The sequence below is a fragment of the Paraburkholderia sp. 22099 genome (assembly GCF_052045835.1).
Taxonomy (GTDB): domain Bacteria; phylum Pseudomonadota; class Gammaproteobacteria; order Burkholderiales; family Burkholderiaceae; genus Paraburkholderia; species Paraburkholderia terricola.
Genome location: NZ_JBQEPU010000027.1, coordinates 1 through 99,063, shown reverse-complemented (window position 1 = coordinate 99,063; position 99,063 = coordinate 1). Strand labels below are relative to the sequence as shown.

General features: G+C 63.8%; 91 protein-coding genes and 1 riboswitch. Of the genes, 44 read left to right on the top strand and 47 right to left on the bottom strand.

The window, feature by feature from the left end; genetic code table 11:
- The coding region (locus tag ACTJLC_RS23665) for a hypothetical protein (protein WP_440845329.1) at nt 1-239 on the top strand (239 nt) is incomplete at its 5' end.
- A gap of 51 nt (nt 240-290) precedes the next feature.
- Here the strand turns inward: ACTJLC_RS23665 and ACTJLC_RS23660 are convergent.
- Nucleotides 291-1,559, bottom strand: coding sequence for an SGNH/GDSL hydrolase family protein (locus tag ACTJLC_RS23660; protein WP_310131449.1), 1,269 nt, complete (start codon nt 1,557-1,559; stop codon nt 291-293).
- Between the two features lie 83 nt (nt 1,560-1,642).
- The gene (locus tag ACTJLC_RS23655; RefSeq protein ID WP_440845326.1) at nt 1,643-3,268 is read right to left on the bottom strand and encodes an NAD(P)/FAD-dependent oxidoreductase; all 1,626 of its coding nucleotides are present in this window, start codon (nt 3,266-3,268) and stop codon (nt 1,643-1,645) included.
- A 212-nt stretch (nt 3,269-3,480) separates the two neighbouring features.
- Between ACTJLC_RS23655 and paaA the strand changes: the two genes are divergently transcribed.
- From paaA to ACTJLC_RS23615, 8 genes are all read left to right on the top strand, one after another.
- A complete protein-coding gene (gene paaA / locus ACTJLC_RS23650) occupies nt 3,481-4,479 on the top strand; it encodes a 1,2-phenylacetyl-CoA epoxidase subunit PaaA (protein WP_073432201.1) in 999 nt (332 codons plus the stop codon).
- 40 nt (nt 4,480-4,519) lie between these two features.
- Nucleotides 4,520-4,804 (top strand): 1,2-phenylacetyl-CoA epoxidase subunit PaaB, encoded by a 285-nt coding sequence (gene paaB / locus ACTJLC_RS23645; protein ID WP_073432200.1) that lies wholly within the window; start codon nt 4,520-4,522, stop codon nt 4,802-4,804.
- Between the two features lie 8 nt (nt 4,805-4,812).
- The gene (gene paaC / locus ACTJLC_RS23640; protein WP_310126802.1) at nt 4,813-5,616 is read left to right on the top strand and encodes a 1,2-phenylacetyl-CoA epoxidase subunit PaaC; all 804 of its coding nucleotides are present in this window, start codon (nt 4,813-4,815) and stop codon (nt 5,614-5,616) included.
- A 7-nt stretch (nt 5,617-5,623) separates the two neighbouring features.
- Complete coding sequence (paaD, locus tag ACTJLC_RS23635; protein ID WP_440845323.1) at nt 5,624-6,166, top strand: 1,2-phenylacetyl-CoA epoxidase subunit PaaD; 543 nt, start codon at nt 5,624-5,626, stop codon at nt 6,164-6,166.
- 1 nt (nt 6,167) lies between these two features.
- A complete protein-coding gene (gene paaE, locus ACTJLC_RS23630) occupies nt 6,168-7,256 on the top strand; it encodes a 1,2-phenylacetyl-CoA epoxidase subunit PaaE (protein ID WP_073432197.1) in 1,089 nt (362 codons plus the stop codon).
- A 146-nt stretch (nt 7,257-7,402) separates the two neighbouring features.
- Nucleotides 7,403-8,215 carry a DUF1835 domain-containing protein gene (locus ACTJLC_RS23625; RefSeq protein ID WP_440845321.1) on the top strand — a complete coding sequence of 271 codons (813 nt, stop codon included), beginning with the start codon at nt 7,403-7,405 and terminating at the stop codon, nt 8,213-8,215.
- 17 nt (nt 8,216-8,232) lie between these two features.
- Nucleotides 8,233-8,841, top strand: a complete 609-nt coding sequence (locus tag ACTJLC_RS23620) for a TetR/AcrR family transcriptional regulator (protein WP_114163238.1) — start codon at nt 8,233-8,235, stop codon at nt 8,839-8,841.
- Between the two features lie 244 nt (nt 8,842-9,085).
- Entirely contained in the window at nt 9,086-9,754 is a 669-nt protein-coding gene (locus tag ACTJLC_RS23615; protein WP_073432194.1) for a GNAT family N-acetyltransferase, read from the top strand.
- Nucleotides 9,755-9,844: 90 nt separating this feature from the next.
- Here the strand turns inward: ACTJLC_RS23615 and ACTJLC_RS23610 are convergent, their stop codons facing one another.
- The gene (locus tag ACTJLC_RS23610; RefSeq protein ID WP_310131434.1) at nt 9,845-10,345 is read right to left on the bottom strand and encodes an Lrp/AsnC family transcriptional regulator; all 501 of its coding nucleotides are present in this window, start codon (nt 10,343-10,345) and stop codon (nt 9,845-9,847) included.
- Nucleotides 10,346-10,504: 159 nt separating this feature from the next.
- Here ACTJLC_RS23610 and hppD point away from each other — a divergent pair, with 159 nt between their 5' ends.
- Entirely contained in the window at nt 10,505-11,602 is a 1,098-nt protein-coding gene (gene hppD / locus ACTJLC_RS23605) for a 4-hydroxyphenylpyruvate dioxygenase (protein ID WP_440845318.1), read from the top strand.
- A gap of 166 nt (nt 11,603-11,768) precedes the next feature.
- On the opposite strand, the gene ACTJLC_RS23600 is transcribed toward hppD, so the two are convergent.
- Nucleotides 11,769-11,945, bottom strand: coding sequence for a hypothetical protein (locus ACTJLC_RS23600; protein ID WP_440845316.1), 177 nt, complete (start codon nt 11,943-11,945; stop codon nt 11,769-11,771).
- Between the two features lie 357 nt (nt 11,946-12,302).
- Between ACTJLC_RS23600 and ACTJLC_RS23595 the strand changes: the two genes are divergently transcribed.
- Nucleotides 12,303-15,902, top strand: a complete 3,600-nt coding sequence (locus ACTJLC_RS23595; protein ID WP_440845314.1) for an indolepyruvate ferredoxin oxidoreductase family protein — start codon at nt 12,303-12,305, stop codon at nt 15,900-15,902.
- 592 nt (nt 15,903-16,494) lie between these two features.
- Here ACTJLC_RS23595 and ACTJLC_RS23590 read toward each other — a convergent pair.
- Together ACTJLC_RS23590 and ACTJLC_RS23585 are read right to left on the bottom strand one after the other, a co-directional pair.
- Nucleotides 16,495-18,777, bottom strand: a complete 2,283-nt coding sequence (locus ACTJLC_RS23590; RefSeq protein ID WP_310131423.1) for an NADP-dependent malic enzyme — start codon at nt 18,775-18,777, stop codon at nt 16,495-16,497.
- 322 nt (nt 18,778-19,099) lie between these two features.
- Nucleotides 19,100-20,332 (bottom strand): MFS transporter, encoded by a 1,233-nt coding sequence (locus ACTJLC_RS23585; protein ID WP_310131421.1) that lies wholly within the window; start codon nt 20,330-20,332, stop codon nt 19,100-19,102.
- A 403-nt stretch (nt 20,333-20,735) separates the two neighbouring features.
- Between ACTJLC_RS23585 and ACTJLC_RS23580 the strand changes: the two genes are divergently transcribed.
- Nucleotides 20,736-21,422, top strand: coding sequence for an orotate phosphoribosyltransferase (locus ACTJLC_RS23580; protein ID WP_073432187.1), 687 nt, complete (start codon nt 20,736-20,738; stop codon nt 21,420-21,422).
- Between the two features lie 103 nt (nt 21,423-21,525).
- Here ACTJLC_RS23580 and ACTJLC_RS23575 read toward each other — a convergent pair whose 3' ends face one another.
- Nucleotides 21,526-22,215: a response regulator gene (locus tag ACTJLC_RS23575; RefSeq protein WP_073432186.1), complete on the bottom strand. Its 690-nt coding sequence runs from the start codon at nt 22,213-22,215 to the stop codon at nt 21,526-21,528.
- Between the two features lie 258 nt (nt 22,216-22,473).
- Here ACTJLC_RS23575 and ACTJLC_RS23570 point away from each other — a divergent pair, with 258 nt between their 5' ends.
- From ACTJLC_RS23570 to ACTJLC_RS23540, 7 genes are all read left to right on the top strand, one after another.
- Nucleotides 22,474-23,076: a YbhB/YbcL family Raf kinase inhibitor-like protein gene (locus ACTJLC_RS23570; RefSeq protein ID WP_440845310.1), complete on the top strand. Its 603-nt coding sequence runs from the start codon at nt 22,474-22,476 to the stop codon at nt 23,074-23,076.
- A gap of 255 nt (nt 23,077-23,331) precedes the next feature.
- Nucleotides 23,332-23,904 (top strand): flavodoxin family protein, encoded by a 573-nt coding sequence (locus tag ACTJLC_RS23565; protein ID WP_310131414.1) that lies wholly within the window; start codon nt 23,332-23,334, stop codon nt 23,902-23,904.
- Between the two features lie 189 nt (nt 23,905-24,093).
- Nucleotides 24,094-25,041 carry an N-acetyl-gamma-glutamyl-phosphate reductase gene (gene argC / locus ACTJLC_RS23560; protein WP_073432183.1) on the top strand — a complete coding sequence of 316 codons (948 nt, stop codon included), beginning with the start codon at nt 24,094-24,096 and terminating at the stop codon, nt 25,039-25,041.
- Between the two features lie 274 nt (nt 25,042-25,315).
- Complete coding sequence (locus ACTJLC_RS23555) at nt 25,316-25,480, top strand: hypothetical protein (protein WP_440845308.1); 165 nt, start codon at nt 25,316-25,318, stop codon at nt 25,478-25,480.
- A 58-nt stretch (nt 25,481-25,538) separates the two neighbouring features.
- Nucleotides 25,539-26,960, top strand: a complete 1,422-nt coding sequence (locus tag ACTJLC_RS23550) for a DUF2957 domain-containing protein (RefSeq protein ID WP_440845306.1) — start codon at nt 25,539-25,541, stop codon at nt 26,958-26,960.
- 98 nt (nt 26,961-27,058) lie between these two features.
- Nucleotides 27,059-28,303 carry a DUF2957 domain-containing protein gene (locus ACTJLC_RS23545; RefSeq protein ID WP_440845304.1) on the top strand — a complete coding sequence of 415 codons (1,245 nt, stop codon included), beginning with the start codon at nt 27,059-27,061 and terminating at the stop codon, nt 28,301-28,303.
- A 168-nt stretch (nt 28,304-28,471) separates the two neighbouring features.
- The gene (locus tag ACTJLC_RS23540; RefSeq protein WP_440845302.1) at nt 28,472-29,296 is read left to right on the top strand and encodes an OmpW/AlkL family protein; all 825 of its coding nucleotides are present in this window, start codon (nt 28,472-28,474) and stop codon (nt 29,294-29,296) included.
- Nucleotides 29,297-29,567: 271 nt separating this feature from the next.
- Here ACTJLC_RS23540 and ACTJLC_RS23535 read toward each other — a convergent pair whose 3' ends face one another.
- A complete protein-coding gene (locus tag ACTJLC_RS23535; protein ID WP_440845300.1) occupies nt 29,568-30,437 on the bottom strand; it encodes an NAD(P)-dependent oxidoreductase in 870 nt (289 codons plus the stop codon).
- A gap of 94 nt (nt 30,438-30,531) precedes the next feature.
- Between ACTJLC_RS23535 and ACTJLC_RS23530 the strand changes: the two genes are divergently transcribed.
- Entirely contained in the window at nt 30,532-31,287 is a 756-nt protein-coding gene (locus ACTJLC_RS23530; RefSeq protein WP_073432178.1) for a Mut7-C RNAse domain-containing protein, read from the top strand.
- Nucleotides 31,288-31,398: 111 nt separating this feature from the next.
- On the top strand, nt 31,399-31,677 hold the full coding sequence (locus ACTJLC_RS23525) for a hypothetical protein (protein WP_073432177.1): 279 nt from the start codon (nt 31,399-31,401) through the stop codon (nt 31,675-31,677).
- A gap of 225 nt (nt 31,678-31,902) precedes the next feature.
- Here the strand turns inward: ACTJLC_RS23525 and ACTJLC_RS23520 are convergent, their stop codons facing one another.
- Both ACTJLC_RS23520 and ACTJLC_RS23515 read right to left on the bottom strand, forming a co-directional pair.
- Nucleotides 31,903-32,115: a hypothetical protein gene (locus tag ACTJLC_RS23520; RefSeq protein ID WP_006052583.1), complete on the bottom strand. Its 213-nt coding sequence runs from the start codon at nt 32,113-32,115 to the stop codon at nt 31,903-31,905.
- A gap of 222 nt (nt 32,116-32,337) precedes the next feature.
- Nucleotides 32,338-33,090, bottom strand: a complete 753-nt coding sequence (locus tag ACTJLC_RS23515; protein ID WP_073432176.1) for an IclR family transcriptional regulator domain-containing protein — start codon at nt 33,088-33,090, stop codon at nt 32,338-32,340.
- A 291-nt stretch (nt 33,091-33,381) separates the two neighbouring features.
- Here ACTJLC_RS23515 and ACTJLC_RS23510 point away from each other — a divergent pair, with 291 nt between their 5' ends.
- Entirely contained in the window at nt 33,382-34,593 is a 1,212-nt protein-coding gene (locus tag ACTJLC_RS23510; protein WP_310131402.1) for an RtcB family protein, read from the top strand.
- 45 nt (nt 34,594-34,638) lie between these two features.
- Here ACTJLC_RS23510 and ACTJLC_RS23505 read toward each other — a convergent pair whose 3' ends face one another.
- The 5 genes from ACTJLC_RS23505 to ACTJLC_RS23485 all read right to left on the bottom strand — a co-directional run bounded on the left by ACTJLC_RS23505 (nt 34,639) and on the right by ACTJLC_RS23485 (nt 38,279).
- Nucleotides 34,639-34,890, bottom strand: a complete 252-nt coding sequence (locus ACTJLC_RS23505) for a hypothetical protein (RefSeq protein ID WP_073432174.1) — start codon at nt 34,888-34,890, stop codon at nt 34,639-34,641.
- A complete protein-coding gene (locus tag ACTJLC_RS23500) occupies nt 34,887-35,345 on the bottom strand; it encodes a hypothetical protein (RefSeq protein WP_440845296.1) in 459 nt (152 codons plus the stop codon). The genes ACTJLC_RS23505 and ACTJLC_RS23500 overlap by 4 nt, the downstream gene beginning before the upstream one ends.
- Nucleotides 35,346-35,666: 321 nt before the next feature.
- Entirely contained in the window at nt 35,667-36,353 is a 687-nt protein-coding gene (locus ACTJLC_RS23495) for a DUF2242 domain-containing protein (protein WP_310131399.1), read from the bottom strand.
- Nucleotides 36,354-36,517: 164 nt separating this feature from the next.
- Entirely contained in the window at nt 36,518-37,168 is a 651-nt protein-coding gene (locus ACTJLC_RS23490; RefSeq protein ID WP_440845294.1) for a lytic transglycosylase domain-containing protein, read from the bottom strand.
- Nucleotides 37,169-37,295: 127 nt separating this feature from the next.
- The gene (locus ACTJLC_RS23485) at nt 37,296-38,279 is read right to left on the bottom strand and encodes a helix-turn-helix transcriptional regulator (RefSeq protein WP_440845292.1); all 984 of its coding nucleotides are present in this window, start codon (nt 38,277-38,279) and stop codon (nt 37,296-37,298) included.
- 100 nt (nt 38,280-38,379) lie between these two features.
- Here ACTJLC_RS23485 and ACTJLC_RS23480 point away from each other — a divergent pair, with 100 nt between their 5' ends.
- Together ACTJLC_RS23480 and ACTJLC_RS23475 are read left to right on the top strand one after the other, a co-directional pair.
- Nucleotides 38,380-39,027, top strand: a complete 648-nt coding sequence (locus ACTJLC_RS23480) for a glutathione S-transferase family protein (protein WP_440845290.1) — start codon at nt 38,380-38,382, stop codon at nt 39,025-39,027.
- 168 nt (nt 39,028-39,195) lie between these two features.
- Nucleotides 39,196-39,456, top strand: a complete 261-nt coding sequence (locus ACTJLC_RS23475; protein ID WP_154875216.1) for a DUF6723 family protein — start codon at nt 39,196-39,198, stop codon at nt 39,454-39,456.
- Nucleotides 39,457-39,586: 130 nt separating this feature from the next.
- Here ACTJLC_RS23475 and ACTJLC_RS23470 read toward each other — a convergent pair whose 3' ends face one another.
- Both ACTJLC_RS23470 and ACTJLC_RS23465 read right to left on the bottom strand, forming a co-directional pair.
- Entirely contained in the window at nt 39,587-40,060 is a 474-nt protein-coding gene (locus ACTJLC_RS23470) for a PRC-barrel domain-containing protein (protein WP_073432204.1), read from the bottom strand.
- A 473-nt stretch (nt 40,061-40,533) separates the two neighbouring features.
- Nucleotides 40,534-40,983, bottom strand: coding sequence for a hypothetical protein (locus ACTJLC_RS23465; protein ID WP_440845287.1), 450 nt, complete (start codon nt 40,981-40,983; stop codon nt 40,534-40,536).
- Nucleotides 40,984-41,934: 951 nt separating this feature from the next.
- Between ACTJLC_RS23465 and ACTJLC_RS23460 the strand changes: the two genes are divergently transcribed.
- Nucleotides 41,935-42,879 (top strand): hypothetical protein, encoded by a 945-nt coding sequence (locus ACTJLC_RS23460; protein ID WP_440845285.1) that lies wholly within the window; start codon nt 41,935-41,937, stop codon nt 42,877-42,879.
- A gap of 20 nt (nt 42,880-42,899) precedes the next feature.
- Nucleotides 42,900-43,616 (top strand): hypothetical protein, encoded by a 717-nt coding sequence (locus tag ACTJLC_RS23455; RefSeq protein ID WP_440845283.1) that lies wholly within the window; start codon nt 42,900-42,902, stop codon nt 43,614-43,616.
- 765 nt (nt 43,617-44,381) lie between these two features.
- Here ACTJLC_RS23455 and glmS read toward each other — a convergent pair.
- From glmS to ACTJLC_RS23430, 5 genes are all read right to left on the bottom strand, one after another.
- The gene (gene glmS, locus ACTJLC_RS23450) at nt 44,382-46,199 is read right to left on the bottom strand and encodes a glutamine--fructose-6-phosphate transaminase (isomerizing) (RefSeq protein WP_440845281.1); all 1,818 of its coding nucleotides are present in this window, start codon (nt 46,197-46,199) and stop codon (nt 44,382-44,384) included.
- Nucleotides 46,200-46,259: 60 nt separating this feature from the next.
- Complete coding sequence (gene glmU, locus ACTJLC_RS23445; protein ID WP_440845279.1) at nt 46,260-47,621, bottom strand: bifunctional UDP-N-acetylglucosamine diphosphorylase/glucosamine-1-phosphate N-acetyltransferase GlmU; 1,362 nt, start codon at nt 47,619-47,621, stop codon at nt 46,260-46,262.
- Between the two features lie 126 nt (nt 47,622-47,747).
- Nucleotides 47,748-48,776 (bottom strand): tRNA 2-thiocytidine(32) synthetase TtcA, encoded by a 1,029-nt coding sequence (gene ttcA / locus ACTJLC_RS23440; protein WP_310131385.1) that lies wholly within the window; start codon nt 48,774-48,776, stop codon nt 47,748-47,750.
- A 3-nt stretch (nt 48,777-48,779) separates the two neighbouring features.
- Nucleotides 48,780-49,175, bottom strand: a complete 396-nt coding sequence (locus ACTJLC_RS23435) for a dihydroneopterin aldolase (RefSeq protein ID WP_073432945.1) — start codon at nt 49,173-49,175, stop codon at nt 48,780-48,782.
- 88 nt (nt 49,176-49,263) lie between these two features.
- Complete coding sequence (locus ACTJLC_RS23430) at nt 49,264-50,082, bottom strand: SDR family oxidoreductase (protein WP_440845276.1); 819 nt, start codon at nt 50,080-50,082, stop codon at nt 49,264-49,266.
- Nucleotides 50,083-50,095: 13 nt separating this feature from the next.
- Between ACTJLC_RS23430 and ACTJLC_RS23425 the strand changes: the two genes are divergently transcribed.
- Complete coding sequence (locus ACTJLC_RS23425) at nt 50,096-51,286, top strand: class I SAM-dependent methyltransferase (RefSeq protein ID WP_440845274.1); 1,191 nt, start codon at nt 50,096-50,098, stop codon at nt 51,284-51,286.
- Between the two features lie 75 nt (nt 51,287-51,361).
- Nucleotides 51,362-51,517 carry a DUF2905 domain-containing protein gene (locus tag ACTJLC_RS23420; protein ID WP_227470913.1) on the top strand — a complete coding sequence of 52 codons (156 nt, stop codon included), beginning with the start codon at nt 51,362-51,364 and terminating at the stop codon, nt 51,515-51,517.
- An 830-nt stretch (nt 51,518-52,347) separates the two neighbouring features.
- Here the strand turns inward: ACTJLC_RS23420 and ACTJLC_RS23415 are convergent.
- The 4 genes from ACTJLC_RS23415 to ACTJLC_RS23400 form a co-directional block, all read right to left on the bottom strand.
- Nucleotides 52,348-53,583, bottom strand: coding sequence for a multifunctional CCA addition/repair protein (locus ACTJLC_RS23415; protein WP_440845272.1), 1,236 nt, complete (start codon nt 53,581-53,583; stop codon nt 52,348-52,350).
- Nucleotides 53,580-54,233, bottom strand: a complete 654-nt coding sequence (locus tag ACTJLC_RS23410; RefSeq protein ID WP_440845270.1) for a glutathione S-transferase family protein — start codon at nt 54,231-54,233, stop codon at nt 53,580-53,582. Before ACTJLC_RS23410 ends, ACTJLC_RS23415 begins: the two co-directional genes overlap by 4 nt.
- A 37-nt stretch (nt 54,234-54,270) precedes the next feature.
- A complete protein-coding gene (locus ACTJLC_RS23405; RefSeq protein ID WP_073427719.1) occupies nt 54,271-55,224 on the bottom strand; it encodes a complex I NDUFA9 subunit family protein in 954 nt (317 codons plus the stop codon).
- Nucleotides 55,225-55,306: 82 nt separating this feature from the next.
- Nucleotides 55,307-57,274 (bottom strand): lytic transglycosylase domain-containing protein, encoded by a 1,968-nt coding sequence (locus ACTJLC_RS23400; RefSeq protein WP_154873717.1) that lies wholly within the window; start codon nt 57,272-57,274, stop codon nt 55,307-55,309.
- Nucleotides 57,275-57,351: 77 nt separating this feature from the next.
- Between ACTJLC_RS23400 and ACTJLC_RS23395 the strand changes: the two genes are divergently transcribed.
- Nucleotides 57,352-57,894, top strand: a complete 543-nt coding sequence (locus tag ACTJLC_RS23395) for a 5-formyltetrahydrofolate cyclo-ligase (protein ID WP_440845267.1) — start codon at nt 57,352-57,354, stop codon at nt 57,892-57,894.
- 90 nt (nt 57,895-57,984) lie between these two features.
- Here ACTJLC_RS23395 and ACTJLC_RS23390 read toward each other — a convergent pair whose 3' ends face one another.
- The gene (locus tag ACTJLC_RS23390; RefSeq protein WP_073427721.1) at nt 57,985-58,497 is read right to left on the bottom strand and encodes a winged helix DNA-binding protein; all 513 of its coding nucleotides are present in this window, start codon (nt 58,495-58,497) and stop codon (nt 57,985-57,987) included.
- A gap of 203 nt (nt 58,498-58,700) precedes the next feature.
- Here ACTJLC_RS23390 and pxpB point away from each other — a divergent pair, with 203 nt between their 5' ends.
- The 6 genes from pxpB to ACTJLC_RS23360 all read left to right on the top strand — a co-directional run bounded on the left by pxpB (nt 58,701) and on the right by ACTJLC_RS23360 (nt 65,197).
- Nucleotides 58,701-59,354 carry a 5-oxoprolinase subunit PxpB gene (pxpB, locus tag ACTJLC_RS23385; RefSeq protein ID WP_114163267.1) on the top strand — a complete coding sequence of 218 codons (654 nt, stop codon included), beginning with the start codon at nt 58,701-58,703 and terminating at the stop codon, nt 59,352-59,354.
- Nucleotides 59,351-60,403, top strand: a complete 1,053-nt coding sequence (locus ACTJLC_RS23380; RefSeq protein WP_114163268.1) for a biotin-dependent carboxyltransferase family protein — start codon at nt 59,351-59,353, stop codon at nt 60,401-60,403. Before pxpB ends, ACTJLC_RS23380 begins: the two co-directional genes overlap by 4 nt.
- 19 nt (nt 60,404-60,422) lie before the next feature.
- On the top strand, nt 60,423-61,175 hold the full coding sequence (gene pxpA, locus ACTJLC_RS23375) for a 5-oxoprolinase subunit PxpA (protein WP_073427724.1): 753 nt from the start codon (nt 60,423-60,425) through the stop codon (nt 61,173-61,175).
- Nucleotides 61,176-61,469: 294 nt separating this feature from the next.
- Nucleotides 61,470-62,216 carry a DUF969 domain-containing protein gene (locus ACTJLC_RS23370; protein WP_310126893.1) on the top strand — a complete coding sequence of 249 codons (747 nt, stop codon included), beginning with the start codon at nt 61,470-61,472 and terminating at the stop codon, nt 62,214-62,216.
- Nucleotides 62,213-63,169, top strand: a complete 957-nt coding sequence (locus ACTJLC_RS23365; protein ID WP_073427726.1) for a DUF979 domain-containing protein — start codon at nt 62,213-62,215, stop codon at nt 63,167-63,169. Before ACTJLC_RS23370 ends, ACTJLC_RS23365 begins: the two co-directional genes overlap by 4 nt.
- 225 nt (nt 63,170-63,394) lie before the next feature.
- A complete protein-coding gene (locus tag ACTJLC_RS23360; RefSeq protein WP_440845263.1) occupies nt 63,395-65,197 on the top strand; it encodes a tetratricopeptide repeat protein in 1,803 nt (600 codons plus the stop codon).
- Nucleotides 65,198-65,293: 96 nt separating this feature from the next.
- Here the strand turns inward: ACTJLC_RS23360 and ACTJLC_RS23355 are convergent, their stop codons facing one another.
- The 13 genes from ACTJLC_RS23355 to ACTJLC_RS23295 form a co-directional block, all read right to left on the bottom strand.
- Nucleotides 65,294-65,554, bottom strand: coding sequence for a BrnA antitoxin family protein (locus ACTJLC_RS23355; protein WP_073427915.1), 261 nt, complete (start codon nt 65,552-65,554; stop codon nt 65,294-65,296).
- A gap of 46 nt (nt 65,555-65,600) precedes the next feature.
- Entirely contained in the window at nt 65,601-65,906 is a 306-nt protein-coding gene (locus ACTJLC_RS23350; protein ID WP_440845260.1) for a BrnT family toxin, read from the bottom strand.
- A 186-nt stretch (nt 65,907-66,092) separates the two neighbouring features.
- Nucleotides 66,093-67,244, bottom strand: a complete 1,152-nt coding sequence (locus tag ACTJLC_RS23345) for a TraB/GumN family protein (RefSeq protein WP_073427728.1) — start codon at nt 67,242-67,244, stop codon at nt 66,093-66,095.
- Nucleotides 67,237-68,256 carry a peptide ABC transporter ATP-binding protein gene (locus ACTJLC_RS23340; RefSeq protein ID WP_073427729.1) on the bottom strand — a complete coding sequence of 340 codons (1,020 nt, stop codon included), beginning with the start codon at nt 68,254-68,256 and terminating at the stop codon, nt 67,237-67,239. Before ACTJLC_RS23340 ends, ACTJLC_RS23345 begins: the two co-directional genes overlap by 8 nt.
- Nucleotides 68,253-69,257, bottom strand: coding sequence for an ABC transporter ATP-binding protein (locus ACTJLC_RS23335; RefSeq protein WP_440845258.1), 1,005 nt, complete (start codon nt 69,255-69,257; stop codon nt 68,253-68,255). Before ACTJLC_RS23335 ends, ACTJLC_RS23340 begins: the two co-directional genes overlap by 4 nt.
- Nucleotide 69,258: 1 nt before the next feature.
- Nucleotides 69,259-70,176 carry an ABC transporter permease subunit gene (locus tag ACTJLC_RS23330; protein WP_073427917.1) on the bottom strand — a complete coding sequence of 306 codons (918 nt, stop codon included), beginning with the start codon at nt 70,174-70,176 and terminating at the stop codon, nt 69,259-69,261.
- An 88-nt stretch (nt 70,177-70,264) separates the two neighbouring features.
- Entirely contained in the window at nt 70,265-71,275 is a 1,011-nt protein-coding gene (locus ACTJLC_RS23325; RefSeq protein ID WP_073427731.1) for an ABC transporter permease subunit, read from the bottom strand.
- Nucleotides 71,276-71,401: 126 nt separating this feature from the next.
- Nucleotides 71,402-73,030: an ABC transporter substrate-binding protein gene (locus ACTJLC_RS23320; protein ID WP_073427732.1), complete on the bottom strand. Its 1,629-nt coding sequence runs from the start codon at nt 73,028-73,030 to the stop codon at nt 71,402-71,404.
- 196 nt (nt 73,031-73,226) lie between these two features.
- A complete protein-coding gene (locus tag ACTJLC_RS23315; RefSeq protein ID WP_440845257.1) occupies nt 73,227-74,864 on the bottom strand; it encodes an ABC transporter substrate-binding protein in 1,638 nt (545 codons plus the stop codon).
- Between the two features lie 287 nt (nt 74,865-75,151).
- A complete protein-coding gene (metF, locus tag ACTJLC_RS23310) occupies nt 75,152-75,982 on the bottom strand; it encodes a methylenetetrahydrofolate reductase [NAD(P)H] (protein WP_073427734.1) in 831 nt (276 codons plus the stop codon).
- A gap of 11 nt (nt 75,983-75,993) precedes the next feature.
- Nucleotides 75,994-76,347 (bottom strand): phage holin family protein, encoded by a 354-nt coding sequence (locus ACTJLC_RS23305; RefSeq protein ID WP_073427735.1) that lies wholly within the window; start codon nt 76,345-76,347, stop codon nt 75,994-75,996.
- A gap of 117 nt (nt 76,348-76,464) precedes the next feature.
- Entirely contained in the window at nt 76,465-77,886 is a 1,422-nt protein-coding gene (gene ahcY, locus ACTJLC_RS23300) for an adenosylhomocysteinase (protein WP_073427736.1), read from the bottom strand.
- 33 nt (nt 77,887-77,919) lie between these two features.
- Nucleotides 77,920-78,054, bottom strand: a riboswitch (S-adenosyl-L-homocysteine riboswitch).
- A gap of 150 nt (nt 78,055-78,204) precedes the next feature.
- Entirely contained in the window at nt 78,205-78,987 is a 783-nt protein-coding gene (locus ACTJLC_RS23295) for a glycosyltransferase family 2 protein (protein WP_073427737.1), read from the bottom strand.
- A 168-nt stretch (nt 78,988-79,155) separates the two neighbouring features.
- On the opposite strand from ACTJLC_RS23295, the gene ACTJLC_RS23290 reads away from it, so the two are divergent.
- Nucleotides 79,156-80,145: a LysR substrate-binding domain-containing protein gene (locus ACTJLC_RS23290; RefSeq protein WP_440845256.1), complete on the top strand. Its 990-nt coding sequence runs from the start codon at nt 79,156-79,158 to the stop codon at nt 80,143-80,145.
- Nucleotides 80,146-80,202: 57 nt separating this feature from the next.
- Here the strand turns inward: ACTJLC_RS23290 and ACTJLC_RS23285 are convergent, their stop codons facing one another.
- Nucleotides 80,203-81,906 carry an OmpA family protein gene (locus ACTJLC_RS23285; RefSeq protein WP_440845254.1) on the bottom strand — a complete coding sequence of 568 codons (1,704 nt, stop codon included), beginning with the start codon at nt 81,904-81,906 and terminating at the stop codon, nt 80,203-80,205.
- A gap of 173 nt (nt 81,907-82,079) precedes the next feature.
- Complete coding sequence (locus tag ACTJLC_RS23280) at nt 82,080-83,717, bottom strand: GMC family oxidoreductase (protein ID WP_440845252.1); 1,638 nt, start codon at nt 83,715-83,717, stop codon at nt 82,080-82,082.
- A 371-nt stretch (nt 83,718-84,088) separates the two neighbouring features.
- Here ACTJLC_RS23280 and ACTJLC_RS23275 point away from each other — a divergent pair, with 371 nt between their 5' ends.
- Entirely contained in the window at nt 84,089-85,774 is a 1,686-nt protein-coding gene (locus ACTJLC_RS23275) for an isovaleryl-CoA dehydrogenase (RefSeq protein ID WP_440845250.1), read from the top strand.
- Between the two features lie 41 nt (nt 85,775-85,815).
- Complete coding sequence (locus tag ACTJLC_RS23270; RefSeq protein WP_440845245.1) at nt 85,816-87,234, top strand: coniferyl aldehyde dehydrogenase; 1,419 nt, start codon at nt 85,816-85,818, stop codon at nt 87,232-87,234.
- Between the two features lie 96 nt (nt 87,235-87,330).
- On the opposite strand, the gene ACTJLC_RS23265 is transcribed toward ACTJLC_RS23270, so the two are convergent.
- The 5 genes from ACTJLC_RS23265 to fliE all read right to left on the bottom strand — a co-directional run bounded on the left by ACTJLC_RS23265 (nt 87,331) and on the right by fliE (nt 90,572).
- Nucleotides 87,331-87,684: an EscU/YscU/HrcU family type III secretion system export apparatus switch protein gene (locus ACTJLC_RS23265; RefSeq protein WP_083085861.1), complete on the bottom strand. Its 354-nt coding sequence runs from the start codon at nt 87,682-87,684 to the stop codon at nt 87,331-87,333.
- A complete protein-coding gene (gene fliK / locus ACTJLC_RS23260) occupies nt 87,684-89,156 on the bottom strand; it encodes a flagellar hook-length control protein FliK (protein WP_440845243.1) in 1,473 nt (490 codons plus the stop codon). The genes ACTJLC_RS23265 and fliK overlap by 1 nt, the downstream gene beginning before the upstream one ends.
- A 93-nt stretch (nt 89,157-89,249) precedes the next feature.
- On the bottom strand, nt 89,250-89,576 hold the full coding sequence (locus ACTJLC_RS23255) for a flagellar protein FliT (protein WP_073427745.1): 327 nt from the start codon (nt 89,574-89,576) through the stop codon (nt 89,250-89,252).
- The gene (gene fliS / locus ACTJLC_RS23250; RefSeq protein WP_073427746.1) at nt 89,573-90,007 is read right to left on the bottom strand and encodes a flagellar export chaperone FliS; all 435 of its coding nucleotides are present in this window, start codon (nt 90,005-90,007) and stop codon (nt 89,573-89,575) included. Before fliS ends, ACTJLC_RS23255 begins: the two co-directional genes overlap by 4 nt.
- A 229-nt stretch (nt 90,008-90,236) precedes the next feature.
- Complete coding sequence (fliE, locus tag ACTJLC_RS23245) at nt 90,237-90,572, bottom strand: flagellar hook-basal body complex protein FliE (RefSeq protein ID WP_073427747.1); 336 nt, start codon at nt 90,570-90,572, stop codon at nt 90,237-90,239.
- A gap of 237 nt (nt 90,573-90,809) precedes the next feature.
- Here fliE and fliF point away from each other — a divergent pair, with 237 nt between their 5' ends.
- From fliF to ACTJLC_RS23215, 6 genes are read left to right on the top strand one after another with little or no spacing between them, the layout of a single operon-like run.
- Entirely contained in the window at nt 90,810-92,603 is a 1,794-nt protein-coding gene (gene fliF, locus ACTJLC_RS23240; protein ID WP_083085866.1) for a flagellar basal-body MS-ring/collar protein FliF, read from the top strand.
- Nucleotides 92,593-93,588 (top strand): flagellar motor switch protein FliG, encoded by a 996-nt coding sequence (gene fliG / locus ACTJLC_RS23235; protein WP_073427749.1) that lies wholly within the window; start codon nt 92,593-92,595, stop codon nt 93,586-93,588. Before fliF ends, fliG begins: the two co-directional genes overlap by 11 nt.
- The gene (gene fliH / locus ACTJLC_RS23230; protein ID WP_208645227.1) at nt 93,575-94,258 is read left to right on the top strand and encodes a flagellar assembly protein FliH; all 684 of its coding nucleotides are present in this window, start codon (nt 93,575-93,577) and stop codon (nt 94,256-94,258) included. The genes fliG and fliH overlap by 14 nt, the downstream gene beginning before the upstream one ends.
- Nucleotides 94,252-95,934, top strand: coding sequence for a flagellar protein export ATPase FliI (gene fliI / locus ACTJLC_RS23225; protein ID WP_440845240.1), 1,683 nt, complete (start codon nt 94,252-94,254; stop codon nt 95,932-95,934). Before fliH ends, fliI begins: the two co-directional genes overlap by 7 nt.
- 2 nt (nt 95,935-95,936) lie before the next feature.
- Entirely contained in the window at nt 95,937-96,386 is a 450-nt protein-coding gene (gene fliJ, locus ACTJLC_RS23220; RefSeq protein ID WP_073427752.1) for a flagellar export protein FliJ, read from the top strand.
- 58 nt (nt 96,387-96,444) lie between these two features.
- On the top strand, nt 96,445-97,947 hold the full coding sequence (locus ACTJLC_RS23215) for a flagellar hook-length control protein FliK (protein ID WP_440845237.1): 1,503 nt from the start codon (nt 96,445-96,447) through the stop codon (nt 97,945-97,947).
- The last annotated feature ends 1,116 nt before the right edge of the window (nt 97,948-99,063 follow it).

Sequence of the window (99,063 nt, the reverse complement as noted above, 5' to 3'; positions counted from 1 at the left end):
ATCGGCTGTTAGTTTTTAAAGATCACTTACGCATTCACCACCGTCACGACGCCCACTTCAACCACCCGGCACCGCTTCGTTCTGCGTCGCTGCATCTGCAGCAGAGAAACGAGATTATGAGACATCTCTTTCGTTTCGTCAAGAACATTTTTTCGCTTTCGCTTAAAACTTCTTTCTTGGCGCTACGCGCCGCTGGTTTCTACCGCGGCCCTCGTTTGCAACGAGGAGGCGAATCATAGGCCAACCTCAGCCATGTGACAAGGGTTTGACCAAATTCTTTTTTTGGCGGCTCACTTTAGGGACGAATTCACTACTGCAACGATAGGAACCGCATCCGCCATTGCGGCATAACCCGCATCGCTAGGATGAATATGATCGCCGCTGTCAAAAGCGCGCTGCAAGCGCTCCGGCTGCGCCGGATCGCGTAGCGCCGCGTCGAAATCCACCACCCCGTCGAAACCGCGGCTGCTCCGAATCCATTGATTGACCGCAAGCCTGATGCTCTCTCGCTGCGCCGGCAACGACGCAGGCGTCAGCGTCGAGCCGAACACCTTTACGCCACGCTGCCGCGCGGCGGCTACCACTCGTTGATATCCGGCGATCAGACCCGCAGCCGTGACCGGCGTATGCGGGAAATCGCAGTCGAGACCATTGCGGGCCGGCATCGCCGCGAAATTGATGTCGTTGATGCCAATCAGCAGAATCGCCGCCTTGACGCCAGGACGCTCGAGCACGTCGCGATCAAAACGCCGGACAAGCGCCTCGCCATAGCACGGCGAATCGCTTAGCAAGCGATTGCCGCTGATGCCGAGATTGACAACCGCAATCGAGCGCTCGCCGCTGCCGGCGAACCGGCGCGCTAGCGCGTCCGGCCAACGCTTGTTCTGATTGAGACTGGAGCGCATGCCGTCGGTGATGGAGTCGCCGATCGCGGCCACGGCCATCGACGCAGGGGCGTCCACGGACAAGCCGGTCACCCACACATATTGCGTAAACCGGCTGCGAAACGAATCGGCCGAAGTATCGGCCGTGTGATTGCCCGGTGCCGAAACATAGTTCACCTGGCTCGATACACGGTGCCACGCCACGATTCGTTGCTCCGCCCCCACGAACGCGCTGATCGCATAAGGCGCACCTTTGGCGACTTCGATTGCGACGGGATCGCTATCCAGCTCCGCGCCGGGCGGAATACTCACCGCTGTCTTCCCGCCGAACGTGACGCGCGTTTCGCTGCCGCCCAGAGCCGCGGCACCGCCGGCCGAGCGCGCGATGCGCAGTTCGTCGATGACCAACGCCGTCTTGCCGTACTCATTACTCAGATGGATCCGCGCCGATTTGCCGGACAGCGTCGGATAGACGATCTGGCGCACCGTGCGCCCCGCCACTTCTGGCGCGCGGTACAGCGAAGGCAAATCCGCACGTTGAGGAATCGGCTGCAGCGCCGTCGCCCACGCGGCCACCCAATGCGCGGAGGCGTCGGCGGCAAAACCGCTCGGGGAAACGGCAAATTGTGTCAGCAACGCCGCAGCGCATGCGGCAGCCAGAGTGCGAATGGTCATTCGGTGGTCGGTTCGAGGCGAAAACGTGCATTGTGCCCGATCGCAATGGCGGTCACGGGCGGCTGCGTACGCCCGTCGCCGACTCAGGCGGCCGCCCGCGCTCCGGTCATCTTCAATGCCAGCGCTTCCGCCACTTCGATTCCGTCGATCGCCGCCGAATAGATTCCGCCTGCATACCCGGCGCCCTCGCCAGCCGGATACAGACCGTCCACATTCATGCTCTGATAATCGTCCCGGCGACGCACGCGAATCGGTGACGACGTTCTCGTCTCAACGCCCGTCAGCACCGCGTCATGCATGGCAAAGCCGGCTATCTTCTTGTCCATCTGCGGCAAGGCTTCGCGAATCGCCTCGATCACGTAATCAGGCAGCGCGGTGCTGAGATCGGTCGGATGCACGCCGGGTTTGTACGACGGCACCACCGAGCCGAGCGAGGTGGACGGCCGTCCGGCGATAAAATCGCCGACGAGTTGGCCCGGCGCCATATAGTTGCCGCCGCCCAGCTCGAACGCCCGCTCCTCCCACTTGCGCTGGAACGCGATGCCGGCGAGCGGGCCGCCCGGATAATCGTCCGGCGTGATGCCGACGACAATCCCCGCATTGGCATTGCGCTCGGCCCGCGAATACTGGCTCATGCCGTTCGTCACGACGCGCCCAGGCTCCGAGGTCGCCGCCACCACGGTGCCGCCGGGGCACATGCAGAAGCTATACACCGCGCGCCCGTTGCTGCAGTGATGCACCACCTTATAGTCGGCGGCGCCCAATTGCTTGTGCCCGGCGAACTTGCCGAACCGGCTGCGATCGATCAAACCCTGAGGGTGCTCGATCCGGAAACCGAGCGAAAAGGGCTTCGCTTCCATATAGACGCCGCGCTCATGCAGCATCTCGAACGTATCGCGCGCACTATGACCGACCGCCAGCACGACATGATCGCAACGCAGCGTTTCACCGGTCGAAAGCTTCAGGCCGCGAACTTTGCCGTGGTCGATTTCGATGTCGTCGACGCGCGTTTCAAAGCGCACTTCACCACCCAACTCGTGGATGGTCGCGCGCATCTTTTCGACCATGCTGACGAGACGGAAGGTGCCGATATGGGGCCGGCTCAGATACAGGATGTCTTCCGGAGCCCCCGCGCGGACGAATTCGTCGAGCACCTTGCGACCGTAGTGCTTCGGATCCTTGATCTGGCTGTATAGCTTGCCGTCCGAGAACGTACCCGCGCCGCCTTCGCCGAACTGCACGTTCGATTCGGGATTCAGCACCGACTTGCGCCACAGGCCGAATGTGTCCTTGGTGCGCTCGCGCACGGCCTTGCCGCGCTCGAGGATGATCGGACGGAAGCCCATCTGCGCGAGGATCAGTCCGGCGAACAGGCCGCACGGCCCCATGCCGATCACAACCGGGCGCAATGTGGTGAATTGCGCCGGGGCCTTGGCGACGAACCGGTAAGTCATGTCAGGCGTCACGCCGCAATGCGGCACTGCGCCGAGCCGCCTGAGCGCGGCAGCCTCATCCGTTACCTCGACATCGATGATGTACGTGAGTTTGATGTCGGCGCGCTTGCGGGCATCGTGAGCGCGGCGAAAAACGGTGTATCGGATGAGCCCGTTCGCCGCCACGCCGAGTTCCGCGAGGCGCGCGCGGACCGCGGCTTCGAGGGCACTGTCGGGATGATCGAGCGGGAGTTTGATTTCGCTAAGACGTAACATGAGTACCGGGGATGCAGGAAGGCCGCAAATCGCGGCCAATTCGCAATTTTATAGGTTAAGCGTCGACGCGGGGCGTCAGCGAGCGTGACTGCGGCCACCAAGGGCCCGCCAGCACCTATCGACGGCAAGGATCCGTCGCAAAAAAGTTATTAACCGACCGGTCGGTTGTCTTATACTGTGCAAACACAGAAACTTCCGCAGAGAGCGTCCCCATGTACACGCAATCCCTGGATATTCCCGGCAACGTCGCTCCGCTCGACTCGGGCGCGAATTCGCCTGAACAGGCGCGATTCGACGCAGTCATGACCGACGACGGCAAAATTGAGCCGCAGGACTGGATGCCGGACGCTTACCGCAAAACGCTGGTCCGGCAAATCTCGCAGCACGCGCATTCGGAGGTCGTCGGCATGCTGCCGGAGGGCAACTGGATCACGCGCGCGCCCAGCCTCAAGCGCAAGGCGATCCTGCTCGCCAAGGTGCAGGACGAAGCCGGCCACGGCCTCTATCTATATAGCGCGGCCGAAACGCTCGGCGTGTCGCGCGATGAGCTGATCGCGGCGCTGCATTCCGGCAAAGCCAAATATTCCAGCATCTTCAATTACCCGACGCCCACATGGGCCGACGTCGGCGTGATCGGCTGGCTGGTCGATGGCGCGGCGATCATGAACCAGATTCCACTGTGCCGCTGCACGTACGGCCCGTATGCGCGGGCGATGATCCGCATCTGCAAGGAAGAGTCGTTCCACCAGCGCCAGGGTTTCGACGCGCTGATGTCGATGATGTCCGGCACCGAAGCGCAACGCGAACTGGTCCAGCAGGCCGTGAACCGCTGGTGGTGGCCGGTGCTGATGATGTTCGGCCCGAGCGACAAGGATTCGATCCACAGCAATCAGTCGTCGAAATGGGGCATCAAGCGCATCTCGAACGACGATCTGCGCCAGAAATTCGTCGACGCCACCGTCGACCAGGCCAAGGTGCTCGGCGTCACGCTGCCGGACCCGGACCTGAAATGGAACGAGGCGCGCGGCCACTACGACTACGGCGACATCGACTGGGAAGAGTTCTGGCGGGTCGTAAACGGTGACGGCCCGTGCAACCGCGAGCGTCTCGCCACCCGCGTCAAAGCCCACGACGACGGCGCCTGGGTGCGTGAAGCCGCCCTCGCCCACGCGGAAAAGCAGCGCCAGCGCGCGCAACAGCACGCCGCCTGACAAACGCGGCAAGAGCCAGGCAAGGAATCAGGAGATCAGCATGAACAAGGAATGGCCGATTTGGGAAGTCTTCGTGCGCAGCAAGCAGGGACTCGACCATAAACACTGCGGCAGTCTGCACGCCGCCGACGCCCCAATGGCGCTGCGCATGGCGCGCGACGTCTACACGCGCCGCCAGGAAGGCGTGAGCATCTGGGTGGTGCCGTCATCGGCGATCACGGCCTCCGCGCCGCAAGACAAGGCGGAACTGTTCGAACCGGCTGGCGACAAGATTTACCGCCATCCGACGTTCTACACGCTCCCCGACGAAGTCAATCACATGTAAGCGCGGCCATGCACACTACGCCTGAACATCTGCAATACGTGCTGCGCCTCGCGGATACCGCGCTGATCCTCGGTCAGCGCAATACCGAATGGTGCGGCCACGGCCCGGTCCTCGAAGAGGACATCGCGCTCTCGAACATGAGCCTCGATCTAATCGGCCAGGCGCGGCTGCTGTATACGCATGCCGCCTCGCTCGAACAGCAGCTCACCGGCAAAACCCGCACCGAAGACGACTACGCCTACTTCCGCGCCGAACGCGAGTTCGCCAATTACACGCTGGCCGAGTTGCCGCACTACGGCCCGCTGACCGGCACCGCGCAAACCGACAAGGACTACGCGGTCACGATCGTGCGCAATTTCCTCTACTCCGCGCTAATGGCGCACTTGTGGACGGCGCTCACCTGCTCCGCCGACGCGCAACTGGCTGCGATCGCGTCGAAGTCGATCAAGGAAACCAGCTATCACCTGCACCATGCAAGCGAATGGCTGATCCGTTTCGGCGACGGCACCGACGAATCGCACCGCCGCGCGCAAGCGGCGCTCGACTACCTGCTGCCGTACACGCGCGAGTTTTTCAGCACGGACGCCGTGGAAGAGACGATCGCCGCCGCCGGCATCGGGCCGCTGACTTCGGACCTCGAACCTGCGTGGCTCGAGGACGTCCGCGCCACGCTCGACGAAGCCACGCTGAAACTGCCCGAAGCGGTCAAGCACATTACGACCGGCAAGCACGGCGAGCATTCGGAGCACATGGGTTTCGTGCTGGCCGAAATGCAGAGCCTCGCACGCCAGCACCCCGGCGCCACCTGGTAATCCGACGATGACGACCTCGACTGCCACACACGCGCCCGATGCCGCGCTCGCACGCGCGTGGGACGTGCTCGAAACGGTGCCCGATCCGGAGATTCCGGTCGTGTCGATCCGCGAACTCGGCATTCTGCGCGATGTGCGCCGCGCCGCCGACGGCGCGCTCGAAGTCGTGATCACGCCAACCTATTCCGGCTGCCCGGCCATGTCGCAGATCGCGGAGGACGTCGCCCATGCGCTTGACGTGGCGAACCTCAAGCCGTACCGGATCGCCACCGTGCTCGCGCCCGCCTGGACCACCGACTGGATGACCGCCGAGGCGCGCGAAAAGCTCCGCGCCTACGGCATCGCGCCGCCCACGGGCAATTGCGGTTCGGCCGCGCCGCCGCGGGAAAACGTGCTGCGCTTCGTGCCGCGAGCGCTGCCCGCGCCGCCGTGCCCACGTTGCGGCTCCGCGCACACCGAGCGTCTCGCGCAATTCGGCTCGACGGCCTGCAAGGCCTTGTATCGCTGCCTCGACTGCCGCGAACCCTTCGACTACTTCAAACCGTACTGATATGGCCACCCCGCAATTTCATCCGCTGCGTATCCGCGAAGTGCGGCCCGAAACCGCCGACGCGGTCTCCGTCGCCTTCGAAGTCCCCGCCGAACTGCGCGATCAGTACCGCTTCACGCAAGGCCAGTTCGTCACGTTGAAGACGCACATCGACGGTGAGGAAACGCGCCGCTCGTATTCGATCTGCGTCGGCGTGACGGACTACGATCGCGACGGCGAACTGCGCATCGGCATCAAGCGCGTGCGCGGCGGGCGCTTCTCGAACTTCGCCTTCGATACGCTGCAGCCCGGTCACACGATCGACGTGATGACGCCCGACGGCCGCTTCTTCACTCATCTGAACGCCGACCAGGGTCAGCAGTACATCGCCTTCTCAGGCGGCTCGGGCATCACACCCGTGCTCGCGATCATCAAGACCACGCTCGAAGTGGAACCGCGCAGCACCTTCACGCTGGTGTACGGCAACCGCAGCGTCGACCAGATCATGTTCGCGGAAGAACTCGAGGATCTGAAGAACCGCTTCATGAACCGCTTCGTGCTCTACCACGTGCTGTCCGACGACTTGCAGGACGTCGAACTCTTCAACGGCGTGCTCGATCAACAAAAGTGCGCGGCCTTCATCGAGAACCTGCTACCCGCCGATGCCATCGACGAAGCGTTCATTTGCGGCCCCGCCCCGATGATGGATGCCGCCGAGGCCGCCTTGAAAGCCGCGGGCGTGCCGCCGGAAAAGGTGCATGTGGAGCGCTTCGGTTCGCCGCTGCCGCAAGCGGGCGTGCCGCCGGTCGACATCACCGAGGACATGCCGGCCGCCGACCTCGAAATCGTCCTCGACGGAAAAAGGCGCAAGCTGCGCCTGCCGTACGAAGGCGTGAGCGTGCTCGACGTCGGCCTGCGAGCCGGCCTCGCGCTGCCATATGCGTGCAAAGGCGGCGTCTGCTGCACCTGTCGCGCGAAGGTGCTGGAAGGCGAAGTGAAGATGGAAAAGAACTACACGCTGGAGGAGCATGAAATCCGCGACGGTTTCGTGCTGACGTGCCAATGCCATCCGGTCAGCGATCGGGTCGTGGTGAGCTACGACGAACGTTGAACCGCGCGCCGCGGCCGGTCCGTGCGACGCCCGCCGCGCTTTCAGCAGGTCCGCGATCCGCTTACACTAGGGGCCGCTCGCGATCGGACGTCCGTTCCGTTCGGCGAGCGGCCCCTTTTTGTTATCCCCGAGCGAAGCCACTGCCGATGAGCACGATCCATCTCACCAACGGCGATGTTGCCGCGGAATCACTACGCGCCGCGCTTAAGGAGTCGGGCCGCGACGATCGCGTGCAAGCGCTGCGCGATGACCTGGCGGTCGGCCCCTTGCGCGGCATCGACGAGGCGCCCGAGGTGCGAGCCAACTTCTGGGATCGGGTCAGCGCCGACACGAAGCGGGATTTCCTGCGCGACTTCCGCGAGCAGGCGGCGACACTGGAAAAGATCGCTAGCGGCGATACAAATCTGGTGGCCTGGCATGGTGAAAGCGCATCGGATCAGTTAATGCTCCGCCGGGTCTGCTATCACCTGCGCAACAGCCCGCAGCGCCTGAACGAAGTACGTCTGTCGATTCGCGACCTTACCGACCCCAGCGCCTGGGCGCACAGTCGCAAGGACCGCGCGACCTCCGTCGGCATGTTCGCGCCGACCGTGCTGCAAGCGCGCCTGTCCGACGCCGCGCCGATTTCGGTGCTGCGTATCAGCCGGCTCGCGCTCGAATGGCAGGAAGTCAAACACGCGAACGGCGAGACGCGGCGCTGGCGCGACAACTCATTTACAAGCGGCAACTTCGCCGACCTGGACGCGCAAATCCTCGACCACGTCACCGAGGACTGGCAACCCGCCGCGCGCGTTGCCGCTGAGTTGATGACCGCCGACCTCGGCTTGCTGGTCAGCGACAGCATCGCGCTATGGCGCTTGCACGAACTGGCCGCGACCCGGCGCATCAAGCTGCGCGGCGACGCGCGCGCGTGGCGCACGCTGGAGTTGTGCGCAGCGCTCTCCCACTGTCCACACTAATAGAAGAACAGACGACCATGGCCCGCACCCGAGCCCCCGACCACGAAACCCAGCGCGAGCAAATTCTCGAGTTAGCTGCGGCGAAATTCGCCCAGACCAGCTATCCGAGCACCTCGATGGCCGATCTCGCCGCCGCCAGCGGCACCTCGAAAGCGCGCCTGTACCACTACTACGCGAGCAAGGAAGCCATCCTGTTCGATCTGCTGGACCGTTACACCAAGCGGCTGATGCTGATCATCGCCGAGGTGGAGGGCGCAAGCCAACGCCGCGGACTCACGGAGCGGGAAACCTTCGCCGAGCTGATTCGCGCATTTCTATCCGAGTACGAGACGTCGCACAGTCGGCACGTCGCATTGCTGAACGACGTGAAGTATCTGGAGGATACGCAGCGCGAGATCATCCTGAACCGCCAGCGCGACGTGGTCGCGGCCTTTTCGCGGCAACTGGCGCGCGCTTATCCAGAACGCGCCAGGCGCGAAAATCAAACCGCCCTCACGATGATGGTGTTCGGCATGATCAACTGGACGTTCACCTGGCTGAAGCCGGATGGCCGCATGGGCTATCGGGAGTTCGCCGAGCAGGTGGTCGGCATGGTCGATCATGGGCTGGGCTCAGCGCCGGATTGATTGCGCAGAGCAACAATAGTCAGGAGATACACGCCGACCTTCAGTTGCCTTGCCGCGACACCGAGGCGCGAACGCCCGTTCATTTTATTTATTGTTTAAAATCAATTGTTTGCGAGGACAATGCGGTCTTTTTAGGTATCTTACTCGGAATTGGATACGGGTTTTCCCTAGTATGCGGTTAGCATTTCCGCTAAAATCGTTTTTGCGGTGCACCACGCCGCTCGATTAAAAGGAGAACCCGACCATGAATCCGATTACACCCCGCGCAGCCGAGCCGATCATCGCGCACGATCGGCTGTCGCAGCCAGCCGGTCGTGCACCCGCTCTGGTCCGTGAACTCACCGCTGCCGACCGCGAACGGCTGCTTACCCACTTCCTCGCGCTCGACGAAGATGATCGCCTGCTGCGCTTCGGCCAGATCGTGCCGGACCATGTCATCGAAAATTACGTTCGCGCCATCGATTTCAAGCGCGACACGGTTTTCGGCGTATTCAACAGTCAGTTGCAACTGACCGGCGTCGGTCACCTGGCTTATCTGCCGGTGGAAGGCGACAAACGCACCGCCGAATTCGGCGTATCAGTGCTGGAAAGCGCTCGCGGGCAGGGCATCGGCTCCAAGCTTTTCGAGCGCGCCGCCATTCGCAGCCGCAATACGCACGTCAGCATGCTCTACATGCATTGCCTGTCGCGCAACTCGACCATGATGCACATCGCGAAGAAAGCCGGCATGAAGATCGAGTACGCATACGGCGAAGCCGACGCCTATCTCACGCTGCCGCCGGCCGACCAATCCAGCATCATCGCCGAGATGTTGCAGGAGCAAGCTGCGGTGTTCGACTACGCGCTCAAACGCCAGGCACGTCGCACGACGCAGTTGTTCGAATCGTTTTTGCCGACGGCAGAGGCGGCCTGACAGCCACGCGCTTCGGTGACGCAAGAAAAGGGCGGCCTCAAAGCTGCCCTTTTTTGTTTCACCGCTGACAGTCGCCTCGCGCGGCACGGCTTACACAATCGGCAACGCCGTCGTTTCCTTGAACGTTTCGAGCGAGAAACTCGTCTTGACGTCGATCACCGACGGATGGTGCAGGAGCTGCTCCTGCACGAAACGCGAAAAGTGCGCCATATCCGCTACCTGGACGCGAAGCAGATAGTCCATATCGCCGGTCATCGCGTAACACGCGACCACCTCCGGCCAGGTCTGAACCGCCGCGCGAAACAAATCCGCGTGCGTTACGTCGCCGCCTCGGGGACTGAGCGCCGGCCCACTGCGCTTTTCCAGCCGCACGTTCACGTAAGCGAGCAAGTCGAGACCTAATAGCCGAGGGTCGAGCAGCGCCACGTAGCCGCGAATCACGCCGCTCTCTTCCAGTCGACGGATACGCCGCAGGCACGGGCTGGGCGAAAGATTGACGCGCTCCGCGATCTCCTGATTCGACAGCCGGCCATTCTCCTGAAGGACGGCGAGAATGCGCCGGTCGATCGCGTCCATCTCTATTTTGGTCATTCTCTGCCCTCAAAAAGCGAAGCTGCGCAAGAAGATAGCGCAAGCGTATTCACGCGCGATTAAGTTCGCAAGTTTTCGTTGCGACCGGACCTTTACACTTGGCTCACTCGGTCGCGCTCAATCGCACACCCTGCACCGGCGCAAATCAGGAGACAGACAATGCAAGTTTCAACTTGGGACAACCCGCTCGGCACCGACGGTTTCGAATTCATCGAATACACCGCGCCGGATCCGAAAGCGCTCGGCAAGCTGTTCGAACAAATGGGCTTCACCGCGGTAGCGCGACATCGTCATAAAGACGTCACCCTGTACCGTCAGGGCGGAATCAACTTCATCGTCAACGGCGAGCCGGATTCGTTCGCGCAGCGGTTCGCACGCCTGCATGGCCCGTCGATCTGCGCGATCGCCTTCCGCGTGCAAGATGCGGCGAAGGCCTACAAACAGGCGCTGGATAAAGGCGCCTGGGGCTTCGACAACAAGACCGGCCCGATGGAACTGAACATCCCGGCGATCAAGGGCATCGGCGACTCGCTGATCTATTTCGTCGACCGTTGGCGCAGCAAGAACGGCGCCGAGCCGAACAGCATCGGCAACATCGATATTTACGACGTCGACTTCGAGCCGATTCCCGGTGCGAATCCCAATCCCGCCGGGCACGGCCTGACCTATATCGACCACCTGACGCACAACGTGCATCGCGGCCGCATGCAGGAGTGGGCGGAGTTCTACGAGCGTCTGTTCAACTTCCGCGAAGTGCGTTACTTCGACATCGAAGGCAAGGTGACGGGCGTGAAATCGAAAGCGATGACTTCGCCCTGCGGCAAGATCCGGATTCCGATCAATGAAGAAGGTTCGGAGACGGCCGGCCAGATTCAGGAATATCTCGACGCCTATCACGGCGAAGGCATCCAGCATATCGCGCTCGGCAGCAACGACATCTACCGCACGGTGGACGGTTTGCGCGCGGCGAACATCTCGCTGCTCGATACCATCGACACCTACTACGAACTGGTCGATCGGCGGGTGCCGAATCATGGCGAGCCGCTCGACGAACTGCGCAAGCGCAAGATTCTGATCGACGGCGCGCCGGACGATCTGCTGCTGCAGATCTTCACCGAAAACCAGATCGGGCCGATCTTCTTCGAGATCATTCAACGCAAGGGCAATCAGGGCTTCGGCGAGGGCAATTTCAAGGCGTTGTTCGAATCGATCGAACTCGACCAGATCCGTCGTGGGGTGGTGCAGGACAAAGCATGACCGCAAACGTCCCGCGCGGAATTTGAGGTTCGCGAGTCAATAAGAAAGGGCGAGGATCTTGCGATCCCCGCCCTTTGTCATGTGTCATTTGCGCCGTTGCCCGCACGGGTGCAGCGGCCGGTTTTCAATCGACACGCCGCATCGGCGGCGCATCACGAATTCTGTCCTACTCGCCGGCTTTGGCGACGCGGTCTACCGCAATGCGCGCGGGCGCGACTTGCGCTACACGAGCCACCGCGGCTGATAGCGTCCCTGCGCTGCCGGTATTCGAGCGCATCGGGGCGCTCATGGCGAAGAATGCGGCCGAAACCATCAGGAATGTCTGGATGTTTCTAGTGTTCATGCGTACTCCTTGTCTGACTGCCCTGTTGTCGTGAACCTCCACCGAATGCGGAGCGTTTCGCCGACATTGCTCACAGGTGCGGGATTAGACAGGGATTTCATCGTCGGTTCCGAGAATTTGTCGCATTTACAGCTTGTTACAGCACCGGCGCCGAGGCTCCGCAACAGCTCAGCCAGGCTGCCATCGATCGTTATCGACCCCACTGCATTCGCGATTGCCGACATGCTGCGGCGGGTTTTCACCAGTGCTACCATCACTTAAAACACGTCAATATGGCGACCCCGGCCCCAAGCATTCACAAGATGCCGCGGCCCAAAAAGTTTTGGCGATCCCAAACTGGGTGGAGGAGTACACATAATGAATGCCCCGCTAGACGCAGGTCAGCGAGCCTCGCTAGAAGCTGCGCTCTCGTCCGTCACGCTCGACGACAAATACACCCTCGAACGCGGCCGCGCGTACATGAGCGGCATCCAGGCGTTGGTGCGTCTGCCCATGCTGCAACAGGAACGCGACCGGACCGCCGGACTCAATACCGCCGGCTTCATTTCCGGTTACCGTGGATCGCCGCTCGGCGCCCTCGACCTGTCTCTGTGGAAGGCGAAACAGCATCTCGCCGCGCATCAGGTCGTGTTCCAGCCCGGCGTCAACGAAGACCTCGCGGCGACCGCCGTGTGGGGTTCGCAACAGGTCAATCTGTACCCGAGCGCCAAATACGATGGCGTGTTCTCGATGTGGTACGGCAAGGGTCCGGGCGTCGACCGTTCCGGCGACGTCTTCAAGCACGGCAATTCGGCGGGCTCATCGCGGCATGGCGGCGTTCTGGTACTCGCCGGCGACGATCACGCGGCCAAATCCTCCACGCTCGCGCACCAGTCCGAACATATCTTCAAGGCGTGCGGCCTGCCCGTGCTGTTCCCCTCGAACGTGCAGGAATATCTCGACTTCGGTCTGCACGGCTGGGCGATGAGCCGCTATTCCGGCCTGTGGGTCGCGATGAAGTGCGTGACCGACGTCGTGGAATCGTCGGCTTCGGTCGATATCGATCCGCACCGCACGAAGATCATCCTTCCGGACGACTTCGCGATGCCTGAAGGCGGCTTGAACATCCGTTGGCCGGATCCGCCGCTCGTGCAGGAAGCGCGTCTGCTCGACTACAAGTGGTACGCGGCGCTCGCCTACGTGCGCGCGAACAAACTGGATCGCGTGGAAATCGATTCGCCCGATGCGCGCTTCGGCATCATGACCGGCGGCAAGGCTTATCTCGATGTGCGTCAGGCGCTGACCGACCTCGGTCTCGACGACGATACCTGTTCGCGCATCGGCATTCGCTTGTACAAGGTGGGTTGCGTCTGGCCGCTCGAGGCACAAGGCGCGCAGGCCTTCGCACGCGGCCTCCATGAAATCCTGGTGGTCGAGGAAAAGCGCCAGATTCTCGAATACGCGATCAAGGAAGAACTGTACAACTGGCCGGACGCGCAGCGTCCGCGCGTGTTCGGCAAGTTCGATGAGAAAGACGGCGCGGGCGGCGAATGGTCGGTGCCGATGGGCAACTGGCTGCTGCCGGCGCATTACGAGCTCTCGCCGGCGATCATCGCCAAGGCGATCGCCACGCGGCTCGACAAATTCGATCTGCCGTCCGACGTACGCGCTCGCATCGCCGCGCGCATCGCGGTCATCGAGGCGAAGGAAAAGGCGCTCGCGCGGCCGCGCGTGGAAGCCGAACGCAAGCCGTGGTTCTGCTCCGGCTGCCCGCACAACACGTCGACCAATGTCCCGGAAGGCTCGCGTGCGATGGCCGGCATCGGCTGTCACTACATGACTGTCTGGATGGACCGCAGCACCAGCACGTTCAGCCAGATGGGCGGCGAAGGCGTCGCGTGGATCGGCCAGGCGCCGTTCACCCACGACAAGCATGTGTTCGCCAATCTGGGCGACGGCACTTACTTCCACTCGGGCCTGCTCGCGATTCGCGCGGCGATCGCGTCGAAGGCGAACATCACCTACAAGATTCTCTATAACGACGCGGTCGCGATGACGGGCGGCCAGCCGGTCGACGGCGTGCTGACCGTGCCGCAGATCACGCATCAACTCGCCGCCGAAGGCGCGACGAAGATCGTCATCGTCACCGACGAGCCGGAGAAGTACCACGCGAATGTGGGCCTCGCGCCGGGTATCGACATTCACCATCGCGACAAGCTCGACGAAGTGCAACGCCAGCTACGCGAGGTTCCCAGCACCACGATCCTGATCTACGACCAGACCTGCGCGACCGAGAAGCGCCGCCGCCGCAAACGCGGCACGTATCCGGATCCGGCACGCCGCGTCGTGATCAACGAGGCCGTGTGCGAAGGCTGCGGCGATTGCTCGGTGAAGTCGAATTGCCTGTCGGTCGAACCGGTCGATACCGAATACGGCACCAAACGTCAGATCAACCAGTCGACGTGCAACAAGGACTTTTCGTGCGTGAACGGATTCTGTCCGAGTTTCGTGTCGATCGAAGGTGGGCAGTTGCGTAAGCCGAAAGCCGCGTCGGGCATCGTCGCCGATGCCATGCCGCCGGTGCCGGAACCCGCATTGCCGTCGATCGGCCGCCCTTACGGCGTGCTGGTGACGGGCGTCGGCGGCACGGGCGTCGTCACGATCGGCGCGCTGCTCGGCATGGCCGCGCATCTGGAGAACAAGGGCGTCACCGTGCTCGACGTCACCGGCCTCGCCCAGAAGGGCGGCGCCGTGATGAGCCACGTACAGATCGCGCAGAAACCGGGCGATATCCACGCAACGCGCATTGCAATGGGCGAGGCGAGTCTCGTGATCGGCTGCGACGCGATCGTCACGGCAAGCGACGAATGCGTCTCGCGGATGCAGGCAGGCCATACGCGCGTTGTGCTGAACAGCGCGCACACGCCGACAGCGGAACTGATCAAGAACCCGAACTGGCGCTTTCCCGGCAGCAGCACCGAAGCCGACGTGCGCGCCGGAGCGGGCGACGAGTGCGTCGATACGGTCGATGCGAACCACTTCGCCGTCGCGCTGCTCGGCGACGCGATCTATACGAATCCGTTCGTGCTCGGCTACGCATGGCAGCGTGGCTGGGTGCCGCTCACGTATCAGTCGCTGATGCGCGCGATCGAGTTGAACGACGTTCAGGTCGAAAAGAACCGGGCCGCCTTCGAGTGGGGCCGTCGTGCAGCGCACGATCTGGCTGCGGTGCGCAAGCTCGCGCAGTCGCAAGGACGCGGCGCCGCTGCTGAAACGGCAAGCGGCAAGATCATCTCGCTACATACGCCGAAGGCGCTCGACAGGCTGATCGACAAGCGCGCCGACTATCTTGCCGCGTGGCAGAACGCGGCGTACGCCGAGCGTTATCGCGCGTTGGTCGCTCAAGTGCGTGCAGCCGAGTCGGCGCTCGATTCGGCCGACGATCAGTTGCCGTTGACCGAAGCCGTGGCGAAGAATCTGCACAAGCTGATGGCGTACAAAGATGAGTACGAGGTTGCGCGCCTCTACAGCGACCCGGCGTTCATCGACAAACTGAAGGCGAGTTTCGAAGGCGACTGGAAACTGCATATCCATCTCGCGCCGCCGGCGTTCTCGAAGAAAGACGCTCAAGGTCATCTGATCAAGAAGAAGTATGGACCGTGGGTGTTCAGCGCGATGCACGTGCTGGCCAAGCTCAAGTTCCTGCGCGGCACTGCGTTCGACCCGTTCGGCAAAACGGAAGAGCGCCGTACCGAACGTGCGCTGATCGGCGAATATGAAGCGCTCGTGCGTGAACTGATTGGCGGCCTGACCGCGCAGAAACGTGAGCTGGCCATGGAACTCGCGAATCTGCCGGACGGCATTCGCGGCTACGGTCACGTGAAGGAAAACAACCTGAAGGGCGTGCGCGTCAAGTGGAACGAATTGCTGACGCGCTGGCGCTCCACCGAGACTGGAAAGACGCAACACGCGGCGTAATCCGGCTGGCCGCGTCGGCCCACATCATGGGCCCCGGAAACGGAAAAGGCGGCTGTCCTCTCGGACAGCCGCCTTTTTTTGCTTGTTTCGACACATGATGCGTGTGTACGAGAACAAGCGGTACTGCCTCTTGCAACAACACAACAACACAACAACCAATCAAAAACAAACAACAGGAACTGCTAACTTCTACTGCAACTACGAACTTCTACTGCAACATCATCAAATACAACTACCAACTACCAACTACCAACTACCAACTACCAACTACCAACTACCAACTACCAACTACCAACTACCAACCAACTACCGAGACGAAGCGCCGCGCCAGACGATCCACGGATTGAACTGCCGACTATTCCGTTGTCATCGCGGTGTGCTGCGCTTCGGGAACAACTTTACAAAAGTGTCACAGAAAATCGAATAAGAGCACTCTTAAAAGACGCTCATCACATTGAGATGCATTAGGACGACAAGTCGCACAGACCGAACCTGCAAATAAAAAACGCCACGGAATCAACTCCCGCGGCGTTTTCGTCAGCTTGTCGCGAACGCCGCGATGCGGCGCCGCTTCACCATCAAACTACCTGCATTACTGCGCGTTGACCTTCTTGCGTGCGTTAGCCGAAGCCACCGCCGTCATGTTGATGATCCGGCGCACGGTCGCAGCCGGCGTGAGGATGTGCACCGGCTTTTCGGCGCCGAGCAGGAACGGTCCCACCGTCACGCCTTCGCCGCCGACCATCTTCAGCAGGTTGTACGTGATGTTCGCCGCTTCCACATTCGGCATGATCAGCAGATTCGCTTCGCCCGTCAGTGTCGTGCCGGGGAACGCGGCCTTGCGGACCGCCTCCGACAACGCCGCATCGCCGTGCATTTCACCGTCGACTTCGAGCGACGGCGCGCGCTCCGCAATCAGCTTGCGCGCCGCGGCCATACGCTGCGACGACGACGAAGGCGCGCTGCCGAAGTTCGAATTGGACAGCAACGCCACCTTCGGCGTGATACCGAACTTCTCGATTTCGCGCGAAGCCAGCATCGTCATGTCGGCGAGTTGTTCGGCGGTGGGCGTTTCGTTCACGTACGTATCGCAGATGAACAGATTGCGGCCCGGCAGCATCAGCAGATTCATGGCGGCGAAATTCTGCACGTTTTCGGCCTTGCCCAACACCTGCTCAATAAAGTTCAGATGCGTGTGGTACTGGCCGATCATCCCGCAGATCATGCCGTCCGCTTCACCAAGGCGCACGAGGATCGCGCCGATCAGCGTATTGAACTTGCGCATCGCGGCCTTCGCGACGTCCGGCGTGACGCCTTCGCGCGCGCCGAGTTCGTGGTACGCCTGCCAGCATTGCTGATAACGCGGATCGTCTTCGGGATCGACGACCTCGAAGTCTTCACCGCACTTGAGCTTCGAGCCCACCTTCTTCAGACGCATCTCGATCACCGACGGACGGCCGACCAGAATCGGCTTGGCGATCTTTTCCACCAGCACGAATTGCGCGGCGCGCAGCACGCGCTCGTCCTCACCTTCGGCGAACACGATGCGCGCCGGCTCCGACTTCGCCGCGGCGAACACCGGGCGCATCACCATGCCGGTGCGATACACGGTCGTGCCGAGTTCTTCACGGTACGCGTCCATGTTCTTGATCGGACGGGTCGCGACGCCCGAATCCATCGCTGCTTGCGCGACGGCCGGAGCGATCTTGATGATCAGGCGCGGATCGAACGGCTTCGGAATCAGATATTCCGGGCCGAATTCGAGCGAGTGACCTTCGTAAGCCTTCGCGACTTCATCGCCCTGATCGGTTTCTTCCGCCAGTTCGGCGATGGCGCGCACGCACGCGAGCTTCATCTCTTCCGTGATCGTGGTCGCGCCGACGTCCAGCGCGCCGCGGAAGATGAACGGGAAGCACAGCACGTTGTTGACCTGGTTCGGATAGTCCGAACGGCCCGTCGCGATGATGCAGTCCGGGCGCACTTTCTTGGCTTCCTCGGGGCGGATTTCCGGCTCCGGGTTGGCCAGCGCGAGAATCAGCGGCTGCGTGCCCATTTCGGCGACCATTTCCGGCTTCAGCACGCCGGCGCTCGAACAGCCGAGGAACACGTCGGCGCCGCGGATCGCGTCAGCCAGCGTGCGCGCGTCGCTGTTCGCCGCGTAGCGCTCCTTCGACGGATCGAGATTGCCGCGGCCTTCGTAGATCACGCCCTTCGAGTCCGCGACCAGAATGTTGTGCTTCGACAAACCGAGATTCACCAGCAGGTCCAGGCACGCAATCGCCGCCGCGCCCGCGCCCGAACACACCAGCTTCACTTCGTCGAGCTTTTTGCCGACCACTTTGAGGCCGTTCAAGATCGCCGCCGAAGCGATGATCGCGGTGCCGTGCTGGTCGTCGTGGAAGACCGGAATCTTCATGCGCTCGCGCAGTTTCTTCTCGATGTAGAAGCATTCCGGCGCCTTGATGTCCTCGAGGTTGATGCCGCCGAGGGTTGGCTCAAGCATCGCGATCGCTTCGACCAGTTTGTCCGGATCGGACTCGCTGAGCTCGATGTCGAACACGTCGATGCCGGCGAACTTCTTGAACAGACAGCCCTTGCCCTCCATCACCGGCTTGGCGGCGAGCGGGCCGATGTTGCCGAGACCGAGCACCGCCGTGCCGTTCGTGATCACGCCGACGAGGTTGCCACGCGAGGTGTACTTCTGCGCGTCGAGCGGTTCTTCGTAGATCGCCATGCAGGCTGCGGCGACGCCCGGCGAGTACGCAAGCGACAGGTCGAGCTGGTTCGACAGCGGCTTGGTGGGCGTGACCGAAATCTTGCCGGGTTTCGGGTTCTGGTGATAGGCGAGAGCGCTTTGCTTCAGTTGTTCGTCCATTTTTTGGCCTGCGAGACGTAAGAAATTGGGCCCGGCACACCGCACCGTTGGCGTCGCTTGCATCTATCGAATGAATGATCGACTGAGGCGGTTTTCGCATGCGCCGGTTGGGCGCGGCGTCGAACCTCGGCGGAGGACAAGACGGTGCGGAAGTGCTGCGCGGGTCGGTTAGTGTACACCCCGGATGCGTCGATGCACTGGGTGGTTAACGCGCCGCGCCATTGGCGAAACAGCGGCGGACAATGCTGCAACGCCGCATCCAGCGGGCATTCGGCGCGTTGTCATGCATCGGCATTTGGGCGTCATTGGTGGTCGGCCAAACTCACTGAAGCTCGGCGCCGCGCCGTTCGGGAATCAGAAAAAGCGTCGCGAAGATATCGAGCAAATAGATCGACGCGAGCACGGCGAGCGCGGCGCCGAACGAATAGCGCGCGGCCAGCGCACCCACCGCGACCGGCCCAAAACCGCCCATCGCCCGTCCAATGTTGAACAACACGTTCTGCGCGGTGGCGCGCGCCTCGGTCGGATAAAGCTCGGAGATCAACGCGCCATAACCGCCGATCATCCCATTGACGAACACGCCCATCGCCGCGCCACCGATCAGGAGCGTCATGGGCGTCGTCAGATGGGCGTAGACGAATACCATCACCACCGCGCCCGCCTGATAAAACAGAAAGGCCGGCTTGCGGCCGAAGCGGTCGGCGGCCATGCCGAACAGCCAGATGCCGCACGCCATGCCGAGAACCGTGACCGCGGTCCACACGCCGGATTTGGTCAGCGAGTAGCCGAAGGTTTTCGACAGATAACTCGGAAGCCAGATCATCAGCCCGTAATAGCCGAAGTTCTGCACCGAGCAGAGAATCGCGACGCCCATGCTCGCGCGCGCAGTCCTTCCATCGGCCACCAGCAATTTCAACGGCAGCCTACGCATGCCGCGCGCCGAACGCTCGGTAAACAGCGTCGGCTCCTCGACCCGCCGTCGCACAAAGAAAGACACAACGGCGGGCAGCAAGCCAAGCGCGAACATGCCGCGCCAGCCGATCACCGGCAACAGCAGCGGCGTCAGCAAAGCGGCGCCGAGCACGCCGAACTGCCATCCGAGCCCGACATACGACGACACGCGCGCCCGCTGCGACGCCGGCCACGCTTCGGCCACCAAGGTCATCCCGATGCCGAACTCGCCGCCTAGTCCGATGCCGGCGATGGTCCGGTAGGTCAATAGATCGGCGTAACCTTGCGCCAGCGCGCACAAACCCGTGAAGACGGCGAAGATCAGGATGGTCCACGTCAACATTCGCACGCGTCCGAAATAGTCGCTCAATACGCCGAAGATCAGACCGCCCGCCACCGCGCCGATCAGCGTCCACGTGACGAGCGAGCCGGCCTGCGCGGAACTCAGATGCAGGTCGGCGGCAATGGCCGGCAGCATGAAACCGAGGATCAGCAGATCGAAGCCGTCCATTGCATAGCCGAGCACCGAGGCGATCAACGCGCGGCCGGCGTAGCCATTCCTGATGGATGCACCGGCGGCGGCAGCGGGGGAAACGGCGGTCATCGAAGGTATTCCGTAGGTGGGACGGCCGGCAACGATAAACCGGCGCGCAGGAAATTCGCGTGAGTGTAAAGGCGCCCCAGCCTGCTCACAAGCTGACCAAAAAGCCTATGCGAAACCGCCGGACAGCCGCTCCCGCCACCGCCCCGGCGGCCCGCCCGGCGCGCTCCCCACGACCGCCATTCGCCGCCGGCGCCCACCACCGCCTCCTCGAAAGTGCTCATTTCGAGTAAAATGTCGGCCTACGCGCGCAGCAAAAACCGGCCTGCACTCCACTGACCGGTTGCGTATTCGCCCATCAAGGCGTGCCTATCGAGGCGCCGCCCAGCATGGCGCGGCATACGTCGCTCGCTGCGCCACCGGGCCCCGCGTCCGCTTCTCCCCGCTCACACCCAAGGATTCGCCCATGACAGGCTTCGATCGCCAGACGATCTCCGACACCACCGCCAAGATGCTGCTGGAAGTCCAGGCAGTGCACTTCAACGCGGAGAAACCGTACATTTTCACGTCCGGCTGGGCGAGCCCGGTTTATATCGACTGCCGCAAGCTGATTTCGTATCCGCGCGTGCGCCGCGGCCTGATGGAAATGGCCGAAACCACCCTCCTGCGCGACGTCGGCTATGAGCAGATCGACGCCGTCGCCGGTGGCGAAACCGCCGGCATCCCGTTCGCCGCATGGCTTTCCGACCGCCTGATGGTGCCGATGCAATACGTGCGCAAGAAGCCGAAGGGTTTCGGCCGCAACGCGCAGATCGAGGGTCTGCTGACCGAAGGCCAACGCGTGCTGCTGGTCGAAGACCTGACCACGGACAGCCGCAGCAAGATCAACTTCATCAATGCGCTGCGCGGCGCGGGCGCCACAGTGAACCACTGCTTCGTGCTGTTCCACTACAACATCTTCAAGGAAAGCGTGTCCGTGCTGAAAGACATCGACGTCGATCTGCACGCGCTCGCCACGTGGTGGGACGTGTTGCGTGTCGCGAAGGAAAACAGGTACTTCGACACGAACACGCTCGACGAAGTGGAAAAATTCCTGCATGCGCCGGCCGAATGGTCGGCAGCCCACGGCGGCGCCACCTCGGCGCCGCAGTAAGCACCCCGGCAACGAACGCGGCCGCTTATGCGGCCTGAATGACAAGGCCGCCTGTCTCATCGACAGGCGGCCTTTTCTTTTTACTCACGAAAAGCACGTGAAATTAATGCAGATCGCCCTTGTCTTCCACGGAGTGAGACGAGAGATTCAGCAGGCCGTTGCTCTGCGCATACTGGAACAACTCGGAATCGCGATCGATGCCGAGCTTGCGCATCGCCGTATTTTTCTGCGTGCTGATGGTCTTGATGCTGCGATTGAGTTGCTCCGAGATTTCCTTGATCGTCATGCCCGACACGAACAGGCGCACGACTTCGAGTTCGCGCCTCGACAGCATCACCTCTTCGTTCTTACCACCGGCGTTCATGCGCAGCGCATCAAGCGACGCCTTGACGGACGGACTCATGTATTCGAGGCGGCGGCTCACATGCTGCACCGCGAGGCCGATATGACTCAGATCGTCCGACTTGTTGACGACCGAGGTCACCCCAATTTCACTCAGCCGCTTAAGCAACGCGGCATTCTCCAGCATCGTCAGCACGACGATTGGCAGATCGGGAAAATTGCGGCGCAGATAGCCGATCAGCGGCAGCCCATCGCCATACTGGCCGCCAGGCATGGCCAGATCAGTGACCAACACGTCGCAAGCAACTGTTTGCAGCACCTTGATCAGTTCCGTTGATTGTCGCGCCCGTGCGACGACCTGCAATCCGGGGAATTTGAGCAAGGCTTGCTCGGCGCCGAACAGAATTACCGGATGGTCGTCGGCGACCACGACCCTGACTGGATCTTGCATTGCGCTCCCCTCTACGAATAAACCACTCTCCAGAACATCGGACATGTCTTTTTTCTTCGTACTTAGACTGATCGCTTATACGGCCCCGCTCCACGCGGATAATCCTCGGACTATAGCTGATTTCGGGTGGGCAAAGGCGCCGAAGCACAACAATGATGCGCAGAGCTAATGTTAGACTTGATCCGACCCTGGGGCACGGAATAGGGACAATAACCATCGCGCGGCCACCGCCTCGCGCCCTGACAGGAGAACCGGCACATGCGCTCGCGTTGCCTGGTTGTTTCGCTCGCTTCGCCATTTCGCCGTATGCCGTCGTTCACTTGCGCGATGCTGGGTCTCGCGTTAGTGGCGGCGAACGGCCCTCATGCGCTCGCCGAGGGTGCATTCGCGCTGACCAGCGCCAGCTTTCGCTCCGGCGGTACCGTTGACGCCGCACAGGTTTTCAATCAGGACGACTGCAAGGGCGGCAATCGCTCGCCGCAGTTGACGTGGCGCGACGCGCCGCCCGGCACCCGCAGTTTCGCGGTCACCATGTTCGATCAGGATGCGCCGGGCCGCGGCTGGTGGCATTGGGCGGTGGCGGGCATTCCGGCCACCGTCGGAAGCGTGCCGGAGAACGCCAGTTCCTCCGGCTTCCTGAAGAAACTCGGCGCGGTGGAGGCCCGCAACGACTTCGACATCGACGGCTATGGCGGCCCTTGCCCGCCGCCCGGCAAACCGCATCGCTACGTCATCACCGTTTATGCGCTGAACACGGCCGACCTCCGCCTCGCGCAAGGCCGTCCCGCGCTGATGTTCGATCACGAGATCGGCACCGCGACGCTTGGCAGCGCGCGGATGGTCGTCAATTACGGGCGGTAGCTTCGGCTAGTGCGTCGTGCGTCGACCGGATGCGCCGCTGGGCGACCGCAGCGATGCCCGGCCGTCAGGAGGCCCAGGGCGGACCGGGGACGGGCAGACTGCTGCGATCAGATTGCCCCGCCGCGAACTTCCCATCATCCGCGCGAGCTAATGTGTGCAGCCGGACTAGAAGCGGCATGCATCCAGATGTCCTGCGCCGCAGCATCCGCGTGCGGTCGCTGAATCCACGTTCTCTTTCACTTGCCGGAGATTGTCATGTCGAAGATCGTCATCGCGTATCACAGCGGCTACGGCCATACGAAGAAAGTAGCGGAAGCCGTACTGGCGGGCGCGCTCGAAGCTGGAGCGGACGCGAAACTCCTGCCGGTCGGCGAGCTCGACGACGCGTCGTGGGCCGAACTCGCCGCGGCCGACGCCATCATCTTCGGTGCGCCGACGTACATGGGCGGCCCGTCCGCCGACTTCAAGAAATTCGCCGACGCAAGTTCGAAGCCGTGGTTCGGCCAAACGTGGAAAGACAAGATCGCGGCCGGTTTCACCAATTCGGCGACCATGAACGGCGACAAGTTCTCGACGATCCAGTACTTCGTCACGCTGGCGATGCAGCACAGCATGATTTGGGCGGGCACCGGCATGATGCCGTCGAACACCAAGGCGGCGACCCGCAACGACCTGAACTATGTCGGCGGCTTCACCGGCCTGCTCGCGCAGTCCCCGGCGGACGCCTCGCCGGAAGAAGCGCCGCCCGCAGGCGATCTGGAAACAGCGCGCATGTTCGGCGCGCGCATTGCCGGCGTGACGGCGCGTTGGATCGGCGCGGCACGCTAGGCAAGCACACGATTCGCCGCGAACCGGACGGCATCGGCCCGCATCTGCCCGACAACAGGTCATGCCGACGTCACGTTCGGCGCGCATCGTCGTTTTTTCACCCGTTCTGCACGCCCGCGGCCATGAAGTCTTAAAATAACGTTCCCGCGCGGCGTCGCGCCCCGTTTCCAGCAAGCCAGTGAGATCGAGATGAGCACGAAAGTTTTTGTCGACGGACAGGAAGGCACGACCGGCCTGAAGATTTTCGAATACCTGTCGCAACGCGCCGACGTGGAGATCCTGCGTATCGAGGAAGCGAAGCGCAAGGACCTCGAGGAGCGCCGCCGTCTCATCAATGCTTCGGACGTCACGTTCCTGTGCCTGCCGGACGTCGCCTCGCGCGAATCGGCTTCGCTGGTGGCAAACGAGCGCACGGTGCTGATCGATGCCAGCACCGCCTTTCGCACGGCCGCCGACTGGGCCTACGGCTTGCCGGAACTGGCGCGCTCGCAGCGCGAGCGTCTGCGCACCGCCAAACGCATCGCCGTGCCGGGCTGCCACGCGTCGGCCTTCGTGCTGGCCATGCGCCCGCTCGTCGAAGCAGGCGTGGTGGCGCCGGAGTTTGCCGCGCACGCTTACTCGATCACCGGCTACAGCGGCGGCGGCAAGAAAATGATTGCCGACTATGAAGCGGCCGGCAACCAGAAGCTCAAGAGTCCGCGCCCGTACGCACTCGGTCTCACGCACAAGCACCTGCCCGAAATGGCCGCGCATACCGGCCTGAAGGCGGCGCCCGTCTTCACGCCGATCGTCGGCGACTTCTACAAGGGTCTCGCGGTCACCACCTTCTTCTCGCCGAGCCAGTTCTCCAAGAAGACGACGCCGCAAGACGTGCAAGCGCTGCTCACCGAGTACTACTCGGGCGAGGCTTTCGTGCGCGTCGCGCCGTTCGATGCGGAAGCCAACCTGGACAGCGGCTTTTTCGACGTGCAGGCGAATAACGACACCAACCGTGTCGACCTGTTCGTGTTCGGCAATGAAGAGCGTTTCGTGACCGTCGCGCGCCTCGACAACCTGGGCAAGGGCGCGTCGGGCGCGGCGATTCAGTGTATGAATCTGGCGATCGGCGCCGACGAGGAAGCCGGTTTGAACCGCTAAACAAGTTTGCTTATATGCGCGGCAATTCGCCGTCGATTCGTAAAGAAAGCCGGTCTCTAAAAGACCGGCTTTTTGTTTTAAAAGCAACCTCCGTTTAAATGACATTCGCCTGCAGTTAATCAGCAGCAATCCGATTTCTTTCAAAATGAAATAAATAGTCTGCCGATCAATGCGACGGTAATTGTTTCTGATTTCGACCTATGCAGCATAGTTTTCCGCGTAGGGTAACTCCGGATTTTTGGCCGAACGGTCGTTCGAAGATGATAGAGCCATTTTGCTCAAAGGCTTGCCTGCAAAGGACATGCGGGGAAGCAACGGTATCGCGCCCAACGCGAAATCTCCTTTTCTGTTTAAAAGGACGGCCATCGTCCGCACGGTGCGCGTCCGGCAAAAAACCGTGCTGTTTGAATCGGCCTTTTTAGACGGCTCATTCAATTGACAGGCATTAACCTCCCGGCGAAATTACTTCGCACAATTACACGAAGGGAGACAACAGCATGTCGCACGCCATTATTAGAGGCCTGGCGATGGCCATTGCCACGGCCCCAATCCTGATCGCTTGCGGCGGCGGCAAGGCCGACAATCCAGGCGCTATCGACACGCCCCAATGCTCGGGTTCGAGTTGCGGCGTGCAAGGCCCGCCCGCCTCGGGCGCTCAGGCAGCGGGCTTGTGTCCGGCCACCGCCGACATCGCAAAGAACACCTTCCTCGGCGGCGCCGGCAGCGGCGAGGTGGTCCAGTTGAACATCGACGCAACGGCGATGACGTACACGCTGAAGTGGCTCGAGTCACCGATTCCGCTGCGCACCGGCACCGTCACGCCGACGCGCGCCGGCACGCAGATCACCGGCGCGGTGATCCACCCGCCGACCGGCACGCTGCCCACCGCCGAACAGACGCGCTGCGCGTTCATACTCGGCGCGGGCACCGGCACCGCCGCAGGCGACGGCCAGCCTTATACGACGCCCGATTTCGCCCACAACCCCAATCCGCCGATGATCCTCGTCGGACTCGGCGTGGCGGGCGGCGGCATTCCGGGAGCCACGGTGCAGTTTGACGGACTGGACATTCCGCTGGTCGGCTCGGGTATCGGCGCGGTGCCCAGCCGCCATTTCGACTTCTATCCGTTCCTCGGCTTCGCCAGCACCACCACCGACATCACGAAACTTCCCGGCACCTATAACGGCTTGCTGTATCACCTCGCGCCGTCGGGCAACTATGCGACGGTCGCGACCAACACGGTCGAAACGTTCGACGCCAGCGGCACCTGCACGAGCAGCAACACGGCTAATCCGAACTACTCGCCGAATGCCGGCGGCTGCCTGAGCACCGGCAACCCGTGGACGCTGAACGGCAACGGCTATTTCGACAGCCAGCAAGCGCCGCAAATCGTGCCGCAGTTCAAGCTGCCGATCATCGGCGCGACCGGCAAGTCGGCGACGGCGCACATGATCCTCGGGCAGATCAACGGCGCGACGGTGCCGCTCGTCGTGCGCACGGGCTTTATCAACCTCGGCACCGCGCCATTCCATCTCGACGCGAAGGTCGACGACGAATCCGGCATCGCGATGCTCGCCGCGGCCACGCCGCTCGCATCGGGCGGCTTCGACGGCGGCTACGCCGGCGCGGATTCGAACTTCAAGTACACCGCGACGCTGATCCGGGGGAACGTCGGCACGTTCATCAACCCGAGCACGTCGGCGGCGGAAAGCGGTTTCGGTCTCGGCTATGGACTGCAGAGCCCGGGGCTCGTCGGCGTGCAGGACAGCAACGGCAAGACCGGCTTCGCGATTGCGTCCGGCGGCCTTTACGCCATCGAAATCCAGGGCGCGGAGAACGGCGGCATCGCATCGACGTCGGCCAACGCCGATACGCCGAGCACGCCCTACTTCGGCATCGGAGCGCAAATCAGCAAGTAAGCGGCGAAGGCTTGCCAGGGGCACTCAGAGACATCACTAAAGCAAAGGTGGCGGGACAGGGAGCCGGCCACACACAACGAGAAAATTCAGGAGGCGGTATGACATGGAGAATCCTTTCGGTGCTCGCTCTTGCTGCACCGTTGCTGGCAGCGTGCGGCGGTGGTGGCGGTGGCGATGGCCCAGTGACCGAAGTGCGCCTTTGCCCCGCATCGCTCGACTACGGCACCGTGTTTACAGGCGGTGGCGGTGACGGCGAACTGGTCAAGCTGCAACTCGACACCAGCAAGATGACCTGGCAGGTCAGCTACATCGAGTCGCCCGTCCCGGCGACCACCGGCACGGTCGTGCCGACGCGCGCCGGCCTGACCGCCAGCGGGACGCTCACCCAGGAAACCCTGCTGCCGACGAACAAGCTCAACCAATGCGCGTTCCGGCTGAACGGCGCGAGTCTCGATCCGGCTCGTCCGGCGCGGATTTTCGTCGGCGAAGGCGTGGCGGGCGGCACGATTCCGGGCGCCGAGATTTCGTTCGGCGGGATTCTCGGCGTGGGCGCCGTGCCCGACACCAAGTTCCCGTACTACCCGTTCATCGGCTTCTCGTCGATTGAAACGAGTCTCGCGAACGTGGCCGGCACTTACAACCAGTTGGGCTATCACCAGGTTCCGTCGCAGAACTTCGCGCCGGTCGCGGTCGACTCCAGGATCACGATCAATGCGGACGGCACGTGGAGCGAGTGCGACAACACCGGCATCAACGCCGGCAAGTGTCAGCAGCCCGGCACGAACTTCGCGCAGGCCGCCGACGGCAGCGGCGCGTTCCAGACCAACAACTTTCTCGGACAGGCGAAGCCGACGCTCGCCAGCACGCCGAAAGCGCGTGGCTACATGATCGTCGGCAAATTGCGCAACCAGTTGGTGCCGATCCTCGTGCGAACCGGCGCGGCGAACTCGTCGGTCACGGTGCCGCAGAACGGCGAACTCGGACCCTACGCGGACGACGAATCGGGCATCTCGATCCTGGCGCCGCAAAGCGCGGTCGCGGTGAACGCCCCGAACGGCGAGTACATCGGCGTGGATAGCCAGTTCGACTATCGCACCACCGCGCTCGAGGGCAAGCAGGCCACGTTGCTGGATCCGTTCAACCCATCGCAGGCATCGCTCGCCACCGCGCTCGATCTGGACTTCACGCAAGCCGTCCCCGGTCTGGTGACGACGACGCACGTGGGCGCATCCACGGGCGCCACGCCGACCGGAAAGATGATCTTCACGGGCGGAGTATTCGGCTACCTCGATATGACCAACGCGGCCTCGCCGTACTTCACGATCGGCGCGTTCGTCCAGTAATCGACGCATCACGCGCCGCCCATTGGCAATCAGGCGTTCGGGCCGCGGCCGACGCGTAGCGTTGCAACGCGGCAGCCCGCGCTCGCCCGGCGTTCAGCGCGCCGGCGGGTAGACAACCGCCGCCGCTCGCCGCGCGATCACTGCGACGAGCGTCCCAGGAGGAGCAGCATGAAAAAAATCTATCTCACGATATTGGCCACCTGCTTGTCCGCGGGCGCGCACGCCCAGCGTGCGGGCGACAACGTCGCCACGCTTGGCTGGTTTCACGTGATGCCGCAGGACTCGAGCACGCCGCTCACCACCAACGTCGCGCCGACGCCGATCAATACGCCGTTGCGCCTGCCAAATTCGTTCACGTCGGCCGGCACGAGTTTGTCGACCAATAACGCGAACACCGTCGGCCTCGTGTTCAGCCATTACCTCACCGATCACATCGCGGTAACGACCGTGGCAGGCGTGCCACCGGTGTTCAAGATCTACGGCCACGGCACCATCAGGCCGCCCGGACCGGCGGGCGCGCTCGGCCAGCAGGACCTGGGCGACCCGCAAGCCAATCCGATCGTGAAAAGCGTGCGGCAGTGGAGTCCGGCGCTGCTGTTCCAGTACTACTTCAATGCGCCGACGGCGAAGTTTCGGCCGTTCGTCGGCATCGGCGTGTCGTACAACTGGTTTTCCGATATCCAGTTGAGCCAGAACTTCGTGCAGTCGACGCAGAACAATCTCGGCGCCGTGCTCGCCGCCGGTGCGGGCAAGCCGGGCAAGACCCAGGTGTCGGCGAAAGCGTCGTCGTCGTGGGCGCCGGTGTTCAATGCGGGCCTGGCGTACAACATCACGGAGCATTGGGGCTTGGTGGCATCGGTCACGTACATTCCGCTCAAGACGACGTCGTCGGTCATCATCAAGGCGGCGGACGGTACTGAACTGGGCGTCTCCCGGGCGGACCTGAAGGCCGATCCGATCATTTCGTTCCTGGCCGTCTCGTACAGGTTCTGAATTCAGCGCGGGTGTGTGGCAAAGCCGGCGGTCTTGTGCAAAGGCCAAGCCGGCTTTTTCATTTATAGGGGAGCTGGAAAATCGGGGCAAAAAAAAGCCCGCCTAAGTTGGCGGGCTGAATCCATATCAGAGGAGACATGGAGGAGACAAGGCAAACTATAGCAAATCGTTTGGTGCGGCGCAACATTCAAATAAGGGTTGACCCTCTGCGTTGCTAAAATGCAACACGTCGCGCGAGGCTCGCAAGGCGCAATGACTGCGCGACGGATGCCTAGCGCCCGGCCCGCCGCGCCGCGACCTGCCCAAGCACGGCGAAGTCTTTCTCGCCGTCGCCGTGAGCGACCGCTTCGAGCAGACTGTCGCGCACCACGCTTGCGATCGGGAGCGGCGTCGTCACGGCATCGGCTGCGGCGAGCGCGAGACGCAGGTCCTTCAGCCCGAGGCGCGCCTTGAAGAGCGCCGGCTCATAGCGCTGCTCCGCGATCATCTTGCCGTAGCCCGAATAGACCGGTCCGGTAAACAGGCCGCTCGTGATGATGTCGAGGAAATCCTGCATCGCAAGGCCGTGGCCGGTCACGAGCGCGCCCGCTTCGCCGAGTGTCTCGACGGCCGCGCCGATCATGAAGTTAGCGGCGAGCTTCATGACGTTCGCCTGCTGCGGCAGCGAACCGATGCGCCATGTTTTCTGACCGATCACGTCGAAGATGGGCTGAACCTGGTCGATCGCTTCGGCCGGGCCGCCGGCGACGATCGTCAGCTTGCCCGCCGCCGCGACATCCGGCCGCCCCAGCACCGGCGCGGCGACGTAGTGGACGCCGCGCGACGCGTGCGCGGTCGCGAGTTCCTCGGCCAGCGCCACCGAAATCGTCGCCATGTTCACGTGGATCAGGCCGCGTGGCGCATGTTCGAGCAGCGTCGCGGTCACGACTTCGCGCAACGCGGCATCGTCGGCGAGCATCGAGAATACGGCGTCGCCCGCGAACGCTTCAGCCGGCGTCGCGACGATCGTCGCGCCGGCGTCGGCGAGCGGCTGCGCGCGTTCCGGCGAGCGGTTCCACACGCGCACCTGGTGCCCAGCTTTCAACATGTTGGCAACCATCGCGGCGCCCATCTCGCCCAGGCCGATAAAACCGATGTCCATCTGTCGCTCCATCTTCTAAAGAACTGGAAGTAAAGCACACCCATGCAACACGTGCAGGAGAGCGCGCAGCGAAACACGGTGCGATACTGCTGCGATGGTGACCGCGACATTCCGCTTCTATGAGGAGCTGAACGATTTTCTCGCCCGGCCGCTGCGCCGGCGCGCGTTCAGCTACGCCTGCGCGCGCGGCGCAAGCGCGAAGCACATGATCGAGGCGCTAGGCGTGCCGCATACCGAGGTCGAGTTGATTCTCGTGAACGGCGAGTCGGTCGGTTTCGATCATCCGCTGTCGGACGGCGATCGCGTCGCCGTCTATCCGAAGTTCGAAGCGCTCGACATCCAGCCGCTCCTGCGCGTGCGCGAACGGCCGCTGCGAGTGATGCGCTTCATCGCCGACGCGCATCTCGGCGGTCTCGCACCGCTGTTGCGGCTTGCCGGCTTCGATACGCTGTTCGACAACCATTACGCCGACGCCGATATCGAAACCCTCGCCGTCGCGCAACAGCGCATCGTATTGACACGCGACCGCGAACTGCTGAAACGCCGCAGCATCACGCACGGCTGCTACGTTCGTACACTGAGGCCTCGCGAGCAGTTGCGCGAGGTGTTCGAGCGGCTCGATCTGGCGGGCAGCGCGCAGCCGTTCCGTCTGTGCCTGATGTGCAACGCGCCGCTGCGGCGCATCGCCAGGGAAGAAGTCGGCGCGCGCGCACCCGACGGCGTGCTGGAACGGCACAGCCAGTTCGTCACCTGCGACGTGTGCCGGCGCGTGTTCTGGGAAGGCACGCACTGGCAACGAATGCGCGCGTTGATGGATAGCGTGGCGGGCGCGCGGAACGCGTCCGCGTGAGGTTGCTGGCCGCGTCTTGCGCACCGTCCAGACGCGTAATCGGCGCCGCGCGCTCGACGCCTCGCGCGGTGCGTACAATGCGGGATTACTTATCTGGCAGAGGCCTTCCGTATGGCGATGAAAAAAACCGACCTTGAAAAGAACAAGGCACTCAAGCTGAACAACGCAATGAAGCTGTCGACCGCCGATCGCTTCGGAAAGGCCGCTGCCGCGGAGCCGAAGCTCGATCGTCGCGAGCAGCGCAAGCTCGATCAGGCACAGGGCCTGGTTGCATTCGCGTGCAAGCTGAACGGCGAGTTGGTCGCTGAGCTGAAAGAGCGGGCGGCCACCCATCCCGAAGGCATGACCGGACTGCTGAACGAAGTCATCAAGCGCGGCCTCGCGGGCTGAGCGGTGACAGGCCACGCTTAGCTAGCGTGGGTGCCGGGCTCGCGCTTTTCGAGCCGTGACAAGGCGCCGTCGAATGCGTCGCGCAAGCACCGATCTGCGGAAAACCCGCAAAAAACACCGCTGTCATGCAAAAAGGCCAGAGTACGCGCTCTGGCCTTTTTGCTGGCGATGCCTTAATCCGAACCACCCGGCAACCGCGCTTTGCGCGGCGCGCCGGGCGTCAGCTTAGTTCTGCGTGCCCTTGTCGTTCGTGCCGGCTGCCGACGCTGCGGCCGCAACCGGAGCGCGCTTGCCATGCGACTTCAGCTTCTTCACGTGGTGCTTCTTCGGCGCGCTAGCTGCAGCGGCCGGTGCGGCTGCGTCCGATGCCTGTGCGAAAGCTTGAACGGAAACCAGTGCGATCGATGCTGCTGCGAGCGAGACGATAACTTTTTTCATGTGTTGTTCCCCAAACCTGGACGACTGAGTCGATGTGAATGAATTAGCTGCACGGTGAAGCGGCTGCGGTTAGAACCCCCGCCGCTCCCCGCGGGAGAGTATTACCCAGTTGTAGGCGGTTTGTCATGCGCAATACCCGATATGTATTTTCCGCGAGACAGCTTGCTTTCGGGATGCTTTCACTCATTAAGCCCCTATCTCAAGAAAATTACCTGGCCGCAGTCAAACCAGGTTGCGCAGCAGACTGGCGGTTTCCTGCAAGGTCGGTAGGACACGATGCAGCGCGGCTTTCGCCGACTCGTCGCCGATCGGCATGCTGACGCTAATGGCCGCCACCACCGCACCATGCCGGTCACGCAAAGGCACCGCGACACCACGCACGCCCAACTCCAGTTGCTGATCGGTGACCACGTAGCCATTGCGGCGGATTTCGCCGAGCACTTCGCGCAAGCGCTCGATGGTCGAATAGGTGTGCGGCGTGAACACCTTGATGGGATAGGACGCGAGCCACTGCTCGATGCTCTCGGGCGCCTGAAACGCCAGCAGCACCAGGCCCGCCGACGACAACGGCGCAGGCGCCCGCGAGCCCAGCACGAAGCCGACCGCCATCGCCCGGTTCACGCCGTTGCGCGCGACGTAGACCACATCGTGTTCATCGAGGATCGCGACCAGCGCGGTTTCCTGAACCGTCGCGGTGATGCGCTGAAGAAACGGCTGCACGGTGCGCGGCAAGCGCGCCGAATCCAGGTACGACTGGCCGAGCCGCAACACACGCGGCGCGAGCCAGAACAGCTTGCCGTCGGTGTCGACGTAACGGAGTTCGTGCAAGGTCAGCAGATAGCGGCGCGCCGCCGTGCGCGACAGACCCGCGCGAGCGGCCACGGCGGTCGGCGTCATGCGCGCATGTTCTTCGTCGAATGCTTCGATGATCGCCAACGCCTTCGCGGCGCCGGCGATCCAGTCTTTCTCGTCCATTGCATGTGCCTGGAAGTCGGGCCGGCCCGGTGGTCGGTGGTGTCGGAGGTTGCATGGCCGCTGCGCGATTATCGCGCGAGTCGCTCGATGCGGTGCGCGCGTTTCGATCCGCGTTCGCTTGGACCATGCGGTGACGCGCACGTGAGCGCGAAGCTCCGCGCCCGCTTCATGCTTCGTCTGTAGCGTGGTCAAGCTTCGTGAGGGCGCCGCCAGTCGCCCGAGGGCGCGCAAGCGTCATAGCTGGACGGCCGCGCGGAAAGCGCGGCCGCATCGATTGGAGAGAGAAGCAAAATGGATTACCAACTGATGGAAGTAGCGGACGGCAAGCCGGTGAAAATGTGGACCGAAGGCGTCGCCGTCGACGACTTCGCACGCGACCAACTCGCCCACACCGCGAAACTGCCGTTCATTTTCAGGCACCTGGCCGTCATGCCCGACGTGCACGCAGGCAAAGGCTCCACGATCGGCAGCGTGATTCCGACGCTCGGCGCGATCATTCCGGCTGCGGTCGGCGTGGATATCGGCTGCGGCATGATGGCCGCGCGCACCACGCTCAACGCCGCCGATCTGCCGGACTCGCTCGCGGGTCTGCGCAGCGCGATCGAACGCGCGGTGCCGCACGGCCGTGCGCCGGGCCGGCGCGATCCAGGCGCGTGGGATCGGCCGCCGCAGCCGGTCGACGTTGCATGGAAAGCGCTCGCCGAAGGCTTCAAACGCATCGTCGACAAATATCCGAAACTCGCGCGGACCAACAACTATGTGCATCTGGGTACGCTCGGCACCGGCAATCACTTCGTGGAAGTGTGCGTCGACGAAGCAAACTCGGTGTGGTTCATGCTGCACAGCGGCTCGCGCGGCGTCGGCAACGCGATCGGCAACCTGTTCATCGAACTGGCGCAGGCGGACATGCGGCAGCACATCGCCAACCTGCCGGACCGCAATCTTGCCTACTTCGAGGAAGGCAGCGCGCACTTCGACGATTACGTGCAAGCGGTCGGCTGGGCTCAGGACTATGCGCGGCGCAATCGCGAACTGATGATGGACGCGGTGGTCCGTGCGGCGCGGTCGGTGATCGCCAAGCCGTTTTCGCTCGATGAGCACGCGGTGAACTGCCACCACAACTACGTGCAGAAGGAGCGTCACTTCGGGTCGGAGATTCTGGTCACGCGTAAAGGGGCGGTGTCGGCGCAGAAGGGTCAGCTCGGCATCATTCCGGGTTCGATGGGCGCGAAAAGTTTTATCGTGCGCGGTCTCGGCAACGCCGAAAGCTTCTGCTCGTGCAGCCACGGCGCGGGGCGCTCGATGAGCCGCACGGAAGCCAAGCGGCGCTTTTCCGTCGACGATCAGATCAAGGCGACCGCGCACGTCGAATGCCGCAAGGACGCGGGCGTGATCGACGAAATCCCGATGGCCTACAAGGACATCGACGCAGTGATGGCCGCGCAGCGCAGCCTCGTCGAAGTGGTGCACACGCTGCGGCAGGTGGTGTGTGTGAAGGGATAGCCGTGGAGGGGCCGCCGCCAATCGCTTTCCGAAGAAAGCCGCGAGCTACGCAGCGCGCGGATGCGCGAAAAATCTTGGCGTGTCCGCGGTTGGCGGAAATACACACCAGCAACCGTCGTCGTGACGAAAGAAGAACAACCCGCGCGAGCCGCCTTCAACGGAGGTTTCGACGCGCACATAACGCCGGCCGCCCAGCCGCGTGCGGCTGAATTCGGTGACGTGAACCGGCGCCGAGGGCTCCGGCGCGAGCCATTTCTCAACCAGAAAACGCAGCGATTGTTCGCTCGCGGCTCTCATGATCCACTCCGGGCCGGCTTGTCCTCGCGGACGTCACGCGCGGTTTCGGCGCTTTCGTCGCTTGCCGCGTCGTTGGCCGCATCCGCGTCGCGTTCGGCGGCGGCAAGGGCCATCGTCCGATTGGTGGCAGCCGCGCGCAGCGTACTGCAATGCGCGGCATGCCGGATATCCGAGAGAAGACGAACCAGTTGTCGTGCTGTTCTGCGTTTCATGACACACCCCCGCACTGCACCAAGAACCTCATAAAACACTTTAACTCTATGCCTGAATCGGGCGTCGCTGAAATGGTTTTGACTAAATAGCAACGGTTGCGCTTGCATAAACAGACACGCAATCTTCATACCGACCAGGTCCAATGTGCGCGGCCGCCTCGTCGCCGTCTGTGCGCTCGCGAGCGCTCGACACGTGTAAAAAGCTACGCCGCCGCCTGGAATAAATATGAGGTCGACATGCAAGTTATCCACATTTGCCTATGAATAACTTCGGGACAGCGCCGGGATAGTGTGTGCGCGGAATCTGGATAAAACGGATCGGTGAGCTAGCGCGGACATAGTTATCCCGCTCTTGTAGTTTTTCTACTGGCGCAGTCCGCAGGGTTATGTATTTCGGATGACGTTGATGCGATGGACAATTTGACAGTTGTCCACAGAAGGCTTTCGCCCTTGTTAACTATTACTACATACGTATACACACGAGATAAACAAAAAGGATAAGTCACGTGGGCGTGCGTAGTTTGAAGGCTGCTCGGTCAGCGAAACCCAGTGGACGAAGTCGCCTCAAGGCACCACGCGCGTTCCGCTCGCAGGCTCCACAGAAGCAGCCTTGCCGATTGGATCGGGCATCGCGGCAACCGGCGCGAGAGCCGGCGCTTCGACAGGAACCGGCAACAAACGGCTTTCGATACGGTTGGTCGGCACCGCCTGCGTGCGCACCACGGTTTGCAGATAGTGATCGACGAGGCCGAAAAAGCGGTCGTAAAACTTGCCCGACGGAATCGTCTCGCTTGAAATCTTCACCATCGCGTCGCTGTTCGAGCGGATCGGCAGTGAGAGCGAACCCAGCACACTCAGTCCGACGCTCGCCGACGTATCGCTCTTCTTCAGCGCAAAGCCGTTCTGCACGGCATTCACATAGACGATGCTGGTATCGCTCGCCTCTTCCCCCGGCGTGCAAACCACATGAAATTCGACTACGACGTGGGTATCGCCGCTCGGCTGGAAGTTCTTCGTTCCGTCGACGGTATCGGTGCGCGTCATCGTCGTCAGGTAGCCCTGACTCAACAGGGCGCGGCGCGCGGCTTCGCAGGTATCGGTCGTGTTCGAGTTGAAATTGCGTGCGTACGGACTCGCGCCCGTTTCAAACAATTCCTGCTGGAATTTGGGCTGCGGGGTGCTGCTGCAAGCGGCAAGGATCAGCAAGCCAAGCAGCGAGGCGAAGGTGGCTTTGGAAAACGAGGTCAACATGGTCGATCTGAAGGGGGGGCTGCGAAAACGCAGTGGGAATGCATTGTAGAGCGGGTTGCCGGCCGTGCGTAAAAAGCGCGCAGCGCGCTTCGCGCCTTATTTGGCGTGACGGCCGATTACCGCAGCCCAAGCCACGGCAACGCAAAAAGAGGGCGGAGCGTCGCTCAGTTCGACGCGGCGGACGATCCAGTCGACGGTTTCACCGAGCCGGCAATTCCACTGCTATCGACGGCCGGCACGGTAAAGGCGTTGGCCCAGTTGTCCGGTGCCGCACAACGGTCGGCCGGCCCAGCGTCGCATCTGGCGGCTCGCGCGTCTGCACGCCGGGCGGTGCCCGGTTCAGGCGCGAGCGCGGCAAAGTCCTGAACCCGCAAGCTCACCTTTTGCGCATACGCCTTCGACCCGCCGTAGCTTTTGAGCGCCGCGTCCATGTCGCCGTTGGCGGAGCGCATGTAGCCGTACAGGATTGCCGAGCCCACTTCGATGTTCGTGGTCGGCTCGGTGAGGTCCTTGACGTTCCTCAGCAGCCCCCGATGAGCGCCCGGCACCACTTGCATCAGCCCGGTTGCGCCGTTGGCGCCCCGGGCTTTTTCCTTGAAGCGGGACTCGATGGAAATGATCGCCAGCAAAAGCGCCGGCGGCAAAGAGTATTTGGAAGCGGCGGATTGCACCGCGTCGGAGATCTTTTGCGCCTTCTCCGTTGCGAGACCGAATTTTTGCGTGAGATACGCGGACATGCGATCGGTGTTGTCGTCGGCGACGGCGGTTTGGATCAGACCGAACGAAAGCATGATCAGGCAAAGGAACCGGCTCATAACGGAAGACGGGAGAAAAAGAAAGCGCGCATTATAGCCCTGCCCGAAAAATAGGCACCGAACAGACGAGTTTTATCGTAGGAATAATAGTCGATGATCGCAGCCGCGACCGATGAACCCCACGCCTTTACTTCGCGTAGCGACGGTTCAGCGCTGCCACCGTTTCGCACATTTGCGCGCGCAATTCGGGCGGCGCCAGTACCTCGGCTTCGGCGCCGAAGCGCAGCAATTCCGCGCACGCCTGCCTCACCGAGCCGACCGGCAGCGTCACGGTGCGCCAGCCGTCGGTGGGATCGGGCTCGCCGATTGTCGCGGCCGAGCGCGCGAACGGCGAAGTGAAGGCTTCCAGCATCCGCATGCCCCACGGAGACAGCCGCAGCGTTGCTTCGCTCGCATGCATCTCCGCGGAGAGCCGCTGCGTGCTGTCCCGCCAGTACTCGGCGAGTTCGAACGCGGGCGGCCGCTCGAAGGTTTCGTCGATCAGGGTCAATTCGAGAATGCGCGAAATGCGATAGATGCGAATATCCGCGTCCACGCGCCCGACCACGTACCACGCCCCGCCTTTCAGCACGACGCCGAGCGGTTCTATCCGCCGGACTTTTTCGGCTTTCCAGCTCTGATAGCGAATCCGCAGCGGATGCTGCTCCCACACCGCGCGCGCGATCAGCGGCAGATGCGCGGGCTGATCGGCGTCGGCGAACCACGCCGGCGCGTCGAGATGAAAACGCGAGCGCATGCGCTCGGCGGTGGAGCGCAATTCGACGGGCAGCGCCGCGAGCAGCTTGGTTTGCGCGCCGGCCATCACCGCGCCGAGCCCGAGCGCCTGCACCGGGCCGGGCAAGCCGGAAAGAAACAGCGCCTCCGCTTCCTGCGGCGACAAGCCGTTGAGCCGCGTCCTGTAGCCGTCCAGTAGCCGGTAGCCGCCTTCCGCGCCACGCTCGCTATGCACGGGGACGCCGGCGGCGCTGAGGGCGTCGATGTCGCGATAGATGGTGCGCAACGACACAGCGCATTCGTCGGCGAGCGACTGGGCGGTGACCCGGCCACGCGCCTGCAATGTCATCAAAATGGAAAGAAGGCGGCTGGCTCTCATGTCGGCAAGTGTAGCCATACCTGACACTCGCTGACAGGTATGGACGCTTACGATAGGTGCGCCCGGCGAAGCCTGCTTGCCGGTTTTCCAACGCGCACTCATTCGGAAGGCTCACACCATGACCCCAGACCGCACGATCACGCTGTTCCATTCGCCGCAATGCCGCTCCGTCAGCGCGCTGACGCTGCTCGAGGAACTCGGCGCGCCGTATCAATTGAACGTGTTGAACATGAAGGCCGGCGAGCAGCGCAAGGCGCCTTTTCTCGCGATCAATCCGCTCGGCAAGGTGCCGGCGATTCTCCACGGCGATGCGTTGGTGACCGAGCAGGTCGCCATCTTCATCTATCTGGCTGATCTCTTTCCCGAAGCGGGCCTCGCGCCCGCGCTCGACGATCCGTCACGCGGACCGTATCTGCGATGGCTCGTGTATTACGCGGCGTGCTACGAACCGGCGCTGGTCGACAAAGCGATGAAGCGCGACCCCGCGCCGCCCTCCACGTCGCCTTATGGCGACTTCGATTCGATGCTCGGGACCGTGACGAGCCGGTTGCAAACGTCGCGCTACCTGCTCGGAGACGCGATGTCGGCGGCGGATATCCTGTGGGGCATCGCGTTGCATTGGGGGATGATGTTCAAGCTCGTCCCTGAAACGCCGGTACTGGTCGAGTACGCCGGTCGCATTTGCTCACGGCCGAGCTTCGTGAGGGTGAGCGAGCGGGATGCGGCGCTGGCGGCCGAGCATGAGGCGGCGGTCAAGCGTGACTGAGGCGCGGGCCGACCGGTTTGAATTCGCTCCATGCCACACGGTCAGTCGGCTGTCGCCGGGATTTGAGACAATGGTGCCCGTCGGCGAAGGTATTCCCGCGATAACCGGGTGTAGCCTTGGCCGTTCGCACACGTGCCGCCCTTTTGACGAACCAGAGCCGTTTCAGTGATGAGCAAGATGGCATTCATTCCCAGCGTCCCCGCAGCGTCGGAAGACGATTTCGAAGTATTGGCGACGTCGAAACTGGCCGGCTACCGGCGTTTCTTCGGCGTATTGAAAGTGGTTCGAACCACCGATGGCCGCGTGCTGTTTCCATTCGACGGGGCACCGGAACTCGGGCCGTATGCAACCAAGCTGGAGGCGGTCGCGGCGGCGCAGGTGTATGGCGAACACATCGTGATCAGCGATCTGGCGCGCCCCGAACTGTAGACCGGAAATTTGCTTCAGTTGCCGCGTACATATGCAATCCCTCTATGCCGCCGCGGTTCAACGCGGTGGCATAGAGGCCGGGCGACAAACTGACAGTCAGCCCAAAACAGCTTTACACCTCAGTGTTTTTTCAGTGCTCGCTAGGCCTGATAGCCGGGTCGCTCTCCACCACTTCATGGGTGGCTGACCAGTACGGCTCGCGGTTGTAGTAGCTGTGGGTCGACATGCCCCACTTCGCATCCGCCATGGCAGGCCAGTGATCCTTGTCGAAGCCTGGATCGTCCTTGAGCCGCTGCGCCGCTATGTCGACGTAGAAGCACTTCTGATCCGTATCCAGAGTCAGCGCGTTCCACGGGATCGCGTGCAGGGTCGAACCCATGCCGAGGAAACCTCCCTCCGACAGCACAGCGTAGGCGATACGTCCGCTGCGAACGTCAAGCATGATGTCTGAAATTTTTCCCACGTCTTCGCCATCCGAAGACATCACCTTGTTGCCGTCGAGCGTCGACGCGGCCATGATGTCCGGCCCCGGCCCTTCGCCTATTCCGCCACCGACAATGTCAGCTCCGCCTCGAGTGGCGCTTCGCGGATTGATAGAGCCCATCATTCACCTCCTTGAAAAATGGTGCTCTTTTGTGCCGCAAGCAGCGTGCCCGCGATGGCGAGCATGCGGCGCGTCCGGACGCCCGGTTGGCCGGGGCGAGTCGTGGTGTTCGCAGCAAATGAAAGTGTTCCGTGAAACACCCCCGCTCGAACCAACGCCTTATTCCACATGGCTTAGCGCTTGGCAGACGGCTTCCAAAAGTAACTAGTGACCCCACGCTGGGCCGATATTCGCATCGCAGCCCCTGCATCAAATGAAAGCGTTCCGAGCGCCGTGTACATCGAGCTCTGCCGGAAATAGACCCCGCCGCTAGGCGTTGTCCATGCCGGAGCACCCAATTTTTTGCGTCACTTGCAGATTCGTATCGACCAAGATGCCTCCCACTCGGTGCTCGTTGCTCCTCAACTGCCGAACTCAGGCTGCCACTCTATCGGCAGTCTAATATGCTAAAGGGCTCGCAGCATGCTGTTCGGTCAACCGCCCGAATACCCCGAATGCAGCGTCCACTGTGGCACCTCCTTCCGAGCCCACTCGATGACTTTTTTCCGCCACGCTTCTACGGTTTTGACGTCATCCAAAACGAAGAATGACTCGGGCATTTCGAAATTTCGACGCACTATTCCATTTGTGACCAGAAGGAATCCAAGCCCACGTCCCACATTTGCATCACGCAACGACTCAAAGCGTGCAAATTGTGTGAGGACGGTCGAGTCGGCAAGCGTGGGCGAGGACGTGTATTTGAATTCGAAAATGTAAACTCTGCCGTCGGACAGTTGGGGTTCGAAAATATAGTCGAGCTCCCAGATTGACGCATCACTGCCGATTCGTTTATTGCGACTCGTGACCGCGTTTCGTCCTAAGGTCTTTTCTGCTGCGTCGACGAGGACGTTCTCGAACTGGAGCGGATTAGAGAAGAGTTGCATGATTAGTCGGCAAATTGGGCGACGCCCCAGGAATAGGGGGATGTCGCAAACACATGTTGAAGCCAAAGGATTAGGAGGGTCGCTGAAGCTATTGCGACCGCACCAGCAGCGTAGAACGCAAGCGTTGTTGTCAATTCCGACTTCAACAGCGCGGCCTTAACCATCGCCAAAGTAACTGGAGCCGCTACGCCTAGTCCACCTGATTCACGCGCCTCCTGCAGCGGGCCGCTTCCAAATGAAGGTGTGCGCACGAAGAACGCAAATGTCAAATGAGATAGTCTTGCCGTCGGGCACGGAGTACGTCGCCACCGCAGACGTCCCGGAACTCATCGCGCTAGCGCTTCACCCCGAATCAAACGGGCAACCACTTACCGTTTCGTATTTCACGAAGACCGCGCGTCCCAGTGCCGTCGGCGAAGCGGCGAAATGGAATGGCTGGCCGATTGATGACGACGACCTAAAGGTACTGACGCAGTTATGGGCGGACTTGCCGACGCTGTCCGACCACGCTACCGCTGACGAAGTCAGGCCATATATCGAAAAGGCCAACAGTTCCGAACTGGACTGGACTCTGGACGTTTGCTGGAACAATCCGTCGCTAACTTCGGACATGAATCGCCTTGAGGCCGAGAAGGAACACCGACAAGCTATCGTTGCCGCAATTCGTCGTGGCGACTTGAAAGTGGTTGCGCCACATACGCGTCTTGCGGCGGACGAATATCGGACTAACTCAGAAGTCTCAGTCGAAGAGCTACAGCGATATGTTGCGCAGTTCAAGATAGTGGTTCGGCTTGAGTCCCCCGCGGAAGTTATGCCAGTCACCACAGCGGAGTTGATAGCAGAGCAGGCAACACTTTGGGAGCGCCGTGAGCCCGCGCATTTGTTCGGGGAAGGATTCAGTCAAGAAATGAGAAACCTGACTACTCTGAGCCGGTATCTGGAGTTCGACACTTGGACGCCGGAGGCTGCAACCATGCTCGTTGTGGCCTGCAAGCCCCCATTGTTGATGGCCAGTTATGCACTCGCATTCCCGAAAAGGGAGCGTTTGGACTCGACAACTGCTTCATCATGGGCAGCCAGGACCCATTTCACGAGGCAAAGCGCGTGCTGGGCATCTGGCGCAGCCAGGAGAATCCACCGGCCAAGGTTCGTCCGCTTGATTTCATCAAGTGGTGTCAGGCGAGAGGCTTCGATACGTCCCGGCTGCGAAGCATCGAGGAGCCCGCATTCAACACGGACAGAGAGAACATGAAAACCGCGCTCGGTTCGGGTGTGGTGGTGATTGCGCTTGCTCCACTGCTTTCCGCTGAGTGGCTGGCCGCCCATATTGCCTTTTCATTGGTCACGATACCGGATGACGAGCGACTGACTACGATTTTCAAAGAGACGGTGGTGAAGCAGGAGCCTGGGCTAACTCAATCGAAGCAGGAGCCGCTGACCAGTGCCGACTGGCAGCTCGTGCGCTCGATTTGCGGTAATCCACCAGCGCGGTGTTCCCGTGCTCAATTTGATGAGTGGCGCAGGAGATTTGACACAACGGAGAACCGTCCGGCGTGGTCGCTGGTAGCCGAGTTCCGCGAGAGCGACGAAATGATGAACGCGCAGGCGCGATGGTGCGACGTATCAGCAGCGCACAAACAGCAAATTGCACGGTGGGTCAGTGCTGGTGACCTGTCGCTTGTGACTACTGAAGGCGTAGAAACGGTCGACACGACGAAGGGGTTTGTTCGTCGGGACGATGTAAAGAGGTATCTGGAGTACTACAACCTGCCGTGGCGCCACGCCAAGGCAAAAGCGGAAGATGCTGACAGAAGCGTCAGCGCCAACGGTCAGCCGAAAATTCTTGAGCATCGTCTTACCCCCGACGCGCGTGAACTGTCGACTATTTTGGCTTAACGCGTGAACGGTGGGACCGAATGAGCGGCACGCAGCGAGAGAGCGCATTGCAAGCGATTACCGACACGAAGGCACATTCCGAGCAGGTTGCTCGCCAAGCACTCGAAAGGCGTGCCTTGGCCCGCTACACCTTGGACGAGGCGGCGAATGAGATTGCCGCGAACGGCGAGCGATTTGAAGCGCTGCTGGAGAAATTGTGTGGTGCCGCACAGCGTGGTGACCTTCCAATGCATGCCCCGAACGAGCTGGCGCGGTATCTGTACGAGAACGGCCGGGTCGTTCGACCGTTTTACGAGGAAGCTTACTGGAACGACCTGAACGCGTGGTTAGAAAAGAACGAACCTCGCATCACGTTCCGATTCGCGAGGCCCAATACGTCGGTTAATAGCGCGACGCAAGAACCCTTCATGGCCATTCGGTCACTAGACGGACTGCCAGCACGCGAGAAAGACCAAGCAACCCACTCGGGACCCGGGTCCCTCACAAAGCACGCCATAGGGACACGCAGTAATCCCCTCAAGGCAGTTATTGAAAAGGCCAGGAACTCAGCCGCAGACTCGAGCGACATTCACTCGGTGTGGGCCGCCTTTGTGAAACTGGCACAGGACGCCAACCGTCCGGCCCCGTTGCTTGGCTATGCAGATGCTGAGGGCGTCAAGTGGGACGCTGACGGAACTGTGAAATTCTTCACGAAGAGGAACCTGGCAGACCGTATGCGGCGCGCTAACGCTCGCTAAGGCGCGCAAAGCCTCGCTGCAGTGCGGGTCTATCGGAGAAAGCGAAGATATGCAAAAAAATCCGCATCACCTCAATTCAACGCCGGTAGGCGGGAAGGTGATACGAGATGCGCAAGCAGCAACCAGCAAGAACGGCACAGGGAGAGCGGCAGGTACGTCGGTATACGTTCCGTGTCATGGAAGTCGCCGCGCTCATCGATGCGTGTGGCCACTTCGTGGCGCAACTTGACGCGCACCAGTTCGGTGCCGCAATCATCCTCTGCATCGTGGCTCTAGCGGCCGCCGGCGCTGTGGTCGTTGCCTTAGCCTTGACGCTGCGTGCCGCGCTGGCTACGTGCGGGCGCGTGTCGCCAGGAAACAGGCGCAGTCGGCGTTGACGACAGCCATCAGGCTGTTGCCACGGTAACGCGCCACCTGATTTGCCGGAAAGAGCCGAATCCTCAGGGCTCTGGGAGGGACGTGGAGGTTCCAGTCTACTGCTTCGCCTCCCGGTTTTTTCTGGCAAATCTGCTGCAGGAGCTGAAGCACGCCTATATCGGGAAGAAGAAGCGTTCCGTGGAGGCTCACCCCCTGCGATTGCTCTCAAAACCGGGGGTCGCGGGCCTAGATTTTTTGCCGAATACACAAAGCACAGTAGAAGCGTTCCGCGCCCCGACCAGCAACGGTTTAAGGGAATTTTGCCCCCCTCCACGGAACGCATTTACGAGAGGCCACGGAACGCTTTCATTTGGTGCGAACACGTGGCCTCCGCCACGACCGCCCGCTTCACTCAACCGTAACCGACTTCGCCAGGTTCCGCGGCTTATCCACGTCCGTGCCCCGCGCGCACGCCGTGTGATACGCCAGCAACTGCAGCGGCACCACGTGCAGAATCGGCGACAGCAGGCCATAGTGCTCCGGCATGCGGATCACGTGCAGCCCCTCATCGTTGACGATCTTCGTATCGGCATCGGCGAATACATAAAGCTGACCGCCGCGCGCGCGCACTTCCTGAATATTCGACTTCAGTTTTTCCAGCAGCGCGTCGTTCGGCGCGACCGTCACCACCGGCATTGCTTCAGTGACGAGCGCGAGCGGCCCGTGCTTCAACTCGCCAGCCGGATAAGCCTCGGCGTGAATATAGGAAATCTCCTTGAGCTTCAGCGCACCTTCGAGCGCGATCGGATAGTGCAAGCCGCGCCCGAGGAACAACGCATGCTCCTTGCGCGAAAACTCTTCCGACCACGCGATGATCTGCGGCTCGAGCGCCAGCACGCTATTCAACGCCGCCGGCAAGTGGCGCAACTGCTTCAGGTATTCCGCTTCCTGCTCCCGGCTCACCTGCCCGCGCAGCTTCGCGAGCGTCACGGCCAGCACGAACAGCGCGACCAGTTGCGTCGTGAATGCCTTCGTCGACGCCACACCGATTTCGCGCCCCGCGTGCGTCAGGAACGACAACGCGGTTTGCCGCACCATCGCGCTCGTGCCGACATTGCAGACGGCCAGCGTGTGCTTATGTCCCAGCGACTGCGCGTGCTTGAGCGCCGCCAGCGTATCCGCCGTTTCGCCCGACTGCGAGATCACCACCACCAGCGACTTCGGATTCGGCACCGACTCGCGGTAGCGATACTCGCTGGCAATTTCCACCTGTGTCGGGATCTTTGCGACCGATTCCAGCCAGTACTTCGCCGTCAGCCCCGAGTAATAACTCGTGCCGCACGCGAGGATCAGCAGGCTGTCGATCTCCGCGAACACCTTGTCGGCGCCCTCGCCGAACAGCGCCGTATCGAATGAATCCGTCTGCGGAATCGTGTCGGTGATCGCTCGCGGCTGCTCGAAAATTTCCTTCTGCATGAAGTGACGATACGGGCCGAGTTCGACCGCGCCGCCATATGCCGCCACCTGACGCACCTCGCGCTGCGCTTCATGGCCGTCGCGATCGGCGATACGCACGCCGTCGAGCGACAGTTCGCAAACGTCGCCTTCCTCGAGGAAGATGAAGCGTTCAGTGCTGCCGGCAAGCGCCAGCGCGTCGGACGCCAGAAAGTTTTCGCCGTTGCCGAGGCCCACCACCAGCGGCGAGCCTTGCCGCGCGCCGACCACCGTATGCGGCTGGTCCTTATGCAGCACCGCGATCGCATACGCGCCGTGCAATTGCGTGACGGCTTCGCGCACCGCGGCAAACAGGTCGCCGCGATACAGGCTATGAACCAGATGCGCGATAACCTCTGTGTCGGTCTGCGAGACGAACGTGTAACCCTTGCCGCGCAACGTTTCGCGCAGCGACTCGTAGTTCTCGATGATGCCGTTGTGTACCAACGCGAGCGCGTCTTTCGAGAAGATCGGATGCGCGTTGTCCGTGACCGGCGCGCCGTGCGTGGCCCAGCGCGTATGCGCGATACCCGTGATGCCTTCGAGACGGGTTTCGCGCACCTGGTCGTCGAGATCGGCCACGCGCGCGACGCTGCGCGCGCGGCGCGGCCCCTCGCCGCCGAGCACGGCGACGCCGCAGGAATCGTAGCCGCGATATTCGAGGCGACGCAGTCCTTCGATCAGGACCGAAACGATGTTACGTTGCGCAACCGCGCCGACAATGCCACACATGGCTTATTCCTTTTCAGTGCCGTGTTTCAGGGAGCGCGCCTCGCGCGCGCGTCGTGCCCATCAGCTCTTCTTTTTGGTCGGGCGTACGTAGCCCGTCTTGCTCGTTTGCGTCTTGTCGTTCAGCACCAGCGTGTCTGCCTCGACATCTTTCCAGACCGTGGTGCCCGCCGCGATCGTGACGCCGCGCTTGATGCGCACCGGGGCGACCAGTTGCGTGTCGGAACCGACGAACACGTCGTCTTCAATGATGGTGCGGAATTTGTTCGCGCCGTCGTAGTTGCACGTGATGGTGCCCGCGCCGATATTCACGCGCGCGCCGATGTCCGCGTCGCCGATATAGGTGAGGTGATTCGCCTTCGAGCCGTGACCAAGCACCGCGTTCTTCACCTCGACGAAATTGCCGACGTGCGACTCGTCGTGCAACGATGCGCCCGGACGCAGGCGAGCATACGGTCCCAGTACGACGTTCGCGCCGACTTCGGCGCCTTCGATATGCGTGAACGCATCGACGCGCGTACCCGCGCCGATGTTCGCATTGCGGATCACGCAGTTGGGCCCGATGGTGACGTTGTCGGCCAGCGTCACGCGGCCTTCGAACACGCAGTTCACGTCGATCGAAACGTCGCGGCCGCATTCGAGCGTGCCGCGCACGTCGAGGCGCGCCGGATCGGCGAGCGTCACGCCCGCAACCAGCAACGCATCGGCCACGTTGTGCTGATGAATCCGTTCGAGTTCGGCAAGCTGCTGCTTGCTGTTCACGCCGAGCGTTTCCCACTCCTGGTCCGGCTGCGTGGTGACGATTTCGAGTCCGGCTTCGATCGCCATCTCGACCGCGTCGGTGAGATAGAACTCGCCTTGCGCATTGTCGTTCTTCAACGCCGCGAGCCAATCACCGAGCCGCTCGGTGGGTGCGACGATGATGCCGGTGTTGATCTCGGCGATCTTCAGTTGTTCGGGCGTGGCGTCTTTCTGCTCGACGATGCGCGACACCCTGCCGTGCTGATCGCGCACGATGCGGCCGTAGCCGCTGGGGTCTTCGAGCGTGACAGTGAGCACGCCATAGCCGCCCTGCCCCGCGCGGTCGGTGAGCGCCTGCAAGGTGCTGGCGCGTGTGAGCGGCACGTCGCCGTATAGCACCAGCGTGGGCGCGGACGCATCGAGCAGCGGCAACGCCTGCTGCACCGCGTGTCCTGTGCCGAGTTGCTGCTCCTGTACGGCGAACTGGACGTCCGGCGCCGCGACCGCTTGGCGCACGGCTTCGGCGCCGTGGCCGATCACCACGACGAGACGCGTGGGCTTCAACGCGCGGGCGGTGTCGATGACATGAGCGAGGAGCGGCCGGCCGGCCAGGGGATGGAGCACCTTGGGAAGCGCGGACCGCATGCGCTTGCCGGTGCCTGCCGCCAAAATCACGATGTTCATGGCGTCGGCGAATAGACGAGTTTGGAGCCGACGATTCTATCACGCAGCCCTTGACGACAAAGGCCGCCAACGCGGCCTTACGACATGCTCGACTGCGCGCAAACGCCCGGCGCGCGGGCGTTTCCGTTAAAGATCGTCAAACTGGACGATCGAGATCGATTTCGATGCGCCGAGTGCCGGGCCCTCGCCGGTATCGGTCGAGCACGGCTCTTCGTCGAAAGCGATGTCGCCTTGCGGATCGGCCTCGCCGGTTGCGCGCAGCCCGGCGAACGGGAACAGCTTGTGATCCATCAGATGCGACGGCACGATGTTCGACAACGCGTTGAACATGTTCTCGATGCGGCCTGGAAAGCGCTTTTCCCAATCGCGGATCAGCGCCTTCATTTCCGCGCGCTTCAGGTTCGGCTGGCTGCCGCACAGATTGCACGGAATGATCGGGAATTCGCGTAGCTCCGCGTACTTCTCCAGATCGGTTTCCTTCACGTAGGCCAGCGGCCGGATCACGATGTTCTTGCCGTCGTCCGATTGCAGCTTGGGCGGCATGCCTTTCAGCTTGCCGCCGTAGAACATGTTCAGCAGCAGCGTTTGCAGGATGTCGTCACGATGATGGCCGAGCGCGATCTTGGTCGCGCCGAGTTCGCCCGCGACGCGGTACAGAATGCCGCGGCGCAAGCGCGAACACAGCGAGCAGGTGGTTTTGCCCTCCGGCACCAGCCGCTTGACGATGCTGTACGTGTCCTGGTTCTCGATGTGAAACGGAATGTCGAGCTGCTTCAGGTATTCGGGCAGCACGTGCTCCGGAAAGCCCGGCTGCTTCTGGTCGAGGTTCACCGCGACGATGTCGAAGTTGATCGGCGCGCGCTCGCGCAGCCGCATCAGGATCTCCAGCATCGCGTAGCTATCCTTGCCGCCGGACAGGCAGACCATCACCTTGTCGCCGTCCTCGATCATGTTGAAGTCGCCGATCGCCTCGCCGACCTGGCGCGCGAGACGCTTGAACAGCTTGTTGTTCTCGTACGCTTCTTTCTGCTCGCGGCGCGTGAGCGGCGACTTGGGCTTAGCGGCCTTTGCGCCGAGCGCGGCGGCTTGCGTGGACTCGGTGGCCTCGGCAACTTCGGCTGGCGCGGCGCCGTTCAGGATTTCCGGAGCATTCATGGCTCAATCCTCTTTGATGCGAAAGACTTCGACACCCACCGCGTCGCAGTCGGGATAAACGTCGGGCTTTTCGGTCGACACGCACGCCGCGCGCACCTGCGGATGCTCGAGCATGGTCTTGACGAGATCGTCGCAGAGCGTTTCCTGCAGATGGATATGACCTTGCTCGACGCGCCGCGCGATGGTGGAGCGCATGAAATCGTAGTCGACGACTTCGTGCAGCTTGTCCTGCACCGGCGTGGACAGCGCGAGCGGTACGAACAGTTCGACGTTGATCACGACGCGCTGTTCGCCGCGCTTTTCGAAGTCGTGCACGCCGATGTTGATGTGCACTTCGTAATTGCGCAGAAAGAGCCGGCGGCAATCGGCGAGCCGGGGATGCGAAAGAGCGGCAAACATGTTCGTTCCAGTCGAAAAAAGCGTGCGGAGCACGCAAGGGGGCGCTTCACGGCGCGGCGGCCGCCACGATCGAGGCGGGCCGCGCGCTTCAGGCGCCCGTCAAAAACATTACGTCGCGCGGCAGCGGCACGAGATGCTGCCCGCCGTCGACCACCAGCGTCGTTCCGGTGACGCCCGCTGCGTCCGCGAGATACAACGCGGCGGCGACGATATCCTCCGGCCGCGACGCACGGCCCAAGGGCGTGACCCGGTGGGCGGCTTCAAAACCCTCCGGCGTTTGATCGGCGGCTTGCATCGTGAGGCCGGGCGCGAGCCCGACCACCCGCACTTTCGGCGCCAACGCCTGCGCCAGGGCCACCGTGGCTGTCTGCAACGCCGCCTTCGAGAGCGTGTACGACAGGTAATCCGGATTCATGTTGTACAGCTTCTGATCCAGCACGTTGATCACCACGCCGCGCTGGCTTTCGTCGGTGCGCGCAGCCTCCGGCGTCGCCTCGAACAGCATGCGCGCGAGCACCAGCGGCGCGCCGAGATTCATTGCGGTGAGCCTGAGCAGCAGTTCGTAACCGACGTTCTGCGCCGTGTCTTCCTCGAAGCGCGACGCGTTGTTGATAATGCATGCCGGCCGGCCCAGCGCGGCGATACAGTCTGGCAACAGCCGCTCGACCTGCGCTTCGTCGCCCAATTCCGCATGCAAGGCGACCGCCCGACGGCCCGTCGCCACGATTTCCGCGACCAGTTCCCGCGCGTCCTTTTGCGAGGCGCCGTAGTGGACCGCCACGTCCCAGCCACGCGCTGCGAAGCCGAGCGCGAGCGCCCGGCCGATGCGGCGGGCCGCGCCGGTAATCAGCACGACGCGCGGCGTTTCAGACGCGCGGGGGGCGGCGGTATCCAGAGGGGCGGTCATTTACAATGCGGGGATGAATCCGAAAGCTCACCAACCCGTTAGTTTATCTGCTCCCGGCCCGAGCGCGCTGGCGCAGTCGGAAGCGCTGCTCGCGCGAATCCGCGCGGAGCTCGAAGCCGCTGGCGGCTGGCTGCCGTTCGACCGCTACATGGAACTCGCGCTGTATGCGCCCGGGCTCGGCTATTACAGCGGCGGCGCCCGCAAATTCGGGCTGCGCGGTGACGACGGCAGCGACTTCGTCACCGCGCCCGAACTGTCGCCGCTCTTCGCCGCGACGCTGGCGCGCCCGCTCGCCGAAGCCTTGCAGGCAAGCGGCACGCGCGAGGTGATGGAATTCGGCGCCGGCACCGGCAAACTGGCTGCCGGCTTGCTCAACGCGTTGGACGCGCTGGGCACGCCATTCGAGCGCTATTCGATCGTGGATTTATCGGGTGAATTGCGCGAGCGCCAACGCGAGACGATCGAGGCCGCCGCACCGGCGCTGGCCGCGAAGGTTCGCTGGCTCGATGCGTTGCCGGAGCGATTCGAAGGCGTGGTGATCGGCAACGAGGTGCTGGATGCGATGCCCGTGCGACTCTTCGCATCTGGCGGCGGCGCCTGGTCCGAGCGCGGCGTGGTGTGGCGCGATCAGACCTTGGCGTTCGACGATCGTCCGGTGTCGGCGGCTGCGGACATTGCGCTGCTGTCGGACATCGAAACGGCCGGCGACGATTACGTGACCGAGACGCACGACGCCGCCCGCGCCTTCACGCGAACCATTTGCACGATGCTCGCGCGTGGCGCGGCCTTCTTTATCGACTATGGTTTTCCGCGTCACGAGTACTACCATGCGCAGCGCGCGCAGGGCACGCTGATGTGTCATTACCGGCACCGCGCGCATGGCGATCCGTTCGTTTATCCGGGCTTGCAGGACATGACCGCGCACGTGGAATTTACCGGCATCGCCGAAGCCGGTATCGACGCGGGCGCGGATCTGCTCGGCTTTACGTCGCAAGCGCGGTTCTTGCTGAATGCGGGGATCACCGAGGCGTTATCGGAGATCGATCCTGCGGATACGGCGAGGTTTTTGCCTGCGGCGAATGCGGTGCAGAAGCTGTTATCCGAGGCCGAGATGGGCGAACTGTTCAAGGTGATCGCGTTTTCGCGCGGACTGGATGACACGCTGCGGGCCTTTTCCAATGGCGACCGTTCGCATACGCTGTGATTCATACCCTGTGATTTTTTGCGTTAGGGATTCGCGATGATCCGCTGGTTGTTGACCACCTTCATTGCCGTCGCGGTGTTGTCGGCCTGCTGGCCGTGGCTCAGGAAAATCGGCATTGGGCGGATGCCCGGTGACGTCACATTGCGGATCTTTGGGCGGGAGTATCCGTTTCCGTTTATGTCGACGCTTGTTTTGTCTGTTGTTTTGTCGATTATTGCTCGGGTTTTGTAGATGGGCTTGGGCGTGTGGGGCTGGTTGGTTGTGCTGTTGCTGTTTTGGCCTTTCCTTGTTGTCTTAGTGGTCTATTAGCGTTGCCCCTGTGCGGGGCGGCACCTACTTTCTTTGCCGCCGCAAAGAAAGTAGGCAAAGAAAGCGGCTCACACCGCCAGCTTTGAAGCGGGTCTCCTGGCTTGGAGGGGATCGTGGTGCATCTGGAATCGGTGCCCTTGCACATTCGACGCTTGTGACAAGGCTGTCATACTTCCCGCCTCGCACTGCGTGCTTGCCGGAAGGGTTTACCGGCACACCAGCGGTTTCATTGGGCGCGGCGGGGGCCATCGGCTTCGCCTCGGCGTGGCGCCGAAAACGGGCGGCTGTTTCGAACGTGTCGCTGGTTCCCGGGCGCCGGTTGCGGCTCGCGGCGCCGCGCTAACGGTGCGATCGCGCACCGACGCGCGCAGCAATTCAACGGTGTTCAGTCGAGCGGCAACTCGCGCATGCAGCGCTAACGACATGAAGAAGTACTGCTGACCGCAGAAGCAGCCTGCGATTTGACGAAGCACCGCGACGGCGCGCGCAGCGCCGCCGGAAGAATGACTGCCTTGTCACGGGCGTTGAATGTGCGAGGGCACGGATTCCAGATGCACCACTGCCCCCTCCAAGCCAGGAGACCCGCTTCAGAACTGGCGGTGTGAGCCGCTTTCTTTGCCTACTTTCTTTGCGGCGGCAAAGAAAGTAGGTGCCGCCCCGCACAGGGGCAACGCTAATAGACCACTAAGACAACAAGGAAAGGCCAACAAAGCCAGGAGCACAACCAACCAGCCCGCACGGGCAAAAAAACCTCACCCCCCCATCACCGCCTCAACAGCCCGAACTCTCTCCCGATGCACCGCATCCTTGATGCCAGCAGGCGCATCAGCCATCCGCATAGCAACAGCACCGGCATCCACGCCTCGCGCAGCGACAAGCGCAATCCGCAATCGTTCGGCCTGCGGATACTCGCGCATCTCAAACCCGAGCCGCCCGCGCGCATCGGCCTCGCAGGCCTGCAAGGCCTCGGCGAACCGCGCCGGTTTGCGCAGCGCATCGCTGCGTTCGAGCAACCGCACCAGCGCGGCAGCGCCCATCTCCATCACGCGATGAATGTTGCCGTGCTCGCGAGCCACCAGCAGCGCCAGATCCCGACATTCGTTCGGCACCCGCAGCCGCTCGCATAGAGGCTTCAGCAGATTCACGCTGCGCTCCTCATGCCCGATATGCCGCGGCAGCACATCTATCGGCGTGGTCGCCTTGCCGAGGTCGTGCGTCAACGCGGCAAACCGAACCGTCAATGCATAGCCCTGCTGCGCGGCATGGTCGACCACCATCATCACATGCACGCCCGTATCCACCTCGGGATGATAGTCGGCGCGCTGCGGCACGCCGAACAGCGCGTCGATCTCCGGCAGAATGCGCGCCAATGCGCCGCACTCGCGCAACACCTCGAACATGCGCGAAGGCTTCCTCTCCATCAAGCCGCGCGACACTTCCTGCCAGACGCGCTCGGCCACCAGCGCATCCACCTCGCCCTCGGCGACCATCTTGCGCATCAGCGCCAGCGTTTCCGGCGCGACCGTGAAATCGACGAACCGCGCCGCAAACCGCGCAATCCGCAAAATGCGCACGGGGTCTTCGAGAAACGCCTCGCTGACATGACGGAAGAGCCGCGCCTGCAAATCGCGCTGTCCGTTGAACGGATCGATCACCGGGCCGGTCAACGCCCCATCCGGGCGCACCTCGCGCGCCATCGCGTTGATCGTCAAGTCACGGCGCGCGAGATCCTCTTCCAGCGTGACGTCCGGTGCGTAAAAGACCTGGAAGCCGCGGTAGCCCGCCGCGGTCTTGCGCTCCGTGCGCGCCAGCGCGTACTCCTCGTGCGTCTGCGGATGCAGGAATACCGGAAAATCCTTGCCCACCGGACGGTAGCCCTGCGCCACCATCTGCTCGGGCGTCGCGCCGACCACCACGTAATCACGATCCTGCACCGGCACGCCCAACAACTCGTCGCGGATCGCGCCGCCCACGGCGTAAATGTTCATGGGCATACGTCTTGATAAGGAATGGCGTGCGTTTCACGCAGTGCGTCGTCGATCCAGGCCTTCACGGCGGGCAGGTCCGTAATTCGGCGCACATACGCCGAGGCGGCTTCGGACAACGGCGGCTGCCACGTATTGAAGCGCATCGCCACCGGCGCGTACATGGCGTCGGCAATGCTGAACTCGCCGAACAGGAACGGCCCGCCGTAGGTCTCGAGGCAGCCGGTCCAGATCGCCTCGATGCGCGAGATGTCGGCCAGCACGGCCGGCGTGGCGTTCCTGCCCGGGAACGACGCGCGAATGTTCATCCACATGTTCGAGCGCAATTCGCCGAAACCGGAGTGCATCTCGGCGCTCACGCTGCGCGCGTGGCTGCGCGCCGCCGCATCGCGCGGCCACAGCGCATGCTGCGCAAAGCGTTCGGCCAGCGTCTCGGCGATCGCCAGCGAATCCCACGTGGCCGCACCCTCTTCGTCGATCAGCGTCGGCACCTTGCCCGGACTCGCCGGCGCGTGCGCCAGAATCTCCGACTTCGTGTCGGGCGTGTACAAGTGAATCAACACCTCCTCGAACGGGATGCCGAAATGCTTGAGCAGCAGCCACGGACGCATCGACCACGACGAATAGTTCTTGTCACCGATAATCAGCTTCATGCTTGACTTGAATAGAAGGGTTGGAAATCAACGAGGCTCACCGTCCGGCGCTGGCGCGAAACGTGTCGAAGCGCGAACGCGTCGACGCGCCGGTCAGATACACGGGCGCGATCGATTCGATGCTGGCCGGCTCGATGCCGAGTTCGGGCGCGAGCGGTCCGCTCAACACGTTGTCGACTTTCATCGAATCGAGATTGTCGCGCGAGATCACCGGTTCGCCGGGCGCCATTTCAAACGTCAGCGCTTGCAGGCGCGCCAATGCTTCCGGCAAACGAATGATGCGTGCATGCCGGCCGATCACATCGCCGCAATATTTGACGAGCTCCTCGAGCGAGTAGACGGTCGGGCCGCCCAGTTCGTAAGTATGGCCGCTGGCCGCGTCGAGATCGAGCACGTTGACGATCGCCTTCGCCACGTCGGCGACATAGACCGGCTGGAACTTCGCGTCCGGCATGGCGAGCGGAATCACCGGGAACGTCCGCTGCAAGAACGCGAACTTGTTGAGGAACTGGTCTTCGGGACCGAACAGGACTGACGGACGGAACACCGTCCACGCGAGATTCGCCGCGTGCACCGCCTTCTCGCCATCGCCCTTGGAGCGCGAATACATGCTCGGGCCGTTCGAGTCGGCGCCGAGCGCGCTGATATGAATCAGCCGATGCACGCCTTTGCCCTCGCAGGCCGCGACGATCCTGGTCGGCAGTTCGACATGGATTCGCGCAAACTCGCGGCCATACGGCGTGCCGCGTTTGCCGTTCAGCGTGCCCACCAGATTGATCACACAATCGGCGCCCTCGACGAAGCGCGCGAGCTGTACCGGATCGAACACATCGGCTTCGATCACGTCGATGGGCAGCAGCGTGAGATGACGCGCGTTGTAGCGCCGCCGCGTGGCGATGCGCACGTCCTTGCCCACTTCGACGAGCGCGTTGACGAGATGGCTGCCGATAAAACCGGACCCGCCGATGAGCGCAATGGCTTGATGTCGCATTTTCGACTCCCTGGTGGAAGCCGCGGCAACGGCTGGCGTGGCGCACCGCCGCATCACGATCGACGCGGCGGCGGCACGGCGCTTACGGCGCGATGTAACCCAGACGCGCCTTCAGCGATTGCGGACGGCCTTCGAACAATGCCGCGTAGTAGACCGTGTTGGACAACACGTTCTTGACGTAGTCGCGCGTTTCCTGGAACGGGATCGACTCGGCGAAGATCGCGCCTTCGACCGGACGCTGCAGCGACTGCCGCCAGTTGCGCGGACGGCCCGGCCCGGCGTTATACCCTGCCGTAGCCAGCACGGCGGACCCGTCGAACTGATTGTAGATCATCGACAAGTAGTTCGTGCCAAGCAGGATATTCGTGTTGATGTCGTTCATCTGCTCGCGCGAAATCGGACCGAGGCCGATCTTCTTCGCGACCAGTTGCGCGGTGCCCGGCATCAACTGCATCAAACCGCTCGCGCCGACCTCCGAGCGCGCGTTCATGATGAAGCGCGACTCCTGGCGAATCAGCCCATAGGCCCATTCCACATCCAGCCCGTTCGACTGCGAATCGCGCTCGACGATATCGCGGAACGGCGACAGGTAACGCAGCGAGAAATCGTGCTCGCTCTTCGTGCGGTCCGCCGTGTTGACGGTGCGGTCATATAACTGGATACGGCGGGCGTATTCGGCGGCGGCAAGCAGTTGCCGGTCGCTCATGCCGCGCAACGGCCAGTTCCATTCGCGATTGCCTTCGAGCCGCAGATTCAGCGCATAGAACCGCTGCGCCAGGTCGAAGCCCGGCGTATTGCCGGCTTGCTGGACTTCGGCGTCGCTCACGGTGGTTTTCGCGGGCACGCTGATTTTCTGGCCGAGTTCTTCCGCAGCCAGTTGGCCGTAGAAGTTGAAGCCCTGCGAGATCGACTCGAATTCCTGGTTGGCCGTGGTCGTATCGCCCGCCTGCTTCAGCGCGCGGGCATGCCAATACACCCACGACGGCTGATTGCGCAGCGCCGCCGGCATCTGCTCGATCGACCAGCGCACCATCGTCCAGTCGCCGGCGAGGAGCGCGGTGCGGGTGCGCCATTCGTAGGCCGGGTTCGACAGCGGCGCATTGGCCGACAAGCGGTACCAGTCGACCGCGCCCGGCATCTGCTTCGCGGCGGCCTGATAGGCAATGGTGCCCCAGCCGATCGCGCGTTCAGGCGAGTTGAGCGACGGCGCCACCGAAGCGAACGTGGCCGCGGCCATGGCCGGGTCGTTGCGCGCCATGCGCGTGATCGCGAGCAGCGCCAGCTGATGCGACTTCGGATCAGGGCCCACGCCGCGCGCGAGCAGCAACGGCGGCGTGCTCGTGGCCTGGCCGAACAGCACGGGGTCGGGCGCGTCGTTGCCGAGCGCGTCGAGGAGCTTGCTGCCCGTGTTCGTGTAGTTCTGCTCGTACGCGAGACGGATTTGCTGCCAGATATCGTCGGTGCTGAATTGCTTGTTGACGCCCAGCACGGTGATCAGATCGACGCAGCCGTCGCCGTACCATTTGGGATCGACCAGCAGCGCACGCGCCGCCTCGGCGACGTTTTCACCACGCGACGCACGCGATTCGAGCGCGTAGCACTTCACCTGCGTGTCGTCGTTGAGTACGAAGCGCGCGTATTGCTGGTCGAAGTTGCGCCAGTCGTGACGCGTGCCGAGCACGGTGAGGTAGTCGTTGCGCATGCGGTCGGCAATCGCCTCGCCGTCGTACTTCTGCAGGAACGCGAGCACCGGCGCATCCGGCGCGTCGACCCGCGCGTGGCCGCTCGAATCGAACAACTGCGGCTTGATCTGGAAGTATTCCAGATAGGAAGGCGCCGGATAGTTCGGGATCAGGCTGGCGAGTTGCGCCGCGCGCGCCGCGTCGTTATTGCGCGCGGCCTCGCGAAGCTGGACGAAGGTCTGGTCGTCGCTCGTGAGTTGCGAAAGGGGAATGGGCTTGACGGCTGAGGCCGTGCTGCACGCGACGAGTGCGGCTGCGGCGAGCGCCAGACCGGCCGCGCGATATACTCGGTAAAGGCGTTTTGACATCGTTGTTTCTGGAGCGCGAATTGAACCCAAGCATAGCATGCAACCCCAACGCGGAATCGAAAAAGGCGCTGCGTCGAATGCTATTGGAAGCAAGGCTGCAAGCGGCTTCCGAGCCGGCGCACAATGCCGCGCTCGGCCGGCGCATTCTCGATGCGCTGAAGCATTACAGCGTGAGCAGCGTGGGGTTCTACTGGCCGCTCGCGGGCGAATTCGACGCGCGCGCCGCCATGTCGATCTGGCTCGCGGCAGGCGAGCCACGCGAAGCGAGTTTGCCGATCATCAAGGAGCGCGGCGTGCCGCTCGAGTTCCATGCGTGGACGCCTGATACGCCGATGAAGATCGGTCATCACAGGATCGCCGAGCCAACTTCCGGGCGAGTGGTGATTCCCGAATTGCTGTTCGTACCGTGTGTCGGTTTCGACGCCGAAGGTTATCGGCTCGGCTACGGCGGCGGCTACTACGATCGCACGCTGGCCGCATGGCCGGGCGCAAAGCGGCCGGTCACGGTGGGCATCGCGTATGAAGCGTGCCGCACGCAAGCGCTGCAACGCGAGCAGCACGACATTCCGCTCGACCTGATCGTCACCGAGGCAGGTCTTTATCCGCAGCGGGCGGATTGAGCGTCGGGCGCTCGGCATCGAACGCGTGAACCACGCGTGCTCCGCATCGCGCACCGCACCGCACCGCCGCCCCGAGTCCCGCAAGCCCCGCTATAAAGACGCCGCCGCCCGCGCGGCCGTGTCGTACAGACCCGACGCGTTGCGCATCAACTGCGCCGCCTCGCCGATCTGCTCGTTGGTCAGGCCGCTTTCCTTCAGCGTGGAAATCAGGCAGCTCTCGCGCACCTCGCGATATTTCAGACACAGCGCGCGGCCCGAATCGGTGGCCGAGAAGAACACTTCCTTGCCGGTCTTTTCGCTTTTTACATACCCTCTAGCTACCAGCTTCTTCAACGCGTAGGTGGCGACGTGCGTGTCCTCGATGTTGAGCACGAAGCAGATGTCGGCCAGTTTCTTGCGGCGCTCGCGGTGGCTGACGTGGTGCAGCAGCGAGACTTCGATAGCGGTCATGTCCTTGTCGCCGGCCGCGGACATGCAGCGCACCATCCAGCGGTTGAATGCGTTGCCCGCCATGATGAGCGCGTATTCCAGTTCTGACAGTTCGGCGCTTGTCTCAGACACGAGATGTTCCGAAGAGACGATCTTGGTGGGATGGCGCGACATGGAGATTCTCAGGGAACAGGATGGGAAGGTGTCGCGAGTGTACGACGAGCGATCGATTCATGGGAGCCCTGGCACAAATGCTTATTGAGAAATTGTTGATATTTTATTGATAATGTACGCTCCAAACATCGCGTGCCGCTACCTAACCTGTTTGACAGGGTTCGCTGTGCCGAATCCGCCGACTCGACCAAGGCCGTTAAGCAATGAGCCAACCTAGAATCTTTCCGCTGGGCGATGCCGCGCTTGTCTGCGAGGCGCCGCCGCCCGCGACGCTGGCATGCCAGCGTCGCGTGTGGGCGGCCGCCGAGGCCGCGCGCGACTGGCCGCATGTGCTGGAGGTCGTGCCGGGCATGAACAACCTGACGCTCGTGTTCGATCCGCTCGAAGCGGACCGCGACGCGCTCGTGAACCATTTGCAAGCGGCCTGGAACGCGGCCGGCGACACGCCCGCGATCGGCCGCGAAGTCGAGATCCCCGTGCAATACGGCGGCGAGTTCGGCCCCGATCTGCAGGTGGTCGCCAATCACACGGGCCTAAGCGCGCGCGAGGTCGTGCAGCGACACTCGGACGGCGAGTATGTGGTGTTCTTTCTCGGCTTTCAGCCCGGCTTCGCCTATATGGGCGGACTCGATGAAGCGCTGCACACGCCGCGCCGCGCGTCGCCGCGGCTGGAAGTGCCGGCCGGCTCCGTCGGCATCGGCGGTGAGCAAACCGGCATTTATCCGGCCACCTCGCCGGGCGGCTGGCAACTGATCGGCCGCACCGCAACGCCGCTGTTCGATCCGGCGCGCCGCCCGCCCACGCTGCTGCAACCGGGCGACCGGGTGCGCTTCACCATCGCGGGGATACACGCATGATCGATGTGATTCGCGCGGGTCTGTTGACCACGGTTCAGGATCTCGGCCGTCACGGCTACCGGCATCTCGGTGTCGCGATGGGGGGCGCGCTCGACCGGCTGGCGCTCGAAGTCGGCAACCGGCTGGTCGGCAACCGGCCCGACGCAGCCGGTCTGGAAATCACCTTCGGGCCGACGGTGCTGCGCTTTCTGCGCGCCACGCGAGTGGCCATCACCGGCACCGAATTCGGCGCGACGCTCGACGGCAAGCCCGTCTATTCATGGTGGAGCCTGCCGGTGCGGGCCGGCCAGGAACTGGTGCTGAACGCGGCGCGACGCGGCATGCGCGGCTATGTGTGCATCGCCGGCGGCATCGATGTATTGCCGATGCTCGGCTCGCGCAGCACCGATCTCGCCGGCCATTTCGGCGGACTCGGCGGCCGGGCGTTGCGCGACGGCGACCGCCTGCCGCTCGGCGCGCCGCCGCCGCGCGGCCACGCCGGCTTCTCGCCCGAGGCGCCGGAGTTCGGTGTGAAGGCGCCCGCGTGGTGCAAGTTCGTGCTGGTTCACGAGCCGCTGCGGCGCGGCCGTCATCCGTCGGGGGTGCCGTGGGCCGTGCCGATCCGCGTGCTGCGCGGCCCGGAATACGAGAGCTTCACCGAGGAAGCCCACGAATCCTTCTGGTCCGATGAATGGCTCGTCACGCCGAACAGCAACCGCATGGGCTACCGGCTTGCCGGCACCGAACTGAAGCGCACGCAGAAAGCCGATCTGCTGTCGCACGCGGTGCTGCCGGGCACGATTCAGGTGCCGCCGAACGGCCAGCCGATCGTGCTGATGAGCGACGCGCAAACCACCGGCGGCTATCCGAAGATCGGCGCCGTGATCCAGGCCGATCTCTGGAAGCTCGCCCAGGTTCGCCTGAATGCGGCAGTCCGCTTCATTCCGACCACACCTTACGAGGCGCGCCAGGCGCTACTGGAAGAACGCGCGTATTTGCGGCAGATCGACGCCGCGATCGCCATGCACGAGGAACGCTGCACGCGCCAATTGGCTGTCGCGGCGCTGTGACACTGAGTAGAGGAACACCATGGAAATCGATCTGAACGCCGACCTCGGCGAAGGCTGCGGCTCCGACGAGGCGCTGCTCGACCTCGTCAGTTCCGCGAACATCGCGTGCGGCTGGCATGCGGGCGGCGCCAATGCGATGCGCGATTGCGTGCGTTGGGCGGTGCAAAAAGGCGTCTCGATCGGCGCGCACCCGAGCTTCAACGATCCGGAAAATTTCGGCCGCAAGGAAATGGATCTGCCGGCCAACGAAATCTATGCGGGCGTTCTCTACCAACTCGGCGCGCTGTCGGCGATCGCCCAGGCCGAAGGCGGGCGCATCGCGCACGTCAAGCCGCATGGCGCGCTGTACAACCAGGCCGCGCGCGACGCGCGGATCGCCGACGCGATCGTATCCGCCGTGCACGATTTCGATCCGTCGGTGGCCGTGTTCGCGCTTGCCAGCAGCGGGCTCGTGACGGCCGCGCGCAACGCGGGGCTGACCGCGATCGAAGAAGTCTTCGCCGATCGCGGCTATCGCGCCGACGGCTCGCTGGTGCCGCGCAAGGAGCCCGGCGCGCTGCTCGACGACGAAGACGAGGTGCTCGAACGCACGCTCGCGATGGTGCGCGAGCGCCGCGTGCGGGCCGTCGACGGCCAATGGGTTCCGCTGAACGCGCAAACCATCTGCCTGCACGGCGACGGGCCGCATGCGCTGGCCTTCGCGCGGCGCATCCGCGGCGCGCTGGAACAGGCCGGCATCGAAGTGCACGCGGCCGGCGCCGCGAGCGTCTGAAACCGCGCCGGCCGGCACTCACGAGACGCAGTGAAGCACATCTTGCCAAGCCCTGAACGCCCCGCTCCACGCGGGGCGTTTGCCAGGTGCAGCCAGGTGCATCACGTCTGCCCGGTGCGGGACATATTGCCGTAACCGCTGTCGGTCGCTCAGTCGACGCGGAGACGGCTGCAGGTGTAGTCGAAGCAACGCGGCCATCTAGAGCCGCGGCAACAAGACGACGCATGGATCGCCACGCGCCGTCCCACGTTAGCCGCCACAAGCGGCGAGGTTAAACCCTGTTTGGAGATCCAGATGCAGACAACAGTCAGTCTATGGCCGCTCATTGGCGTGGCCGTCATCATCGTCGGCTTTTTATTACGGTTCAATCCGATGCTGATCGTGGCGGTCGCCGCGATCATCACCGGACTCGCCGCGCACTTCCCACCTGAAAAGATCCTGGCCGAAATCGGCACCGGCTTCATCAAGACGCGCAACATTCCGTTGATCATTCTGTTGCCGCTCGCGGTGATCGGCCTGCTCGAACGGCATGGCCTGCGCGAGCGCGCGCAAGCGTGGATCGGCGGCATCAAGGCGGCCACCGCCGGGCGTCTGCTGATCGTCTATCTGCTCGTGCGCGAACTCACCGCGGCGGTCGGCCTGACCGGTCTCGGCGGTCATCCGCAGATGGTGCGTCCGCTGATCGCGCCGATGGCCGAAGGCGCGACCGAAACCCGCTTCGGCAAGATCAGCGACGCGGTGCGTTTCAAACTGCGCGCGTTCTCCGCGGCGACCGACAACGTGGGCCTCTTCTTCGGCGAGGACATTTTCGTCGCGTTCGGCGCGATCGTGCTGATGACGACCTTCCTGAAGGAAGCGGGCATCATCGTCGAGCCGATTCACGTCGCCGTCTGGGGCATTCCGACCGCGATCTGCGCGTTCCTCATCCACGGTTTCCGCCTGTATCTGCTCGACCGCAAGCTCGAGCGCGAATTGCGCGGCAATGCCGCGAGCGGCAGCACGGTCACGCCGACGCAAACGGCCGCGGGAGATAAAGCATGACGCTCACGATTACCTATCTGTTCTGGCTGCTGGGCGTGGTGCTGCTGATCATCGGCGGCATGATCGTCACGGACAAGGAGCATCCGCGCCGCTTCACCGCCGGCGGTTTCTGGATTCTCTACGCGCTGATTTTCCTGATCGGCGACAAACTGCCGCCCGCCGTGGTCGGCGTGGCGGTGATCGTGATGGCGCTGATCGCCGGCTTCGGCGGCGTGACGGCGGCCAAGCCGAAAACGCTGTCGCTGGAAGCGCGCAAGGCGAGCGCCGCGCGTCTGCGCAACAAGCTGTTCGTGCCCGCGCTGACGATTCCGGTCATCACCGTGATCGTCACGCTGTCGGCGAGTCATCTGGTTTTCGGCGGCCTGCCGCTCATCGAGAAGGCGAACGTCACGCTGATCGGCTTCGGCATCGGCTGCGTGATCGCGCTCGCGATTGCCTGCGTGCTGACGCGCGACACCGTCGGCCAGTCGATGAAGGAAGCGCGCCGGCTCGTCGATGCGTTGTCGTGGGCGGCGGTGCTGCCGCAGATGCTCGGCATGCTCGGCCTCGTGTTCTCGGACGCCGGCGTCGGCAAGGCGGTCGCTCATGTGACCACGGCCTACATCAGCCTCGACTACCGCTTTGTCGCGGTGGCCGTGTACTGCATCGGCATGGCGCTCTTCACGATGGTGATGGGCAACGGCTTCGCCGCGTTCCCGGTGATGACGGGCGGCGTCGGCGTGCCGATCCTGGTGGGCGTGTTCCACGGCAATCCGGCCGTGATGGTCGCAATCGGCATGTTCTCAGGCTACTGCGGCACGCTGATGACGCCGATGGCCGCGAACTTCAACATGGTGCCGGCCGCGCTGCTCGAACTACCGGATAAGAATGCGGTAATCAAGGTGCAGGTGCCCACGGCGCTGACCTTGCTGGTCGTGAATATCTTCCTGTTGAATTTCCTGATGTTCATGTAGGGCTCTTGTAGTCGCATGCGTGAAATACCGGCGTGTCACGGGATCTCTCTGTGACAGGCCGGTGAAAGGGCTTCGTCGCGGGACCTACTATGCGAAAGAGACAACCGAAATAGGATGCGTCCGATCGTCTGTGGATGGACCGAAACATAAGCTGGCGGGCGGTCTCCCATCCACATGCACCGGCGCGCGCAGCGCGCGCCGCCGGCGCCTTCCAGCAGGTCCCTCATGGAACGTCAATCCCACCCCGACGCTGTGCGCACCGATGCGCCATCGCCCTCCCACCTCGCGTCATTGATCGAAGCCGCGCTCGCGGCACACCAGACCGGTCAGCTCGACGCCGCCGAACCGTTTTATCGTGAAGCACTCGCGCTCGATCCGTCCCATGTCGACGCGCTGCACTATTTCGGCGTGCTGCAACGTCAGCGCGGCAATCACGAGGTCGCCGCCCGGTTGATGAACGAGGCGCTCAAGCTCGATCGCACCGACGCCGCATGCTGGAGCAACCGCGGACTCGTGGCCGCCGCCCTCGGCCATCTCGACGAAGCGATGATCTGCTACGACCAGGCGTTGCAGATCCAGCCGGACTTCGCCGACGCTCGCAGCAATTTCGGCGTCGCGCTGCAAGCGCAAGGCTCCTTCGACGAAGCGGTCGAACAATACCGGCTGGCGCTGGCGTCGAACCCCGGCATGGTCGACGCGCATTTGAACCTCGGCACGGTGCTGAGCAAGCTCGCCCGTTACGACGAAGCTCTGGCGTGCTATCGCGACGCCTTGTCGCTCGACCCCGAGTCGGCGGAAGCGCACTTCAATGCGGGCAATGCGCACAACGCACGCGACGACCGCGAAGCGGCCATCGCCAGTTTCGAACAGGCGCTGGCGCTGCGCCCGCATTACGCCGAGGCGCATATCAACCTCGGCAGCCTGATCGGCAAGCTCGGCGACTATGCGGGCGCCGAATCGCACTACCGGCGCGCGGTTGAGTTCAAACCCAACCCGACCAATCTGGTGTGCCTCGGCGGTTCGCTCGGCGCGCAAGGCCGGCTCGATGAAGAAGAAGGCTTCTATCGTCAGGCGCTGCAACTCGCACCCGACCATGCGGACGCGCATCAGAATCTCGCATGGCTGTTGCTCAAGCGAGGCGATTACAAACAAGGCTGGGCCGAATTCGCGCAGCGCTGGCGCAAGCGCGACTATGAAGCGATCGCGATTCCGGGCGTGCCCGAATGGCGCGGCGAGCCGCTCGAGGGGCGTCGTCTGCTGATCGTCGGCGAACAGGGTTTCGGCGATCACTTCCAGTTCCTGCGCTTTGCGCGCGTGCTCGAGCAACTCGGCGCGACTGTCGACATTCGCGTGCGCGAGCCGCTGCTGCCGCTGCTCGAACGCGCACCGGGCGTGCACCGCGCGTTCAGTGGCCAGCCCGAAGAGCCATACGATTTCTGGGTGCCGATGATGAGCGTACCGTCGTGCATCGGCATGGAGTTGTCCGCCATTCCGGCTGAAGTGCCGTACCTGTTCGCCGACAAAGCGAAGACCAAGGCATGGCGCAAGCGGGTCAACGCGGGCGATAAATCGAAACGTAAAGTAGGCCTGGCGTGGGCCGGCAGTTCGACTTTCGGCAACGACCGCTACCGCTCGGCCGAACTGGCGGATCTGAGCGCGCTAAGTTCGCTGAAGAACGTTGCCTGGCACGCGTTGCAAAAAGGCCCGGCGCACGCGCAGTTGGCCGACGCGCCGGCGGCATTCCGCGCTCACGACTTCACCGCCGACCTGCATGACTTCGACGACACCGCCGCGCTCATCATGAATCTCGATCTGGTGATCACCGTGGACACCGCCGTCGCGCATCTCGCGGCGGCGCTCGGCAAGCCGGTGTGGACGCTGCTGCCCGCCAACTCCGACTGGCGCTGGCTCGAGACGCGCAGCGATTCGCCGTGGTATCCCGGCATGAAACTGTTCCGGCAGACGACGTTGGGGGACTGGGCGCCGGTGGTCAAGCAGGTGTCCGAGGAACTCCGCGCGGGCAATTGATCACGCGCAAGTTGCGCCGGAGCCGCATGCTTCGGCGCGGGCGCTCGGGAGGAGCGCCTTCCAGCGATCACTCGCAGACGGGATGCGACGCCGCCCCTACTTGAGGGCGCGCCGCTGATGCGCCAGCATATAGGCGCGCAACAGCTTGTTGATGCGCGTCTGATAGCCCGCACCCTGCTCCTTGAACCAGCTCAGTACGTCCGCATCGAGGCGCATGGTGACGGCCTGCTTCGGCGGCAGATGCAGTTCCGCCTGCTCGAAAAAATCGTCACCCAACTCGGGCACGTCGCTTGTGTCGATATGTGCGTCGTCTGCCTTCGCGAGTCGCTTCCAGTCCGTTCCTGTTGGTTTGCTCATCATTTCCGCCCGTGTTCGTTTTTCGGCGATTGCCGAAGATACCTCGTCAATGCCAGATGCTGCGCTTGTAACGCGTGACTTCGTGTCTCGTGGCCTTGCGCGCCGAGATGATGCGGACCACGTCCATATCGCGCTCGACATACACCACCACACCTACGATAGCCGCCATCCAACCGAGTGCGATCCAGCGGTCCTCACCGTAGTCGTTGCGCTGATCCAATGCGGTGAGCACCGGATGATTGAACACGTTGATGGCGTCTCTGAAGTCGATGCCATGCTTGCGAATGTTGATCTGATTCTTGGCTTCATCCCACTCGACACGCACGCGGCACCCGTATTGACGTTTGTACATACACTATAACACGTACACAGCACTCGGCGGTCCTGGAAGACTGCGAGCGGTACGCGGCGAAAGTGAGCGTCAGACTGGCACGGAGAAGGCCCGTTCCTAACCTGGCCGAACGGGCTATACGGACTCGGAGAAAACCGACCATCGTGCGCGGCGCAAGCATGAGGGAATGTCAGGGACAAACAAACCTCACCCCGCCTCCACCACGAATCCGCGCTGCCGCAAAAGCTGCAGGACACCTTTGCGGCCGCCCAGATGCAGTGTGCCGATCGCCACGAACACCGGTTTGTTGGGCGCGGCGATCAGCAGCATGCGCGACACGAAGCGCCGGTTCCGGTCGTAGACGATCTTGTTGTCGATCGAATCGGAGATGCGCTTGTCGCGCGCCAGTTTCTCCGACTTCGCGGCCTGCCACGCGGCGATCGCATCGGCATCGCCCACGCGCCACAGGCGATGCAAGGTCCGCACGTCCGCGACGTTTTCCGCCGGCGTCTGCGCGAGATCCTGCGCCAGCATTTCGCGCTGCTGCGCGAGCGTGAGGCTCGTAAACGCTCGCATCTGCTGCGGCAAGGTCTCGAGGCCGACGATCTTGCCGCGCGTCTTGAGATACACGTTCTGCAACTGGGCTTCCGTGCCGTATTCGGTTTGCAAACCGGCGCTGAGCGAATCGTAGGTTTCGACGAGCAACGAAGCGAGCCACGGCCGCATCTTCCTGATTTCATCCAGCGCGGCGCGATTGCCGCGCAGACGCCAGGCGAGCTTGTGCCACAACGGTTCGGGTAGCAAGCCGGGCAGACAGTCGCGCCGGCATACGCCGTACTTCGATACGTCGTCTTGCGAAACGAGCAGTTCGTCGGGCGAGAGTTCGAGCGCGAGCGTCGGCGAGGCGGCCAGCGCGCCCATGATCGCCGGGCGGAACGGCTGCTTGACGGGGTAGTCGGCGGGATCGCCCACGTGCAGCGTGCCGAGCACGTAGAGGGTCGTGGCGCCGCGCGTCGCGACGTAGAACGGCATGCGTGCCGGCTGCGTGCGCACCGGGCCGCTCGCGGTGGTGCCCGACGTGGCGGGCGGCGGATTGAAGCCGGGTAAGGTGGCGCGCGGCGGCGCCGGCTGATTGGGCACCGGCAATAAAGGGCGCCCGGCCTGAGCGGGCGTATTGGCGGCGGCGCCCGCGGCATGCGCGACGCCGATCGGCCCCGCGCTCAAATGAAAGATGGAACAAACGCCGAGGAGCGCGGCACCGGTCAGTGCGCGCGCGCCCCAGCGCCGCGCAAAAGCGACGCTACGGCCGCCATCACGCGAGCGGCGCGCAAGACGACGCGCCGCCACCACATCAGGCATCCACGTCCCCCACCTCCTCGGCGCGGTGACACGAGACCTGACGGCCATCCACTTCGCGCAGCTTCGGTTCCTCGCTGCGGCAACGGTCGATCACGTAAGGACAGCGCAGATGGAACGTACAGCCGGACGGCGGATTCAGCGGCGAGGGCATCTCACCCTGCAGCTTGATCTTGATGGTGCGATCCGCCTCGAAGATCGACGGCGTGGCCGACATCAACGCACGCGTATAAGGATGGCGCGGTTTCGAGAAAATCCGCTTCTTGTCGCCGAGCTCCGCCACGCCGCCGAAGTACATCACCATCACGTCGTCGGCGATATGCTCGACCACCGAGAGGTTGTGCGAGATGAACACATAGCTCGTCTTGAACTGCTCCTGCAAATCCATGAACAGATTCAGAATCTGCGCCTGGATCGACACATCGAGCGCGGACACCGGCTCATCGGCAACCACGATCTGCGGATCGAGAATCATCGCGCGCGCAATCGCCACGCGTTGCCGCTGGCCGCCGGAGAACATATGCGGATAGCGCTTCGCATGTTCGGGGCGCAGACCGACGGTGCGCATCATCTGCGCGATCCGCTCGGCGCGTTCTGTGGCGCTCAGTTGCGTGTTGATCGCGAGCGGCTCGCCGAGCGTCTGCTCGACGGTTTTACGCGGATTCAGCGACGCAAACGGATTCTGGAACACCATCTGCACGCGCCGCCGCAGCGCGGCGATCCGCTCGCGATCGGCGCCCGCGACATCTTCACCGTCGATCAGCAGACGGCCGGCGCTGGGCGCCTCGATCATCGTGAGTTGACGCGCGAGCGTGGACTTGCCGCAGCCGGATTCGCCGACCACCGCCAGCGTCTTGCCGCGCTCGAGCGCGAACGAAACGCCGTTGAGCGCCTTCACCGTGCCGTGAGCGAACATGCCGCGCTTGACCGTGTAGTAACGCGCGAGCTTGTCGGCGACCAGCACGTGATCGCCCGCATGGTCCGACTGGCGCCGCGTTTCGAGTACTGCGTTCATCGTGCGCCTCCACGGGTGTGAACGTTGGCGTCGCCGCTCAGGTTCAGGGGTTTGATGCAGCGCACGCGCGCCACTTCGGCGTGACCTTGCATCGGCGCGAGCGCCGGCCGCGCCTTGGTGCAGTCGTCCACCACGTACTTGCAGCGCGGCGCGAACAGACACCCCTTAGGCCGGTCGTCGCGCCCCGGCACCATGCCCGGCAAGGCGGCGAGCCGCACCGCGCCGACGTTGTGCTCGGGAATCGCCGCCAGCAACGCCTCCGTATACGGATGATGCGGCGCGGCGAAGATATCCGGCACGCGATTGGTCTCGATCACTTCGCCAGCGTACATGACCGCGACGCGCTGCGCGACCTCGGACACCACTGCCAGGTCGTGCGAGATCAGCACGAGCGCCATGCCGCGCTCCTTCTGCAGGCGCATCAGCAGTTCCATGATCTGCGCCTGGATGGTCACGTCGAGCGCGGTGGTCGGCTCGTCGGCGATCAGCAGCCTGGGATTGCAGGCGATCGCCATGGCGATCATCACGCGCTGGTTCATGCCGCCCGACATTTGATGCGGAAACGAACCGATGCGGTTCCTCGCGTCCGGAATGCCGACCTGATCGAGCAGTTCCAGCGCGCGCCTGTGCAGTGCGTCGCCGCGCAAGCCTTCGTGCAGCTTCAGCACTTCCTTGATCTGATAGCCGACCGTGTAGCTCGGATTCAGACTGGTGAGCGCGTCCTGGAACACCATCGCGATGTCCTTGCCGATGATCCTGCGGCGTTCCTTCGCCGACGCCGTCAGCAGATTCTTGCCGTTGAAGGTGATCTCATCCGCGGTGACCTTGCCGGGCGCGTCGATCAGGCCCATCAGCGCCATCATCGTGACGCTCTTGCCCGAGCCGGATTCGCCGACCACGCCGACCACTTCGCCCGGCGCGACGTCGAGATTGATTCGATCGACCGCGGGTAGTCCGTTGAAGTTCACCGCCAGATTGCGGATGGTCAATAAACTATCCATTTCAGGCCATCCGTTTCAGTTTGGGATCGAGTGCGTCGCGCAGCCCGTCGCCGAGCAGATTGATCGCGAGCACCGAGATCAGGATGGAGAGGCCCGGCATCGTGACGATCCACCAGGCGCTGTCGATGTAATCGCGCGCCGAGGCGAGCATCGCGCCCCACTCCGCTGAAGGCGGCTGCACGCCGAGACCGAGGAAGCCGAGCGCGGCCGCATCGAGAATCGCCGACGAAAAGCCGAGCGTGGCCTGCACGATCAGCGGCGCGGTGCAGTTCGGCAACACCTGCGAGAACATCAGGCGCAGCGTGCCGGCGCCCGCGACGCGCGAAGCCGTCACGTATTCCTTCTGCAACTCGCCTTGCGCGGAAGCGCGCGTCAGGCGCACATAACCCGGCAACGCGACGATCGCGATCGCCAGCATCGTGTTGACGAGACCCGGACCGATGATCGCCACCACCGCGACGGCCAGCAGCAGCGACGGCAACGCGAGCAGCACGTCCATGATGCGCATGATCGGCGTATCGGCCCACTTCTCGAAGAACGCCGCGATCAGGCCGAGCACCACGCCCGGAATCAGCGCGAGCACGACCGAGACGAAGCCGATCCAGAACGACAGACGCGCGCCGTACATCAGGCGCGAGAGGATGTCGCGGCCCGCTTCGTCGGTGCCGAGAATGAACTTCCAGTTGCCACCTTCGAGCCATGCGGGCGGAATCTTGACGAAGTCGCGATATTGTTCGATCGGGCTATGCGGCGCGATCAAGGGCGCGAAGATCGCGACGAAAATCAGCACCAGCACGACGATGCCGGCGCTGACCGCGCCGCGGTTGCGCGAGAAATTCGCCCAGAATTCGCGGGCCGCGATCGCGCGGCCGCTGGGCGGCGTGACCGCTGTGGGGACTGTGTTTTGAATGTCTGCCATGGTCATGCCTCCCGCCGAGCCGCCTCAAGGGAGGCATGCGCCCCCTTGAGGGGCAGCGAACGCAAGTGAGCGTGGGGGTTCATATTCTTTACCTCGTATGGCGAATGCGCGGGTTCAACACGCCGTACAACAGATCGACGACGAGGTTCACGACGATCACGAGCGTAGCGATCATCAGGATACCGCCCTGCACCACCGGATAATCGCGCCGGCCGATCGCGTCGATCAGCCATTTGCCGATACCCGGCCACGAAAACAGTGTCTCGGTCAGCACCGCGCCCGCGAGCAGCGTGCCGACCTGCAAGCCGATCACCGTCACCACCGGAATCAGCGCATTGCGCAACGCATGCACGACGATCACGCGCCCAGGCGGCAAGCCCTTCGCCCGCGCGGTGCGGATGTAGTCCTCGCGCAGCACTTCGAGCATCGACGAGCGCGTCATGCGCGCGACCACCGCCAGCGGAATCGTGCCGAGCACGATGGCGGGCAGGATCAGATGGCTCAGCGCGGATTTGAACGCGCCTTCGTCGGTGGACATCATTGCGTCGATCAGCATGAAGCCGGTCACGTGCGGAATGTCGTATTCGACCGCGATGCGGCCCGACACCGGCGTCCAGCCGAGCTTCACCGAGAACACCATGATGAGGATCAAGCCCCACCAGAAAATCGGCATCGAGTAGCCGGTCAGGGCCGTGCCCATCACGCCGTGATCGACCACCGTGCCGCGCCGCAACGCCGCGAACACGCCCGCCGGCAAGCCGACGATCAGCGCGAACAGCATCGCGCAGATCGACAGTTCGACGGTGGCGGGAAAGCGTGCGAGGAATTCGCCCATCACGCTGGTATTGGTGATGATCGAGGTGCCGAGGTCGCCGTGCAGCGCGCGGCCGATGTAGTGGATGTATTGCATGGGCAGCGGCTCGTCGAGCCCCAGCCGGTGCATCGCGGCGGCATGCATGGCCGGATCGACGCCGCGCTCGCCCATCATCACTTCGATGGGATCGCCCGGTATCAGGTGAATCAGCGCGAACGCAAGGATCGTGATGCCGATGAACGTCGGTATCACCATGCCGATGCGGCGCAAAACAAAGCGGAACATGGTTCGTCCCTATGGTCTTGATGAAGAAAAAACGCAACCGGCGACGAGGGCTTGTGACCCCGGCCGCCGGACCATTTCGACCAGTTTTCTAACCGTGCGAAAAGCTACTGCGTAGGCTTGACTCTATTACTTGACGCTCACGCCGTCGAAGCGCGCATAACCGAGCGGCTCGATGCGCATGTCGACCACCTTCTTGCTGACAGGCTGGTACACGGTCGAGTGAGCGATCGGCGAGAACGGCAGTTGCTGCGCGAAGATCTGCTGCGCCTGCGTGTAAGCCGTGGTGCGCGCGCCCTGATCGGACGTGACGCGGCCCTTCTGGATCAGATCGTCGAACGGCTTGTGGCACCACTTCGAGAAGTTGTTGCCGTTCACCGCATCGCAGCCGAGCAGCGTGCCGAGCCAGTTGTCCGGATCGCCATTGTCGCCGGTCCAGCCGATCAGCATCGTGTCGTCTTCACCCGCATGCGCGCGCTTGATGTACTCGCCCCACTCATACGTGACGATCTTCGCCTTCACGCCGATCTTGGCCCAGTCGGCCTGGATCATTTCCGCCATCAGGCGGGCGTTGGGGTTGTACGCGCGCTGCACCGGCATCGCCCACAGCGTGAGTTCGAAGCCGTTCGGATAGCCGGCCTTCGCGAGCAGGGCCTTGGCTTTCGCCGTGTCGAACGACGCGGCCTTCAGGTTCTTGTCATACGACCATTGAGTCGGCGGCATCGGGTTCGTCGCGGCCTGGCCTGCGCCTTGATACACCGAGTCGATGATCGCCTTCTTGTTGATCGCCATGTCGAGCGCCTGGCGCACCTCGACCTTGTCCACCGGCTTGTGCGACACGTTGTACGCGAGATAGCCGAGATTGAAGCCCGGCTGCGACGGCATCGCGATGTTCGCTTCGGCCTTCAGCGGCGCGATGTCGGCCGGACGCGGATAGCTCATCACCTGGCATTCGTCGCGCTTGATCTTCTGCACGCGCACGCCGGCGTCCGGCGTGATCGAGAAGATCAGCTTGGAGATCTTGACGGTGTTCGGCTTCCAGTAATCGGGATTGCCGTCGAAGCGGATCGTCGCGTCTTTCGTGTAGCTGCGGAAGATGAACGGCCCTGTGCCGACCGGGAACTGGTTGATGTCGGCCGCCTTGCCGGCCTTCAGCAACTGATCGCCGTATTCGCTGGAGAGAATCGACGCATATTCCATCGCCATGTTCTGGATGAACGGCGCGTTGACTTCCTTCAGCGTGAACTTGACCGTATAGGGATCGACCTTTTCGACGCTGGTGATCAGCTTGTCGAGGCCCATGTCCGTGAAGTACGGGAACTGCACGGGGTACGCCTTGCGGAACGGCTGGTTCGTATCCAGCATGCGCTGGAACGTGAACACGACGTCGTCCGCATTGAATTCTCGCGTGGGCTTGAAGAACGACGTGGTCTGGAACTTCACGCCGTGGCGCAGATGGAACGTATAGGTCTTGCCGTCCGCCGAGACATCCCACTTTTCGGCGAGACCGGGTTCGACCTTGGTGCCGCCGCGTTCGAATTCGACGAGGCGGTTGTAGACCGTGAACGTGTTAGCCGTGAAATCGGTGCCCGTGGTGTATTGGGCCGGATCGAAACCCGCAGGGCTGCCTTCTGAGCAGTAAACCAGGGTTTTATTCGGAATCTCAGCGCGCGCAACGCTTGCGCCTAGCATCGATGCCGCTGCGGCAGCGACGAGCGTCGTAACACGCGCGGCGCGCAACAGATTGTTTTGCTTCATGTTTCCTCCAGGTTCGGGGCCGGCTGTCGCCGGCGTAGCGCGATATTACTTGAGCTTGGCTCACAGCAACAAGCGGACGAAATTTCCTGGGTAGACGATCGGAAACCCAATGAGGCATACGCGTAGCCGCACGCCGGCGCTGGCCGGAGCGTGCGGCTTTAGAGGGCGGGCTCGACAGAAAGCGGCCCGCGGGCGGTCATTTCAGGCCGACGTTCATGAATTGCGTCGGGCCGAACGGGTCGATCTTGAAGCCCGTCACGTTCTTGCTGATCGGCTGATAGACCGTGGAGTGGGCAATCGGCGTGAACGGCACCTGGTCCTTGAAGACCTCCTGGGCTTCCGTATAGGCCTTCGTGCGTTCGGCCAGATCGGTCGTGCCGCGGCCTTTTCTGATCAGGTCGTCGTAAGGCTTGTAGCACCATTTGGAAAAATTGCTGCCGTTGACCGCATCGCAGCCGAGCAGAACCCCGAGCCAGTTGTCGGGATCGCCGTAGTCGCCGGTCCATCCGATCAGCATCGCTTCGTGCTCGCCGGAATGGCCGCGGCGAATGTACTCGCCCCATTCGTAGGTGGCGATCTTCACCTTCACGCCGATCTTCGCCCAATCGGCTTGCAGCATTTCCGCCATCAGCCGCGCGTTGGGGTTGTACGGCCGCTGAACCGGCATGGCCCACAGCGTCAGGTCGAAGCCGTCGGGATAGCCCGCCTGTTTGAGCAGCGCTTTCGCTTTGTCGACGTCGTAAGGCGCGTCCTTCAGATTCTTGTCGTAGCCCCATTGCGTCGGCGGCATGGGGTTGGTCGCCGCCTGGCCGGCGCCCTGGTAGACCGAGTCGATGATTGCTTTCTTGTTGATCGACATATCGAGCGCGCGGCGCACCAGCAGATTGTCGAGCGGCTTTTTGGTGTTGTTGTAGGCGATGTAGCCCAGGTTGAAGCCCACCTGGCTCGGCATGGCGAGCGATGCGTCGGCTTTCACCGCCGGAATGTCGGCGGGCCGCGGATACGCCATCACCTGGCATTCGCCGCGTTTCAGTTTTTGCAGACGCACCGCCGGGTCCACCGTGATCGCGAATATCAGCTTGCTGACTCTCACGACGCCAGGTTTCCAGTAATCGGGATTGCCGTCGAAGCGGATCGAGTCGTCCTTGGTATAGCTGCGGAAAATGAACGGGCCGGTGCCGACCGGATACTGGTTGATGTCCGACGCCTTACCCGCCTTCAACAACTGATCGCCATATTCGGCCGAGAGAATCGACGCGAACGGCATCGCGATCTGCTGCAAAAACGGCGCATCGACTTCCTTCAGCGTGAAGCGCACGGTGTACGGATCGAGCTTCTCGACCTTCGTGATGTTCCTGGCGAGCCCGAGATCGGAGAAATACGGGAACGGCACCGGGTACGCCTTGCGGAAAGGCTGTTCGGGATCGAGCATCCGCTGATAGGTGAAGACGACGTCGTCCGCGTTGAATTCGCGGGTCGGCTTGAAGAACGGCGTGGTCTGAAACTTCACGCCGCGCCGCAGATGGAAGGTGTAGGTCAGGCCGTCGGGCGAGACATCCCATTTATCGGCGAGGCCCGGTTCGATATCGGTGCTGCCGTGCGCGAACTCGATCAACCGGTTGTAGACGGTGTACGAGCCCGCGCTGAACTCGACGCTGGTGGTGTATTGCGCGGTGTCGAAGCCCGCGGGACTGCCCTCGGAGCAGAACACGAGCGTTTTGTCGGGCAAGGTGGCGGCGCCCGCGGGCGCGAGGCCGGCAGAGAGCACCGCGCAGGCGCTCAACGCGGAAAGGCAGATATGGCGAACTGCAAACAGCAACCTGGATACTGTCATCACGTTCTCCGCACGGCAGCCACGTCAGCTGCGCCTCGATCATAGACAGCACAAAAAACGGCTTCAATGCGGGCTTACGTGTTGCAAGGTGAGACGGAATGGATCGCTTTGTGACGCGTCGTGCGGATTTGCGAGTCGAGCTTCCCGGCGGCGTTGCCGTTGGCGGCGACGCTGCCCCGCCACGGATTTCCGTGCGCGCCATTTCTTTCGACGCAAAAAAAAACCGCGCGGCCGGGTAGGCCGCGCGGTTTTCATCCATCAAATCGGCGCCGGGACTTCCAGGCGTCTTACACGCCCAGCCGTTCGCAGATCGCCTTGGTCGCCGCGGCGCCGTTCAGCGTGTAGAAGTGCAGGCCCGGCACCTTGGCGTCGATCAGACGCCGGCACAGGTCCGTCACCACGTCGAGACCGAACGCGCGAATCGCCTCACGGTCGTCGCCGAAGCTCTCCAGCCGGCGCGCGACCCAGCGCGGCACTTCCGCGCCGCACATCTCCGAGAAACGCATGAGTTGCGAGAAGTTCGTGATCGGCATGATGCCGGGCACGATCGGCACGTCGACGCCGAGCTTCCTGGCGTCGTCGACGAAACGGAAGTACGCGTCCGCGTTGAAGAAGTACTGCGTGATCGCCGAATTGGCGCCGGCCTTCACCTTGCGGGCGAAGTTCGCCAGATCGTGATCGGGCGAGCGCGACTGCGGATGGTACTCCGGGTAGCCGGCCACCTCGATCCAGAACCAGTCGCCGAATTCGGCGCGGATAAAGCTCACCAGTTCCGACGCATAGCGCAATTCGCCGACCGCGCCCATGCCGGACGGCAGATCGCCGCGCAGCGCGACGATATGGCGGATGCCATGCGCGCGGTACTCGTTGAGGATCGCGCGCAGGCTCTCTTTCGAGGAGCCGATGCACGACAGGTGCGGCGCCGCCTCGAGGCCTTCCTTCGCCATATCGACGACGGTATCGAGCGTGCCCTGTTGCGTCGAGCCGCCGGCGCCGAACGTGACGGACACGAACTTCGGCTTGAGCAACGCGAGCTGCGTGCGCGTGGCGCGCAGCTTATCGACGCCTTCCTGCGTTTTCGGCGGGAAGAATTCGAATGAAAGTTCGATCGGGTTCATGGTTCAGTCAATCAACCGAGACTGCGGTTGCCGAAAATAAGTGCGGACAGCAGCCATGAAACGATGCTGTACAGAATCGAGCCGAAGAACGCCGACCAGAAACCCGACACCTCGAAGCCCTTCAGCAGCGACGCGCCCAGCCAGAAGCACAGCGCATTGACCACCAGAATGAAGATTCCGAGCGTGAGGATCGTGACGGGCAGCGTCAGCAGAATCAGCACCGGCCGCAGAATCGTATTGATCAATCCGAGCACCACCGCGACGATCAATGCGGTGCCGAAACTGCGGATATGAATCGACGGAACGAGGTAGGTGATGATCAGCAGCGCAAGCGCGTTGATCAGCCAGGTCAGCAGCACGGTCATGTAGAGCTCCTTGCAGGCAGGATGTCCATTGAACGGGAAGGCGGGCATGGTGAACGAGGCGGCGCATCGTGCGCCGCCTCGTGCTTAAACCGTCATGCTTTCAGACCGCCCGCATCTTTAATAGCGGTAGTGGTTCGGCTTGAACGGGCCGTTCTTGTCGACGCCGATATAACCGGCCTGCGCGTCGGAGAGCACCGTGAGGTTCGCGCCGATGCGCGCCAGATGCAGGCGCGCCACCTTCTCGTCCAGATGCTTCGGCAGCACGTACACCTTGTTCTCGTACTTGTCGCCTTGCGTGAACAGTTCGATCTGCGCGAGCGTCTGGTTCGTGAACGAGTTCGACATCACGAACGACGGGTGGCCGGTCGCGCAGCCGAGGTTCACCAGACGGCCTTCGGCCAGCAGGATCACGCGCTTGCCGTCCGGGAAAATGATGTGGTCGACTTGCGGCTTGATGTTGTCCCACTGGTACTGGCGCGTCGACGCCACGTCGATTTCCGAATCGAAGTGACCGATGTTGCAGACGATCGCGTTGTGGCGCATCGCCTTCATGTGATCGTGGTTGATCACGTGGTAATTGCCGGTGGCCGTCACGAAGATGTCGGCCTTGTCCGCCGCGTATTCCATCGTCACGACGCGGTAGCCTTCCATCGCCGCTTGCAGCGCGCAGATCGGATCGATTTCGGTGACCCACACCGTCGCGCCCAGGCCGCGCAGCGATTGCGCGCAGCCCTTGCCCACGTCGCCGTAACCGGCCACCACCGCGATCTTGCCCGCGATCATCACGTCGGTTGCGCGCTTGATGCCGTCGACCAGCGACTCGCGGCAGCCATACAGGTTGTCGAATTTCGACTTGGTGACCGAGTCGTTCACGTTGATGGCCGGGAACGGCAGGCGGCCTTCCTTTTCCATCTGATACAGACGGTGCACGCCGGTGGTGGTTTCTTCCGTCACGCCCTTGATGTGCGCGAGGCGCGTGGAGTACCACGTCGGGTCCGCGTCCAGATGACGTTCGATCGACTTGTACAGCGCGACTTCTTCTTCGTTGGTCGGCTTGGCGATCACCGAACGGTCTTTCTCCGCCTTCGAGCCGAGAATCAGCAGCAACGTGGCGTCCCCGCCGTCGTCGAGGATCATATTGGCGAATTCGCCGTTCGGCCATTCGAAAATGCGGTGCGAGAATTCCCAGTATTCGTCGAGCGATTCGCCCTTGAACGCGAACACCGGCGTGCCGGCCTTGGCGATCGCGGCGGCGGCGTGGTCCTGCGTCGAGAAGATGTTGCACGATGCCCAGCGCACGTCGGCGCCGAGCGCGGTCAGCGTCTCGATCAGCACGCCGGTCTGAATGGTCATATGCAGCGAACCCGCGATGCGCGCGCCCTTGAGCGGCTGCTGCGCCTTGTATTCTTCGCGCGTTTGCACGAGGCCGGGCATTTCCGTCTCGGCAATGTTCAGTTCCTTGCGACCCCAGTCGGCAAGCGACATGTCGGCAACGATGTAATCCTGGGAAGCTTGGGAATCGATAACTGCGGCGTTCATCACGCCCTCCTTTCTAAGAAATTGACTAGAAATTTGACGTGAGCGCGGTTCGATGCGGTGGATCGAAACGCGCGACGCGCATCCGACCCTTCCGATTGAAGCCTTCGAGCCTGGCGGGCGGCCGGCGAATGCAGATTCGCGGTACCCGTCGCAACGCTCCTCGAAGACGAACGGCGATTGTAGCAAATCGAGATGGCTTCGGGGCGTGGATCGGGTATGCGAGCGGGTTGTTTTCCGGATACGGAAAACCGCTGCGGGGAACGGCTGGGCGGGCGTCCCCGTGATTGATGGGCGTTGCGCGGCCGAGCGGCCTGCGCGTTATACAGCGGGCGCGGCGGGCTCCTGCGCCATGTTCGCCGTTCGCAGTTGCGCGATGCCTGCCCGCGCGGTCTCGACAAACTGCCTCGAATACCTGAACGCATCGGCGACGTCGGCGGGATGCACGGTGGCCAGCCCGAGCGCGATGCGGAAGTAGCGCTCGGCGTGGATGCCCGCGTGGTAATGCATGCGCACGCGCTTCGCATCGTCGAGGCGACGATTGCCGAAAATGTCGCGCAGCGCCCACGAAAACGCGCCGTCTTCGCCGCCTCGAACGCGAAACGCGTCGTCCATTGGGAAACCGCCGAGCGCGGCGTAGGCCGCGCGGCGAATGATCAGGCTGCTCGGCACCGTATTGCTGAGCGTCGCGGCGTGTTTGGCGAAATCGGCGTGGCCGGTGATGTCGGCTGGAAAACCGGTGTATTCGACGTCGAGCCGCACGGACACTTCTGTCGGGTTCTTCGCGAGAAACGAGCTTGCCGCGGCAAGCGCGCCGGGCAGGTATTCGTCGTCGGCGTCGAGGAAGGCAAGCAGATCGTGTGAAGCATGCAGCGCGCCCCAGTTGCGCGCCCGCGCGGGGCCGCCGTTTTGAGGCATTCGCAACAGGCCCACGCGCGGATCGAGGCTGCCGCACTCGGCCACGATGTCGGCCGACGCGTCGGTCGAACCGTCGTCGACGACGATGATCTGCGCGACTTCGGGCTGAATCTGGCCGCTGCGCAGCGCACGGACAACCGTCGCGGCGCCGTTGTAGCAGGGAATGATGATCGAAATGGGCTTCATGATGAGGACCTGCGCCAGGGCGCCGACGGTGGAAAGCCGCCAATCTTATCCGCGCTGAAACGGCAAGCATCCTGAAAAGCCGCGCGGCCCCCGCGCGCGCTGCCGCATAAATATGGTGACTTACAATCATGCCGGTCATTCCAATCTGGAATTCTGGAGCCGGAGATCGTGGAACTACGTGCGCTGCGGTATTTCGTCGAAGTGGTACGCCAACAGAGCTTCACCGTGGCAGCCGAGCAGATGTTCGTGACGCAGCCCACCATCAGCAAGATGGTCAAGTCGCTGGAGGACGAAATCGGCTCTCCGCTGCTGTTGCGTGACGGCCGTCAGATGGTGCTGACCGACGCCGGCCGGATCGTCTACCAGCGCGGCCAGGACGTGCTGGCGGCGCACGCGCAATTGCAGGCCGAACTGAACGATCTCGACACGCTCGGCCGCGGCGAACTCACCATCGGCATTCCGCCGATGGGCGGTTCGCTTTTCACGCCCACCATCGCCGCGTTCCGCCAACGCTACCCGAAAATCGACCTCAAGCTGTTCGAGCAAGGCTCGCGCGCGATCGAAACGGCGCTGATCAACGGTGAACTGGAACTGGGCGGCGTGCTGCAGCCGGTCGACCCCGAAAACATCGACGTGCTGCCGATCACACACCAGTTGCTATGGCTCGTCGCGCGCACCGGCTCGCGCTGGGACGATCTGCACGAGGTGCCGCTCGCCCAACTCGCCAACGAGCCGTTCGTGTTCTACGGCGAGAGCCTCGCGCTCAACGACGTGGTGTTGAATGCCTGCCGCGCGGCCGGCTTTGCGCCGACCATCGTCGGACGCAGCGGTCATTGGGATTTCATGGCGGCGCTGGTGCTGGCCGGCGTCGGCATCGCGCTGCTGCCCGCGCCCTATTGCCGGCGGCTCGATGCCGCGCAGTTCACCTGCCGGCCGGTCGTGGATCCGGAAATTCCGTGGGAAATGGCGATCGGCTGGCGCCGCAACGGCTATCTGTCGCACGCCGCGCGCGCGTGGCTCGAGGTGGCGCGCGAGACGCTGCCGGGCCAGGCCGGCGATGATTTCATGCTGGGGCCGGGTATCGGGATCAAGGGAATTACGGGGATCACGGACATCGCAGGCATTACCGCGCCCGCTCCGACACCGCCCGTCAAATGAAAAATGCCGCCTGGCGCGAGCCGGGCGGCATGGCACAAACGCTCGACGAAGGCGCGCTTACTGCTGCGCGACGAACTCGATGCGGCGGTTGGCGAAACGGCCGCTCGCCGTATCGTTGCTCGCGACCGGACGCGCATCGCCGTAACCCTGCGCGATCAGCGAATCAGCCGGCACGCCAGCCTTGACGAGATGCGCGCGGATGGCTTGGGCTCGCTTCTTCGAGAGTTGCAGATTGGCTTGCTCGCCGCCCACGTTGTCCGAATAGCCGGCCACTTCGAGCTTGACGGCCTTGCCGTTGCGCGCGCATGCAGCAAGCACCTGCGCGGACTGGTTCAGGTCCTCCCGCGCCGAAGCCGGCACCTGATTGCTGGCGTTCGCGAAGTTGATCACTTGCAGATTCAGCACCTTCACGATGTCCGCTGACGCGCATGCGTTGTCCGGAGCCAGCAGCCCCTTGATCGCGCCGCGGAAGCTTTCCGTTGCGTTGGCCACGGCCTGCTCGACGTTGAACGACCCGATCTGATACGACGCGCCGAACAGCGACTTCAGCTTATCGAGCCAGCCGAGCTTCGCGTTGGCCGCGCTGCCGCTCAGTTCGATGCGCGTGCCGTCCACTTTCGCTTCCGCGCCCGGCAGGGCCATCAACGGCAAAAGGCCCTCGAGACGCGCGAGCCAGTCGGCCGGCTTGGTGTCCGCATCGATCGCGACGTTCGCGACGAAGTTGTTCGCGCCGAGACGCTGCGTCAGCGCGTCGATGAACTGCTTGCGTTCCGCTTCGCTACCGAGCGTTGCGGTGAGGGTCGGCTTGCCGGCGGCGTCGACGGTGAAGCTGAGCTGACTGTCCCTGGTCGGCACGGGCGCGGCGGCCGCTTGCTCCACGGCGCTGGCGGCACTGGCGGCACTGGCGGCACTCGCCGCAGGGGCGGCGCTGGCCGCGGCCGAGGCAGGCTGTGCAGCCACCGCGGCATCCGCATTGGCGCGCGTGGCGCTTTGCTCGCCTTGACACCCGCGCAGGAACAGGAAAGCCAGCACCGCCGCAATGGCCGCGAGCAGCCACCACAACCAACCGCGCGAGCGGCGCTCTTCGCGCACCACCGCGTCGGCGGGCACCTGGACCGTTGCCTGGCTGGGGTGCCCTGGCTTGGCCGCGGGCGTGGGATGGTCGACGTGAGACGAAACCGCTTTCAACTGCGCCAGCACGCTGCCGGCGAAACCGCCAAGCCCGCCCAAACCGAGCGCGGCCATGAGGCTGTCGTTCAGATGCGGCGCAATGAGCGGCAATTGATGACCCAACAGCGTGGGCAACTGGCCGACATTGCCGCGCGCTTCGAGGAAATGCCGCTTGAGCACGCCGAGCACCGTTGCGCCGACGATGCCGGTCAGCGCATGCGTGGCGTGCGCCGGCACGCCGGTTTGCGTGGCGACCTCGTCGCTGAGGGCATCGACGCGGCGTTCCAGCACGCGTTCGAGCAACTGACGCCCCGCGCTTTCGAGCTGGCTCACCCCACCGGTGCTGCCGAGCAATTGCGGCAGTTGTTCGGCAATGTGCCCGTTCACCTCGGGCGAGAGAATCGTGGCGAACAGCGACCGCGCGCCTTCCAGCGTCGCTCCCTTTTGCATCAGGCCGGCGACCACTGCCGGAGCAAGGGTTGCAAACACCTTCCGCGTCGCCTCCGGCGGCAGTCCGAGACGGGATCCCAGTTGCTGCACGACCCCGTCCGTCAGCGCGGACTGAATCAGCTGAATCACATTGATGCTCATCGCTTCACTTCCTCGAATTTCCCGAGCGCGCCACCTGACGCGCTCCTCTTTTGGCGGCGCGATTATAGGTTCGGGAAAATCTCATAAAAGAAGCAGCACAATTTATGACGAATAGACCGACGTTCGACTAATTTCTCCTATGTTTGAACGTTGGATCTCAAGCGCAACCCCGCTCAGGCGGCATTCGCCGACGCCGCCGCCCACAGCGTTTCTCCTTCGCGACGAGCCGCCGCAATCAGGTCGGCTGCGCGCTCGCCGATCATCACGGTCGGCGCGTTGGTGTTGCCGCCGATCAGCGTCGGCATCACCGATGCATCCACGATCCGCAGCCCCGTCACGCCGCGCACGCGCAACTGCGGATCGACCACCGAGCGCGCGTCGCCGCCCATCCGGCAGGTCGCCACCGGGTGATAGATCGTGTCCGCGTGCTCGGCGATGGTCCGGCGCAATTCGTCTCCGGTCTGGCCGGCATGCGTATAAAGTTCCCTGCCGCCGTGCAGCGCGAGCGATGGCGCATCGAGAATGCGCCGCGCCATCCGTGTGCCTTCCACCAGCAGATCGAGGTCGCGCGAATCGCTGAAGAAACGCGGATCGATCACCGGCGCCACGCGTGCATCGGCGCTCGCGAGCGTCACGCTGCCGCGGCTCTTCGGCCGCAGGACGCACACGTGCAGCGAATAGCCATGACCCCAATGCATATGGCGGTTGTGATCGTCGACCAGCGCGGCGCAAAAATGCAGTTGCAGGTCGGGCCGCGCAAGCGTCGGACGGCTCTTCAGAAAACCGCCTGCCTCGGCCACATTGCTCGACAACATGCCGCGCCCGTGGCGCATGAAGGTGACGAACTGCGGCAGCAATCGCGCGATGCCGCGAATCGAATAGCCGGTCGGCTCGATCGACGCAACCCGCTTGTTGATGGTGAAATCGACGTGGTCGATCAGGTTCTGGCCGACCTCGGGCGCATCGTGCAGCACGGCGATGCCAAGCGCTTGCAGATGCGCCGCCGGCCCGATGCCCGAGCACATCAGCAATTGCGGCGAATTGAATGCGCCCGCCGCCAGCACCACCTCGGCGCGTGCCTCGAGCGTTTCGATGCGACCGCCGCGCACGATCTCGACGCCGCTCGCGCGCTTGCCGTCAAACATGACGCGCAGCACCGTCGCGTCGGCGATCGTATGGAGATTGGGGCGCGCGCGATCGTAGATATACGCGCGCGCCACGCTGCAGCGGCGACCGCCGCGCTGCGTCACCTGATAGAAGCCGATGCCTTCCTGGTCCTCGCCGTTGAAATCGCTGTTCGCCTTGTAGCCGGCTTCGATGGCGGCCTGCACGAAGCGCTTCGAAAACGGATTCCGGTAGCGCAGGTCGGACACCGTCAGCGGACCGCCAGCGCCGTGCCATGCATCGGCGCCGCGCTCGTTGTCCTCGGCGCGGCGGAAATAAGGCAGCACCTCCGCCCACGACCAGCCCTCGCAGCCCAGTTGCGCCCATTCGTCGTAATCGAGCGGATGGCCGCGCGTATAGATCATCGCGTTGATCGCACTCGATCCGCCGAAGCCGCGCCCACGTGGCTGATAGCCTTGCCGTCCGCCGAGTCCCGCTTGCGGCGTGGTCAGATACCCATAATTGGTCTTGAGCTTGTTCGGCACCACCACCGCCACGCCCACCGGCATGTTGACGAACAGATTGCGCTGCGTGTGCGGGCCGGCTTCGATCAGCGCGATCGTCGCGTCGGGGCAGTGGTCGGCGAGACGGCTCGCCAGCGAGCAACCGCCCGAGCCTGCACCGACGATGAGGTAGTCGTATTGCATCCTCTCCTCCTGATGGGTCCGCGTTGCTCGCGAATCCTGTCTCGTGCCGATCGGAGTTAGCGCTTTAGCGGTTACTTCGATCCCATGCAATTTATTGCGGCACACTTGTCTACGTGTGTTTCACGGCATTGTAGGGAGCCTTCCCACGCGACGGCGGCTTCGCGTCAGAGCGGTTACTCTAAACGGAAGCACCCCCGCGACCCTATGATGAAAGACGCGCAGACGCCGGCCGCACGGCCGCGCGCGGCATTCAAACACGGCGTGGCGCACGCCGTCCCCCAGCGTGCGACATGACACGCGGCGATCAAACAGCACACCGTCGATCAGCACCGGCGAGCCCGCGGTGAGCATCCGGTGAACGGAGACAGCACATGCAACAGCACAGCTTCGGCCAGACTCACGAAGTGACGAATCAGGTCCCGCCGCTGACGGATTACAACCTGTTCGCGAGCGACGCCGCGTTGTCCGCCGCCCTCGATCGCGAAGGCGCCGCATGGCATCGCGACGCGCTGCTGCGGCATGGCGCGGCGCTCACGACGCCCGACACGCTCGCACTCGCCGAGCTGGCGAATCGTCATCCGCCTGAATTGTTCACGCACAGCCCGCGCGGCGAACGCATCGACGCGCTGGAGTTTCATCCCTCGTGGGACACGCTGTTATCGCTGTTGCGGCGCGAGGGTCTGCACGCGCTGCCGTTTTCCGATCCGCGAAGTGGCGCGATGGCCGCGCGCTGCGCCGGTTACTTCCTGCATGCGCAAATCGAATCCGGTTCGCTCTGTCCGCCGACCATGACCTTTGCGAGCATTCCGGTGTTGCAGCGCGAACCCGCGTTGTTCGACACGTTGCGCGACAAGCTCTACACGCGCGAGCACGATCCGCGCGACGTGCCGCTCACGCAGAAAAAGTCGGCGATGATCGGCATGGGCATGACCGAAAAACAAGGCGGCTCGGACGTGCGCAGCAACCAGACTCGCGCCCATGCAACCACAGGCGGCGGGCGCGGCGGCGAATACCGGCTCGTCGGTCACAAATGGTTTTTCTCCGCGCCGCAATGCGACGCGCACCTCGTGCTCGCCCGCACCGGCGATCACGAAGGCCTTTCGTGTTTCTTCGTGCCGCGCTTCGCGCCGGACGGCAGCAAGAACGCGGTGCAGATTCAGCGTCTGAAAGACAAGCTCGGCAACCGTTCGAATGCGAGCAGCGAAGTCGAATTTCTCGACGCGTTCGGCATCATGATCGGCGACGAAGGACGCGGCGTGCCGACCATCATCGAAATGGCGAACTACACGCGGCTCGATTGCGTGATCGGCAGCGCCGCGCTGATGCGCGCGGCGCTGGTGCAGGCGATTCATCATGCGCGGCATCGCAGCGCGTTCGGCCGGCATCTGGCCGAGCAGCCGCTGATGCGCAACGTGCTGGCCGATCTGGCGTTGGAGTCGGAAGCGGCCACGCTGCTGTTCATGCGTCTCGCGCGCGCGTTCGAGGCGTCGGCCGATGCGGCGAACGCGCCGCCCGCCGAGCGCGCATGGCGGCGCATCGTCACTCCGGCGGCGAAGTATTGGGTCTGCAAGCGCACGCTGGAATTCACCGGCGAGGCGATGGAAGTGTGGGGCGGCAACGGGTATGTCGAAAGCGGTCCGATGGCGCGCTTCTATCGTGAAGCGCCGGTCAATTCCATCTGGGAAGGCTCGGGCAACGTCATGTGCCTCGACGTGTTGCGCGCGCTGGAGCGCGAGCCGGAAGCCGCGCAGGCGCTGTTCGCCGCATGGCAAGCGGACGCGCAAGGGCATCCGGCATTGAGCGCCGCGCTCGCCAAGCTCGCCGCCACGCTCGGCGCGCCGGCCGGTCATCGCGAAGGCGCGGCGCGGCGGATCGCGCAACAGATCGTGCTGATCGCGCAGGCCACCTTGCTCGTGAAGCACGCGCCCGGCGAGATCGCCGACGCCTTCATCGCCACGCGTCTTGCCGAAGGCTGCGGCGAAAGCGGCCGGGTCTACGGCACGCTGCCGGTCACGTTCGATCATGCGGCGATCATCGAACGGGCTTTTTCGGCGTGATCGTCAGAGGCGCTCCGATATCCATCAGGGAGAGGACCAACATGAAGAACGATCTGCCGGAGGTCGCCGCGCTCGAAGCGCTGCTGCGCGAGCAGCGCCATGCTTATTTGCGCGCGCCGTATCCGTCATGGGACACGCGCGCCGCGCATCTGCAGGCGTTGCGCAAAGTCCTGCTCGACAACCGCGACGCGCTCGCCGACGCGATGAACGCCGACTTCGGCAACCGCGCGAAAGAGGAAGTGCTGCTCGCCGAATTCCTGCTGGTGAAGGAAGAAATCGACGGCGCGCTCAGACACGGCAAACGCTGGATGAAAGCGCAGCGCCGCCGCACCAACAAATGGCTGCTGCCCGCGCGCGCCAAGGTCGTGCCGCAGCCGCTCGGCGTGGTCGGCATCATCGTGCCGTGGAATTATCCGGTGCTGCTTGCCGCCGGGCCGCTGATCAGCGCATTGAGCGCCGGCAATCGCGCGATCATCAAAATGTCGGAACTGACGCCGCGCACCTCGGCGCTGTTCGAGCAACTGATCGGCCAAACTTTCGCGCGCGATCACGTCGCGGTGGTGAACGGCGACGCCGCGCTCGCCGCCGCGTTCAGCGCGCAGCCGTTCGACCATTTGCTGTTCACCGGCTCGACCAGGGTCGGCCATGAAGTGATGCGCGCCGCCGCGGAGCATCTGACGCCGGTCACGCTGGAACTGGGCGGTAAATCGCCCGCGCTGATCGCCCCGCAGGCGCGCTTCGACAACGCGGTGGACAACCTCGTCGCCGGCAAGACGCTCAACGCGGGACAAACCTGCGTCGCGCCGGATTACGTGCTGGTGCCGCGCGGCACGGAGCAGGCGTTCATCGAACGGGCGCGCGCGCGAATGGCGAAGCTGTATCCCGGCTTCGCCGGCAATCGCGATTACACCTCGATCATTTCGGAGCGCCACTTTGCGCGCCTGCAGCGCCTCGCCGACGAGGCACAGGCCGCGGGCGCGCAACTGCACGCGCTCACCGACAGCGCGCCCGATGCGGCGAGCCGCCGTTTTCCGCTGATCGCGGTCACGCAGGCGCCGGACGACAGTACGCTGATGCGGGAGGAAATCTTCGGGCCGCTGCTGCCGATCGTGCCGTACGACACGCTCGACGACGCCATCGCGTGGATCAACGCCCGTCCTCGTCCGCTCGCGCTGTATCTATTCGCCGACGACGCCGCCACCATCGAACGCGTGACGCACGAAACGATCGCCGGCGGCATGGCGGTCAACGAAACGCTGATGCACCTCGCGTGCGAAAGCCTGCCGTTCGGCGGCGTGGGGGCGAGCGGAATGGGCGCGTATCACGGCTACGAAGGCTTCGTGACCTTCTCGAAGATGAAGCCGGTGCTGACGCAAGCGCGTCTGAATGCCCGTGGATGGATCGCGCCGCCGTATGGCAAGCGGGTCAACGCGCTGCTTAAGTTGATGATGCGGTTTTGATGTGAGCGGCGGCCGGGGGCTATTGCACTGACGAGGTTTCACTGACGAAGTGGTATTAGACGTTGCGGGTTGCAGCGGACGCACACCCCACCCCGCTCACCGCCCGGCGTTACCGCCGATCTCGGTGGCGACCACGTCGATCACATCCTGCGCGCCGGCATTCGCGCCCTGCGCCGGCGTCTCGGCGCCGCTTTCCAGCCGATGCAGCCACGCGAGCAATTCCGCCACCGCCTGATAAAGCTGCGGCGGAATTCGCGCGTCGAGGTCCACCTGCATCAGCAGCGAGACCATTTCCGGCGCCTCGTGCACATACAGGCCGGCTTCCTTGGCCCGCTGCACGATCATGTCGGCCAGCAGCCCATAGCCCTTGGCGACCACGCGCGGCGCGGGATCGCCGCCTTGGGCGTCGTAGACGAGCGCTGCCGCGCTGCGGCGATGCTTGCGGCTCATCACATGTCCCAATCGAAATCGTCGAGCGGCGCGGTTTCCGTGCGGCTCACGCGCGCCGCACGGCGTCCGCTCGCGGCCTTGGCCGCAGCCGAACCAGCCGAACTCGCCGCGCCCGCCGCGCCCATCGGAGCACCCGCCGACGCGGAACGCGCATACGCCGAAGCCGCCGCCTGCGCAGCCGCCGCGGCGCCCGCATCGGCTGCGCCGATGACAGGCGCGCAGCCGCCGATCTCGCGAATCGTCAAGCCGTTCAGTTCGATGCCCGCCGCCGCGAGCCGCTGACGAAAACTCTCGCCCTGCTGCGCGAGCCGCGCCGCGCCGCCGGGGCTCGCCTGCACGCGCGCCGTGAGCCGCGTGCCGATCAGCGTCAAATCCGCATCGACGGTGCCGAGCGTCGGCAGCGACAGCGTCAGACGCGTGCGCCACGGATGGTCGTCCTCGCTTGCCGCACCGCCGCCGCTGCGGTCCCATTCGTCGCCTTCCTGCTCGATGGTCCAATCGAGCTTGGCGCCCGGCCACGCCTCGCCGGTCCAGCGAAACTGCCCGGTCGCGAGCAGATCCAGTTGCTGACGCACCAGCGACACGGTCGCCGGATGAACCGCCGCCGCCATCGATTGCGGATTTTGCGACGCGCCGCCGTCGGCGGGCTGCGCGGCCGCGCCGTGCGGATTGGCGTGCGCGGGCTGGCCGTTCAGGTCGGAAAGCGAACTCGCCAGCACCTCGCCGGCCACGAAACGGGCGGCCTGCGCGGTCTGGATCGAGGGCATCGCGCGAGCCGCGGCGTTGGCATCCGGCGCGCCGTTCGGCGGACCATTCGGCGCGGCGCCCATGCCTTGCCGCGTCGCGGGATTGGCGGGCGACGCGTCCCCGCCGTCGTTCGCCCAGTCGAGCGGCAATTGCGCGGCGGCGGCCACCAGCTTGTTCTGCGCCTCGCCGGCAAGCGTCGCGGGCGAACGCTGTCCCGCCAGCCATTGCGCGAGATGCGCTTCGTAGAAAAGACCGCTGTCGCCGACCGTCTGTTCGAGCGCCGCCGCAAGCGCCGCGACCGGCACCTGGGCCGCCGCCACATGGGCGGTGGCCGCCGTCGCGGCGGTGTTCGGATTGGCGGTCGAAGCGGTTGGGGTGTTGGTCGAGTTCGCGGCACTACCGGCAGCCGGCGTATCAAACAGCGGCAAGCCCACTTCGACATCGAGCGCGGGTGCGGCGGGCCAGATGGGCATCTGGCCGAGTACAGCGGGGGTCGCCTCGCCGCCCGAGCGCACGATCGCGTTGAGCGCGAGCGCGACGGCGGACAGCGCGGTTTGCGCGGAAGGCTGCGGCGCGGGCGTGCCAACGGGAGGCGCGGTGGTCGGCGCGGTGTCGACGCCCGCCGCGCCGGTTTGCGACGCGGCCGCGCTGCCGGGCGCGATATTGAGCAGACTGTCGACCCGGCTCGCGAGCACCGAAGTAAGGGCCGTGTCGATTCCGTTCATGCCGGTTCCTTGGTCACATTGGCGGCAGCGCGCTCAACCGCATGCGGTCGGCGGATTCATGCGAGAAAGCCGTCGCGGCGTCGGCGCGCACACTCAGCGCGCGCCGTACAACTCCTTGAGCAGGCGAGTCGGCCGTCCGGCGAACAGCGCCGACAGCGTCGCCATGCGCGGATTCGCCAGATCGCGGATCGCCGCGTCGTCCGCGAGAATCTGCCGGATCAGCGCGTATTTGCGCAGGCGCTCGGCTTCATCCAGCTTCACGCCGTTTTCCGCGTCCCGCAGCGCCTCCACCAGGTTCCGGTACTCCTCCTGCAGGAGCACCAGATCGTTCCACAGGGCGCGCCGGGCGGCTGTCAGCATGCGGCGGGAAATCGCTGCAATCGCCTCGTAGCGGGCGAAATATTCTGCGTTCGATGTCATCTCATGCTTTCCGCGGCCGGCTGGGCTGCCATCCGCGCGATCTCCGGGGCAATCCCGATCCAGGCCTCTTCGAGCGTCGCGAGCAGGCCATCCACCTCGACCAGCATTGCTTCGCTCTGTTTGATGTTGGCTTCGAGCAGCCGGCGCGTCATATAGCTGTACAACGCGTCCAACCGCTCCGCAATCTCGCCGCCCGCCTCGAGGTTGAGCGACTGCTGCAGCCCGCTTTCGACGATCTGAATCGCCTTGCCGACCGCCTCGCCACGAGCCGGCACGTTGCCCTGCTGCAAATGCATGCGCGCTTGCGCAATGGCCTGCCGGGCCCCTTGATACAACATCACGATCAGACGATGCGGACTCGCGCCCATCACCCCTGTCTCGACGCCGACGCGAGCGTACGCATTGGCTCCAGAGTGTCCTGGGGAAAACATCGGCGCTCCTCCTCTCTTGCACTGTGGTTGGTCGCGGCACCCCGTCCGGGTACGTCGCCGCGCCCCGATTCATGCCTGTATCTGGTTATCGGATAGGCGGCGGGAAAGCTTTAGGCCAGCGTAAGGAGGATCGAGGGGGCCGGGTGGCGCGGCCGGCAGCGGCCGCATGGCGGGCGCGCGGGCAGCGTGGCTCGGGCGGGCCGAACAGCCTTGCCGCCCGAAACACGGTTCAGACTTGCATCTGCATGATGTCGTTATAGGCGGACACCAGTTTGTTGCGCACCTGCAAGCCGAACTGGAAGCCGACGTTGGCCTTCTGCATGTCGACCATCACGTCGTTCAGCGACACGTTCGACGCGCCGAGTTCGAACGCCTGCGATTCGCCGATCGCCTTAGTCTGATCGCCGCTGATCTTGTCGAGCGACGCCTTCAGCGCGGAGGCGAAACCGCTGGGGGTCGCCGCGCCGGACTGGCCGGCCACCGGGCTGCCGCCGCCGGCCGCTTGGGCCGCCAGCGACTGCATCTGTTGCAGCGCCGACGAGAGCGCGTTCACGGGCAAAGTCATGTTCTCTCCAGGGAATGACGACCGGCATGCGAGAAACCGTGCCGATCTGGACGAAAGCATAGCAGCGGCCCCCGCGCGAAAGCCCCCAAACTAGGGGGAAAACCCGGCTCTATTCAAGCAATCGGGTCGGGCCGCCCTGCGGATAATTTCAACGGTGAAAGTCTCTGTCCATACGCCCGCCGACCTCGGCGCCGCCACGCGACAGAAACGCAAAGGCATCCCGGAGATACCCGACGCATGGATTCGTCAGCCAACTCTTTGATCAACCCCGACGCCCGCATGGGGCTGGCCGGCGCGCAGCCCGGCGCCGGCACGGCCGGCCCCGGCCAGCCTGGCGCCGCCGCGGACCTCGGCGGACTGGGGAGCACCCTCGGCGGCAATTTCGGCCAGCGCCTGTCGGGCCTCGCGCAAATGCGCGGCAACCCGCGCGCGCCGCTGATCTTCGCGGTCGCGCTGCTGGTCGCCATCGTGGCGGGCCTGTTCCTGTGGTCGCGCGCGCCGGACTACAAGGTGCTCTACAGCAATCTGTCGGACCGCGACGGCGGCGCCATCATCACCGCGCTCCAGCAGGCCAACATTCCCTACAAGTTCTCCGAAGCCGGCGGCGCGATCCTCGTGCCGGCCGAGCAGGTGCACGAAATGCGTCTGCGGCTCGCCTCGCTGGGCTTGCCCAAGAGCGGCTCGGTCGGCTTCGAATTGATGGACAACCAGAAGTTCGGCATCAGCCAGTTCGCCGAGCAGATCAACTATCAGCGCTCGCTGGAAGGCGAGCTGGAGCGCACGATCCAGTCGATTTCGACGGTGAAGTCGGCGCGCGTGCATCTGGCGATTCCGAAGCCCTCCGTGTTCGTGCGCGACAAGGAAGCGCCGTCGGCCTCCGTGCTGGTGAACCTCTACCCCGGCCGCGCGCTCGACGAGGGCCAGGTGCTGGCGATCACCCATATGGTGGCGTCGGCGGTACCGGACATGCCGGTGAAAGGCGTGACCATTCTCGACCAGGACGGCAACCTGCTGACACAGCCGTCCACCGGCAGCGGACTCGACGCCTCGCAACTGAAGTACCGCCAGCAGATCGAGCGCAGCACCCAGCAGCGCATCGACGCGATCCTCGCGCCGCTGTTCGGCTCGGGCAACGCGCATTCGCAGGTCAGCGCCGACATCGACTTCTCGCACAGCGAGCAGACCTCGGAGAACTACGGCCCGAACGGCAACCCGCAACAGGCGGCGATCCGCAGCCAGCAATCGAGCACCGCCACCGAACTGGCGCAAGCCGGCGCCTCGGGCGTGCCGGGCGCGCTGTCGAACCAGCCGCCGCAGCCGGCCTCCGCGCCGATCAATGCGCCGGTCGGCGCGAGCGGCGTGACGACCACGCCGGTCAGCGACCGCAAGGATTCGACCACCAACTACGAGCTCGACAAAACGGTGCGCCACCTCGAACAGCCGATGGGCGGCATCAAGCGTCTGTCGGTGGCCGTGGTGGTCAACTATCTGCGCGTGGTCGACGCCAAGGGCCACGCGACGATGCAGCCGGTCACCGCCGACAAGCTCGCCCAGGTCAACCAGTTGGTGAAGGACGCGATGGGCTTCGACGCGGCGCGCGGCGACTCGGTCAACGTGGTCAACAGCCCGTTCACCGCCGACCTCGACCCGAACGCCGACGTGCCGTGGTGGCGCACCCCCGACATGATCGCGCTCGCCAAGCAGATCGCCACGTATCTCGGCATCGGCGCGGTCGCCCTGTTCCTCTACTTCGTGATGGTGAAGCCGGCGCTGCGCCGCGCTTTCCCGCCGCCGGAGCCGGTCGCCGCCGCGGCGCTGCCGTCGCCGGACGAGCCGGTCCTGCTGGACGGCATTCCCGCCGCCGAGCGCGAGGGCGCGGTGGTCGAGCTGGAAGCCGACAACGAGAAGCTCGCGCTCGAACACGCAAGACACAAATATGAGCGGAACCTGGAATTCGCGCGCAGCATCGCGCGCCAGGATCCGAAGATCGTTGCAACCGTCGTGAAAAATTGGGTGTCCGATGAGCGCTGAAGGCGTAATGAAGAGCGCGCTCCTGCTGATGTCGATCGGCGAGGAAGAAGCCGCGCAGGTGTTCAAGTTCCTCGGGCCGCGCGAGGTCCAGAAGATCGGCGTGACGATGGCCGCGCTGAAGAACATCACGCGTGAACAGATCGACGACGTCCTGCAGGAGTTCGTGCGCGAGGCCGAGAAGCATACGGCGCTGTCGCTCGATTCGAGCGACTACATCCGCTCGGTGCTGACCAAGGCGCTCGGCGACGACAAGGCCGGCGCGATCATCGACCGGATCCTGCAAGGCAGCGATACCAGCGGTATCGAGGGCCTCAAGTGGATGGATTCGGCGGCGGTGGCGGAACTCATCAAGAACGAGCACCCGCAGATCATCGCGACCATCCTCGTGCACCTGGACCGCGATCAGGCCTCGGAGATCGTCGCCTGCTTCACCGACCGGCTGCGCAACGACGTGCTGCTGCGCATCGCGACGCTCGACGGCATCCAGCCGGCCGCGCTGCGCGAACTCGACGACGTGCTCACGGGTCTTCTGTCCGGCAGCGACAACCTGAAGCGCAGCCCGATGGGCGGGATTCGCACGGCGGCCGAAATTCTCAACTTCATGTCGAGCAATCACGAGGAAGGCGTCATCGAGAACGTTCGCCAGTACGACGCCGAACTCGCGCAGAAGATCATCGACCAGATGTTCGTGTTCGAGAACCTGCTCGACCTGGAAGACCGCGCGATCCAGTTGCTGCTGAAGGAAGTCGAGTCCGAGGCGCTGATCATTTCGCTGAAGGGCGCGCCGCCCGCGCTGCGCCAGAAGTTCCTCTCGAACATGTCGCAGCGTGCCGCCGAACTGCTCGCCGAAGACCTCGACGCGCGCGGTCCGGTGCGGGTCTCCGAAGTCGAGACGCAGCAGCGCCGCATCCTGCAGATCGTGCGCAACCTCGCGGAAAGCGGCCAGATCGTGCTAGGCGGCAAGGCGGAAGATGCGTATGTCTAATCGCAACTCCACGGCGAAGGAACGGCTCTCGGCCTACCAGCGCTGGGAGATGGCCTCGTTCGATCCGGCGCCGCCCGCGCCGCCCGAACCCGAAGTCGACGACGGCGCGTTCGAAGCCGAACTCGAACGGCTGCGCGAGGCCGCGCACGCGCAGGGCATCGCGTCGGGGCACGTGGCCGGCCAGGCGCTCGGCTACCAGGCCGGTTATGACCAGGGTCATGCGCAGGGCTTCGAGCAAGGCCAGAGCGAAGCGCGCGAACAGGCGGCGCAATTGGCCGCGCTCGCGCAAACCTTCAAGGCCGCGCTCGACGGCGCGCAGGGCGCGATCTCCGAGACGCTGGTCGCGCTCGCGCTGGACATCGCGCAACAGGTCGTGCGCCAGCACGTGCAGCACGATCCGACCGCGCTGATCGCCGCCGCGCGCGAGGTGCTGGCCGCCGAGCCCGCGTTGATCGGCGCGCCCGCACTGATCGTGAGCCCCGCCGATCTGCCGGTCGTCGAAGCCTATCTGCTGGAAGAACTGCAAACGCGGGGCTGGACCGTGCGCACCGATCCGTCGGTGGAGCGCGGGGGCTGCCGCGCGCAAGCCGGCTCCGGCGAAGTGGACGCCGGCATCGACACGCGCTGGGAGCGCGTCGCCGCCGCACTCGGCAAGGTGAGCACATGGTGAAGCCGACGATCGAGGAAATCCGCGCCAGCGATCTGACGCCGCTCGAACGCGAGCTCGCGCTGGCGTCGTTCGGCGCCGAGGCGCTGGCGGAAGAACCGGCGGCGGCCACGCCCGCCGCGGCCGCGGTCGCGGCCATCGACGCCGCGTTGCGCGATGAGGCGGCGGGCCATCTCACGACGGGCACCTCGGGCGCATCGGCGCGCCGCGAATCCGCCACGTCGAACGTTGCGTTGAACGCGGCCTCGCGCGCCGCTTCGACCGTTGCCGCGCATGCGCCCTACGATCCCGCGCTCGACAGCAATCCGCACATGCAAGCCTGGCGCGGCAAGCTCGACGCGCTGCGCGCGCGCAACGCGATCGCCAAGCCGATGCGCGCCTGCGGGCGTCTGACGCGCGCCGCCGGCCTCGTGCTCGAAGCCGTCGGCCTGCGTCTGTCGGTGGGCGCCGAAGTGATGATCGAACTGCCGCCCGGCAGTTCGCTGCCGATGGCCGAAGCCGAAGTGGTCGGCTTCTCCGGCGACAAACTGTTTCTGATGCCGACCACCGAGGTGATCGGCCTTCTGCCCGGCGCGCGCGTCTATCCGCTCGAAAGCGCGCCGATCGCCGACCCGATGGCGGGCGCGAAGCGCCTGCCGGTCGGCTGGGAATTGCTCGGCCGCGTGCTGGACGCGTCCGGCCGGCCGCTCGACGGCCTGGGCCCGCTCGGCGCGCACGCCGACGCGCCGCTGTCCGCGCCGGTCATCAATCCGCTGAACCGCGAACCGATTCACAAGGTGCTCGACGTCGGCGTGCGCGCGATCAACGCGCTGTTGACCGTGGGCCGCGGCCAGCGGATGGGCCTCTTCGCCGGGTCGGGCGTCGGTAAATCGGTGCTGCTCGGCACGATGGCGCGCTACACCAGCGCCGAGGTGATCGTGATCGGGCTGATCGGCGAACGCGGCCGCGAAGTGAAGGAATTCATCGAACAGATTCTCGGCGAGGAAGGCCTCGCGCGCTCGGTGGTGATCGCCGCGCCCGCCGACGTCTCGCCGCTTCTGCGGATGCAGGCCGCGTCGTATTCCACCTCCCTCGCCGAATATTTCCGCGATCAGGGCAAGCACGTGCTGCTGCTGATGGATTCGCTGACCCGTTACGCGATGGCGCAGCGCGAGATCGCGCTCGCCGTGGGCGAGCCGCCCGCCACCAAGGGCTATCCGCCTTCGGTGTTCGCCAAGCTGCCGGCGCTCGTCGAGCGCACCGGCAACGGCCCGGCGGGCGGCGGCTCGATCACCGCGTTCTATACGGTGCTCACCGAGGGCGACGACCAGCAGGACCCGATCGCCGACTCCGCGCGGGCGATTCTCGACGGCCACATCGTGCTGTCGCGCTCGCTCGCCGAGGCCGGTCACTATCCGGCAATCGACATCGAAGCGTCGATTAGCCGGGCAATGACCGCGCTGATCGACGATAACCATCTCGACAAAACGCGTATGTTCAAGCAGATGCTGTCGCGCTATCAGCGCAACCGCGATCTGATCAACGTGGGCGCTTATTCGAGCGGGCGCGACGCGCTGCTCGACCGCGCGATCGCGCTGTATCCGCGGATGGAAGCCTTCCTGCAGCAAGGTTTTCGCGAGTGCGCGAACTTTGAACCGAGTCTCGCGATGCTGGACGCGCTGTTTGCCCAAGGAGCCTGACCATGGCGAAACACTTTCCGATCAAGACGCTCATCGGCCTCGCTCAGGACGATGTCGACGCCGCCGCGCAGCGGCTCGGCCGCGCGCAGCGCGAGCGCAACGACGTGGAGGCGCAGCTCGACGCGCTGGTGCAGTACCGCGACGAATATCACGCGCGCTTCACCGCGACCGCGCAGACGGGCATGCCCGCCGGCAACATGCGCAATTTCCAGGCGTTCATCGACACGCTCGACGCCGCCATCGAACAGCAGCGCAACCTGCTGGTGACGGCCAACGCGCGCGTCGAGGCCGCCAAGCCCGACTGGCAGCGTCAGAAGCAGAAGCTCGGCTCCTATGAAGTGCTGCAGGCGCGCGGTGAAGCCGCCGAAGCGAAAACCACGGCGCGGCGCGATCAGCGCGACGCCGACGAACACGCCGCCCGAATTCTGAGGATGCGCGCCGAAGGCGCATGACGCACGCGCGCCGCCTCGACTACTGAACACACCGTTTGACGGATTGACAGGATTTCCTATGTCGCTTCTCTCACAGATCGGCTCACCGATCGGATCGCTGCGCGGCCCCGCCGGCAGCTCGTCCGCCAGCGCGGCCAACAAGGCCGCGAGCGCGAGCGCCGCCATGCCGTTCGCGCAAAGCTTGCAGCAAAGCATCGACTTGCAGAACAACGCCGCCGCGCGGAGCGCGAGCCAGCAGCAGGCTTCGTCGTCGGCTTCCGCGTCGACGGGATCGTCGTCGAGCGTGCATGACGCGCCGCCGCCGCCCGATGCTTCGACGCCGGATGCGGACGACGTGAGCAGCGGCAAGGACGATAGCGACGCGACGAAAACGGCGGCGTCCGATTCGTCGTCAGCCGACGCAGCCCAGCAGGCCGCGCCCGAGAAGAGCGCGGCCACGCCGCCGAAGTCCGGCGATACGAGCAGCCGGACCGACGCCGGCACCGCGGCGGCGGCTTCCGCCGCGCAGGCGCAGGCTCAGGCCGACGCGAACGCCGCCGCTGCGCCGGTAACGGCCGCGCCCGCCACGGCCACGACCGATGTCGCCACCACGCTGGCCGGCTCGGCCACGGACGCCACGAGCGTCGGCGCGCCGGGCAAGAAAACCGCCGCCACCGATCCGAAGTCGGCGCAGGACGCGTTGCAGGCGGCGCTTGCCGCGCTGGCCAACGGCCAGGGCGTGGTCCCGCAGCAGGCGTTGGCGAGCGGCGCGGCGGCGAACGCGGCGACGGCGGCAAGCGGCCAGGCCGGCGCAACTGGAAAAGCGAGCGGATCGGCGGACGACAAGGCGCTTGCGGCGGGCCTGTTCGGCGACGGCAAGGGAGCGAAAAACGCCAAAAGCGCATTGGCGACGGCGGCGACGACCATGGCCGACCCGTCCGCGGCGGCCAAGGCGACGGCCGACTCGCTGACGGCGAGCGCTGCCGGCGGCGGGCAAGCTGGCGATCCGGGGTCTTTCAAGGCGGCGGCCGATGCGGCGACGGCGGCGCTGGCCGCCACCCAGGCCGCGGCGAGCGCCGCGAGCACGACGGCGGCCGTCCAGACGACGGGTAACGCGGGCGCGGCGCAAGCGGCGAATGCGTTGGCGCCGCAGGTGGGCACGGCCGACTGGGACGAGGCGTTGAGTCAGAAGGTGGTGTTTCTGTCGAATGCGCATTCGCAGAGTGCCGAACTCACGTTGAATCCGAAGGATCTCGGGCCGTTGCAGGTGGTGTTGCAGGTGGCCGATAACCATGCGCATGCGTTGTTTGTTTCGCAGCACCAGCAGGTTCGGGAAGCCGTCGAGGCGGCGTTGCCGAAGTTGCGGGAGGCGATGGAGGCCAATGGGATTGGGCTTGGCAGCGCTAGTGTCAGTGATGGGTTTGCCCGGCAGGGCGGGCAGCAGCAGAGTGCTGATTCTGGGCGGTCAGGTGGGCGTGGTGGTCGGGGTTCGTTTGCCGGCGGCGCTGAGTCTGGGGCCGTGGGGACGGTGGGTGATATCGCCGTTCGGCGGAAGGTGGGGTTGGTGGATACTTTTGCTTGATGGATTGGCCTGCTCGGCGGGGTTTGGGTTTCGTTTGGTTTGGTTTGGTTTGCTCCTGGATTTGTTGGCCTTTCCTTGATTTGTTAGTGGTCTATTGGCGTTGCCCCTGTGCGGGGCGGCACCTACTTTCTTTGCCGCCGCAAAGAAAGTAGGCAAAGAAAGCGGCTCACACCGCCAGCTTTGAAACGGGTCCCCTGGCTTGGAGGGGGCAGTGGTGCATCTGGAATCCGTGCCCTCGCACATTCGACGCCCGTGACAAGGCAGTCATTCTTCCGGCGGCGCTGCGCGCGCCGTCGCGGTGCTTCATTAAACCGCTCCTACGGTTCGGGCGCCCGGCATCGTTGCCGCGCAAAGCGCTGCGTTCCCGTCACGGCGCGAGATCCCATTTCGGCGGGGCCGGCCGATGGTCCGGTGCGGCACTTCCAAACCCGTGGGGCGTTCCGGCGCGCCGCCGACGCGAAGCAGAGGACCCCACCGCACACAAACGAAGCCATCGGTTTTCGCGTAGCCGCTTCGGACGACGGAACCCACCGCTTTTCATGCAACCCCTTCCGACGACCAAAACCGCAGAGTTTGAAGCAGCCTTTTCCGACGATCGAACCCGCTGCTTTTCATGCAGCCCTTCCGGCGACTGAAACCGCAGGTTTTGAAGCGGTCCCTTCCGACGATCGAGCCCGCCGCTTTTCGTCCAGCCCTCCGGCGACTGAAACCGCAGGTTTCGAACGGCTTCTCCCGCGGACCGAACCCGCCGCTTTTCATGCGCCCCCTCCGGTGACAAAACCGCGGGTTTTGAAGCCGACCCTTCCGGCGAGCACGCAGTGCGAGGCGGGAAGTATGACTGCCTTGTCACGAGCGTCGAATGTGCGAGGGCACCGATTCCAGATGCACCACGATCCCCTCCAAGCCAGGAGACCCGCTTCAAAGCTGGCGGTGTGAGCCGCTTTCTTTGCCTACTTTCTTTGCGGCGGCAAAGAAAGTAGGTGTGTAGTGGTCAAGCAAACCTGGACACCCCAAAGGCGAATTTTTAAAAAAGTGAAGCTTCGCACCGTGCCGGTGGCAGACCGCCTGCCGCCGAATGGATGCGCCTGTAGTTATAAAAGTTGTCGATGTAGGCCC

Bases quoted from the DNA above. Each gene is read 5' to 3' on its own strand.
- ACTJLC_RS23660 (WP_310131449.1), bottom strand. From the start codon at position 1,559: ATGACCATTCGCACTCTGGCTGCCGCATGCGCTGCGGCGTTGCTGACA.
- ACTJLC_RS23655 (WP_440845326.1), bottom strand. From the start codon at position 3,268: ATGTTACGTCTTAGCGAAATCAAACTCCCGCTCGATCATCCCGACAGT.
- paaA (WP_073432201.1), top strand. From the start codon at position 3,481: ATGTACACGCAATCCCTGGATATTCCCGGCAACGTCGCTCCGCTCGAC.
- paaB (WP_073432200.1), top strand. From the start codon at position 4,520: ATGAACAAGGAATGGCCGATTTGGGAAGTCTTCGTGCGCAGCAAGCAG.
- paaC (WP_310126802.1), top strand. From the start codon at position 4,813: ATGCACACTACGCCTGAACATCTGCAATACGTGCTGCGCCTCGCGGAT.
- paaD (WP_440845323.1), top strand. From the start codon at position 5,624: ATGACGACCTCGACTGCCACACACGCGCCCGATGCCGCGCTCGCACGC.
- paaE (WP_073432197.1), top strand. From the start codon at position 6,168: ATGGCCACCCCGCAATTTCATCCGCTGCGTATCCGCGAAGTGCGGCCC.
- ACTJLC_RS23625 (WP_440845321.1), top strand. From the start codon at position 7,403: ATGAGCACGATCCATCTCACCAACGGCGATGTTGCCGCGGAATCACTA.
- ACTJLC_RS23620 (WP_114163238.1), top strand. From the start codon at position 8,233: ATGGCCCGCACCCGAGCCCCCGACCACGAAACCCAGCGCGAGCAAATT.
- ACTJLC_RS23615 (WP_073432194.1), top strand. From the start codon at position 9,086: ATGAATCCGATTACACCCCGCGCAGCCGAGCCGATCATCGCGCACGAT.
- ACTJLC_RS23610 (WP_310131434.1), bottom strand. From the start codon at position 10,345: ATGACCAAAATAGAGATGGACGCGATCGACCGGCGCATTCTCGCCGTC.
- hppD (WP_440845318.1), top strand. From the start codon at position 10,505: ATGCAAGTTTCAACTTGGGACAACCCGCTCGGCACCGACGGTTTCGAA.
- ACTJLC_RS23600 (WP_440845316.1), bottom strand. From the start codon at position 11,945: ATGAACACTAGAAACATCCAGACATTCCTGATGGTTTCGGCCGCATTC.
- ACTJLC_RS23595 (WP_440845314.1), top strand. From the start codon at position 12,303: ATGAATGCCCCGCTAGACGCAGGTCAGCGAGCCTCGCTAGAAGCTGCG.
- ACTJLC_RS23590 (WP_310131423.1), bottom strand. From the start codon at position 18,777: ATGGACGAACAACTGAAGCAAAGCGCTCTCGCCTATCACCAGAACCCG.
- ACTJLC_RS23585 (WP_310131421.1), bottom strand. From the start codon at position 20,332: ATGACCGCCGTTTCCCCCGCTGCCGCCGCCGGTGCATCCATCAGGAAT.
- ACTJLC_RS23580 (WP_073432187.1), top strand. From the start codon at position 20,736: ATGACAGGCTTCGATCGCCAGACGATCTCCGACACCACCGCCAAGATG.
- ACTJLC_RS23575 (WP_073432186.1), bottom strand. From the start codon at position 22,215: ATGCAAGATCCAGTCAGGGTCGTGGTCGCCGACGACCATCCGGTAATT.
- ACTJLC_RS23570 (WP_440845310.1), top strand. From the start codon at position 22,474: ATGCGCTCGCGTTGCCTGGTTGTTTCGCTCGCTTCGCCATTTCGCCGT.
- ACTJLC_RS23565 (WP_310131414.1), top strand. From the start codon at position 23,332: ATGTCGAAGATCGTCATCGCGTATCACAGCGGCTACGGCCATACGAAG.
- argC (WP_073432183.1), top strand. From the start codon at position 24,094: ATGAGCACGAAAGTTTTTGTCGACGGACAGGAAGGCACGACCGGCCTG.
- ACTJLC_RS23550 (WP_440845306.1), top strand. From the start codon at position 25,539: ATGTCGCACGCCATTATTAGAGGCCTGGCGATGGCCATTGCCACGGCC.
- ACTJLC_RS23545 (WP_440845304.1), top strand. From the start codon at position 27,059: ATGACATGGAGAATCCTTTCGGTGCTCGCTCTTGCTGCACCGTTGCTG.
- ACTJLC_RS23540 (WP_440845302.1), top strand. From the start codon at position 28,472: ATGAAAAAAATCTATCTCACGATATTGGCCACCTGCTTGTCCGCGGGC.
- ACTJLC_RS23535 (WP_440845300.1), bottom strand. From the start codon at position 30,437: ATGGACATCGGTTTTATCGGCCTGGGCGAGATGGGCGCCGCGATGGTT.
- ACTJLC_RS23530 (WP_073432178.1), top strand. From the start codon at position 30,532: ATGGTGACCGCGACATTCCGCTTCTATGAGGAGCTGAACGATTTTCTC.
- ACTJLC_RS23525 (WP_073432177.1), top strand. From the start codon at position 31,399: ATGGCGATGAAAAAAACCGACCTTGAAAAGAACAAGGCACTCAAGCTG.
- ACTJLC_RS23520 (WP_006052583.1), bottom strand. From the start codon at position 32,115: ATGAAAAAAGTTATCGTCTCGCTCGCAGCAGCATCGATCGCACTGGTT.
- ACTJLC_RS23515 (WP_073432176.1), bottom strand. From the start codon at position 33,090: ATGGACGAGAAAGACTGGATCGCCGGCGCCGCGAAGGCGTTGGCGATC.
- ACTJLC_RS23510 (WP_310131402.1), top strand. From the start codon at position 33,382: ATGGATTACCAACTGATGGAAGTAGCGGACGGCAAGCCGGTGAAAATG.
- ACTJLC_RS23505 (WP_073432174.1), bottom strand. From the start codon at position 34,890: ATGAGAGCCGCGAGCGAACAATCGCTGCGTTTTCTGGTTGAGAAATGG.
- ACTJLC_RS23495 (WP_310131399.1), bottom strand. From the start codon at position 36,353: ATGTTGACCTCGTTTTCCAAAGCCACCTTCGCCTCGCTGCTTGGCTTG.
- ACTJLC_RS23490 (WP_440845294.1), bottom strand. From the start codon at position 37,168: ATGAGCCGGTTCCTTTGCCTGATCATGCTTTCGTTCGGTCTGATCCAA.
- ACTJLC_RS23485 (WP_440845292.1), bottom strand. From the start codon at position 38,279: ATGGCTACACTTGCCGACATGAGAGCCAGCCGCCTTCTTTCCATTTTG.
- ACTJLC_RS23480 (WP_440845290.1), top strand. From the start codon at position 38,380: ATGACCCCAGACCGCACGATCACGCTGTTCCATTCGCCGCAATGCCGC.
- ACTJLC_RS23475 (WP_154875216.1), top strand. From the start codon at position 39,196: ATGAGCAAGATGGCATTCATTCCCAGCGTCCCCGCAGCGTCGGAAGAC.
- ACTJLC_RS23470 (WP_073432204.1), bottom strand. From the start codon at position 40,060: ATGGGCTCTATCAATCCGCGAAGCGCCACTCGAGGCGGAGCTGACATT.
- ACTJLC_RS23465 (WP_440845287.1), bottom strand. From the start codon at position 40,983: ATGCAACTCTTCTCTAATCCGCTCCAGTTCGAGAACGTCCTCGTCGAC.
- ACTJLC_RS23455 (WP_440845283.1), top strand. From the start codon at position 42,900: ATGAGCGGCACGCAGCGAGAGAGCGCATTGCAAGCGATTACCGACACG.
- glmS (WP_440845281.1), bottom strand. From the start codon at position 46,199: ATGTGTGGCATTGTCGGCGCGGTTGCGCAACGTAACATCGTTTCGGTC.
- glmU (WP_440845279.1), bottom strand. From the start codon at position 47,621: ATGAACATCGTGATTTTGGCGGCAGGCACCGGCAAGCGCATGCGGTCC.
- ttcA (WP_310131385.1), bottom strand. From the start codon at position 48,776: ATGAATGCTCCGGAAATCCTGAACGGCGCCGCGCCAGCCGAAGTTGCC.
- ACTJLC_RS23435 (WP_073432945.1), bottom strand. From the start codon at position 49,175: ATGTTTGCCGCTCTTTCGCATCCCCGGCTCGCCGATTGCCGCCGGCTC.
- ACTJLC_RS23430 (WP_440845276.1), bottom strand. From the start codon at position 50,082: ATGACCGCCCCTCTGGATACCGCCGCCCCCCGCGCGTCTGAAACGCCG.
- ACTJLC_RS23425 (WP_440845274.1), top strand. From the start codon at position 50,096: ATGAATCCGAAAGCTCACCAACCCGTTAGTTTATCTGCTCCCGGCCCG.
- ACTJLC_RS23415 (WP_440845272.1), bottom strand. From the start codon at position 53,583: ATGAACATTTACGCCGTGGGCGGCGCGATCCGCGACGAGTTGTTGGGC.
- ACTJLC_RS23410 (WP_440845270.1), bottom strand. From the start codon at position 54,233: ATGAAGCTGATTATCGGTGACAAGAACTATTCGTCGTGGTCGATGCGT.
- ACTJLC_RS23405 (WP_073427719.1), bottom strand. From the start codon at position 55,224: ATGCGACATCAAGCCATTGCGCTCATCGGCGGGTCCGGTTTTATCGGC.
- ACTJLC_RS23400 (WP_154873717.1), bottom strand. From the start codon at position 57,274: ATGTCAAAACGCCTTTACCGAGTATATCGCGCGGCCGGTCTGGCGCTC.
- ACTJLC_RS23395 (WP_440845267.1), top strand. From the start codon at position 57,352: ATGCTATTGGAAGCAAGGCTGCAAGCGGCTTCCGAGCCGGCGCACAAT.
- ACTJLC_RS23390 (WP_073427721.1), bottom strand. From the start codon at position 58,497: ATGTCGCGCCATCCCACCAAGATCGTCTCTTCGGAACATCTCGTGTCT.
- pxpB (WP_114163267.1), top strand. From the start codon at position 58,701: ATGAGCCAACCTAGAATCTTTCCGCTGGGCGATGCCGCGCTTGTCTGC.
- ACTJLC_RS23380 (WP_114163268.1), top strand. From the start codon at position 59,351: ATGATCGATGTGATTCGCGCGGGTCTGTTGACCACGGTTCAGGATCTC.
- pxpA (WP_073427724.1), top strand. From the start codon at position 60,423: ATGGAAATCGATCTGAACGCCGACCTCGGCGAAGGCTGCGGCTCCGAC.
- ACTJLC_RS23370 (WP_310126893.1), top strand. From the start codon at position 61,470: ATGCAGACAACAGTCAGTCTATGGCCGCTCATTGGCGTGGCCGTCATC.
- ACTJLC_RS23365 (WP_073427726.1), top strand. From the start codon at position 62,213: ATGACGCTCACGATTACCTATCTGTTCTGGCTGCTGGGCGTGGTGCTG.
- ACTJLC_RS23360 (WP_440845263.1), top strand. From the start codon at position 63,395: ATGGAACGTCAATCCCACCCCGACGCTGTGCGCACCGATGCGCCATCG.
- ACTJLC_RS23355 (WP_073427915.1), bottom strand. From the start codon at position 65,554: ATGAGCAAACCAACAGGAACGGACTGGAAGCGACTCGCGAAGGCAGAC.
- ACTJLC_RS23350 (WP_440845260.1), bottom strand. From the start codon at position 65,906: ATGTACAAACGTCAATACGGGTGCCGCGTGCGTGTCGAGTGGGATGAA.
- ACTJLC_RS23345 (WP_073427728.1), bottom strand. From the start codon at position 67,244: ATGCCTGATGTGGTGGCGGCGCGTCGTCTTGCGCGCCGCTCGCGTGAT.
- ACTJLC_RS23340 (WP_073427729.1), bottom strand. From the start codon at position 68,256: ATGAACGCAGTACTCGAAACGCGGCGCCAGTCGGACCATGCGGGCGAT.
- ACTJLC_RS23335 (WP_440845258.1), bottom strand. From the start codon at position 69,257: ATGGATAGTTTATTGACCATCCGCAATCTGGCGGTGAACTTCAACGGA.
- ACTJLC_RS23330 (WP_073427917.1), bottom strand. From the start codon at position 70,176: ATGGCAGACATTCAAAACACAGTCCCCACAGCGGTCACGCCGCCCAGC.
- ACTJLC_RS23325 (WP_073427731.1), bottom strand. From the start codon at position 71,275: ATGTTCCGCTTTGTTTTGCGCCGCATCGGCATGGTGATACCGACGTTC.
- ACTJLC_RS23320 (WP_073427732.1), bottom strand. From the start codon at position 73,030: ATGAAGCAAAACAATCTGTTGCGCGCCGCGCGTGTTACGACGCTCGTC.
- ACTJLC_RS23315 (WP_440845257.1), bottom strand. From the start codon at position 74,864: ATGACAGTATCCAGGTTGCTGTTTGCAGTTCGCCATATCTGCCTTTCC.
- metF (WP_073427734.1), bottom strand. From the start codon at position 75,982: ATGAACCCGATCGAACTTTCATTCGAATTCTTCCCGCCGAAAACGCAG.
- ACTJLC_RS23305 (WP_073427735.1), bottom strand. From the start codon at position 76,347: ATGACCGTGCTGCTGACCTGGCTGATCAACGCGCTTGCGCTGCTGATC.
- ahcY (WP_073427736.1), bottom strand. From the start codon at position 77,886: ATGAACGCCGCAGTTATCGATTCCCAAGCTTCCCAGGATTACATCGTT.
- ACTJLC_RS23295 (WP_073427737.1), bottom strand. From the start codon at position 78,987: ATGAAGCCCATTTCGATCATCATTCCCTGCTACAACGGCGCCGCGACG.
- ACTJLC_RS23285 (WP_440845254.1), bottom strand. From the start codon at position 81,906: ATGAGCATCAATGTGATTCAGCTGATTCAGTCCGCGCTGACGGACGGG.
- ACTJLC_RS23280 (WP_440845252.1), bottom strand. From the start codon at position 83,717: ATGCAATACGACTACCTCATCGTCGGTGCAGGCTCGGGCGGTTGCTCG.
- ACTJLC_RS23275 (WP_440845250.1), top strand. From the start codon at position 84,089: ATGCAACAGCACAGCTTCGGCCAGACTCACGAAGTGACGAATCAGGTC.
- ACTJLC_RS23270 (WP_440845245.1), top strand. From the start codon at position 85,816: ATGAAGAACGATCTGCCGGAGGTCGCCGCGCTCGAAGCGCTGCTGCGC.
- ACTJLC_RS23265 (WP_083085861.1), bottom strand. From the start codon at position 87,684: ATGAGCCGCAAGCATCGCCGCAGCGCGGCAGCGCTCGTCTACGACGCC.
- fliK (WP_440845243.1), bottom strand. From the start codon at position 89,156: ATGAACGGAATCGACACGGCCCTTACTTCGGTGCTCGCGAGCCGGGTC.
- ACTJLC_RS23255 (WP_073427745.1), bottom strand. From the start codon at position 89,576: ATGACATCGAACGCAGAATATTTCGCCCGCTACGAGGCGATTGCAGCG.
- fliS (WP_073427746.1), bottom strand. From the start codon at position 90,007: ATGTTTTCCCCAGGACACTCTGGAGCCAATGCGTACGCTCGCGTCGGC.
- fliE (WP_073427747.1), bottom strand. From the start codon at position 90,572: ATGACTTTGCCCGTGAACGCGCTCTCGTCGGCGCTGCAACAGATGCAG.
- fliF (WP_083085866.1), top strand. From the start codon at position 90,810: ATGGATTCGTCAGCCAACTCTTTGATCAACCCCGACGCCCGCATGGGG.
- fliG (WP_073427749.1), top strand. From the start codon at position 92,593: ATGAGCGCTGAAGGCGTAATGAAGAGCGCGCTCCTGCTGATGTCGATC.
- fliH (WP_208645227.1), top strand. From the start codon at position 93,575: ATGCGTATGTCTAATCGCAACTCCACGGCGAAGGAACGGCTCTCGGCC.
- fliI (WP_440845240.1), top strand. From the start codon at position 94,252: ATGGTGAAGCCGACGATCGAGGAAATCCGCGCCAGCGATCTGACGCCG.
- fliJ (WP_073427752.1), top strand. From the start codon at position 95,937: ATGGCGAAACACTTTCCGATCAAGACGCTCATCGGCCTCGCTCAGGAC.
- ACTJLC_RS23215 (WP_440845237.1), top strand. From the start codon at position 96,445: ATGTCGCTTCTCTCACAGATCGGCTCACCGATCGGATCGCTGCGCGGC.